General features: G+C 71.1%; 88 protein-coding genes and 1 pseudogene. 41 read left to right on the top strand and 48 right to left on the bottom strand.

Annotated elements, in window-relative coordinates; genetic code table 11:
* The 4 genes and pseudogenes from ACFWJ8_RS12860 to ACFWJ8_RS12845 all read right to left on the bottom strand — a co-directional run.
* Positions 1–334, bottom strand: a pseudogene (locus ACFWJ8_RS12860) (ABC transporter permease); the annotation flags it as partial.
* 41 nt (positions 335–375) lie between these two features.
* Positions 376–2184 (bottom strand): peptide ABC transporter substrate-binding protein, encoded by a 1809-nt coding sequence (locus tag ACFWJ8_RS12855; protein ID WP_378811892.1) that lies wholly within the window; start codon positions 2182–2184, stop codon positions 376–378.
* Positions 2185–2340: 156 nt separating this feature from the next.
* Entirely contained in the window at positions 2341–3822 is a 1482-nt protein-coding gene (locus ACFWJ8_RS12850; RefSeq protein ID WP_378811890.1) for a M81 family metallopeptidase, read from the bottom strand.
* A 61-nt stretch (positions 3823–3883) separates the two neighbouring features.
* Positions 3884–5062, bottom strand: a complete 1179-nt coding sequence (locus tag ACFWJ8_RS12845; protein ID WP_378811888.1) for an ROK family protein — start codon at positions 5060–5062, stop codon at positions 3884–3886.
* A gap of 322 nt (positions 5063–5384) precedes the next feature.
* Here ACFWJ8_RS12845 and ACFWJ8_RS12840 point away from each other — a divergent pair, with 322 nt between their 5' ends.
* On the top strand, positions 5385–6248 hold the full coding sequence (locus tag ACFWJ8_RS12840; RefSeq protein ID WP_378811885.1) for an SAM-dependent methyltransferase: 864 nt from the start codon (positions 5385–5387) through the stop codon (positions 6246–6248).
* A 53-nt stretch (positions 6249–6301) separates the two neighbouring features.
* Here the strand turns inward: ACFWJ8_RS12840 and ACFWJ8_RS12835 are convergent, their stop codons facing one another.
* The 3 genes from ACFWJ8_RS12835 to ACFWJ8_RS12825 all read right to left on the bottom strand — a co-directional run bounded on the left by ACFWJ8_RS12835 (position 6302) and on the right by ACFWJ8_RS12825 (position 12719).
* A complete protein-coding gene (locus tag ACFWJ8_RS12835) occupies positions 6302–8917 on the bottom strand; it encodes a discoidin domain-containing protein (RefSeq protein WP_378811882.1) in 2616 nt (871 codons plus the stop codon).
* A 135-nt stretch (positions 8918–9052) separates the two neighbouring features.
* Positions 9053–10444 carry a DUF1996 domain-containing protein gene (locus tag ACFWJ8_RS12830; RefSeq protein WP_378811879.1) on the bottom strand — a complete coding sequence of 464 codons (1392 nt, stop codon included), beginning with the start codon at positions 10442–10444 and terminating at the stop codon, positions 9053–9055.
* Positions 10445–10487: 43 nt separating this feature from the next.
* The gene (locus ACFWJ8_RS12825) at positions 10488–12719 is read right to left on the bottom strand and encodes a discoidin domain-containing protein (protein ID WP_378811877.1); all 2232 of its coding nucleotides are present in this window, start codon (positions 12717–12719) and stop codon (positions 10488–10490) included.
* Positions 12720–13026: 307 nt separating this feature from the next.
* On the opposite strand from ACFWJ8_RS12825, the gene ACFWJ8_RS12820 reads away from it, so the two are divergent.
* Entirely contained in the window at positions 13027–14061 is a 1035-nt protein-coding gene (locus ACFWJ8_RS12820; protein ID WP_378811875.1) for a LacI family DNA-binding transcriptional regulator, read from the top strand.
* Positions 14062–14068: 7 nt separating this feature from the next.
* On the opposite strand, the gene ACFWJ8_RS12815 is transcribed toward ACFWJ8_RS12820, so the two are convergent.
* Together ACFWJ8_RS12815 and ACFWJ8_RS12810 are read right to left on the bottom strand one after the other, a co-directional pair.
* Positions 14069–14809, bottom strand: coding sequence for a hypothetical protein (locus tag ACFWJ8_RS12815; protein WP_378811872.1), 741 nt, complete (start codon positions 14807–14809; stop codon positions 14069–14071).
* Positions 14806–16110 carry a nitrous oxide reductase family maturation protein NosD gene (locus ACFWJ8_RS12810; RefSeq protein ID WP_378811869.1) on the bottom strand — a complete coding sequence of 435 codons (1305 nt, stop codon included), beginning with the start codon at positions 16108–16110 and terminating at the stop codon, positions 14806–14808. The genes ACFWJ8_RS12815 and ACFWJ8_RS12810 overlap by 4 nt, the downstream gene beginning before the upstream one ends.
* A gap of 38 nt (positions 16111–16148) precedes the next feature.
* Between ACFWJ8_RS12810 and ACFWJ8_RS12805 the strand changes: the two genes are divergently transcribed.
* The 3 genes from ACFWJ8_RS12805 to ACFWJ8_RS12795 all read left to right on the top strand — a co-directional run bounded on the left by ACFWJ8_RS12805 (position 16149) and on the right by ACFWJ8_RS12795 (position 21543).
* Positions 16149–17348 carry a Dyp-type peroxidase gene (locus ACFWJ8_RS12805; RefSeq protein ID WP_378811867.1) on the top strand — a complete coding sequence of 400 codons (1200 nt, stop codon included), beginning with the start codon at positions 16149–16151 and terminating at the stop codon, positions 17346–17348.
* 95 nt (positions 17349–17443) lie between these two features.
* Positions 17444–20710 carry an SdrD B-like domain-containing protein gene (locus tag ACFWJ8_RS12800; RefSeq protein WP_378811864.1) on the top strand — a complete coding sequence of 1089 codons (3267 nt, stop codon included), beginning with the start codon at positions 17444–17446 and terminating at the stop codon, positions 20708–20710.
* A 56-nt stretch (positions 20711–20766) separates the two neighbouring features.
* The gene (locus ACFWJ8_RS12795; RefSeq protein ID WP_378811862.1) at positions 20767–21543 is read left to right on the top strand and encodes an alpha/beta fold hydrolase; all 777 of its coding nucleotides are present in this window, start codon (positions 20767–20769) and stop codon (positions 21541–21543) included.
* A 126-nt stretch (positions 21544–21669) separates the two neighbouring features.
* On the opposite strand, the gene ACFWJ8_RS12790 is transcribed toward ACFWJ8_RS12795, so the two are convergent.
* Together ACFWJ8_RS12790 and ACFWJ8_RS12785 are read right to left on the bottom strand one after the other, a co-directional pair.
* Positions 21670–23295, bottom strand: a complete 1626-nt coding sequence (locus tag ACFWJ8_RS12790; RefSeq protein ID WP_378811859.1) for a cation acetate symporter — start codon at positions 23293–23295, stop codon at positions 21670–21672.
* Positions 23292–23660, bottom strand: a complete 369-nt coding sequence (locus tag ACFWJ8_RS12785) for a DUF485 domain-containing protein (protein WP_378811857.1) — start codon at positions 23658–23660, stop codon at positions 23292–23294. Before ACFWJ8_RS12785 ends, ACFWJ8_RS12790 begins: the two co-directional genes overlap by 4 nt.
* 169 nt (positions 23661–23829) lie before the next feature.
* Here ACFWJ8_RS12785 and ACFWJ8_RS12780 point away from each other — a divergent pair, with 169 nt between their 5' ends.
* Genes ACFWJ8_RS12780 through ACFWJ8_RS12765 form a run of 4 tightly spaced genes read left to right on the top strand, consistent with a single transcriptional unit; the run spans position 23830 to position 27681 of the window.
* On the top strand, positions 23830–25080 hold the full coding sequence (locus ACFWJ8_RS12780; RefSeq protein ID WP_378811854.1) for a sensor histidine kinase: 1251 nt from the start codon (positions 23830–23832) through the stop codon (positions 25078–25080).
* Positions 25077–25811 carry a LytR/AlgR family response regulator transcription factor gene (locus ACFWJ8_RS12775; protein ID WP_378811852.1) on the top strand — a complete coding sequence of 245 codons (735 nt, stop codon included), beginning with the start codon at positions 25077–25079 and terminating at the stop codon, positions 25809–25811. The genes ACFWJ8_RS12780 and ACFWJ8_RS12775 overlap by 4 nt, the downstream gene beginning before the upstream one ends.
* Positions 25808–26215, top strand: a complete 408-nt coding sequence (locus ACFWJ8_RS12770) for a DUF485 domain-containing protein (RefSeq protein WP_378811849.1) — start codon at positions 25808–25810, stop codon at positions 26213–26215. The genes ACFWJ8_RS12775 and ACFWJ8_RS12770 overlap by 4 nt, the downstream gene beginning before the upstream one ends.
* Positions 26212–27681, top strand: a complete 1470-nt coding sequence (locus ACFWJ8_RS12765; RefSeq protein ID WP_378811847.1) for a cation acetate symporter — start codon at positions 26212–26214, stop codon at positions 27679–27681. Before ACFWJ8_RS12770 ends, ACFWJ8_RS12765 begins: the two co-directional genes overlap by 4 nt.
* 12 nt (positions 27682–27693) lie before the next feature.
* Here the strand turns inward: ACFWJ8_RS12765 and ACFWJ8_RS12760 are convergent, their stop codons facing one another.
* The 3 genes from ACFWJ8_RS12760 to ACFWJ8_RS12750 form a co-directional block, all read right to left on the bottom strand.
* Entirely contained in the window at positions 27694–28791 is a 1098-nt protein-coding gene (locus tag ACFWJ8_RS12760; protein ID WP_378811845.1) for an ABC transporter permease, read from the bottom strand.
* Positions 28788–29828 carry an ABC transporter ATP-binding protein gene (locus ACFWJ8_RS12755; protein WP_378811842.1) on the bottom strand — a complete coding sequence of 347 codons (1041 nt, stop codon included), beginning with the start codon at positions 29826–29828 and terminating at the stop codon, positions 28788–28790. Before ACFWJ8_RS12755 ends, ACFWJ8_RS12760 begins: the two co-directional genes overlap by 4 nt.
* An 80-nt stretch (positions 29829–29908) precedes the next feature.
* Complete coding sequence (locus tag ACFWJ8_RS12750; RefSeq protein WP_378811839.1) at positions 29909–30430, bottom strand: SRPBCC family protein; 522 nt, start codon at positions 30428–30430, stop codon at positions 29909–29911.
* 195 nt (positions 30431–30625) lie between these two features.
* Between ACFWJ8_RS12750 and ACFWJ8_RS12745 the strand changes: the two genes are divergently transcribed.
* Positions 30626–31360, top strand: a complete 735-nt coding sequence (locus tag ACFWJ8_RS12745) for a hemerythrin domain-containing protein (RefSeq protein ID WP_378811837.1) — start codon at positions 30626–30628, stop codon at positions 31358–31360.
* A gap of 46 nt (positions 31361–31406) precedes the next feature.
* On the opposite strand, the gene ACFWJ8_RS12740 is transcribed toward ACFWJ8_RS12745, so the two are convergent.
* Positions 31407–32417 carry a glycerophosphodiester phosphodiesterase family protein gene (locus tag ACFWJ8_RS12740; RefSeq protein WP_378811835.1) on the bottom strand — a complete coding sequence of 337 codons (1011 nt, stop codon included), beginning with the start codon at positions 32415–32417 and terminating at the stop codon, positions 31407–31409.
* 154 nt (positions 32418–32571) lie between these two features.
* On the opposite strand from ACFWJ8_RS12740, the gene ACFWJ8_RS12735 reads away from it, so the two are divergent.
* The 8 genes from ACFWJ8_RS12735 (at position 32572) to ligD (ending at position 42927) form a co-directional block, all read left to right on the top strand.
* Positions 32572–33489: a Bax inhibitor-1/YccA family protein gene (locus ACFWJ8_RS12735; RefSeq protein WP_378811834.1), complete on the top strand. Its 918-nt coding sequence runs from the start codon at positions 32572–32574 to the stop codon at positions 33487–33489.
* Positions 33490–33589: 100 nt separating this feature from the next.
* Positions 33590–34807 (top strand): ROK family protein, encoded by a 1218-nt coding sequence (locus ACFWJ8_RS12730; protein WP_378811832.1) that lies wholly within the window; start codon positions 33590–33592, stop codon positions 34805–34807.
* A 108-nt stretch (positions 34808–34915) separates the two neighbouring features.
* On the top strand, positions 34916–36268 hold the full coding sequence (locus ACFWJ8_RS12725) for an extracellular solute-binding protein (RefSeq protein WP_378811829.1): 1353 nt from the start codon (positions 34916–34918) through the stop codon (positions 36266–36268).
* A 7-nt stretch (positions 36269–36275) separates the two neighbouring features.
* Positions 36276–37211: a carbohydrate ABC transporter permease gene (locus tag ACFWJ8_RS12720; RefSeq protein ID WP_378811827.1), complete on the top strand. Its 936-nt coding sequence runs from the start codon at positions 36276–36278 to the stop codon at positions 37209–37211.
* Between the two features lies 1 nt (position 37212).
* The gene (locus ACFWJ8_RS12715) at positions 37213–38103 is read left to right on the top strand and encodes a carbohydrate ABC transporter permease (RefSeq protein ID WP_378811825.1); all 891 of its coding nucleotides are present in this window, start codon (positions 37213–37215) and stop codon (positions 38101–38103) included.
* 25 nt (positions 38104–38128) lie between these two features.
* A complete protein-coding gene (locus tag ACFWJ8_RS12710; protein WP_378811823.1) occupies positions 38129–41158 on the top strand; it encodes an alpha-mannosidase in 3030 nt (1009 codons plus the stop codon).
* Positions 41159–41277: 119 nt separating this feature from the next.
* Positions 41278–41616 (top strand): helix-turn-helix domain-containing protein, encoded by a 339-nt coding sequence (locus tag ACFWJ8_RS12705; RefSeq protein WP_378811821.1) that lies wholly within the window; start codon positions 41278–41280, stop codon positions 41614–41616.
* Between the two features lie 57 nt (positions 41617–41673).
* Positions 41674–42927 carry a non-homologous end-joining DNA ligase gene (gene ligD / locus ACFWJ8_RS12700; RefSeq protein ID WP_378811820.1) on the top strand — a complete coding sequence of 418 codons (1254 nt, stop codon included), beginning with the start codon at positions 41674–41676 and terminating at the stop codon, positions 42925–42927.
* 797 nt (positions 42928–43724) lie between these two features.
* Here the strand turns inward: ligD and ACFWJ8_RS12695 are convergent.
* The 11 genes from ACFWJ8_RS12695 to ACFWJ8_RS12645 form a co-directional block, all read right to left on the bottom strand.
* Complete coding sequence (locus tag ACFWJ8_RS12695; RefSeq protein ID WP_378811819.1) at positions 43725–44327, bottom strand: ClpP family protease; 603 nt, start codon at positions 44325–44327, stop codon at positions 43725–43727.
* Positions 44324–44950: a ClpP family protease gene (locus tag ACFWJ8_RS12690; RefSeq protein WP_378811817.1), complete on the bottom strand. Its 627-nt coding sequence runs from the start codon at positions 44948–44950 to the stop codon at positions 44324–44326. Before ACFWJ8_RS12690 ends, ACFWJ8_RS12695 begins: the two co-directional genes overlap by 4 nt.
* An 82-nt stretch (positions 44951–45032) precedes the next feature.
* Positions 45033–46034 (bottom strand): hypothetical protein, encoded by a 1002-nt coding sequence (locus ACFWJ8_RS12685; protein WP_378811815.1) that lies wholly within the window; start codon positions 46032–46034, stop codon positions 45033–45035.
* Positions 46035–46140: 106 nt separating this feature from the next.
* Positions 46141–47526 (bottom strand): glycosyltransferase, encoded by a 1386-nt coding sequence (locus ACFWJ8_RS12680; RefSeq protein ID WP_378811814.1) that lies wholly within the window; start codon positions 47524–47526, stop codon positions 46141–46143.
* Between the two features lie 73 nt (positions 47527–47599).
* Positions 47600–49183 carry a glutamine-hydrolyzing GMP synthase gene (gene guaA / locus ACFWJ8_RS12675; RefSeq protein ID WP_378811813.1) on the bottom strand — a complete coding sequence of 528 codons (1584 nt, stop codon included), beginning with the start codon at positions 49181–49183 and terminating at the stop codon, positions 47600–47602.
* On the bottom strand, positions 49180–49680 hold the full coding sequence (locus ACFWJ8_RS12670) for a DUF3817 domain-containing protein (protein WP_378811811.1): 501 nt from the start codon (positions 49678–49680) through the stop codon (positions 49180–49182). Before ACFWJ8_RS12670 ends, guaA begins: the two co-directional genes overlap by 4 nt.
* Positions 49681–49690: 10 nt before the next feature.
* On the bottom strand, positions 49691–50515 hold the full coding sequence (locus ACFWJ8_RS12665) for an SURF1 family protein (protein WP_378812038.1): 825 nt from the start codon (positions 50513–50515) through the stop codon (positions 49691–49693).
* Positions 50516–50694: 179 nt separating this feature from the next.
* Entirely contained in the window at positions 50695–51813 is a 1119-nt protein-coding gene (locus ACFWJ8_RS12660; protein WP_378812036.1) for a GuaB3 family IMP dehydrogenase-related protein, read from the bottom strand.
* Positions 51814–51910: 97 nt separating this feature from the next.
* Positions 51911–53599, bottom strand: a complete 1689-nt coding sequence (locus ACFWJ8_RS12655; protein ID WP_378811810.1) for an ABC-F family ATP-binding cassette domain-containing protein — start codon at positions 53597–53599, stop codon at positions 51911–51913.
* A gap of 90 nt (positions 53600–53689) precedes the next feature.
* Entirely contained in the window at positions 53690–53974 is a 285-nt protein-coding gene (locus ACFWJ8_RS12650; RefSeq protein WP_378811808.1) for a DUF2277 domain-containing protein, read from the bottom strand.
* A 44-nt stretch (positions 53975–54018) separates the two neighbouring features.
* Positions 54019–54693 (bottom strand): TetR/AcrR family transcriptional regulator, encoded by a 675-nt coding sequence (locus ACFWJ8_RS12645; protein WP_378811806.1) that lies wholly within the window; start codon positions 54691–54693, stop codon positions 54019–54021.
* Positions 54694–54789: 96 nt separating this feature from the next.
* Here ACFWJ8_RS12645 and ACFWJ8_RS12640 point away from each other — a divergent pair, with 96 nt between their 5' ends.
* The gene (locus ACFWJ8_RS12640; protein WP_378811804.1) at positions 54790–56256 is read left to right on the top strand and encodes an MFS transporter; all 1467 of its coding nucleotides are present in this window, start codon (positions 54790–54792) and stop codon (positions 56254–56256) included.
* Between the two features lie 65 nt (positions 56257–56321).
* On the opposite strand, the gene ACFWJ8_RS12635 is transcribed toward ACFWJ8_RS12640, so the two are convergent.
* Entirely contained in the window at positions 56322–56957 is a 636-nt protein-coding gene (locus tag ACFWJ8_RS12635) for a TMEM175 family protein (protein WP_378811803.1), read from the bottom strand.
* Between the two features lie 151 nt (positions 56958–57108).
* Between ACFWJ8_RS12635 and ACFWJ8_RS12630 the strand changes: the two genes are divergently transcribed.
* On the top strand, positions 57109–58218 hold the full coding sequence (locus tag ACFWJ8_RS12630) for an FAD-dependent oxidoreductase (protein ID WP_378811801.1): 1110 nt from the start codon (positions 57109–57111) through the stop codon (positions 58216–58218).
* Positions 58219–58293: 75 nt separating this feature from the next.
* Here ACFWJ8_RS12630 and guaB read toward each other — a convergent pair whose 3' ends face one another.
* Positions 58294–59796 carry an IMP dehydrogenase gene (gene guaB / locus ACFWJ8_RS12625; RefSeq protein WP_378811799.1) on the bottom strand — a complete coding sequence of 501 codons (1503 nt, stop codon included), beginning with the start codon at positions 59794–59796 and terminating at the stop codon, positions 58294–58296.
* Between the two features lie 336 nt (positions 59797–60132).
* Between guaB and ACFWJ8_RS12620 the strand changes: the two genes are divergently transcribed.
* From ACFWJ8_RS12620 to ACFWJ8_RS12605, 4 genes are all read left to right on the top strand, one after another.
* The gene (locus ACFWJ8_RS12620; RefSeq protein WP_378811797.1) at positions 60133–61449 is read left to right on the top strand and encodes a branched-chain amino acid ABC transporter permease; all 1317 of its coding nucleotides are present in this window, start codon (positions 60133–60135) and stop codon (positions 61447–61449) included.
* A gap of 2 nt (positions 61450–61451) precedes the next feature.
* Positions 61452–62450: a branched-chain amino acid ABC transporter permease gene (locus tag ACFWJ8_RS12615; RefSeq protein WP_378811795.1), complete on the top strand. Its 999-nt coding sequence runs from the start codon at positions 61452–61454 to the stop codon at positions 62448–62450.
* 91 nt (positions 62451–62541) lie between these two features.
* Entirely contained in the window at positions 62542–63489 is a 948-nt protein-coding gene (locus ACFWJ8_RS12610) for an ABC transporter ATP-binding protein (protein WP_378812033.1), read from the top strand.
* A 71-nt stretch (positions 63490–63560) separates the two neighbouring features.
* The gene (locus ACFWJ8_RS12605) at positions 63561–64298 is read left to right on the top strand and encodes an ABC transporter ATP-binding protein (RefSeq protein WP_018171565.1); all 738 of its coding nucleotides are present in this window, start codon (positions 63561–63563) and stop codon (positions 64296–64298) included.
* Between the two features lie 129 nt (positions 64299–64427).
* Here the strand turns inward: ACFWJ8_RS12605 and ACFWJ8_RS12600 are convergent, their stop codons facing one another.
* Entirely contained in the window at positions 64428–65714 is a 1287-nt protein-coding gene (locus ACFWJ8_RS12600) for an ABC transporter substrate-binding protein (protein WP_378811793.1), read from the bottom strand.
* Between the two features lie 234 nt (positions 65715–65948).
* Here ACFWJ8_RS12600 and ACFWJ8_RS12595 point away from each other — a divergent pair, with 234 nt between their 5' ends.
* The 3 genes from ACFWJ8_RS12595 to ACFWJ8_RS12585 are packed head-to-tail and all read left to right on the top strand — an operon-like array spanning position 65949 to position 68802.
* Positions 65949–66173 (top strand): heavy-metal-associated domain-containing protein, encoded by a 225-nt coding sequence (locus ACFWJ8_RS12595; RefSeq protein ID WP_378811791.1) that lies wholly within the window; start codon positions 65949–65951, stop codon positions 66171–66173.
* Positions 66173–68464: a heavy metal translocating P-type ATPase gene (locus ACFWJ8_RS12590; RefSeq protein ID WP_378811790.1), complete on the top strand. Its 2292-nt coding sequence runs from the start codon at positions 66173–66175 to the stop codon at positions 68462–68464. The genes ACFWJ8_RS12595 and ACFWJ8_RS12590 overlap by 1 nt, the downstream gene beginning before the upstream one ends.
* Before the next feature lie 11 nt (positions 68465–68475).
* Complete coding sequence (locus ACFWJ8_RS12585; RefSeq protein ID WP_378811788.1) at positions 68476–68802, top strand: metal-sensitive transcriptional regulator; 327 nt, start codon at positions 68476–68478, stop codon at positions 68800–68802.
* A 21-nt stretch (positions 68803–68823) separates the two neighbouring features.
* On the opposite strand, the gene rarD is transcribed toward ACFWJ8_RS12585, so the two are convergent.
* Complete coding sequence (rarD, locus tag ACFWJ8_RS12580) at positions 68824–69747, bottom strand: EamA family transporter RarD (RefSeq protein ID WP_378812030.1); 924 nt, start codon at positions 69745–69747, stop codon at positions 68824–68826.
* 241 nt (positions 69748–69988) lie between these two features.
* Complete coding sequence (groES, locus tag ACFWJ8_RS12575) at positions 69989–70285, bottom strand: co-chaperone GroES (protein ID WP_045275440.1); 297 nt, start codon at positions 70283–70285, stop codon at positions 69989–69991.
* Positions 70286–70573: 288 nt separating this feature from the next.
* On the opposite strand from groES, the gene ACFWJ8_RS12570 reads away from it, so the two are divergent.
* The 3 genes from ACFWJ8_RS12570 (at position 70574) to ACFWJ8_RS12560 (ending at position 76224) form a co-directional block, all read left to right on the top strand.
* Positions 70574–72577 (top strand): Hsp70 family protein, encoded by a 2004-nt coding sequence (locus ACFWJ8_RS12570; RefSeq protein ID WP_378811787.1) that lies wholly within the window; start codon positions 70574–70576, stop codon positions 72575–72577.
* Positions 72578–72618: 41 nt separating this feature from the next.
* Positions 72619–75219 (top strand): LuxR C-terminal-related transcriptional regulator, encoded by a 2601-nt coding sequence (locus ACFWJ8_RS12565; protein ID WP_378811785.1) that lies wholly within the window; start codon positions 72619–72621, stop codon positions 75217–75219.
* Between the two features lie 114 nt (positions 75220–75333).
* Complete coding sequence (locus ACFWJ8_RS12560; RefSeq protein WP_378811784.1) at positions 75334–76224, top strand: IniB N-terminal domain-containing protein; 891 nt, start codon at positions 75334–75336, stop codon at positions 76222–76224.
* Positions 76225–76679: 455 nt separating this feature from the next.
* Here ACFWJ8_RS12560 and ACFWJ8_RS12555 read toward each other — a convergent pair whose 3' ends face one another.
* The 4 genes from ACFWJ8_RS12555 to ACFWJ8_RS12540 all read right to left on the bottom strand — a co-directional run bounded on the left by ACFWJ8_RS12555 (position 76680) and on the right by ACFWJ8_RS12540 (position 81801).
* On the bottom strand, positions 76680–78308 hold the full coding sequence (locus tag ACFWJ8_RS12555; protein ID WP_378811783.1) for a dynamin family protein: 1629 nt from the start codon (positions 78306–78308) through the stop codon (positions 76680–76682).
* A complete protein-coding gene (locus ACFWJ8_RS12550; RefSeq protein WP_378811782.1) occupies positions 78305–80218 on the bottom strand; it encodes a dynamin family protein in 1914 nt (637 codons plus the stop codon). The genes ACFWJ8_RS12555 and ACFWJ8_RS12550 overlap by 4 nt, the downstream gene beginning before the upstream one ends.
* A gap of 9 nt (positions 80219–80227) precedes the next feature.
* The gene (locus ACFWJ8_RS12545) at positions 80228–80476 is read right to left on the bottom strand and encodes a hypothetical protein (protein ID WP_378811781.1); all 249 of its coding nucleotides are present in this window, start codon (positions 80474–80476) and stop codon (positions 80228–80230) included.
* Positions 80477–80592: 116 nt separating this feature from the next.
* Positions 80593–81801: a hypothetical protein gene (locus ACFWJ8_RS12540; protein WP_378811780.1), complete on the bottom strand. Its 1209-nt coding sequence runs from the start codon at positions 81799–81801 to the stop codon at positions 80593–80595.
* 182 nt (positions 81802–81983) lie between these two features.
* Here ACFWJ8_RS12540 and ACFWJ8_RS12535 point away from each other — a divergent pair, with 182 nt between their 5' ends.
* Complete coding sequence (locus tag ACFWJ8_RS12535; RefSeq protein WP_378811779.1) at positions 81984–83171, top strand: SAM-dependent methyltransferase; 1188 nt, start codon at positions 81984–81986, stop codon at positions 83169–83171.
* A gap of 8 nt (positions 83172–83179) precedes the next feature.
* On the opposite strand, the gene ACFWJ8_RS12530 is transcribed toward ACFWJ8_RS12535, so the two are convergent.
* The 12 genes from ACFWJ8_RS12530 to ACFWJ8_RS12475 all read right to left on the bottom strand — a co-directional run bounded on the left by ACFWJ8_RS12530 (position 83180) and on the right by ACFWJ8_RS12475 (position 94326).
* Complete coding sequence (locus ACFWJ8_RS12530; RefSeq protein WP_378811778.1) at positions 83180–83749, bottom strand: hypothetical protein; 570 nt, start codon at positions 83747–83749, stop codon at positions 83180–83182.
* On the bottom strand, positions 83746–84843 hold the full coding sequence (gene tsaD, locus ACFWJ8_RS12525) for a tRNA (adenosine(37)-N6)-threonylcarbamoyltransferase complex transferase subunit TsaD (protein WP_378811777.1): 1098 nt from the start codon (positions 84841–84843) through the stop codon (positions 83746–83748). Before tsaD ends, ACFWJ8_RS12530 begins: the two co-directional genes overlap by 4 nt.
* Positions 84840–85325: a ribosomal protein S18-alanine N-acetyltransferase gene (rimI, locus tag ACFWJ8_RS12520; RefSeq protein ID WP_378811775.1), complete on the bottom strand. Its 486-nt coding sequence runs from the start codon at positions 85323–85325 to the stop codon at positions 84840–84842. Before rimI ends, tsaD begins: the two co-directional genes overlap by 4 nt.
* Positions 85322–85981: a tRNA (adenosine(37)-N6)-threonylcarbamoyltransferase complex dimerization subunit type 1 TsaB gene (gene tsaB, locus ACFWJ8_RS12515; protein ID WP_378811774.1), complete on the bottom strand. Its 660-nt coding sequence runs from the start codon at positions 85979–85981 to the stop codon at positions 85322–85324. Before tsaB ends, rimI begins: the two co-directional genes overlap by 4 nt.
* Complete coding sequence (gene tsaE, locus ACFWJ8_RS12510) at positions 85978–86445, bottom strand: tRNA (adenosine(37)-N6)-threonylcarbamoyltransferase complex ATPase subunit type 1 TsaE (RefSeq protein ID WP_378812028.1); 468 nt, start codon at positions 86443–86445, stop codon at positions 85978–85980. Before tsaE ends, tsaB begins: the two co-directional genes overlap by 4 nt.
* Positions 86446–86495: 50 nt before the next feature.
* A complete protein-coding gene (gene alr / locus ACFWJ8_RS12505) occupies positions 86496–87620 on the bottom strand; it encodes an alanine racemase (protein WP_378811772.1) in 1125 nt (374 codons plus the stop codon).
* Positions 87617–87997, bottom strand: a complete 381-nt coding sequence (locus tag ACFWJ8_RS12500; protein ID WP_378811771.1) for a holo-ACP synthase — start codon at positions 87995–87997, stop codon at positions 87617–87619. The genes alr and ACFWJ8_RS12500 overlap by 4 nt, the downstream gene beginning before the upstream one ends.
* 95 nt (positions 87998–88092) lie before the next feature.
* Positions 88093–89943 (bottom strand): glutamine--fructose-6-phosphate transaminase (isomerizing), encoded by a 1851-nt coding sequence (glmS, locus tag ACFWJ8_RS12495; protein WP_378811770.1) that lies wholly within the window; start codon positions 89941–89943, stop codon positions 88093–88095.
* Between the two features lie 84 nt (positions 89944–90027).
* On the bottom strand, positions 90028–90996 hold the full coding sequence (gene coaA, locus ACFWJ8_RS12490; protein ID WP_378811768.1) for a type I pantothenate kinase: 969 nt from the start codon (positions 90994–90996) through the stop codon (positions 90028–90030).
* A 111-nt stretch (positions 90997–91107) separates the two neighbouring features.
* The gene (locus tag ACFWJ8_RS12485) at positions 91108–92718 is read right to left on the bottom strand and encodes a tripartite tricarboxylate transporter permease (protein ID WP_378811766.1); all 1611 of its coding nucleotides are present in this window, start codon (positions 92716–92718) and stop codon (positions 91108–91110) included.
* A 10-nt stretch (positions 92719–92728) separates the two neighbouring features.
* Positions 92729–93313, bottom strand: coding sequence for a tripartite tricarboxylate transporter TctB family protein (locus ACFWJ8_RS12480; protein WP_378811765.1), 585 nt, complete (start codon positions 93311–93313; stop codon positions 92729–92731).
* Entirely contained in the window at positions 93310–94326 is a 1017-nt protein-coding gene (locus tag ACFWJ8_RS12475; protein WP_378811764.1) for a Bug family tripartite tricarboxylate transporter substrate binding protein, read from the bottom strand. The genes ACFWJ8_RS12480 and ACFWJ8_RS12475 overlap by 4 nt, the downstream gene beginning before the upstream one ends.
* 192 nt (positions 94327–94518) lie before the next feature.
* Between ACFWJ8_RS12475 and ACFWJ8_RS12470 the strand changes: the two genes are divergently transcribed.
* The 6 genes from ACFWJ8_RS12470 (at position 94519) to ACFWJ8_RS12445 (ending at position 101860) form a co-directional block, all read left to right on the top strand.
* Positions 94519–96153: an ATP-binding protein gene (locus ACFWJ8_RS12470; protein ID WP_378812026.1), complete on the top strand. Its 1635-nt coding sequence runs from the start codon at positions 94519–94521 to the stop codon at positions 96151–96153.
* Entirely contained in the window at positions 96150–96824 is a 675-nt protein-coding gene (locus tag ACFWJ8_RS12465; RefSeq protein WP_378811763.1) for a response regulator, read from the top strand. Before ACFWJ8_RS12470 ends, ACFWJ8_RS12465 begins: the two co-directional genes overlap by 4 nt.
* 185 nt (positions 96825–97009) lie before the next feature.
* The gene (locus tag ACFWJ8_RS12460; protein WP_378811761.1) at positions 97010–98278 is read left to right on the top strand and encodes an ABC transporter substrate-binding protein; all 1269 of its coding nucleotides are present in this window, start codon (positions 97010–97012) and stop codon (positions 98276–98278) included.
* 2 nt (positions 98279–98280) lie between these two features.
* Positions 98281–99246 (top strand): carbohydrate ABC transporter permease, encoded by a 966-nt coding sequence (locus ACFWJ8_RS12455; protein ID WP_378811760.1) that lies wholly within the window; start codon positions 98281–98283, stop codon positions 99244–99246.
* Positions 99247–99251: 5 nt separating this feature from the next.
* A complete protein-coding gene (locus ACFWJ8_RS12450) occupies positions 99252–100184 on the top strand; it encodes a carbohydrate ABC transporter permease (RefSeq protein ID WP_378812023.1) in 933 nt (310 codons plus the stop codon).
* Complete coding sequence (locus tag ACFWJ8_RS12445) at positions 100184–101860, top strand: amylo-alpha-1,6-glucosidase (protein WP_378811758.1); 1677 nt, start codon at positions 100184–100186, stop codon at positions 101858–101860. The genes ACFWJ8_RS12450 and ACFWJ8_RS12445 overlap by 1 nt, the downstream gene beginning before the upstream one ends.
* A 71-nt stretch (positions 101861–101931) precedes the next feature.
* Here the strand turns inward: ACFWJ8_RS12445 and ACFWJ8_RS12440 are convergent, their stop codons facing one another.
* On the bottom strand, positions 101932–102588 hold the full coding sequence (locus ACFWJ8_RS12440) for a GntR family transcriptional regulator (RefSeq protein ID WP_378811756.1): 657 nt from the start codon (positions 102586–102588) through the stop codon (positions 101932–101934).
* A 122-nt stretch (positions 102589–102710) separates the two neighbouring features.
* Between ACFWJ8_RS12440 and ACFWJ8_RS12435 the strand changes: the two genes are divergently transcribed.
* The 4 genes from ACFWJ8_RS12435 to ACFWJ8_RS12420 all read left to right on the top strand — a co-directional run.
* Positions 102711–104777 carry a beta-galactosidase gene (locus tag ACFWJ8_RS12435; protein WP_378811754.1) on the top strand — a complete coding sequence of 689 codons (2067 nt, stop codon included), beginning with the start codon at positions 102711–102713 and terminating at the stop codon, positions 104775–104777.
* Between the two features lie 34 nt (positions 104778–104811).
* Positions 104812–106230, top strand: coding sequence for an aminomethyl-transferring glycine dehydrogenase subunit GcvPA (gene gcvPA, locus ACFWJ8_RS12430; protein ID WP_378811752.1), 1419 nt, complete (start codon positions 104812–104814; stop codon positions 106228–106230).
* A complete protein-coding gene (gene gcvPB / locus ACFWJ8_RS12425; RefSeq protein ID WP_378811751.1) occupies positions 106227–107843 on the top strand; it encodes an aminomethyl-transferring glycine dehydrogenase subunit GcvPB in 1617 nt (538 codons plus the stop codon). The genes gcvPA and gcvPB overlap by 4 nt, the downstream gene beginning before the upstream one ends.
* A 4-nt stretch (positions 107844–107847) precedes the next feature.
* On the top strand, positions 107848–108045 hold a 198-nt coding region (locus ACFWJ8_RS12420; protein ID WP_378811749.1), incomplete at its 3' end, for a hypothetical protein.

Here is a 108045-nt window from a genome sequence, read left to right as displayed (position 1 = left end):
GGGCGCGCCCGGGGCTTGTCTGTGTGAACGAATCGCCCAGGTCGCCGACGGCGAGGTGCGACAGGAAGGTGAGGTACTGCTGCCACAGCGGCTGGTCGTAGCCGTTCGCCGCGTTGAACGCGTCGATCTGCTCCTGCGTCGCCTGCATGCCCAGGATGCCGAGGGCCGGGCCCTCGGGCATCGCCAGGTTGAGCAGCGCGAACACGATGAGCGTCACGATCAGGATGACGATGAGCCCTTGGACGACACGTCGCCCCAGGAACATCCAGATGCCGAACCGGTTGCCCCCGGCCTTGGCCGTGGTGCGCGCGGTCTGCGCCGTCGCCGTGGTCATGCTTCCTCTACTTCTGCTTCTTGTCGCCGGTGACTGTCAGATCAGTCGGTCCACGACCACCGCTGCGGGTAGAACGACGCACCCGGGTCCTGGTGTGCGACGTCGAGACCCTTCTTGATGACCGAGACCTGGTACACCGGGTTCGGCATCCACATCACGGGAAGGTCCTCGGCCAGCAGCGCCGAGTACTCCTGCGCGATCTGCGGGTCGGTCGAGGCCGTCATCTGGTTGATGAGCGTCTCGGCCTCGGGGTTGTCGTACTGGCCGGCGTTCCACTTGGTGTCCTTCGCGAAGACGCGCTCACCCGTCGGGTAGGCCGGGAAGTACCACGAGCCCGCGGTGCCGAAGAAGACCAGCTCCCAGCTGCAGGTGGTCGAGCCCTCGACCTTGCAGGACTGCGCCTCGGTGAGCACCGAGTCCAGCGGCTTGGCGTCGATCGTCATCTTCACGCCGACCTTGGCCAGCGACGACTGGATCTCGGCCATCATGTTGTCGGTCTCCTGCGAGCCGTTCTGCGTGGTCACGACGATCTCGGCCTTCGTGCCGGCGGCGATGCCCTCACCGCACTGGTCGTCGCCCGCACCGGGCGTGGTGCACTCGAAGACGTCGTCCGAGTTCTTCGTCCAGCCGTGGCTGGTGAACAGCTCGGCCGACTTGTCGAGGTCGAACGGGTACGGGTTGTCCTTCTGGACGTCCGAGAGGTACGCCGAGTCCTGCGTCTGCGGCACCGGGCCGTAGTCCGGGGTGGCCGCGCCGTGCCAGATGACGTCGGAGATCGTCTCCTGGTCGACCGCGTACTGCAGCGCCTGGCGCACGTAGAGCTGGTCGTAGAACGCGCCCTTCTCCGGGTTGGCGAAGTTGTACGGCATGTACGTGATCGACCAGCCCGCCCACGGCTCGACCGAGTAGCCGAGGTCGGTGAACTGCTTCTCGTTGGTCAGCTGGGCGCTGGTCACGTAGCCGTAGTCGACGTCGCCCGAACGAACCGCGTTCATCTCGGCGTCGGCCGACGTGAACGGAACGAAGGTGACCTCCTTGATGGCGGGCTTGTCGTCACCGGTGTACTTGTCGTTCGCGGTGAGGACGACCTGGCCCGAGTCGGACCAGCTCTTGACCGTGTACGGCCCCGAGACGGTCTTCCACAGCTCGTTGGTCGCGTACGTCTTCATGTCCTCGGCCTGAGAGAACAGGAAGTCGAACACCTGGACGGCCGTGTCGGCGTCCTGGTCGAAGTCGCCGATCTCGCCGTCCGCGCTCGTCTTGTCCCACGCGTGCTGGGGCATCGGGTAGACGAGGCTCAGCTGGTTGGCGAGCAGGAACTCCTCGTTGTAGACGGCGTCGAACGTCAGCGTGAAGTTCTTGTCGTCGATGATCTCGAAGTTCGTGATGTTGTCCGGGATGCGGCCGGCCGAGTAGCCGCCCGTCTTCTCGGCGTTGTACCGCACGAGGTTGTACCAGAACTCGACGTCACGCGACGTGACGGGCTCGCCGTCCGACCAGTCCAGGTCGTTCAGCGTGATGGTGACGGAGAGGTGGTCGTCGCTGAACTCGTACGACTTCGCGGCCGAGCCCTTCTGGTCCCACTCCATCTTTCCGCTGGTGCCGTTGTACTCGAACAGGCGCGGCCACATGGTGGCCTTGATCGCGCTGTTGTGCGTGGCCATCGTGTCCGGGCTCGAGATGGGCAGGATCCAGTTCGGGCCGGTTCCTGCCGGAAGCGCGTAGCTGACCGAGTCCTTCGTGTCGCCGGCCGACTCCGTCGCGGACGACGCGCATCCGGACATGACGAGGGCCCCGGCCGCCACGACGCTCAGGGTAGCGAAGAGACGTCGCATCACTGGCTTACGCATCAAACCTCCTTGTTCACACGGTCGAGACGGGTCATGTTCGTTGGTTTCTCGACGCACTTTTCATCATTCACGCAGAAAGTACCCGCGCAATGCCATCCTTATTACGTTCTCGTAACTTACTTACTCCATATTCGGAGCAAGCAAGCTTCGAGCAACTCAGCCGAAGAGGCGCGGCGTCAGGTCCGGAGCCGTCTCGAAGCGATCGAACGGGAACATCGGACGCTGGATGCGGTGATGCCCGAGACGCTGCAGGTCCTGGTCGACGCCGCCCGGCGTCAGGGCCAGCGTCCAGCCGCGCTGGATCGCGTACAGCGTGGGCTCGAGGTAGCCGATCTTCGTGACGACGATCTGCGCCGCGAGCGGGTCGAGCCCGATCGCGGTGAAGTCCTCGACGGCGTGGTACGCCTTGCGGAACTCGGTGACGATGACCCGCAGGCCTCCGACGCGGATGACGGCGATGCCGCCGGCATCCGGATCCCCCTCGTACAGCCCCTCCAGGACGCCGGTGATCGTGACCGGGCCGTGCGGACCGTGGTCGATGCGGGCTCCCGCGGTCACCGTGACGGTGTCCCCCACACCCTGCAGGCGCAGCTGGGCGAGGGCTTCGGCATCGAAGATCGAGCCGACGAGGACGGTGGGCGCGTCGGCGGCGGTCAGCCGTTCGTCGGCGAGCAGCTGCGCCAGCGTCCACGTGACGTCGCCGGTGCCGCCGGCGCCGGGATTGTCGCCCGAGTCGCTGATGAAGTACGGCGTCTCCGTCGCGGCGAGACCGGCGGTGACGCCCTCGGCGAGGGTTCCGGGAGGGCCGACGAACTCGAACTCGTCGCGCGCGTCCCAGAATGCCTGCCCGAGCTCCTCGGCGGCGGCCGAGATCGCCGCGTCGTCCGTGCCGGTCACGACCACGACGCCGTGGCAGCGCGGTTCGTCCGCCCACGCGTAGCCGATCCACACCGCGGCGTCGATGACACCGGGGCGCTGCTCGATCTCGTCGATGCGGGCGTACAGGCTCTTGGCCGGCTCCACGCGCGTGGAGGTCTTCTCGCCGGGGAGCAGGATCGGCACCGTCACGTGCGCGCGGCGCGGAGCGATCCCGGACTGCAGGGTCTCGACGAGGTTCTTGATGGCGCGGTCGCGGGTCTCCCACGTGTCTTCGTGGGGCGCGAGCCGGTAGCACGTGATGATGTCGACCTGCGAGACGAGCGGGTCCGACACGTTGCCGTGGAGGTCCATCGAGGCCGACACCACGACATCGGTGCCGATCACCTCGCGGATGGCGGTGATGAGGTCACCCTCGGCGTCGTCGAGACCGTCGACGCTCATCGCGCCGTGGATGTCGAAGAAGAGCCCGTCGAGCGGAGCCTCGGCGACCAGGGTCCGGAGGCCGTCGAGGATGCGCCCCTTGATCTCGTCGTACACCTCGCGCAGCACGGCGCCGCCGGGGATCGACCGCGCGTAGTACACCGGCAGCCACTGCGCCGCACCGAGGTACGTGCCGTCGCGCAGCGACGGGTAGCGCTGGATCAGATCGTCGCCTTCGACGCGCTGGAAGTCGCGCGCCCCGGCGCGGTGAGGGGAGAACGTGCTCGACTCGATCGCCATGCCGGCGATCGCGATACGCGGGAGAGGATGCTGGGTCACCACGCCAGTTTAGGCAGGGTACGGAGAATCCATTCGCCCCTCAGGACTAACTAGCCGATCTTCATTCGATCTTGGACGAAGTTGCCTTCAGGTCACGGTCGATACGCTCCGGTTCGAGCAGCGCCGCCAGCAGGGCGTCGCCGACGCCGCGGGCACCGCCGAGTGGACCGGCCGCCGAGACGCTGATCTCGAGCAGGTCGGTCGACATCGGCAGGCACAGCGTGTAGATCGCCTGGCGCACGCCGGCGATGAAGGCGTCCGCCGTCGCCAGCTGCCCACCGATCGCGAGCACTCTCGGATTGAAGAAGTTGATGATGGTCGCGAGCACCTCGCCCGTGCGCTGGCCCGCCTCGCGCAGAAGTCCGGTCGCCCGCGGATGCGCATCGGCGGCGAGCGCGAGCACGTCTTCGAGGTGGTCCACGGCGATGCCCGACTCCCGCAGCGCGTCGACGATCGCCGCCCCGCTCGCCACGACGTCGAGGCACCCGACGCGCCCGCACGAGCAGATCACCGGCGGCGCACCGGCGAGCGCGACATGGCTGATGTCGCCGGCCACACCGCGGTAGCCGCGGTACAGCTCGCCGCCCACGATGACGCCGCAGCCGATGCCGGAGCCGGCCTTCACGAAGACGAGCTCGTTGACGCTCTGCCCGCGCTCGACGAACTCCCCCATCGCCATGGCATTGGCGTCGTTGTCGACATGGGCGGGCAGCCCGGTGATGTCGCGGAGCAGGTCGGCGACGACGATGCCGTTCCACCCGGGCATCCGCATGGGCGCGAGCAGCCGGCCGTCGCGCGAGTCGACCGGGCCGGGCAGGCTCATCGCGATGCCCTCGATGCGGGTGCCCGGCAGCTCGCGGGCGAGCTCCTGCACCTTGTCCCACACGTCGACGAGGACGCGCTGCGGACCGTCGAGCAGCGAGAGCGGCTGATTCGAGTCGGCGAGCACCTCGCCGCGGCGGTTCATGAGCACGATCGTCATGTGACGCTCGCCCAGGTCGACGGCGGCGACGATCGTCTCGCCGGCGCTGACCGCCAGCATCCGCGGCCGTCTGCCGCCCTTCGAGACGCCCCGGCCGGTCTCTTCGAGATAGCCGTGCGCGATCAGCTCCTCCACACGCAGGGCAACCGTCGAGGCGCTCAGTCCCGTGAGGCGACTGAGGTCGGCGCGCGACTCGGCGCGCCCGCTCTGCACCAGGCGGAACAGCTCCCCTGCGCTCGGCGTGCTGGTGGCGGTCATCGTAGGCCTCCCTCTCGGAGACCCACCATACGGGCAGAGCGAGCAACTTGCGTCGAATTCGGACGAACTCTTTCAACCCTCGTAGGAACAGTCCCCTGACTCGACGGACGCGCGGGGGGACCGGCATCCGCTCTGCGCCGTCCGAGCCCGCCGAGAATTCAGGAACGACGGGGCGTCGGTACGGCGGCTGCCGCGTGTTTCCGCGGTTGGTGCGGCGCGGACCGCCGGAGTCTCCTGAATTCTCGGCCGGGCCTGCCGGCGGCCCGTTGCGCCATCAGCGAATCGGGCTCGGCGCCGGGGGTGCGACGACGATCATGGACCAATGCCCGTGAATGGTGTCGGAGTGACCGCGGTGGCCGTGGCGGCGGCGCGCGCGCTCGAATCGGACCGCCCCGACCCCCTCGTCGTCGACCCCTGGGCGGCCGCGCTCGTGCGGGCGTCGGAGGTCGCCGTGCCCTTCCCCGAGCGCTGGCCCGAGGACATCGACGAGGTGCCTGCGGTCGAGCAGTCGATGCTGCTCGGCGCCACGTACATCGGCCTGCGCACACGGTTCATCGACGACGAGCTGCGCGCGGGCGGCCTGCGTCAGGTCGCGATCCTCGGCAGCGGCCTCGACACGCGCTCCTGGCGGCTCGACTGGCCCGACGGCACGTGCGTGTACGAGCTCGACTCCCCCGACGTCGTCGACTTCCTCACGGGCACGATGGATGCCGTCGGCGCGGCGCCGACCGTCGACCGTCGCCCCGTGGCGGCCGATGTGACGGCACCCTGGGCCTCCGCGATCGTGCGCAGCGGCTTCCGTCCGGCCGAGCCCACGCACTGGGTGCTCGAAGGGCTGCTCCCCTACCTCGCCGCGCACGATCAGGCCGCGCTGCTCGACGACATCGTCGACCTGTCGGGGCCGGGATCGCGCGCCGTCATCGAGCGCGCGCCGGCGCTCACCGACACCCCCGAGACGCGCGAGCGACTGCAGACGTTCGCCGCGGCCACCGGCATCCCGTTCGATGAGCTGCTCGCCCGCATCGACCCACCGGATCCGGCCGCCGTGCTCGCGGCCGCGGGCTGGAGCGTCGCCGCGATCTCGGTCGCCGACCTCGAGCAGCGCTACGACCGGCCGCTCCTGGCGGACCGCTCCGTGACGGCCGCCGCTGATCGCGGCGGCTTCGTCGTCGCGATCAAGGGGTGACGCGAAAGCGGGGATGACGGACGCCGTGTCCGCCATCCCCGCCGCGCCCCACGTCAGTGGAACGACTGCAGGTAGCTCGGGATCGTGTCGGTCCCGCTCGCCATGCCTCCGATCCCGTTGACGACGTGGTTGATGATGCCGTTGCCGCCGAGCGAGACGGTCAGCAGGTTGCGCAGGCGGATGCCGGGACGCTCGGGCACCTGGAAGCCGCTCTCGGTGACGATCGACGGATCGACGTTGTTGTACGAGTACACGCCCATCGCCCACGCGTCGTGCTGCTGCACGTCGTCGCCGACCCGGTAGCCGGCCCAGCCGAGGCGGTCGCCGTTCTTCCACGCCGCCTGGTTCGGCGCGTCGTAGGCGAGTTCGCTCTGGTAGAAGAACGTGCGGCCGCGCTCGCCGTTCCACAGCGTGTTCTCCTGCTGGAAGTGCTCGACGAACAGGCCGTAGGCCGTGACGTCGTCGCCGTTCACGACCAGGCCGTGCCGGGACGTGTTGAGGTCCCAGCCGATGCCCTCGCCGTGGTCGCCGCGCCACGCCCAGATGTGGTCGATGAGCACGTCGTCGGAATTGACGACGAGCGCGTCCTGCACCTTGCCGGCGACGGCGCCACCGACCCGCAGGAACACGTCGTGCAGCCGGATCGGGTCGTCGGCGTGGTCGGCGGACGCCCCGGCGGCGCCCACCTCGAGCAGCACGGGCGCCGCATCGGTGCCGGCGTCGAACAGCACTCCCGACACCGAGACGCCGTCGACATCGGCGACGCGCATCGCCGCGACTCCGCCCTCGTTGACGATCGTCGCGAAGCCCAGGCCGAGCACGACGGTGTCGGCTCGATCGACCCGGATCGTGTCGTCGAGGTGGTACACGCCCGGGGTCAGCACCAGGTGCAGCCCCTGTGCGAGCGCACGGTTGATGGTCGCGGCATCCGTCCCCGGCTGGGCGACGTAGAAGTCGTCGAGCGGGATCGACCGGCCCTGTGTCGGACCGTTCGCCCACGACGTGCCGCGCGCGTCGGTGCGCGTGCCGGGCACGAACACGGCGTAGTCGCCGGCGGACGAGTCCCAGTACAGGTACGGCTTCTCGGCCACCACCGGTGTCGTGTCGACGACCGTGTGCGACGGGTTCGGGAAGTGCGGTGCCGGCGCGCCCTGCACGCCCGTGAACGCCATGTTCCACACCGAGCCCTCCCAGGCGCCGAACGACGAGTCGCGCGACAGCCACTGCTGCTGCGAGTACGACCGCACCGTCCCGGTGACCTTCGAGTCGGCGATGTAGCCCCCGCTCGACCAGCCGTAGCTGCTCGGTGCGAGGTTGAGGTCGCCGTTCACCTGCACGCGGCGCATCGGCGCCGCCTGCGACACCGCCCAGCGCGCCTCGCCGGTGTGCGGGTTGATGGTCAGGTTCTCGACCGAGCGCCAGAAGTTCTGCGTCGCGTTGCCGCCGAACCACTGCGCGTCGGCCCACACCCCGCCGTTGATCGCCACATCCGTCGGGTTCACGCCGAGTCCGCTCACCGAGGTGTAGAAGCCGACGTTCGCGTGGACGTCGTACGAGCCCGGCTTGAACAGGAACTGGAAGCGCCCGTCGCCGAACTGGTCGCTCTCCTGCTGCGCGAACGCGGCATCGAGGTCGGCCTGGATCTGCGCGTCGGAGGTCGTGTCCTCGTACACGTGGACGTTCGGGCCGAGGTCTCCGCCGCCCGTCAGCGGCGGGTTCCCCGGCGAGCCGGCCCCGTCACCGGCCCGCACCTGGACCTCCCACAGCGAGTAGCCGTACCCGGTGCCGCGGGTCACGCCCGCGAGGCGGACGTAGCGGGCGTCGGCGCTCACCGCGACCGAATCGGCCCCGCCGTCGCCGTCCGCGACGGTCGCGGCGGTCGACCACGATGTGCCGTCGGCCGACACGTCGACGCGGTACGCCTTGCCGAACGCGGCCTCCCACGACAGGTCCACGCGGCACACCTGCTGCACGCTGCCGAGGTCGAGCGTGAGCGACTCGCCGTCGGCCTGAGCGCTGGCCCACCGGGTCGTGGCATCGCCGTCGATCGCCTTGGCCGCGGTGAACGGGCCCTCTTCGGACGTGGCGGATGCCGCCACCGCAGGCACCGCGGCGCACTCGGTGCCGCCACCCGGGCCGCCGGGATCGGTCGGCTCGCCGGATCCTGCGGGCGTGCCGTAGACCCGCGCCTCCCACAGCGAGTAGCCCCATGGGCCACCGCGCTTGCTGAAGTCGAGCCGCACGTAGCGGCCGGTGCCGTCGAGCGACACGCTCTGGGCTCCGCCGGCGCCGTCGGCGACGGTCGCCCCACGCGTCCAGGTCACGCCGTCGGTCGACACCGAGACGGTGAAGGCCTTGGCGTACGCGGCTTCCCAGTCGAGCTCGAGCCGTTCGAGGTCGACCACGGCGCCGAGGTCGATGCGCAGCCACTGCACATCCGAGAACTCGCTGCTCCAGCGGGTCGTGCGATCGCCGTCGACGGCGTTGCCGGCGGCGTACGCGCCTTCGGTGGAGGATGCCTGAGCCGACGCGCCGGCGCTGACGAGCCCGGGCGCGGCGGCCGCTGCGGGCAGCACCGCGGACGCGGACAGCGCCCCGGTGAGGCTGAGCGCTCCGGCGAAGACGGCTGCGGTGAGCGTCGTCGCGACAGCGCGAGAGGTGGATCTCATGACGGAATGTTCCTGTCTGGTGGGGAGAAGTCGAGAAGGGGCGATCGCGGAGGCGCCGACACCGGAGGAGGGGGCGCTGACGGGTTTTCCGGGGGCGAAGTGCCAGTGCAGGCGACGACGCCTCCGCGATCGGTTTCAGTCGACGAGCACGTAGTTCTCGTCGAGGACGGTGCCGCGATGCGGCTTGTACTGGTCGTACCCGCGCGGGTTGCACTGCAGCCCGCCGTTGATGCAGTGCTCGACGAGCGCCGTGAGGACCTCCTGGTCCCACGCGTTGACGAAGTCGTAGTGCCACGACTGGTCAGAGCCGCTCGCGAGATGCACATCCGACAGGTCGCCGCTCACGGGCCACGCGATCTTGAACTCGATCATCGGCACCGCGACGGGGTGCGTCTCGGGGCACTGCCCGTCGACGGGGTACGCCATGTGACTGCCGCCGCCGTGGTGCGACGCCTCCTGCGGGGTCAGGTGCTTGCCGTCCCAGCACGAGGGCGACTGGTACCGGATGTTCAGCTCGGTGCCCGGCGCACAGTAGTCCGGAATGGACCAGTTCTTCGTGCTGTCACCGCACTCCCATCCCTCGACCGCGCCGGGCGCGCTCTGGAACGAGGCGACGGTCGCCATCATGTCGCCCGCGACGAACCGCAGTCCGGCCGGGAACGGCACGACGTTCTCGTAGTCCTCGATGCCGGACTTGTAGTAGATCGTCATGGGGATGTCGGGCTCGATCGGCTGGTCACCCCGATACAGCGCGGGGAACCAGTAGCTCGAGTGATCCTGCGGCACCGTGCACGTCGAGGCCGTGTTCGCGAGGAGCGACTCGGGCGTCGTGAACGCGTTCGTCGACCGGTTGCCGACGAACGTGTGCAGGTGCGACGCGCCCGGCTGCCCCGGGAAGACGATGGGGTCGTCCTTCAGGAAGTGCGAGAACGTGCAGTTCGCCTGGAACTCGTGGTGCGTCACCTCGTCGTCCCATCCCGGCGTCCCGGTGTCGACGGGGTCGCCGTCGCCGAACACCTCGAACTCGTGGAACGAGTAGCCGTAGCCCGTCGCCCGCTCCGTCCCCGTCCACTTGACGTACCGGCCTGCGGTGTCGACGTCGAACGACTGCACTCCGCCGTTCCCGTCCGCGACATCGGCCACGACGGTCCAGTTCGTGCCGTCGTCCGAGACCGCGACCGTGTAGTCGCGGGCGTACGCGGCCTCCCAGTCGATCCGGATCCGCTCGATCGGGTGCGACTCGCCGAGGTCCACGCGGAACCACTGGTCGTCGCTCCACCCGCTTGACCAGCGGGTTCCGCGGTCGTTGTCCACGGCGTACCGGGGCCCCGTGCCTGCGCCCTCCGACGACGAGGCCGACGTCACCGCGTTCAGCGACAGGAGCGTGTCGGGCGCCGCCTGGGCGCTCGGCGCGATGGCGACGAACGCCGCCGCGGCGAGCGCGATCGTGCCGAGTCCTGCGACGGCGGATGCCGCCAGCCGAGGCCTGCGGGGGCGCCATCGCCGCCCGCGTGAGATGTGATCCATCGAGGTTGTTCCTTTCCTTGCCTGTCTCCCCCGAGGGATGGCCTCAGCCGCTGTAGACGCCGACCTCGTAGAGCGAGAAGCCCCAGTCGGTGCCGCGCTCGGTGAGGTCGAACTTCACGTAGCGGGCCTGACCCGAGATGCCGACCTGATCGATGCCGCCGTCACCGCCGGTGACCGTCGCCGCCGTGCGCCACGTGACGCCGTCGTCCGACAGCTGGACGGTGTAGGACTTCGCGAAGGCGGCCTCCCACACCAGCTGCACGCTGCTGAGGGGGTAGCTCTGCCCGAGGTCGACCTGGATCCAGCCGGTCGGCGCCCACTCGCTCGACCAGCGCGTGGCGAAGTCGCCGTCGAAAGCCTGGCCGGGCGAGTAGTTGTCGCCCCATACCTGGAAGCTCGACGCCGTCGCGGTCTTGCCCGCGGCGACGTTGGTGCCCGAGACGGCGGGCGGCACGACGCGGAACGACCGCGTCTCGACGCCGACGTTGCCGTGGCCGTCCTCGACGTAGATGACCGACTTCCAGACGCCCACGCGCGCGGGGGCCGTGAAGGTGATGCGCGAGCCCTGCTGCTCGTGCGCGACCCAGGTGACTCCGCCGTTCCCGTCGATGTACTTCGAGTTGACGAACGTCACGATGTCGAGCGCGTCGCCGTCGGGGTCGGTGACCGGGAGGTCGACCGTCACCGTGCTGCCGGCTTCGACGGAGGTGGCGTGCGCGATCGTCATGTCGGCGATGCGCGGCGGACGGTTGCCCTGCACGGCCGAGCCGTTCCAGACTTCGGCGATGCTGTAGTACGCGAGGCGCCGGTTGCCGCCCGGGTAGATGTTGAACCACGTGGCGCCCAGGTCTCCCTCGAGGCCGAAGTGGAACAGCGTGCCGCCGAGCGCGACGCCGGCGTGGGCGCGGATGCAGCGCCACGCGTCGACGTAGCCCTGGGCGTTCTCGAGGTCGGTCGGCTGGTCGGGCACGCCGTTGGCGTCGTCGGGGACCTCCCACTCGCCGGCGGGTCCGCCCTCGGTGATGATGTACGGCTTGCCGTAGTGGCCTGCCTCCCACGCACCCTTGACGCCGCAGATGTCGCCGTACGAGTTGACCGACAGCAGGTCCAGCGCCGGGGCGTGGTCGCGGTAGTACGGCCAGGCGCCGGTCCAGGCGTCCGTCGACGTCACCGGGTGGGTGGGGTCGGCGGCGTGGATCGCGACGGCGACCTCGTTCACGTACTGCGCGTAGGCCACGCGCTGGGCCTCGAGCTGGGCGCCCGAGTAGCAGTTCTGCAGGCCGAGCAGCGACTCGTTGCCGACGTTCCACATCAGCGTCGCGGGGTGGGTCTTGTACACGCCGACCCACTTGAGGATGTCGGCCTTGGTGGTCGACTTGTAGTTCGCGTCGGTCGTGTAGTCGATGCAGCCGCCCGAGCCGGGGCCGCCGCCGGGCACGAGCCAGAACCCGTTGATGACACGCACGCCCTTGGCCGCCGCCGCGTCGAGCAGCGTCACCGTGCCGGCGTCGGTGCCCCACGTGCGCGTGGTGTTCGCGCCGGTCGCCGTGAACGCGTCCATGTACTGTGCCGCATCGCCCATCGGCGGGCCCCAGGTGAATCCGCGCACCGTGTAGGGCTGCCCGTCGACGCGCAGCTTCCAGTCGCCCTCGGTGCCGGTCACCGCGACGGTGCTCGCCGCCGTGAGCGGGCCGGCGCTGCTCGGATAGCCGGGGTCGGGCGTCCCGGGGTCGACCGGGTCGACGGGATCGACCGGACCCGCGCCGTGGGTGCCGTAGACGCCGAACTCCCACAGCGAGTACCCGTAGCCGTTGGCCCGGTCGGTGCCGGTGAGCCGGACGAAGCGCCCGTCGGCGTCGACGTCGAGCTTCTCGATGCCGCCCGGGGCGTCGGTCGTGGAGTACACGGTCTTCCAGCCGCCCGTGCCGGTGTCCGACACTTCGATGCGGTACGACGTCGCCCGCGCGACCTCCCACTGCAGCTGGAGCTGCGAGATGTGCGAGACCTCGCCGAGGTCGACCTGGATCCACTGCGGATCCGCCCATTGACTGGCCCACCGCGTGCTGGTGTCGCCGTCGAAGGCGGCGGACGCCGGCAGGTAGGTCGGGTTCTCGGACGACGACGCGGTCGCGGTGCCGCCCAGCGCCAGATTGTCGAGGGATGCCGCAGCCGCCGGTTGCGCGGCGGCAAGACCCGCGCCCAGCAGGGCAGCCAGGGTCAGCCACGTCAGCGCACGACGACGCGTCCGTGACGGGGAGGGGGAGGTGAGGGACACGAGCGTGACTCCTTCGTCAGTCGGAACCGCTCGACTGGGGACCCGAGCGGGATAGCGCTCTCAAGCGCGTGGCCCATTCTGGCGAGGCAAATTACTTACTGTCAAGACTGTAAGTAAACTCGATGCGTCTGCCCGGTTCCGCGCGCCGATGCCACATATCTGCTGATCCGCGGGCATTTTCAGAGGCGTGGAGCGCCGTGTTCAAGGCGCCACGGCTCACCGGCATCCATGAACCGTTCTCACGTTCTTCCCGACCCGACGGCATGCTGGGCTGAAAGCGCTCTCATCTGGCGAGTAGGATCGCGGCATGACGACGCCGGGCCCGCGACTGCCGACGCTCGATGACGTCGCACTCGCCGCAGGCGTCTCGCGAGCGACCGCCTCGCGCGCGATCCGCGACGCCCGGCGAGTGACGCCGGAGCTGCGCGAAGCGGTGGAGCGCGCGATCGAGCAGACCGGCTATGTGCCGAACCGCGCGGCGCGTTCGCTGGCTTCGGGCGGATCCAGCTCGCTGGCCATCGCGCTCGCCGGAATCGATCCGTCAGACGACGCGTCGTCCGACCCGTACGCCGACCCGTTCTTCGGCCGCGTCGTGAGCGGGCTCGCGCGCGCTGTGCGCGCCCACGACCGCGATCCGGTACTGCTGCTCGCCGAGGGCGAGGCCGAGCGACGCAACGTGCTGCGCAGCTTCCGCACCGGGCAGACCGCCGGCGTCCTGCTGGTGACCACCCACCCCCGCGATCCCCTGCTCGCCGAGGCGATCGAGGCCGGCGTACCCGCCGTCATGTTCGGGACTCCCCCGGACGATGTGCCGATCAGCTTCGTCGACGTGGTCAACCACGAGGGAGGGCGCCTCGCCGCCGATCACCTGACCGCACGCGGCGCGCGCGTCGTCGCGGCCATCGCCGGCCCCGCCGACGTCCCCAGCGCGGCGGCGAGGCTGCGGGGCTTCCGCGATGGCGTCGCCCGAGCCGGCCAGGCCTTCGCGCCGGTCGTCGAGGGAGGCTTCTCGGTCGAGAGCGGACGCCGCGCGATGGCGGCGCTGCTCGACGCTCATCCCGGCATCGACGGCGTCTTCGCGGCGAACGACCTGATGGCGCTCGGGGCGATCCAGGAGCTCCGCGCCCGCGGCATCGACGTGCCCGGCGACGTCGCGGTCGTCGGCTTCGACGACTCGTTCATGGCCGCGATCTCGCAGCCGGCGCTGACGACGGTGCGCCAGCCCATCCAAGAGATGGCTGACGCCATGGTGCGGCTGCTGCTCGACCGCCTCGCCGATCCCGCCGCACGCCCCGCCTCGGCCCTGTTCGACCCGCGGCTCGTGGTGCGCGAGAGCGGCTGAGCGCGGCTCAGCCCGCGAGCGCCTGGAGTTCCGGGATCACCGGGACGGCGGCATCCGTGACCGGCGTGAGCGTGATCACGAGCGGATCGTCGTACCCGGTGTCGGCGTCCACGCGCCGCAGCAGCCCCTCAGCGTCGACCCAGTAGCGGATGCGCGGGTCGGTGCGCTCGTCCGCACCGGGGGCGAGGAAGACGTCGACGTCCACACCGTCGACCGTGTCGGCCCGGACGAACTGCGCGCCGTTCTGGCGCAGCAGCAGCGGATTCTCGGCCCGATCGGACGCCAGGCTCAGCACGACCGTGAGCGCGCCGTCGAGCGGCTCGTCGGGCACCAGACCGGTCACCTGCCAGCCGTCGGCCGGCGGGTCGGGCAGACCGTCGGGCTCGCCGGCGAGAGGCACGAGCGCCTTGCCGTGCTGCGTCCACTGCAGCAGCGCCCACCGCCCGTCACCGGTCTCGACGACCGCCGTCGCGTCGTGCGCGCGCAGGTCGACGCGCCCGGTCAGCTGCAGCGTGTCGTCCGCGACCGGCACGCGGGCCTCCAGCGCCATGACGCGCGCCTCGTAGGCGCGCAGCCGCGCGACCGCGAGCCGCTCGGCCTCGTCCCCGCTGACGGGGCGCGGCGATGCGGTTGCCGACGCCGACGCCGACGCCGACGCCGACGGAGCGGAGCCGTCTGCTGTGCAGGCCGTCGCACCCGCGACCACTGCGACGAGCACCGCGACGACCGCCAGCGCCCGGCCGATCATCCGCGCGCCCGGTCCGCGAACAGCTCGGGCGAGGGCACAGCCACACCGTCGAGGTCCACCTCCGGCGCCTCCGCATCGCCTGTCGCGTCGTCGGGCATCGACGGCTGGCGCGGAGGCGCGGCTACCTCCCGATACGGGATGCCGGGCGGCGTGGTCGGACGCGGGATGCCCACGCCCACGGCACGAGTGCTGCCGCCGGTCGCGCAGTCCCACGACGACAGCAGGTCCACAGGCGCCGTCGTCTGCAGCGTGTTGCCGGTCGCGCACAGTCCCGCCCCGGGTGCGCGCTCCGATGCCGTGTAGGCGAGGTCGAGGGCGTTGCCGCGCAGCTCGTTCTCTTCGACGCGCGTGCCGTCGGGAGGGATGTCCTCGCTCGATCCGATCTGGACCCCGGCGGCGGGATGCCCCGTCACGAGGTTGCGCCGGATGAGGTCCTCCTGGCCTCCTGTGACGGCGATGCCGATGCCGAAGGCCCCGTATGCCACCTCCGGCGTGCTCGCCTGCTGGTTGTCGGCGACGAGGTTGCCGGCGAAGGTGGTGCCGCGCTGCGGCACGAAGGCCTCCTGATAGTCCGAGAGCAGCGAGGCGCCGACCCGGTTGTCGGTGAAGCGGTTGCCGACGACCGTCACGGGTGCGCTCGCGTTCGTCTGCTCGTAGCCGATCGCGTTGTACTCGGCGACGTTGTCGCGCACGACGATGTCGCAGTCCTGGCACTGGCCGACGTAGAACCCGGAGTCCGCATGGCCCGACGCGTACGACTGCTCGATCACGCCATGCTGGGTGTCGAAGGCGTAGACGCCGTAGAGCCCGTTGTTCGAGGCCGTCACGTAGCGCACGGCGAACCCCTGCAGCGGCGGGTAGTCCTCGGGGTCGAGCCGGGTGTAGCCGTCGCTCCCCCGCGCGAGTCCGCCTTCTTCCGTGAGCCCGGTCACGAGCACGCCGTTGAGAGTGTGGTCCCGCACCGTCAGGTTCTCGACGGTGACCCCGGACGCCGTGACGACGACGCCGTTCGCCCGCAGCCCGCCGCCGTCGATGACGACGTCGTTGCGGTCGGTGCCGCGCAGGGTGAGGCCCTCGGTCGTGATCGACACCGACTCCTCGTACACCCCCGGCCCCACCTCGACGATGTCGCCCGGGACCGCGGCATCCACCGCCTCCTGGATCGTCGCGGCATCCTCGGGAACCCGCACGACACCGGCCTGCGCCGGGGACGACGGGCCACCGCCGTCGGGGGCTCCAGAACACCCCGATAGCGCGATCAGCGCGACCGCGACGACGGCGGCAAGACGTCGGGCGGGCATGTTTGGCATGCTACTCGGCGCTTACATAGGGTGAACGCATGTCTGCCGAGGCGCCCGACCCGACTCGCCCGAGCAGGCGCCGGTTCCTCGCGACCGGCGCCGTCGGGGTCGCCGGTGCGGTGGCCGGACTCGCCGGCGGCTACGCGCTCGGCACCGCAGCGGGTGCAGGCGGCGAGGCCGCCGAGAGGGATGCCGCCACCCCTGCCGCCACGGCATCCGGGGCCGCCGCAGAGCTCGTCGACCCCCACGGCGCGCACCAGGCCGGCATCGCACGGCCGCAGCTGCTGCAGCGTCAGCTGCAGCTCGCGGTGCTCGACCTCGACGACGTGCCGATCGCCGAGCTCGCTGCCCGGCTGGACGCGTGCGGGAAGACCATCGCAGACCTCTGCGCGGGCGAGCACCCCGGGCTCGGCGGCCTCGCGCCGGCACGACTGACGGTGACGATCGGGGTGGGCGGACGCATCGTGTCCACGGCGTTCGGCGGGGCGCTCGGATGGACGGATCTGCCGGCCTTCTCGCGCGATGACATCCCGGACGACCGCCGCGACGGCGATGTGCTCGTGCTGTGCCGGTCGGACGACGGCGCCGTCGCCGCGCTGGCGCGGGACGCGGTGATCGCCGGCCTCGGCGGCCGCGCGCGCTGGACCGCCTCCGGCTTCACCTCCGCAGCCGACGGGCCGGCGACGCGGAACCTCGTCGGATTCCATGACGGCATCAGCCTCCCGCAGGCCGCCGCCGAGCTCGACGAGTCCGTGTGGCTGGCCGACGGTGCCGCGAGCGGGGGCTCGATCGCCGTCGTGCGGGTCATGCCCATCGACACGGCGGCGTTCACCGCCCTCGACCTGCACGCACAGGAGGCGGCGGTGGGACGGACGCGCAGCACGGGTGCCCCGCTGTCGGGCGGAGCGGCATCCGACGATCCGGATCTGAACGCCAAGAGCGCGGCCGGCGTGTTCGACATCCCGGTCGACGCGCATGTGCGTCGCGCGCATCCGCTGCCGACGGGCCTGGACGGCCTGATGATGCGGCGCAGCTACGCGTACAGCAACGGACCCGACGATCAGGGCGCCATCTTCGTGTCGTTCCAGCGCAGCGCCGGCTACTTCATCCGGACACAGCAGCGACTGGACGAGTCCGACGCGCTCCTGGCCCACACCCGCACCACGGCCTCCGGCGCCTTCCTGATCCTTCCCGGATTCACCGCGGAACACGGCCTGGGCCGGGCGCTCCTTCCATGACGCGCCCCGCGCGGGACCTGGGCGGACGATGCGGGCATCGATAGGCTGAGGGCTCGAACGCTGTCGTGAGGCGACACGCCGGGAGGGGCGAGCGAATGGCGATGAGGGTCGATCGCAGACGTGATCGCGGGCTGACGCGACGGATCGCCGTGCCGGCGGCTGCGGGGGTCGCAGCACTCCTCGCGCTCACGCCTGCCGTCGACGCCGCCGTCGCGGCGGGACCGGTGTCGGGCACCGTCTCGGGCACGGTCTTCCACGACTTCGACTCCGACGGCGTGCGCAACACGGTCGAGAGTCCCGGCATCCCTGTCGACGTCGGCATCGCCGGAATCACCGTCACGGCCGTCGACGCCGACGAAGACGTCGTCGGCACCGCCGTCTCGGGAGCGGACGGCTCGTATTCGATCGCCGTCACCGGTGCGCGCACCGAGCAGCTGCGACTGACGTTCTCCGGCCTTCCCGACGGCTACCACCCGTCGTACTCCGTGCTGCCGTCGGTGGGGACGGGCTCGTTCTCGGCGAGCGATGTCCAGCTCGTCACCGTCGGCGCGACCACCGCGGACTTCGGCGTGAACGCGCCCGGAGACTACTCGAAGGCCGGCACCGACACGCCCGTCGTCACGGCCATCCATCAGGCCGGCACCCGCGACAACGGCTACGCCAGCGACCAGCCGTCGCTGGCCGCGTTCCCGTGGCAGGACGAGTTCACCGACGAGAGCGCGAAGTACTCCTTCAACATGGAGGAGGACCCGAACGCACCCCGTGAAGGGGGCTACGCCGTCAACCGGACGACCCTCGCGGTCAGCAACCAGACCGGCACCCTGTGGGGCATCGCCACGCAGCGCAGCACCGGCGATGTGTTCGCCTCAGCCCTGCTCAAGCGGCACACCGACCTCGGCCCCCTCGGCATCGGGGGCATCTACCGCGTGCCGACCGTCATGGATCCGCAGACGGGCCTGCTCGGCACCCCCGGGGCGGTCGAGCAATGGCTCGACCTCAGTGCGTTCGTCGCCCCTCCCGGCCTCGACCTGAGCGCGGCGGCCCGGGGGCTCCTCCCCGATCCCAACAACCCCGGCAACGACCCGCTGGCATTCGAATGGGCGGGCAAGGTGGGCCTCGGCGCCATGGCGGTGAGCGAGGACCAGTCCACGCTCTACGCCGTCAACCTGTACACGAAGGCCCTCGAGGTCATCGACATCGCGACGGCGACACGGGGCACCCCCATCCCGCTCGGGCTCGGTGACGGCGACCGCCCGTGGTCCGTCGCCGTGCACCACGGCCGCATCCTGGTCGGCTACGTCCAGGATGCGACGGACGCGTCCGCGATGGTCGGCATCGTGAAGGAGGCGGATGCCGCCGACCCGACGGCACTGGCCGGCGCCGCACCCGCGCTCACGATCCCGCTCGACTACGAGAAGGGCACGCCGTGGCGCCTCGGGCAGACGTGTGACGAGAACCCCGGCAGCTGCCACTGGCACGCATGGGTGGACGTCTTCGACGACCACGCGTCGTGGGGCCTCGCGGGCACCGGCGGCGGCATCGTCGCCCACCCGCAGCCGACGCTCAGCGACCTGGACTTCACTCCGCAGGGCGACCTCGTGATCGGGATGCAGGACCGCTTCTCGCTCCAGATGGGCCGCGAGACCGTGGGCCCGAACGGCGAGACCAACGCCGACGGCGGCGCCTTCGAGGCGATCAGCGCCGGCGACACCCTCGTGGCCTCGCCGGCGAGCAGCGCCGGCGGCCCGTACACGCTCGAGAGCGACGGGATCGTGGGCGGTCGCGAGACGGCGTCGACGCTCACCCGGCAGGGCCCGGGCGGGCGCGAGTTCCTCGTCGACGAGAACGTCTACTCCGCCGAGAACTACGACGCCGCGACAGGCACGCTGCTGCCCACACCGCCCGAGCACGACGAGACCACCACGGGCGGACTGGCGACGATCCCCGGTGTGCCCGAGCTGCTGTCCACCGCCTTCGACCCGGGTGGCTACTACCAGACGAACGGGTTCAGCTGGTTCCGCACGTCGGACGGTTCGCGCACGGACGCCCGCGTCGTCTCGGGCGAAGGTCTCGGCTCGTCCCTGCGCAAGTCGGGCGGCCTCGCCGACGTCGCCGCGCTGCTGCCGCTCGCCCCGCTGCAGATCGGCAACGTGGTGTGGTTCGACGCGGACCGCGACGGCGTTCAGGATGCCGACGAGCCGGTGCTCCCGGGTGTCACGGTCACGCTGACCGGTCCGGGCGGCGCCCAGCTCGCCTCGACGACGACCGACGCGTACGGGCAGTACTACTTCGACACCGACACCGTGGAAGGCTTCGAGCCGGGCGGCGGCGACTACGTCGTCACCTTCATCCCGCCGACGGCGGGCGACATGTTCGACGGCGACCCGCGGTTCGGCACGATCGCGTGGTCCTCGGCCGGGTTCACGGTGCAGGATGCCGGCTCCGACGATCAGGTCGACTCCGACGCCGACCCGGCGACGGGCGAGGTCGGCTACACGGCGGGCACGCCCGGGCAGAACGACCCCACGATCGACGCGGGACTCATCGCGACGGTGTCGACGCAGATCCAGAAGATCGTCGACCCCGAGGGCGAGCCCGTCGAGCCCGGCACGACCTTCACACTCAACGTCGAGGCGCGCGACTTCCGCGGAGACCCGATCCCGCTGCCGGCCGAGGACGCCACGCTGACCCTCACGGACGGCGAGGTCGCGACCATCCCGTCGCAGCCGGATCCCGATCTGCTGCCCGCCGGCACGCAGCTGCGCATCACAGAGCCCGAGGATCCGAACTACACGGTGACGGTCACGCCGTCCGACGAGTGGGTCCTCGTGAGCGACGGCACGCCGGAGGCCGGCATCATCACGGTCACCAACACACGCCTGCTGTCGACCGGCTTCCAGATCCAGAAGCAGGTCGTCGATCCGGGCGGACTGGCGGGCGACGCCACGTTCACGGGCGGATGGCAGTGCACCTACCCCGACCCCGAGACGGTCGTCGGCGAAGGCACGTGGGAGCTCCAGGCGGGCGAGACCGAGACGATCGCCGGCGAGGGACTTCCCGTCGGATCCACGTGCACCGTGACCGAGGACGACCCCGCCCCCGCCGACGGCGGGACGTGGGCTGCGCCGGTCGTCGGCGACCCGGTCGTGCTGGGCGTGGACGGCACCGACGTCGTCCCGCTCGTGACGGTGACGAACGAGTTCACCCCGACGCCCACGCCGACGCCGACCCCGACGCCGCCGGGTCCGCTGCCGCCGACCGGGGCTTCGATCCCCTGGCTCGCTGCCGGCTCCGGCATCGCGCTCGCGCTGGTCGGCGTCGCGCTCCTGCTGATCCGCCGGCGCACCGCGGAGCGCCGGTGACGCCCGCGGCGGTCTAGCGGGTGTCGCATGTCGGCGGCCCGTGATTGGCTGACGACATGGACACCACGACCTCTGCGGACGGCACCACCATCGCCTACGAGAGCTACGGTGACGGCCCGGCCGTCGTCGTCGTGAACGGGGCCCTGTCGACGGCCGCCGACGCCGCGGGCCTCGCTCAGGCGCTGGTGGATGCCGGCTTCCGCGGCATCGCCTACGACCGGCGTGCGCGCGGTGCGAGCGGCGACGCCCGCGGCTCCACGCCCGAGCGCGAAGCCGAGGACCTCGCGGCCGTCATCCACGCGGTCGGCGGCGCGACCGCCGTCCTGGGCCACTCGTCGGGCGCGGTGCTGGCGCTGTACGCGGCGTCGCGCGGCGTCGCGACCGGGGCCCTGTTCCTGTCGGAGCCGCCGCTGCGGTTCGGCATCGACGAGCCGGCCGATGACCTCGCCGAGCGCCTGCAGCGCTGCGTCGACGAGGGCCGGCCCGACGACGCGATCGTCACGTTCCAGCTCGAGGGCGTCGGGCTTCCGGAGCAGATGGTCGAGGCCTTCCGCGCGAGCGACCAGTTCGCGTCGGTCGTGCCGCTCGCCCAGTCGACCGTCTACGACACGAACCTCGTGCAGGTCTCGTCGGTGCCGAGCCCCGAGATGCTGTCGGTGCACGGTCCTGTCACGATCCTCCGCGGCGAGCAGACCTTCCCGATCCTCCTCACGGCCGCCGACCGCCTGGCGGAGGAGCTGGCGGGCGCAGAGCTCGTCATCGTTCCCGAGTCGGTGATGCACCGGCCGGATCCGGCGGCGACGGTGCGCGTCGTGGCCGAGCGCCTCGCGTAGACGATCGGTCACTCCGCGGCGGCGGCTGCCGTCTGACCTCGCACGCGCAGGAGGACCGCCCGGCACGCCGGACGGTCCTCCACGTGTGAGCCGCCACGCTCCCCCCGGGGCGCCACGGCATAGCCGCTAGTGCTGCGACGCTCCTTCGGCGCCGATGCCGGTGAGCGCGCGCACCTCCATCTCGGCCTCCTTCGCCGGGTCCTCGGTGCCCTTGTCGAGGATCGTCCCGAGCCAGCCGAGGAAGAACGCCAGCGGGATCGACACGATGCCCGGGTTCGACAGCGGGAACCAGGCGAAGTCGATCGCGTCCGTCTTCAGCATCGACGTCTCGGACCCCGACACGACCGGCGAGAAGGCGATGAGGATGATGGCCGACGAGAGACCGCCGTACATGCTCCACAGGGCGCCCTTCGTCGTGAAGCGCTTCCAGTACAGCGAGTACACGATGGTCGGCAGGTTGGCCGAGGCCGCCACCGCGAACGCGAGCGCGACGAGGAACGCGACGTTCTGCCCGTTGGCGCCGATGCCGCCGATGATCGCGATCACGCCGATCACGACGACGGTGCGCCGGGCGACCTTGACCTCTGCACCCGCAGCAGGCTTGCCCTTCTTGACCACCGACGCGTAGATGTCGTGCGCGAAGGACGCCGCGGCGGTGATGGTGAGACCGGCGACCACCGCGAGGATCGTCGCGAACGCGATCGCCGAGATGAGGCCGAGCAGCAGCGGTCCGCCGAGCGCGTTCGCGAGCAGCGGGGCGGCCGAGTTCGCGCCGCCGGGCGCCGCGGCGATGACGGCGGGCCCGACGAGGGCGGCAGCGCCGTAGCCGAGGACCAGCGTGAACACGTAGAAGATGCCGATGAGCCAGATCGCCCACACGACCGACTTGCGGGCCTCCTTGGCCGTGGGCACGGTGTAGAAGCGCATGAGCACGTGCGGCAGGGCCGCGGTGCCGAGCACGAGCGCGAGGCCCAGCGAGATGAAGTCGACCTTGCTGATGTCGCTGACGCCGTACTTCAGGCCCGGGTCGAGGATCGCCGGGTTCTCCGCGACGACGGTCGCCTTCTCCAGCAGCGCCGAGAAGTCGAAGCCGTGCATCGCCAGCACCCAGACGGTCATCACCGCGGCGCCCGCGATGAGCAGCACGGCCTTGATGATCTGCACCCACGTGGTGCCTTTCATGCCGCCGATGAGCACGTAGAGGATCATGAGGGCGCCGACCACGGTGATCACCAGCGACTGGCCGAGGGTGTCTCCGATGCCCAGCAGCAGCGACACGAGCCCGCCGGCACCCGCCATCTGCGCGAGCAGGTAGAAGAAGCACACCACGAGCGTCGTGATGGCCGCGGCGACGCGCACGGGCGTCTGCTTCAGGCGGAACGACAGCACGTCGGCCATCGTGAACCTGCCGGTGTTGCGCAGCAGCTCGGCCACGAGCAGCAGGGCGACCAGCCACGCGACGAGGAAGCCGATCGAGTACATGAAGCCGTCGTACCCGGTGATGGCGATCGCACCGACGATGCCGAGGAACGACGCCGCCGAGAGGTAGTCGCCCGCGATCGCGGCGCCGTTCTGGCCGCCGGTGAACGAGCGCCCCGCGGCGTAGTAGTCGGACGCGGTCTTGTTGTTGCGGCTGGCGCGGAACACGATCACCATCGTGATCGCGACGAACAGCGCGAAGATGCCGATGTTGAGCCAGGGGTTGCCGGGGGCCGAGGCAGGCGCGGCGTCCGCCGCGAAGACGATGCTCATCGGGTGACCTCCTCAGGGGTCGAAGCGGCGTCGGCGGCGACCGACTCGCGGATCTCTCCCGCGATCGGGTCGAGGCGACGGTTGGCGAAGCCCACGTACCAGGTCGTGACCGCGAACGTGGTGACGATCTGCGCGATGCCGAGCAGCATCGCGACGTTGACGTGGCCGAACACGGGGGTCGACATGAAGTCGTGGGCGAACATGGCCAGCAGCACGTAGGCGAAGTACCACGCCAGGCAGGCCACCAGCACGGGGAAGACGAACCCGCGATGGCGCTTCTTCAACTGCTGGAACCGATCGGATTGCTGTACCGCGCGGTAGTCGACGTCAGGTGTCGTCGCCGCGCCCGGGGCGTCGTTGCCCATGGCTTCTCCTTCGAAGGGGGGTGGATCGCGCAGCGCGTGCTGCGCGTGACGATGTTGCCGCGCCCGGCACCGCGCAGACGGGCGACGCCGCTCGTCGTCGACGAGCGGCGTCGACGGTGCGACGAACGGGGCCCGGTCGCGCCGGGCGACGGATTACGCTGGCCTGAGAATGCCCGACTCGCTGCTGCTGTTCGCGGGCGCCGGCGCTGTTGCCGGGGCCGCCGCGGTGGGTCTCGTCGTCCTTCTGCGGCGCGTGCTGGTGTCGTCGCGCGAGCTCGGCACCGACGCCGAGCAGGCGACGTACCAGACGCTGCACCTCGCCGCCCGCGCGGCCAAGCACCTACGCGGCGGCGTCAGCCAGCAGGACGCGGTGAAGGCCGGCCGCCATCTGAAGGCGCTGCTCGGCTGCGACACGTTCGCGATCGTCGATCCGCACGGCGTCGTCGCGCTCGACGGCGACGAACGGCTGCGCGAGGTCGCCGCCGAACTCGCCGCGACGGTGCACGCCGCCGGCAAGGCGCAGGTGCGCCGCGGCGTCGGCGCCGGCGCCGACGTGGATGCCGTGGCCGCCCCGATCCTCATCGGCAGGCGTCCGGCCGGCGCGATCGTCGCGTTCGCGAGGCCGGTGCGTGCGGGACTCGTGCGCGCCACGGCGGAGGTCGCGGACTGGACGGCCGCGCAGATCGAACTCGGCGAACTGGATGCCTCGCGCACAGCACTCGCCGAGGCAGAGGTTCGGGCCCTGCGCGCTCAGATCAGCCCGCATTTCATCTACAACGCGCTGAACGCCATCGCGTCGTTCATCCTCACCGATCCGCAGCGCGCCCGGGAGCTCGTCCTCGAGTTCGCCGACTTCACGCGCTACTCGTTCCGCCGCCACGGGGAGTTCACGACGATCGCCGAGGAGCTGCACTCGATCGACAGCTACCTGCGCCTGGAGCGCGCCCGGTTCGGCGACCGTCTGCAGGTGACCCTGCAGATCGCCCCGGAGGTGCTCGGCACCGTCATCCCGTTCCTGTCGATCCAGCCGCTCGTCGAGAACGCGGTGCGGCACGGCCTCGAGGCGAAGGAGGGCGGCGGGCGCATCACGATCGAGGCGTCGGACTCGGGCGCGTTCGCCGAGATCACGGTCGAGGACGACGGCGTGGGGTTCGACCCGGAGCAGATCCGCGAGGTGCTCTCCCCCACGCCGGGTCCCTTCGGCGCGGGTGTGCCGGGCGGCGCGGGCACCGCCCGGGCACGCGACAACGTCGGCCTGCGCAACGTCGACGCCCGCCTGCGTCAGGTGTACGGCGAGGAGAACGGCCTCGTCGTCGAGACGCAGATCGGCGCCGGCACGCTCGTGCGCATGCGCATCCCGAAGACCCTGCCGAAGGCCGCGTCGGCCACCGGCCCGATCCCTGCGAGCGCCGACTCATGATCGACGTCCTGATCGCCGACGACGAAGAGCCGGCTCTCGCCGCGCTCGCGTATCTCCTGGAGCAGGACTCGCGGATCGGACGCGTGCACCAGGTGTCGACAGGCGCCGACGCGATCCGCCTGCTCACCCGCGAGCGCGTCGACGCGGTGTTCCTCGACATCCACATGCCGGGCCTGTCGGGGTTCGACCTCGCCCGCGCGCTGCAGCGGTTCGAGCACCGGCCCGCGCTCGTGTTCGTCACCGCCGACGAGGAGGGCGCCCTCGAGGCGTTCGACCTCGAGGCGGTCGACTACCTGCTGAAGCCCGTCCGCGCCGTGCGGCTGGAGAGATCCATCTCGCGCGTCATCGACGCGCTGCGGCAGACGCCCGAAGCGTCCGCTCCCCCGGCGGCCGAGCTCATCGCGGTGACCCTCGGCGGCACGACGCGCATGATCCGCAGGGACGACGTGCGGTACGTGCAGGCTCAGGGTGACTACACCCGCTTGTGCACCGCCGAGGGCGGGTTCCTGGTGCGCGTGCCGATCTCGGATCTGGAGCGCCAGTGGGCGGACGCCGGCTTCGTGCGCGTGCACCGCTCGTACCTCGTCGCGCTGGCGCATGTCGCGCAGATCCGGCTCGGCTCCGATCACCCGACCGTCATCGTGGGCGATGCGGCCCTGCCGGTGAGTCGACGGATGCTGCCCGGACTGCGCGACCGGCTCGCGCAGTCGACCGTGCGGGCGGATTCGTGACCGACGAGCCCGCCGAGCCCGGCCGGACGCCCCCGCGACCGGAGCGCGTGCGCGTGACCGCGGCCGGACTCGGCGTCCCCGCACGCCCTGCGTTCGACCTGCGCTCGCCCGCGACCGGCGGGCGGGCGACGGAGCCGGCCGCCGTCTACGTCCGGTCGCTGATCCGCTCGCAGCTGCGCCTCGGGATCGTCGCAGCCGTCGGGTTCATCGTCGCCACCGTCGCGTTCGTGCTCGTGCTCGCCCTCGTGCCGGACCTCAGCGCGGCGGTCGTCTGGGGTGTGCCGGCATCCTGGCTCCTCCTCGGGTTCGGGCTGTACCCGCTCGCCCTCACCGTCGCCGTGCTCTACGTGCGCGCGGCGGCCCGCAACGAGGCGCGCTACCGTGCGCTGACGGTGGACGAATGAACCCCTGGGTGGGCTACCTGAGCATCGCGGCGGTCGCGGCGGCGTCGACCCTCATCGGGTTCTACGGCCTGCGGATCTCGCGCACGACGAGCGACTTCTACGTCGCGAGCCGCACCGTGCGGCCGTGGTGGAACGCCTCCGCGATCGGCGGCGAGTACCTCTCGGCCGCCTCGTTCCTCGGGGTCGCCGGGCTGGTGCTGCTGACCGGCTCGCAGGGCATGTGGTTCCCGATCGGCTACACCGCGGGGTACCTCATGCTGCTGCTGTTCGTGGCCGCGCCGCTGCGCCGCTCCGGCGCGTACACGATCCCCGACTTCACGCAGGCGCGCCTGGAATCCACCGGCGTGCGCCGCGTGACGAGCACCCTCGTGATCGTCATCGGCTGGTTCTACATCGTGCCGCAGCTGCAGGGGGCCGCGCTCACGGTGCGGATCACGACGGGGATGCCGGCCTGGGTGGGATCCGTCGCCGTCGCCGTCATCGTCGCCGCGGTGGTGATGGCCGGCGGGATGCGCTCGATCACGTTCGTGCAGGCGTTCCAGTTCTGGCTGAAGCTCACGGCGCTCGCGGTGCCTGCCGTCGTCATCCTCATCGTCGTCGCGGGCGGCGTGGCGGGGCTCGTCGCGCAGGCGGCATCCATCGATCCGTTCCCGCCCACCGCAGGCCCGTCGGGGCTCGACGCCTACCGCACCGTGTCGCTGATGGTCGCCCTGCTGCTCGGCACCCTCGGCCTGCCGCACGTGCTGGTGCGCTTCTACACGAGCCCCGACGGCGTCGCCGCCCGCCGGACGACCGTCATCGTGCTCGCGCTGCTGTCGGCGTTCTACTGCTTCCCGACCGTGTTCGGACTGCTCGGCCGCGTCTTCGCACCGGATCTCGCCGAGGGCGGTCAGGCCGATGCGCTCGTGCTCATGCTCCCGGGACGGCTCATCCCGGGACCCGCGGGCGTGCTGCTGACAGCCCTCGTCATCGCCGGTGCGTTCGCGGCGTTCCTGTCGACCACATCGGGACTGGTCGTGTCGCTCGCGGGCGTCATCAGCCAGGACCTGCTCGGCGGCAGCGTCCGGGGCTTCCGGATCGCCGCCGTGCTCGCCACGGTCGTGCCGTTGCTCGTCGCCCTCGCGACCGAGTCGTCGGGACTGGCCGGAAGCGTGGGCCTCGTCTTCGCGTTCACCGCGTCGACGCTGTGCCCGGTGCTCCTGCTCGGCATCTGGTGGCGGGGTCTCACGGCGCGCGGTGCGGTGGCCGGCATGCTCGCCGGGGGCATCCTGTCGGCCGTCGCCATCTTCGGCGGCGGGATGCTGGCGGCCTGGGCCCCCGGCATCCGCCCGTTCCTCGAGCAGCCCGCAGCCTGGACCGTTCCCGTCGCCGTCGCCGTGATCATCGTCGTGTCGAGGACCGATCGCCGCGGCGCCCCGCGCGGCGTGGACGCGTTCCTCGCCCGGTTGCACACGCCTGAGGCGTGACGGCGGCCGGAGCTACGCGATGCGCGTGCCGGACGGCAGCCGGCCTGCCGGTGTGCGCGTGCGCGCCCACGCCCACCACAGCAGGCCGGCGGCCAGCAGCAGCTGCAGCGTCATGCCGACGAACCAGCTCGGCGTCGACTGGTCGACGACCTCCCGCGGGGACGGCTGGTCGCCCTGCTGGTACGGCGCGCAGTCGTCGTACCGGGTCTCGAGCTCGGGGGCCTGCTGGGCCGCCCGCACGCCGTACTTGATCTGGCCGAACAGGTCGCGCGGGTACCCTTCCGGCCCGAACTCGGTGGGTGTCGCATCCGCCAGGATCACGAACGGGTTCGCCGCCAGCAGCCACCACACGTGGTCGAACCGCGGCACCTCGTACGTCGAGGTCGTCCACTCGCCGCACGACAGCTCGACGTCGTCGTCGCACGGGTTCATGTCGCTGGGCGTCTCGCCGGGCGCGCACGGGTAGCTGTCGCCCGTGTAGTCGCCGTAGTCGAGCGAGCGGTAGTGCGTCGTCACCTCGGAGCGGACCGTGAACCCGACGAGCGCGAAGGCGATGACCGTGCCCACGACGAGCGCCATCACGACGAGATACGTCGTGGCGACCGAGAACAGCGGGCGCGACAGGATGCCCGACAGTGCGACCCCGATCGCCGCGATGATCCCCACCTCGAACACGAGCACCAGCAGCGACACCGTGATCGTCGACGGGCTGCCGCCGCCGGCGAGCGTCGCCACCACGAGGAACGGCAGCGCGACCGCGACGAACGCGAGGCCCGTGATCCAGGCCGCGAGCACCTTGCCGAGGAGGATCTCGGCGGTCGTCGCGAGCGTGACCTGCACCGGCGCGAGGGTCGCGGCATCCCGATCCCCGTTGATCGCGTTGCCGCTGAGCGTCGGCGACACCAGCACGATCAGCAGCAGCGTGATGTAGACGATGGTCGACGAGATCGCGCCGCCGGGCTCCGGGACCGACCCCCACGCGAGGAACGACAGCCCGGTCACGATCATGAGCAGCAGGGCGAACACCCCGAGGAGCACGTACCAGGCGACGCTGCGGGTGCGCTGCGTCAGCTCGAGCCCGATGATGGTGCCCAATCGCTGCCCGCTCATGATGTCGCCCCGCTCTCGTCGGCGACGGCCGGAGGTGGGGATGCCGGCGGCGGAGGCGGCACCTGCGGCGGGCGCCCGTCGCCCAGGTCGAGGAACGTGCGCTCGAGCGACCCCTGCGCCGCGGCGAACTCGACCACGTCCAGCCCCTTCGCGACGAGGTCGCGCAGCGCCGCGGCCGCGTCCTCGTCCGTCTCGAACGACACCACGACATCGCGCCGGTCGACGCCGACGGCCTCGACCGGCATCCCGAGCGCCGCGGCGACGCGCTCGACGGCGGCCGCACCCTCGACGGTCGCGAGACGCACGCGCCACGGCCGGGCGCGGCGCGCGGCCGCCTCGACGCGGGCGGGATCGACGGTGGCGCCGGCCAGCAGGAACACGGCGTCGTCGACGACCTCCTCGAGCTCGGAGAGGATATGGCTCGACACGAGCACCGTGCGGCCCTCGGCGGCGAAGCGCCGCAGCAGCCCGCGCAGCTCGATGCGCGCCTGCGGGTCGAGGCCCGACGCGGGTTCGTCCAGCAGCAGCACGCGGGGGTCGTGCACCAGCGCGCGGGCGAGGCCGAGCCGCTGCTTCTGCCCGCGCGACAGCACCCGCGCGGGTGCGTCCGCGAGTTCGACCAGCCCCACGTCGGCCAGCAGCGCATCGGCGCGCGCGGATGCCTCGGCCTTCGGCATCCCGTACAGCCGGGCGGTCACCGCGAGCGTCTCGCGTGAGCTGAGCGCGTTCCACGCGCCGAGGGCGTCGGGCATCCAGCCGAGCCGGGCGCGAGCGGCCTGCGGGTCCGCGACCGGGTCGATGCCGTCGATGCGGATGACACCGGCGTCGGGCGCGAGCAGCGACGCGAGCATCAGCAGCAGCGTCGTCTTGCCGGAGCCGTTGGGGCCGACGAGGCCGGTGACCCGGCCTGCGCGGGCGTGGAGCGACACGCTGCGCACCGCCTGCACCGGGCCGAACGCGCGTCGGACGCCCTCCACCACGATGCCGGGCTCGCCGGCGGGCTCGGGCGGTGCGGCAGCGGTGCCAGGCGTGGTCATGGGGTCACCCTAGCGGGGCGCGCCGACGCGACCGTGGACCGTCGCCCGAGGCGTGCCGGCGGGCCGGATCCTCCGCGCGCTCACCCCACCGGGAGCGCACCTTCGGACGGCGCGTGATTCCGCCGCCATCGCAGGGCGCCCTGCGCTTGCCGGGTCAGCACGCGATCCAGTCGGCGGAAGTCCTGGGCGAGGATCCAGTGCGTCGCCCACCCGGGCAGCCATCCGGCCTGCCAGCGCAGCGCGCCGCTCAAGTCGCCGACGTATTCGGCGCGGATGTGCGTCACCGTGCCGGCGGGTCGGCACGCATATTCGACACGCGAGTTCCAGGGTGCAGACGAGATCCACACCACGCGCCGGTTCTCGTCGAGCAGCGCCAGCCGATCGATGAAGTGGGCGCGGAAGGGTCCGATGCGGTCGGTGGCACGCCACCGCGTGCCGACGCAGGGGGGACCGTCGTCGATCTGCTCGCGGAAGACGACCGCCGGCGCGAAGGCGTGCCATCTCGTCGGGTCGGCGAGGTATGGGAACACCGCCTCCACCGGATGGGTGATCGTCGCCTCCACGACGACGCGACGCTCCCAGCTGCCTTGCGATGCGCCCATGCGCCTCACCCCCGGACCAGCACCCCCGCCGCTCCCCAGCGCCATCCCCTCGTCGCGAGCGTACGACTCGGCTCCGGTGGCGCGCAACGCAGCGCCGTGCAGGCCCGGACGCCGCGCGGCCCCCGGGTGTACCATACGGCTGTTCGCCGCGGCGCGCGTCGTCTCACGAGGAGCCGCGGCGGGAGCGAGGTCGAGATGGCTGAGAAGCTGCCGTCATCGGGGGCGCTGCCCGAGGGCCGGGCCCCGGGGTGCGATACGTCCGGACTGATTCTCGTGCATCGCATCTTCCGCTGGCTGTACCGTGAGCTGCCGCAGCTCATCCGCGAAGTCGAGCCGGGCGACTCCACCCGCGCCGCACTGGTCGGAGACTACGCGAAGCTCGACTTCTTCGCGCTCCACCTGCATCACGAGACCGAGGACACGATCCTCTTCGACCGGCTCGCCGCGCGCGACCCGGGATGCGTCGCGCATGTGGATCGGCTTCGCGCGCAGCACAAGGACGTCGCCGCCCGCCTGGAGCACATCGAACCGCAGCTGGCGCCCTGGGTCTCCACCGCCGATCCTGCCCTGCGCGACGCGTTCGCGGGCGACATCGAGGCTCTGCGCGACACCCTGTTCGCGCATCTCGGCCAGGAGGAGGACGACATCCTTCCTGTGGCCGGAGCGGTGCTGACCCAGAAGGAGTGGGACGAGCTCGAGACGCACACGAGGGCGGTGCTCATGGCCCACCGCAAGGAGCTGCCGGGCGACGTGATGTCTCTGCAGCTCGGCCTTCTCCTGGCCAGCGTCCCGGAGGCGGAGCGCGACGAGTGGTATCGCGCCAACGTCCCGGCGCCGATCCGGCTGATCTACCTGCTGCTGATGAAGCGACGGTACGACCGGGCGATGCACGAGCTGTATCCCGACCGCCCGGTTCCTGCGATGTCCTGACGCCTGGCCGTGCGCTCCGTGCCGCGGCGTGAGCCGCCCCGCGCGATCAGGACCGGAAGAACGCGACCCCGAGATCGGGGTGGTCGACGAAGACGCCGTCGACGCCGGCATCCCGGATCACCGACCACTCCCCCTCCCAGTCGCCGAACTCGGACGGACCGCCGCGCGTGCGGAACTGCCCGATCAGGAAGCGGTTCTCGGGGCGGCAGGTCCACGTGAAGACCCGCAGCCCCCGTGCGTGCGCGTCGGCGACGACCGGCGACGGCCCGCTGGTGCGGCCGAGGCGATCGGGGGCGAGGATCATGCGCTTGTCGACGCTGATGCCGTCCACCCGCCCGACCAGCGCGTCGAGCCCCGCCGGCGACGCGGTGTGCGCATAGGTCGGCGCCGCCTTGCCCTGCGCGGCGGCGAGGTCGAACGGACGGCCCGCGGCCTCGAGCAGATAGACGTAGGACGCCGGGATGCCGCGTTCCTTGAGCGCCAGGAGCACCGTCGACTCGAACGACTCGACGATCAGCGGCCATTGGCCCGCACCCCACCCGGCCTCGCGGAGCTCCGCCTCGACGAGGGCGGCGACGTCCCAGCCGAGCGAGGCGAAATACGTCGCATGCTTGATCTCCAGCACGACGCCGATCTCGCGGCCCTGCTCCAGCGACGCCTCACGTGCCGCGTCGAGGACGTCCCGCAGCCGCAGCACGGTCTGCTCGCCGTCGAAGGTCGCGCTCGAGGGCCGCACATCGGCGATGCGCTCACGACAGTGCAGCCTCGAGAGCTCCTCCCACGTGAAGTCCTCGGTGAACCACCCGGTGAGCGCGTTGCCGTCCACCGTCTTGGTCGTGCGGCGGTCGGCGAACTCGGGGCGCTCGGCGACGTCGGTGGTTCCCGAGATCTCGTTCTCGTGCCGCACCACCAGCACCCCGTCGCGCGAGACCACGACATCGGGTTCGACCGCATCCACCCCCAGCTCGAACGCGAGGGCGTAGGACGAACGGGAATGCTCGGGTCGATACCCGGGCGCCCCACGATGACCGATGACGAGCGGAGTCCGGCGCGGCATCGCACCAGGCTAGCCCGGGCTCGCGAACGACCGGCGCGGGCGGCATCCCTTCATGGACCACTCACAGCAGGCTCCTGACCTCCGGGGCCCCCGTTCGGTTAGTGTTGATCAACAGCACCGTGCTGGGAATCCTTGACATTGGAGTGTGAGAGCAGTGGCCCTCAACAACCCCGCGTTCAACAACCCGGCCTTCCAGGACCCGAAGGCCGTTCAGACCTACCCCGGGGGTGCGCAGGCAGGCAACCTGGGTGCGCAGACCCAGTACGCCACCGCGCAGCACACGACCACGGACGCCGCCGCGCAGGCACAGCTCGAGGGCATGTACGCGGCTCCCGCCGCCGGCGCCGTCGAGACGGGCCGCATGTCGTACGAGGACACCATCTGGAAGACGGTCGGCCTCTTCGCCGTCCTCCTCGTGTTCGCCGCGGTCGGCTGGGTCTGGACGATGGCCGGCGTCACCGCCCTGAACCCGCAGCCGTCGGTCCTCCCGTGGATCCTCGGCGCGCTCGGCGGCTTCGTCCTGTCGATGGTCGTCATCTTCACGTCGCGCAAGAAGATCCGCCCCGCGCTGATCTTCGGCTATGCGGCGTTCGAGGGCCTCTTCGTCGGCGCGATCTCGGCGTTCTTCGAGTACATCTACCACGGCATCGTCCTGCAGGCCACGCTCGCGACCCTCGCGGTGGTCGGCGTGACCCTGGCGCTGTTCGCCAGCGGCAAGATCCGCGCCTCGAAGCGTGCCACCAAGGTCTTCCTCATCGCGATGGTGGGCTACCTGGTGTTCTCGCTCGTGAACATCATGCTGATGCTCTTCAACGTCCCGATCGCCGGTGGCGCGTTCGGCATGCTGAGCGCCAAGGGCCCGTTCGGCATCCCGTGGGGCATCCTCATCGGCATCTTCGTCGTCATCATGGCGGCGTACTCGCTGGTGCTCGACTTCGACAACATCCAGCAGGGCGTGCGCAACGGCGCCCCGCGCCAGTACGGCTGGCTCGGCGGCTTCGGCATCATGGTCACGGTCGTCTGGCTGTACATCGAGATCCTGCGCATCCTCGCGATCGCGCGGAACAACTAGCGACGCATTCCCGAAGAGGCCGCCCGGACACCCGGGCGGCCTCTTCGCGTTCCCGGGCACTCTGCGGGTAACCTGCGCTGAGACGGGCGGGAGGGGCACGATGAAGCGCGGTTCGAACATGCCGGCGGTCGGCACGTACAACCAGACCCTCGTGCTCGACCTGATCCGGCGGTCGCCGTCCGGCCTCAGCCGCATCGAGCTCGCCGCCCGCACCGGGCTGTCGGCGCAGACCCTGGGCAACGTCGCCCGCCGGCTCGCCGCGGAAGGATTCGTGGTCGAGGGCGACCGGGTCGTGGCGGGCCCCGGGAAGCCTCGCACGCCGCTGCAGCTCAACCGCACCGCGCGGTATGCCGTCGGCATCCACCTCGATCCGTCGGTCGACACGTTCGTCGTCGTCGACCTCTCGGGCGGCATCGTCGCGCACATGGAGCGGCCGCCGGCCGACGACGCTGACGCCGCCGAGCTGATTGCGGCGCTCGCCCGTGACGCGAACGCGCTGCTGCGGTCCGCGGATGTGCCGCTGGACCGGGTGCTCGGCATCGGCGTCGCCGCGCCCGGCCCCATCGACCACGACGCCGGCACCGTGCTGACGCCCCCGCTGCTGCCGACCTGGCACCACACGCGCCTGCGCGACCTGCTCGCCGAGGCCACCGCCCACCCGGTCGTCGTCGAGAAGGACGTCGTCGCCGCCATGGTGGGCGAGCTGTGGGCCGAGGCCGATCACACCCTCGACGACGCCGCGCTGGTGTACTACGGCGCGGGCGTCGGTCTCGGCATGGCCGTCGACGGCGAGGCCGTGCGGGGCCGGACCGGCAACGCCGGCGACATCGGCCATCTGCTCGTCGAGCCGGGCGGGCCCGAGTGCCTGTGCGGGCAGCGCGGGTGCCTGGGTGTCTCGGTGGCGCCCGAGCGGCTGCTCTTCGACGCGGGCGTCACCCCGTCGCCCGTCATCGCGCCCACGGCGGTATGGGGCGCGATCGACGAGCTGCGGGCGCGCATCGCGGACGGCGACCGCCGAGCCCTCGAGGTGCGCGATCGGGCCGCGGAGACCTTCGCCCGCGCGATCGTGCTGCTGAACAACCTCCTCGATGCGGGGACGTTCGTGATCGGCGGCCCGGTGTGGAGCCGGCTCGGCCACGCGCTGCGGCCCGGGATCGATCTCGCCCTCCCCGCCGTTGCGCAGATCACCACGACGCGGCCGCTCATGCTGCGTGAGGCGAGACTCGGCACCGACCTTGCCGCCGCGGGTGCGGCATCGCTGGTCCTCGACGGCGCGTTCACCGCACGCGCCTCGGACCTCATGATCGGTCTCTCCTGACGCGGACCGCCACCGTGCGAAATCGACCCTTGACACATTTATTAAACATGTTTGAATAACACCTGGCGCGAGGTTGCGCACACCCCCAGAGTGAGCAAAGGAGCTTTCATGAAGAGATCGGTCATCGGGCTCGGCGTCCTTGCGATCGGCGGCCTGACCATCGGGCTGACCGGCTGCGCGGGCGGCGATTCAGGCGCAGACGGCGACACCCTGCGCATCGCGTACCAGAAGACCGCGTCGTTCACGGCGATGGACGAGCTGATGAAGACGGTCAAGGGCGAGTACGAGAAGGAGTACCCCGACCGCAAGGTGGAGCTCGTCCCCATCGAGGCCGAGCAGGACCAGTACTTCACCAAGCTGGCGCTGATGAACGGCTCGGCCGACACGGCGCCCGACGTCATCTACGAAGACACGTTCCAGATCCGCTCCGACGCCGCCGCCGGGTACCTGCAGCCCATCGACGACTACCTCGCGGACTGGGACGACTGGAGCCTCTACGACGACGGCGCCAAGCAGGCCGGCCTCGGCGACGACGGCAAGACCTACGGCGTCTCGCTCGGCACCGACACGCGCGGCATCTACTTCAACAAGGAGCTGATCCAGGCCGCCGGGCTCCCCGCCGACTGGCAGCCCGAGTCGTGGGACGACATCCTCGACGCGGCGCGTGCCGTGAAGGAGTCCAGCCCCGACGTCACGCCGCTGAACATCTACGCCGGCAAGGCGCAGGGCGAGGCGACGTCGATGCAGGGCTTCGAGATGCTGCTGTACGGCACCGACGACCAGCTGATGGACACGTCGTCGAACAAGTGGGTCACCGGATCCGCCGGCTTCCTCGACGCGCTGACGTTCTACCAGACCGCTTTCGAGGAGGGCCTCGCGCCCGACCCGGCCGACGCGCTGGACGCAGCGTGGGGCTCGAAGGTGCAGAACGAGCTGCTCCCGCAGGGCAAGCTGGCCATCGCGATCGACGGCTCGTGGCTGCCGAGCGGATGGATCGCGGGCGACAACGAATGGCCCGAGTGGAACGACACGCTCGGCCTCGCCGCCATGCCGACCCAGGACGGCGGCGGCGACGGGTTCGTCTCGATGTCGGGCGGCTGGACCCTCGCGGTCGGCGCCCACGCGTCCGACCCGCAGGCCGCGTTCGACTTCATCGCCCAGGCGTTGACGCCCGAGAACGCGCTCACGTACCACGAGGAGGCCGGGCAGATCGCGGTGCGGTCGGATGTGGCATCCAGCCAGGAGTACCTCGACTACAACGCGTCGTTCGAGTTCTTCTCGTCGCTCGTGGCCTACACGCACTTCCGGCCGGCCACGCCCGACTACTCGCAGATCTCGTCGAACATCCCCGTCGCGACCGAGTCGGTGATCACCGGTCAGGCGTCGCCGGAGGACGCACAGAAGACGTACGACGACGCGCTCATCGGCATCGTCGGCGAGAAGAACACGCAGGCCGGCTGATCCGCACATGACAGCCGTCATCGCCGACGGCCTGGCGGGCCGCGACCGGGGAACCCCTTCCCGGTCGCGGCGCCGCCCCGGCCGCTCGCTCTCACGACTCCTGCCGCTGGTCCCGGCCGTGCTCATGCTGGCCGCGTTCATGCTCGGACCGATCGTCTACTCGCTGTACGGATCGCTCACCGATCGCGCCCTGACCGGCCCGCGCGCGGCGAACCCCCAGTTCATCGGACTCGAGAACTACGTCGAGCTGTTCGGCTCGGCCGAGTTCTGGAACTCGTTCGTGCTCACGGTCGTCTTCGTGCTCGCGTCCGCCGTCATCGGCCAGAACGTGCTCGGGATGCTGCTGGCCGTGCTCGTGCGCAGCTCGGTCAAGCCCCTGAAGTCGCTCGTCAGCGGCGTCGTCGTGCTCGCCTGGGTGCTGCCCGAGATCGTGGCCGCGTTCGCGATGTACGCCTTCTTCGCCAAGGACGGCACGCTCAACGCCGTCCTCGGCTGGTTCGGCCTCGAGCACACCGCGTGGCTCTTTTACTTCCCCATGCTGTCGGTGATCCTCGCGAACATCTGGCGCGGCACCGCGTTCTCGATGATGGTCTACAACGCCGCGCTCTCGGAGGTGCCGCCCGACCTCATGGAGGCGGCGACCATCGACGGAGCCACGGCCTGGCAGCGCTTCACGCGTGTCACCCTGCCGGTGATCCGCCGGTCGATCTCGACCAACCTGCTGCTCACCACGCTGCAGACGCTCGGCGTGTTCACCCTCATCTGGGTCATGACCGGCGGCGGCCCGGGCTCGTCGTCGGCGACGCTGCCCGTGCTCGCCTACCAGGAGGCGTTCAAGTTCGCGCAGGTCGGCTACGGCACCGCGATCGCCACCGTGACCCTCCTCATCGGCGCGGTGTTCTCGATCGTCTACATCCGCGCCCTCAAGCCGGAGGTCGACTGACATGGCCACCCAGACCGCGACCGAGACCCGCACCATCGTCACCGAGCGCCGCTCCCTGAGCGTGTCGGCACCGCGCAAGCGGACGCACACGGCGACGGCATCCATCCTCCTCGCCCTGATCGGGCTGCTGTTCCTCGTCCCGCTGCTGTGGGTCGTGTTCGCGTCGTTCGACGGCGACGCCACGGTGTCGATGCGGCTTCCCGAGACGTGGACGCTCGCCAACTACACCGACGTCATGACGTGGGAGCTCGCGTGGCAGCCGCTGCTGAACTCCATCGTGATCTCGCTCGGCACGGCGCTCATCACCGTCGTGGTGGCGCTGCTGGCCGCGTACCCGCTGTCGCGCTACAACGCGCGGTACCAGAAGCCGTTCATGTACGCGATCCTGTTCGGCACCGGTCTGCCGCTGACGGCCATGATGGTGCCCGTCTACGCGCTGTTCGTGTCGTTCGGACTGCTCGACTCGACGTGGGGCGTGATCCTCTTCATGGCGGCGACGTCGCTGCCGATGGCCATCTGGATGCTCAAGAACTTCATGGACTCGGTGCCCATCTCGCTCGAAGAGGCGGCGTGGGTCGACGGTGCGGGATCCATGCAGGCGCTCGCGCGCATCGTCGTGCCGCTCATGCGGCCGGGCATCGGCGTGGTGTTCATCTTCGTGTTCACGGGCGCGTGGGGGAACTTCTTCGTCCCGTTCGTGCTGCTGTTCACGTCGAGCAAGTTCCCCGCTGCCGTCTCGATCTTCAACTTCTTCGGACAGTACGGCACCATCGCCTACGGCCAGCTCGCCGCCTACTCGGTGCTGTACGCGGCGCCGATGGTGGTGCTGTACGTCATCGTCCAGAAGCTCTCCGGCGCGTCGTTCGCACTCGCCGGCTCCGTCAAGGGCTGACGCCCGCTCATCTGAAAGCACAGGCATGCACGACCGTTCCTCCCTCGCCCGTCTTCGCGTCGACCGCTTCGTCGCCGAGCGGCTCCGACCGCACGTGTACCGCGCGTCGGCTCCCCTGCAGGCGACCCGATGGGATGCCGCCGACGAGCCCGTCCCGTTCGACACCGCCGCGGCGGGCTCGTACACCCCCATCGCGACCGGCGACCTGTGGGGCCGCCCGTGGGGCACCACGTGGTTCCGCGTCCAGGGCGCCGTGCCCGCGGAATGGCGCGACGCGGGCGGCGCGCTGCCGCCGCGCACGCGCCCCGAGATCGTCGTCGATCTCGGGTTCACGCAGGGGCAGCCCGGCTTCCAGTGCGAGGCCATGGTGTGGAGCACCGAGGGCAACCCGGTGCGCGGCATCGAGCCGCTCAACAACGCCGTGGCCGAGGCCGTCGATGCGGCGGGCGTCATCGACGTGTACATCGAGGCGGCCTCGAACCCCGACGTGGGGAGCCTCTTCACCTTCGCTCCGACGCCGGTCGGCGACCGCGCGACCGCGGGCACCGACCCGATCTACACACTGCGGCACCTGGACGTGCGGCTGCGCGACCTCGAGGTCGCCGACCTGCTCGCCGACACGCTCGCACTGCGGGGCCTCGCCGGCGAGCTCGACGAGGGGTCACCGCGACGGGCCGACATCCTTCTCGCGCTCGAGCGCATGATCGACACCGTCGACCCCGACGACGTCGCCGGGACCGCGGCCGCCGGCCGTGCCGTGCTCGCGCCGGTGCTCGCGAGTCCCGCGGCGGCGTCCGCCCACACGCTGCACGCCGTGGGCCACGCGCACATCGACTCGGCGTGGCTGTGGCCGGTGCGCGAGACCGTCCGCAAGGTGTCGCGGACATTCTCCAACGTGCTGTCGCTCATGGACGAGGACCCCGACTTCGTGTTCGTCGCCTCCAGCGCGCAGCAGTACGCGTGGATCAAAGAGGTGTACCCCGACCTGTTCGAGCGCATCCGGGCGCGGGTCAAGGAGGGCCGGTTCATCCCCGTCGGCAGCATGTGGGTCGAGTCCGACACGAACATGCCCGGCTCCGAGGCGATGGCGCGCCAGTTCGTCGCGGGCAAGTCGTTCTTCCTGCGCGAGTTCGACCTCGACACCCCCGAGGTGTGGCTGCCCGACTCGTTCGGCTACTCGGGCGCGCTGCCGCAGATCGCGAAGGCCGCGGGGGCGCGCTGGTTCCTGACGCAGAAGATCTCGTGGAACGAGACGAACCGGATGCCGCACCACACGTTCCTGTGGGAGGGCATCGACGGCACGCGCCTGTTCACGCACTTCCCGCCCGTCGACACGTACAACTCGCGCGTCACGGCCGACGAACTCGCCCACGCGGAGCGCAACTTCGCCGACAAGGGCCGCGGCACGGTGTCGCTCCTCCCCTACGGCTACGGCGACGGCGGCGGCGGACCCACCCGCGAGATGACGGCCGCCGTCGCGCGCACCGGATCGCTGGAGGGATCGCCGCGCGTCGAGCACAGCACGCCGCGTCGGTTCTTCGAGACGGCGGAGGCCGAGTACCCGCACCCCGAGGTGTGGTCGGGAGAGCTCTACCTCGAGTTCCACCGCGGCACGTACACCAGCCAGCTCAACACGAAGCAGGGCAACCGGCGCAGCGAGCACCTGCTGCGAGAGGCGGAGCTGTGGGCGGCGACGGCGAGTGTGCGGTGCGGCATCCCGTATCCGGCCGAGCGGATCCAGCGCGCCTGGGAGACGGTGCTGCTGCAGCAGTTCCACGACATCCTGCCCGGCTCGTCGATCGCGTGGGTGTACCAGGACGCCGAGCGCAACTACGCGTGGGTGGCGCAGGAGCTCGAAGAGATCATCGGCGACAGCCTTCGAGCGCTCGCGGGGTCCGGCGACCGCACGCTGGTCGCCAACGCCGCGCCGCACGACCGCGGCGGTGTGATCGCACTGGGCGCAGGGCCGGACGCCGGATCCGCCGACGTCGCCCCTGTCGCCGCGGGCACCGGGTGGGTGCTCGACAACGGCATCGTGCGCGCGACGATCGACGAGCGTGGGCTCGTGGTATCGGCCGTCGACGTCGCGTCGGGACGCGAGGTCGTGCCGCCCGGCCGTGCCGCGGGCCTGCTGCAGCTGCACCGCGACACCCCCACGCAGTGGGACGCGTGGGACGTCGACGTGCACTACCGCAACACCGTGCGCGATCTCACCGAGACCGCCTCGATCGGGGTCGAGGGGTCGGCGGTCGTCGTCGAGCGGCGGTTCGGCGGATCCACCGTGGTCGAGCGCATCAGCCTCGCCGAGGGCTCGCGCGTGGTGTCGTTCGCGTTCGAGCTGGACTGGCACGAGAAGCAGAAGCTGCTGAAGCTCGCGTTCCCGCTCGACCTGCACACGGACCGCGCCGCGTCGGAGATCCAGTTCGGCCACATCGAGCGTCCGACTCACACGAACACGTCGTGGGATGCCGCCCGCTTCGAGACCGTCGCGCACCGGTGGATCCGCGTCGCCGAGCCGGACTTCGGCGTCGCGGTGGTGAACGACTCGACGTACGGGCACGACATCACGCGGGAACAGCGCGACGAGCGCGGCGGCACCATCACGATCGCACGCCTGTCGCTCATCCGCGCGGCGCTGTTCCCCGACCCGACCCAGGACCAGGGCGCCCACGCGCTCCGGGTCGGGCTCGTCGTCGGCGCCGACGTGGCGCAGGCGGTGACCGAGGGCTACCGCATCAACCTGCCCGACCGGCGCGTCGCCGACGCCGCGGCCGAGGCCATCGAGCCGCTCGTCGCGGTCGACCGGCCGGGTGTGGTCGTCGAGGCCGTGAAGCTCGCCGAGGACGGCAGCGGCGATGTCGTCGTGCGCCTGTACGAGGCGCTGGGCGTGCGTGCCCACGCCACGCTCACCCCGGGCTTCGCTGTCGTCGCAGCGCGGCAGGTCGACCTGCTGGAGCGGGAGGTGCCTGCCGACGGGGTGGTCGTCGAGGGCGGCGCCGTGCGCCTCGACCTGCGCCCGTTCCAGATCGTGACGCTGCGGTTCACCCGCGCGTGAGGGGGATCGCGGACTGATCCCGCAGCGTCGCACAGAACGGCCGCCCGGTGTCCGGGCGGCCGTTCTGCTGTGGGCGGAACGGGTCGCCGGGCGGCGGCATCCCGTTCTATCGTGACGCCATGGCCGAGATCATCACGCTGCCGACGAAGCCCGCGCGGCCCCGCCGCGACCCCGAGCCGCTGTGGCGCGACGCCCTCGGCGACCGGCTGCGACGCCTGCGGCACGAGCGCGGCGAGCGGCTGGCCGACACGGCCGACCGCGCCGGGGTGTCTCCGCAGTACCTCTCCGAGATCGAGCGGGGGCTCAAGGAGCCGTCGAGCGAGATGATCGCCGCCGTGGCCGGCGCCCTCGACGTGACGCTCATCGAGCTGACGACCGGCGTCGTCGACGACCTGCGCTCCCGTGCCGCGGAGCGCAGCGCCGTCGGCTGCCGCACCATGTTCGCCCTCGCCGCCTGACCGCGTCGGGCGCGTGCCCCCTGGTCGATGTCGCGAGGCGTCGCTAGCGTGGGCCGGGTGACCCCCGCAAAGGCAGAGGCCGAGATCCTCGACATCGGCGGGCACGAGGTGCGCATCTCGAGCCCGACGAAGATCGTGTTCCCCGAACCCGGTGTCACCAAGCTCGACATCGTGCGCTACTACCTGTCGGTCGCCGACGGCGCCCTGCGCGGTGCCGGCGGCAGGCCCATGGTCCTCAAGCGCTTCCCGAAGGGCATCGACGCCGAGCCGTTCTTCCAGAAGCGCGTCCCCGAGAACCACCCCGGGTTCATCGATACGGCGACCCTGCACTACGCCCGCGGCACGTCGGCCGAAGAGGCCGTGATCCGGGATGCCGCCGGCCTCGCGTGGATCGTCAACCTCGGCTGCCTCGACCTGAACCCCCACCCGGTGCGCGCGGAGGACCTCGACCATCCCGACGAGCTGCGGATCGACCTCGACCCGATGCCCGGCGTCGACTGGTCGCAGATCGTCGACGTCGCCTTCGTCGCGCGCGAGGTGCTCGACGACGTGGGACTCGTCGGCTGGCCGAAGACCAGCGGGTCTCGCGGCATCCACATCCTCGTCCGGATCGCACCCCGGTGGGACTTCCGCCAGGTGCGCCTGGCCGCCGAGACGCTCGCCCGCGAGGTCGCGAACCGGGCCCCCGGCCTGGCGACAGCGCAGTGGTGGAAGGAGGAGCGCGGCGAGAGCGTGTTCGTCGACTTCAACCAGAACGCGAAGGACCGGACCGTGGCATCCGCCTACTCGATCCGGCCGCTGCCCGACGCGCGCGTGTCGACGCCGCTCGGCTGGGACGAGGTGCGCTCGCGCCGGCCCGAGGAGTTCACGGTGCTGACGGTCCCCGCGCGGTACGCCGAGGTCGGCGACCCGCACACCGGTATCGACGAGACCGTCGGCACGCTCGACGGGCTGCTGCGCCTGGCAGACGAGCTCGGCCCCGCCGAGAAGCCGCCGCGCGCCGGCGGCGCCGACGGCCGCCGGCAATCCACCATGCCCCTCATCGAGATCGCCCGCACCAAGACGAAGTCCGAGTCGATCGCGGCGCTGGAGCAGTGGATGCGCCGGTACCCCGCGGCGAACGCGCAGCTGCACCCCGCCGACGTGCTGATCGACGGGATGCGCGGCTCGAGCTCGCTGTGGTACCGGGTGCGCGTCAACCTGCAGCACGTGGCCGAGGACGAACGCCCGCCGCAGGAGGAGCTGATCGCCGACTACGACCCCTGGGAGGGCAAGGTCTGGCCGGGCGCCCCAGGCTCCGGCGGCGGTTGAGGGAGCTGCGGCGCGACCCCGGACGCTGAGCGAGCGAGGAACGAGCGCGACGATGGAGCGCAACCCGGGCCATCCCGGCGACCCCGGCTCCTGCACCACGCTTCGTCTCGCTGGCGCTCGCTCAGCGACCGGGGGCACTGCCTGATCCCGGACGGCCGCGTCCGCGCCATCACCCCGATCCCGCACGCTGAGCAGCGACGAACGAGCGAGACGAAGCGCAACCCGGGCCATCCCGGCTCCTGCACCACGCTTCGTCTCGCTGGCGTCACCCCGATCCCGCCCGCTGAGCGAGCGACGAAGGAGCGAGACGAAGCGCAACCCGGGCCATCCCGGCGCCCCCAGCTCCTGCACCACGCTTCGTCTCGCTGGCGCTCGCTCAGCGACCGGGGGCACTGCCTGATCCCGGACGGCCGGCGACCCACCACCCCGATCCCGCACGCTGAGCAAGCGAGGAACGAGCGCGACGAAGCGCGACCCGGGCCATCCCGGCTCCTGCACCACGCTTCGTCTCGCTGGCGCTCGCTCAGCGACCGGGGGCACTGCCTGATCCCGGACGCCCGGCGACCCACCACCCCGACCCCGCACGCTGAGCAAGCGACGAACGAGCGAGACGAAGCGCAACCCCGGCGACCCCGGCTCCTGCACCACGCTTCGTCTCGCTAGCGCTCGCTCAGCGACCGGGGGCACTGCCTGATCCCGGACGGCCGGCGACCCACCACCCCGATCCCGGACGCTGAGCGAGCGAGGAACGAGCGAGACGAAGCGCAACCCGGGCCATCCCGGCGACCCCGGCTGCATCAGGCGGCGAACGAGGGCGCCCGCTCCAGCACGTGGTCGGCAAGGCCGTAGGCGACGGCGTCGGAGGCGGTGAAGACGCGGTCACGGTCGGTGTCGGCGCGCAGCTGCGCGGCCTCCTTGCCGGTGTGGCGCGCGAGGATCTCCTCGACCTCGCCACGCACGCGCACCAGCTCGTCGGCCTGCAGGATGAGGTCGGGGATCGCGCCCCTGCCCTGCCCTGCAGGCTGGTGCAGCACGACGCGCGCGTGCGGAAGCACCGAGCGCTTCCCGGCGGCGCCGGCGGCGAGCATGATCGCCCCGACGCCGATCGCCTGGCCGACGACGGTGGTGGCGACGTCTGGCCGCACGTGCTGCATCGTGTCGTACACGGCGAGCATCGCCGACGGGTCGCCGCCCTCGCAGTTGATGTAGAGCTGGATGTCGCGTTCGGGGCTGTCGGCGTCGAGGTGCAGCAGCTGCGCGATCAGCGCGTTCGCGACGCCCGCGTCGATGCCCGTGCCGAGGTACACGACCCGCTCGGCGAGCAGGTGCGAGTAGACGTCCATGATGCGGTCGCCCCTGGGATGCTGTGCGACGACGTTGGGGATCGTGTACCCGCTCATGCCGCGACCTCCGCCCCGACTCCGAGTCCCGCCGGTCGTCGGCGTCGCGGCACGACCTGGGCGAAGTCGTCGACGATGGCGTCGATGAACCCGTAGTCGCGCGCCTGCTCGGCGGTGTACCAGCGGTCGTGGAGCGAGTCCTCGAAGATGCGGTCGATCGGCTGCCCGGTGTCGTGCGACACGATGCCGAGCACGGTGTCACGCGTGAAGCGGAGGTCGTCGGCCTGCACCTCGACGTCGACGGCGGAGCCGCCGATGCCCGCCGAACCCTGGTGCATGAGGATGCGCGCGTGCGGCAGCGCGCGCCGTTTGCCCGGAGTTCCCGCCGACAGCAGGAACTGGCCCGCGCTGCACGCGAGGCCGAGCGCGAGCGTCGAGACGTCGTTGGGGATGAGGCGCATCACGTCGCGGATCGCGAGCATCGACGGCACGGAGCCGCCGGGCGAATGGATCCACAGCGCGATGTCCGCCGTCTCGTCCTGGGCCGCCAGGGCGAGCAGCTGCGTCGCGAGCAGCGTGCCGTTGTCGTCGTCGAGCGGGCCGTCGAGCACGAGCACGCGCTGCTGGAACAGCTCGCGCCGCGCCTCGGCCCCGAACTGGGGGATCTTGCCTTCGTCTGCCATGACCCCAGCCTGCGCGCGGCGCCGGGTTGCGGCATCCCTTTCCGCTCCCGGCGGCTCTGCCCACGGCGGATCGGCGGCGACCCTAGCTCGACACCTCCTGAAGGCGGACGCCCAGCTGCCCGTACCAGTCGCGGACCGCCTGCTGCTGCGCGGCGTCGCAGCTGCGGCCGTAGCCGACGCTGACGTCCCAGTACTCGTACGAGCTGACCCAGACGCGGTGGTCGAGCTTCCATCCGTCGAGGAACGTCAGCGCGAAGCAGTCGGCCATGAACTCGTCGTCGCCGCCGAAGGCCGGCAGTGCGGCCGCCGTGGCCTCGGGGTTCGTGAACTGCAGCACGTGCGCGAACTCGTGGTACGCCACCCCGATGCGCAGCTCGTCCGTCATGAAGGGCTCGCCGTTGCCGACGGCGTCGAAGTGCACGAGGTACGGGTCGTCCTCGGCGACGCATCCCAGGATGCCGTCGTCACCGGTGCCGCAGAACTGCTCGTCGACGATCGACCGGACGAACCCGCGGCCGAGCCGGTCGATGACGGACTCGTAGGCGGTGCCGGTGGCGTTCGACGCCGCCTCGGCGTCGGCAGCGCTCAGCGCCGCTTCGAGGTCCGCACGCGCAGCGTCGACCTGCTCGATGTCGCGGTTCATCGCGGTCGCGTCCCACCGATGCGTCCAGCCACGATGGGCGAAGGACTCGTAGGCGTCCCACGGAACGACCGACGCCATGAGCACGCCGTCGAAGCGGGCCGCGGTGTCCATCAGCCCCGACATCGCGGCGCCGAAGGTCTCCTTCTTCTCGATCAGCTCCTTCTGCTGCTCGATCTCGTCCTGCTGCTCGCGGATCCGGTCCTGCTGTTCGGAGATGCGGTCCTGTGCGAGGACGAACTGCACCGCACCCCACGCGCACGCCGCGACGGCGAGTGCGAGCGCCACCCCGAGGATCCAGATCGCGACGGTCGCACCCCGGGAGCGCCGCCGAGGGCCCTCGGGCAGCGCCGTCGCCACGGCCGTCGGATCGGGACTCCTGGGCGGGTCCGCGGGAACCGCGTCGTCCGCATCGTCGACGGGGACGGGTGGGTCAGGTTCCATCCGGTGATCGGCCTTTCTGGTCGGTCGCGGGTGCCGTCGGCGGGCTCGACGTCATCGTCGACGCGTCGAGGCGGTGGCGTCATCCTAACCGCCCGTCGGGGTCGGATCAGCGCGCGCGGCGCGAGGGCCGCTCGGTCGCGGCGCGCAGCGCGGCGACCAACGCCGGCTGCACCGCCTCGGGTGTGAAGGCCGCCGCGACCGCGCGAGCGTGCGCCGAGAGCTCGGCGCGCCGCGCGTCGTCCCGCAGCAGGTCGATCAGCGCTCCGGCGAGCGCGTCGACGTCGCCCGGCGGGACCAGCACACCGGCATCGCCGACCGCCTCCCGCGGCCCATAGCGCACATCGGTGGACACCACCGGCAGCCCGCGGGCGAGCGCCTCGGCGATCGACAGACCCTGCCCCTCGAACGCGGTCGACGTGAGGAAGACGGACGACTGGTCGAAGGCGGCATCCCGCTCGGACGTCGCACCGTGGAGGGTGACGGATGCCGTCACGCCGAGCTCGTCGACGAGCGCTTGCAGCTCGTCGCGCAGCGGGCCGTCGCCGTACACGTCGAGGTGGGCGTCGGGCACGGCGGCGACGACGGCGGGCCACGCCCGCACGGCGAGGTCTACGCGCTTCTGCGGCGCGAGCCGGTTGAGCATGACGACGCGATGCGGGTCACGCGGTGCCGCCACCGCCGGTTCCTCGGCCGGCTCGATCGTGTTCGGCACGACGTGGAACGTGCCCGGGTCGCCGAAGCGCTCCGCGATCTCGTCGCGCTGCGCGGCCGTGGGCCACACCACGGCGTCGTAGGTGTCGAGGGTGCGCAGCCAGCGCTCCCACAGTCCGGTCACGGGCGCCGACGGGTCGTCGTGCGGCGCCGGCAGGTGCGAGTTGTGGATCGTGTGCACGAGCCGCACGCGCGGGTCGTCCCACCCGACGAGCGCCTCGCCGATCTGCCGCGACTCGCACACGACGACGAAGAGGCGCTCCGGGTCGCCGGCGACCGCACGGCGCTCGTCGGCGATCGCCTCCAGCCACGCGATGTAGAGTCCGCGGAACCCGCGCAGCACGCGGTCCCCGTCCGCCGCGTGCACGACGACGTTCGCGTCGCGCAGGTGCCACTGCGGGTCGTCTTCGAACACCGGGAGCTCCGCGATCGCCCGGCCGGCGGCATCCCGCACCGTCCGGTAGGCGACTCCCGGTGTCGGCTCGCCCGGCCGGCCCGCCCGCGCGAGCCGGTCGCCACCCGTCAGCAGTTCGTCGAACAGGTTGCGCACGCGCGACGCGTCGGGCACGTGCCCGCCGTCGACGAAGGCCTGCCGCTGCGCCGCATGAGCCTCGGGCGCCTGGCCGTCGACGCTCAGCATGAGCGGCTCGCGCGCTCCCGCGGCCTCCAGCAGGCGCAGCCTCGCCGGCACCGCGACGGCGAACCCGCCGTCGAGCCCGAGGGCGATCCGGCTGCCGAGCAGCACGTAGTCGGCGTCGGGCAGCTGCGCGTCAGAGCTCACCCGTCCATCCTCCCCTGCGACGCGTGCCGGAACGAATGGATGCCGCAAGCCAGGCTTGCGGCATCCATTCAGATCACTCCCACTCGATGGTCCCCGGGGGCTTCGACGTGACATCGAGGACGACGCGGTTGATCTCGCGCACCTCGTTGGTGATGCGGTTCGAGATCTTCGACAGCACGTCGTAGGGCAGGCGCGTCCAGTCGGCGGTCATGGCGTCCTCGGACGAGACGGGGCGCAGCACGATCGGGTGGCCGTAGGTGCGGCCGTCGCCCTGCACGCCCACCGAGCGCACGTCGGCCAGCAGCACGACCGGGCACTGCCAGATCTCGCCGTCCAGTCCCGCCTTGGTCAGCTCCTCGCGGGCGATGGCGTCGGCATCGCGCAGAATCTCGAGACGGTCAGCGGTGACCTCACCCACGATCCGGATGCCGAGGCCGGGGCCCGGAAACGGCTGACGGGCCACGATGACCTCGGGAAGCCCCAGCTCGCGGCCGATCGCGCGCACCTCGTCCTTGAACAGGGTGCGCAGCGGCTCAACGAGCTCGAACTGCAGGTCCTCCGGCAGGCCGCCGACGTTGTGGTGCGACTTGATGTTCGCGGTGCCGGTGCCGCCGCCGGACTCGACGACGTCGGGGTACAGCGTGCCCTGCACGAGGAAGCTGATCGGCTCACCCTCGGCGGCCGCCTCGGCCACGAGGTCGGCCTGCACCTTCTCGAACGCGCGGATGAACTCGCGGCCGATGATCTTGCGCTTCTGCTCGGGGTCGCTCACACCGGCCAGGGCGTTGAGGAACGTCTCGCGGGCGTCGACCGTGACCAGGCGCACACCCGTCGAGGCGACGTAATCCTGCTCGACCTGCTCGCGCTCACCCTTGCGGAGGAGCCCGTGGTCCACGAACACCGCGACGAGCTGGTCGCCGACGGCCTTGTGCACGAGCGCAGTCGAGACGGCCGAGTCGACGCCGCCCGACAGCGCCGACAGCACACGGCCGGTGCCCACCTGGGCGCGGATCTTCTCGACCTGCTCGGCGATGACGTTGCCGCTGTTCCAGTCGGCGGGCAGCCCGGCCGCCTTGTGCAGGAAGTTCTCGATGACGTTCTGGCCGTAGTCCGAGTGCTTGACCTCGGGATGCCACTGCACGCCGTACAGCCGGCGCTCGTCGCTCCCGAACGCGGCCACCGGCGTCGCACCGGTCGAGGCGAGCACCTCGAAGCCCGCGGGAGCCTTCGCGACCTGGTCGCCGTGGCTCATCCACACGTTCTGCTCGACCGGCTGGCCGCCCAGCAGCACGCCGCCGTCACCCGTGACCGCGGCATCCGTCGCGCCGTACTCGCGCAGCCCGGTGTTCGCCACCTCGCCGCCGAGCGCCTGCGCCATGACCTGGAAGCCGTAGCAGATGCCGAGCGTCGGCACGCCGAGGTCGAACACGCCGGAGTCGAGCGCGGGCGCTCCCTCTTCGTACACAGACGACGGACCGCCCGAGAGGATGATGCCGACGGGGTTCTTCGCCGCGATGTCTGCGGCCGTCGCGGTGTGCGGCACGATCTCGCTGTACACGCCGGCCTCGCGGACGCGGCGGGCGATCAGCTGGGCGTACTGCGCGCCGAAGTCGACGACGAGTACCGGACGCTGGTCGGTCTCAGATTGTTCGGTCAACGCTTGTTCTCCGTAGGGATGGCGTGAGTGAGGGACGAGTGCTCGGCGCGCGAGTGCAGTTCATCTGCCTCGCGCTGAGCGAGGTAGGACTTCACGTCGCGGGCGACGCGGGCCTCCATGAAGAACGACAGCAGCGGCACGATGCCGCCCGCGGCGAGCATCGCGAGGCGCCCGAGGTTCCAGCGCATGAGGCTCCACACGCGGAAGCACGAGATGAGGTAGACGACGTAGAACCAGCCGTGCGCGACCAGGATACCGAGCGACAGGTTGAACCCGTCGCCGGTGGACTCCAGGCCGGAGGCGGTCTCGACGACGGGCGCGAACCACAGGAAGCCGCCTGATCCGCCGAGGAACAGCTCGTAGCCGACGACGTACTTGACGATCATCTCGGCGACCAGCAGCAACAGCATGGTGCCCGTGATGATCGAGCAGATCTGGTAAAACTTCAGGGCTCCGCGGATCGCCGGAAAGGAAGCGAGCTTCGGGGCGCGGGGCATGACCCCCAGTCTACCCGCGCGCCGCCGCGCCCCCGCCGGGCGGTCCGCCGCCGGGCTCGGGGTCGGTGTCGTCGTCGGCGAGGTCCTCGATCTCCTTCTCCCAGGCGTCCTTCGCGAGGCGATACCAGAGGTAGAACGCGAAGCCCGCGAAGACCGCCCACTCGACCGCGTAGAAGATGTTCAGCCAGTTGACGGTCGAGCCCTCTTCGGGCGCCGGCGACGAGATGGCGTCCAGACCGCCGAGCGCATCGGTCGACGCGATGTACGGACGGTAGACGCTGAGCTCTTCGACGTCGTGCCAGCGTCCGAGCAGCGCGGCCGGCGACATGCGCGTCATCGTCTGCGGGTCGGCGCCGTGCGGTGGCAGCACCGGGCCTTCGTCGGCGATCAGGCGGCCGGTCACGTCGATCGGCTCGGCATCGGATGCCTCGGCCTCGAGTCTCTCGACGGCCGCGTGGGCGGCATCCTCGGTCTCCGCCCAGCCCAGCGCGACAGCCACCGACACCGGCCCCGCGACATCGGTCTCACCGTCGTCGAGGCGCAGCTGACCGGTCACCCAGTAGCCCTCGACGCCGTCGTTGTAGCGCGACTCCACGACGAGGAAGTCGCCGGCGACCCACGTGCCGGTCGCCTCGACGCGCTGACCGACCAGTGGGTCGTTGAGGTACTCGCCCGGCTGCGCCACGTCGCCGATCGGGCGCACCTCTTCGGTGGCCCCCGGAGGGTTGGGGTTCACCTGGACGGCGCGGGCGAGCTGCCACTGCCCGAGCCACGCGAACACCCCCGCGACCAGGAGGCACAGCAGCAGCATGCCGATCCAGCGCGGCCGCACCATGACCTCGCGCAGGGTCGGCGGAAACACCTCCGTCTTGCCTTCTTCCGGTCGTTGAGCGGAGGGCGCTCCGGCGCCCGCAGGCGAAACGCTTCGGCCGTCGGCGTCGCCCGACCGATCGGGGCGTTTCGTCTCGCTCGTTCCTCGCTCGCTCAACGAGCGGGGGTCGTCGTCCGGGTCGCTCATCCCGCGGCGTACGGGGCGACGACGACCTCGACGCGCTGGAACTCCTTGAGGTCGGAGTACCCGGTCGTCGCCATCGACTTGCGCAGCGCCCCGATGATGTTCGCGGTGCCGTCGGCGACGGGCGCGGGGCCGTAGAGGATCTCTTCGAGCGACGCGACCTGGTCGACCTTGACGCGCTTGCCGCGGGGCAGCTTGGCGTGGTGCGCCTCGGGGCCCCAGTGGTAGCCGTGGCCCGGGGCGTCCGTCGCGCGCGCGAGCGCGACGCCCAGCATGACGGCGTCGGCGCCCATCGCGATCGCCTTGACGATGTCTCCCGACGTGCCCACGCCGCCGTCGGCGATGACGTGCACGTAGCGTCCGCCCGACTCGTCGAGGTAGTCGCGGCGCGCTCCGGCGACGTCAGCGACGGCCGTGGCCATCGGGGCGTGCAGGCCCAGCGTGGCGCGGGTCGTCGACGCCGCTCCCCCGCCGAACCCGACGAGCACGCCGGCAGCCCCCGTGCGCATCAGGTGCAGCGCGGCGGTGTAGGTCGACGCACCGCCGACGATCACGGGGACGTCGAGGTCGTAGATGAACTTCTTGAGGTTGAGGGGCTGGTCGACGCTCGACACGTGCTCGGCCGAAACCGTGGTGCCGCGGATCACGAACAGGTCGACGCCGGCGGCGACGACGGTCTCGTAGAGCTCCTGCGTGCGCTGCGGGGTGAGCGAGCCGGCGACGGTCACACCGGCCGCGCGGATCTCGGCGAGGCGGTCACGCACCAGCTCGGGCTTGATCGGCTCGGAGTACAGCTCCTGCATACGGCGGGTCGCGGCGGCCTTCTCGAGACCGGCGATCTCGGCGAGCAGCGGCTCCGGGTCGTCGTAGCGCGTCCACAGCCCCTCGAGGTCGAGGACGCCCAGTCCGCCGAGCTGCCCCAGCATGATCGCCGTGCGCGGGCTCACCACCGAGTCCATCGGGGCGCCCAGCACCGGGATGTCGAAGCTGAACGCGTCGATCGTCCACGTCGTCGAGACGTCCTCAGGGTTGCGCGTGCGCCTCGACGGCACCACCGCGATGTCGTCGAACGTGTAGGCGCGACGCGCGCGCTTGGCCCGGCCGAGTTCGATGTCCATGCTCACAGGTCCAGCCTACCCGTCGCCCTCGGGGCCACCCGATCCCGCGGAGCGAGGGGATGCCGCCGAGCGCGGCCGGCGGCATCCCCTCGTCTTCTCAGCGGGCGCGGACGACGCGCGTCTCGTCCCACACCGGGGCGTCGGACTCGACGACGCGGCCGTCGGAGCCGAACACGAGGAACCGGTCGAACGACTTCGCGAGCCACCGGTCGTGCGTGACGGCCAGCACCGTGCCCTCGAACCGGGCGAGCGCGTCCTGCAGCGCCTCGGCCGAGACGAGGTCGAGGTTGTCGGTCGGCTCGTCGAGGAGCAGGAGCGTCGCGCCCGAGAGCTCCAGCAGCAGGATCTGGAACCGCGCCTGCTGGCCGCCCGACAGGGTGTCGAACCGCTGCTCGGCCTGCGCGACGAGTCCGTAGCGGTCGAGCGCGCTCGACGCGGCGTCGCGCGGGAGCCCGGTCCGGGCGTCCTCGCCGCGATGCAGGATGTCCAGCAGCGTGCGGCCGTCGAACTCGGGGTGCCGGTGGGTCTGCGCGAACCAGCCCGGCACCACGCGGGCGCCGAGGATCGCACGCCCCTCGTGACCGACCGGCTCGAGTGCCGCACCGGTGGTGGTGAGGTGCCCCAGCCGTCCGTCGGGATCGGTGCCACCACGGGCGAGCAGCCGCAGGAAGTGCGACTTGCCCGACCCGTTCGAGCCCAGCACCGCGACGCGGTCGCCGAACCACACCTCGACGTCGAACGGTTTCATGAGACCGGTGAGCTCGAGCTGCTCGGCGACCACGGCGCGACGGCCGGTGCGCGCCCCGCGCAGCCGCACGTCCAGGTCCTGCTCCTTCGGGCGCTCCAGCGGGGGCCCCGCGTCCTCGAACATCCGCAGCCGCGTCTGGGCGGCCCGGTAGCGGGACGCGAAGCCGTCGTTGGCGGCGGCCTTCACCTTGAGGGCGGCGACGAGCTCCTTGAGCTTCGCGTGCTGCTCGTCCCAGCGCCGGCGCAGCTCGTCGAGCCTCGCCATGCGATCGTCACGCGCCTGGTGGTACGTGCCGAAGCCGCCGCCGTGCACCCACGCCGTACTGCCCGCGCCACCCGCCTCCAGCGTCACGATGCGGTCGGCCGCGCGTGCCAGCAGCTCGCGGTCGTGCGAGACCAGCAGCACCGTCTTCGGTGTCTCACGCAGCCGCTCCTCGAGCCACCGCTTGCCCGGCACGTCGAGGTAGTTGTCGGGCTCGTCCAGCAGCAGCACCTGGTCGGGGCCGCGCAGCAGCGCCTCCAGCGCGAGCCGCTTCTGCTCGCCGCCCGACAGCGTCGTCAGCTCGCGATAGCGAGCGCGCGCGAACGGGATGCCGAGCGCCGCGATCGTACAGGTGTCCCACACGGTCTCGTACTCGTAGCCGCCGGCCTCGGCGTAGTCGGACAGCGCTCCGGCGTAGCGCATCTGCGTGTCGAGGTCGTCGCGCTCGATGATCGCCGCCTCGGCGTCCTCCAGTTCGCGCGCCGTTCGACGGACACGGTCGGGCGCGACCGAGATGAGCAGGTCGTGCACCGTCTGGCCCGGCGCGCCGTGGCCGACGAACTGGTCCATGACGCCCAGGCCGCCGTCGATCGAGACCGCGCCCGACAATGCGGGGGTCTCGTCACGGATGATCCGCAGCAGCGTCGTCTTGCCCGCGCCGTTCTGTCCGATGAGCGCCGTCGTCGACCCCTCGCCCACCCGGAACGAGACCTCGTCGAGGAGCGGCCTGCCGTCCGGCAGAGCGTACGAGACGGCGGCGATGTCGATGTAACCCACGGGGTTCCCCTCTGCTCCGATGCGGCATCCATCGCCGGAAGGGGAGCCGACCAGACTATCCGAGTCGGACGGGATCGTGGGGCGCGCGTCTCAGGCGGCGGGCGCTGCGTACCGGCCCGACCGGATCGCGCGCTCGCGCGCCTTCGCCGCCTCGGCCTCGCGGTTCTTCGGCGGCGTCACCGCGACGAGGTCGTCGAGCAGGTGCTGCGTCAGATGGGCGATCTCGTGGACGGCGTGGTCGAACGCCTCCTGATTCGCCTTCGAGGGCTTCGTGGTGCCCGCGATCTTGCGCACGTACTGGAGCGCGGCGGCGTGGACCTCGTCCGACGTCGCGGCGGGCTCGAAGTTGTGGAGCGTGTGGATGTTCCGGCACATGCCCCCGACGATACGCCGGGCCCCGGACGCGGACCAGGGCGCGGTTAGAAGCGGTCGACGCCGCGCGGGAGCACCTCGAGCACGTGCGGCAGCTCGGTGGGGAAGCATGAGCGGAACAGCTCGGTGATCTGCGGATCTGAGCCGTAGTCGTCGACGATCCGCAGGCCGATCATGGTGCTGATGAGCATGCCCTCGGCCATGAACGCGCGCGCCTCGTCGGCCTCGAGCCCCATCTCGTCGCGGAAGAACCGCCAGACGGTCGCGAAGCCCTTGCGCGCGGCCGCGCCGATCGCGGGATGGCTGCCGAGCAGGTAGGCGTGCGCGAGCGTCTGGTGCAGGCCGCGGACCTCGATGAGGTCGACATAGGCCTGCCCGATGCGCTTGGCCGCCGCCTTCTCGGGTGTGATGTCGGGATCGTGCAGAGTCTCGTCGGCCAGCGCCGCCCGGAACCCGGAGAGCATGCGGGCCAGGGCATCCTCGATCGCGGCGAGGAACAGGTTCTCCTTCGACCCGAACAGCCGGACGACGTACGGCTGACTCACGCCGGCGGCGCGCGCGACCTCGTCGGTCGTCGCACCCTCGTATCCTCGGGCGCCGAACACGGCGAGCGCCGCCACGAGGATCTGCCGACGCCGCTCCCCCGACGACAGCCGTTTGCCCGATTCGATCGCGTCGTCGAGCGCGACGACGCCGCTGTCGCCCATAGCCGCAGAAGTCATACCCGAAGGTTATCAGCGAATGACTTGACTTTGTAATCAGTCGATTACTACATTGCTCTCTAGCAGGTAATCATCCAATTACAACCGGAGCCCTCCATGTCCGCTGCATCACCCGCCGCCGTCGCCCGACGGACGCGTCCCTTCGCCCTCGTCGTGGCCGCGGCATCCCTCCCGATGTTCATGGCCACGCTCGACAACCTCGTCATGACCAATGCGCTCCCCGTCCTCCACAGCGAGATGGGCGCGAGCGTCGAAGAGCTCCAGTGGTTCGTCAACGCCTACACGCTCGCCTTCGCGGGCTCGATCCTCATCGCCTCGGCGCTCGGCGACCGGTTCGGCCGGCGCACCGTGTTCGCGATCGGCATCGCCGTGTTCGGCGCAGGCTCGATCCTCGCCGCGCTGAGCACCGACCCGGGGCAGCTCATCGCCGCCCGGGCCGTGCAGGGAGTCGGCGGCGCCGGCGTCATGCCGCTGTCGCTGGCGCTGCTCAGCGGCGCGGTCCCGAAGGAGAGGCGCCCGCTCGCCATCGGCATCTGGGGCGGAGTGTCGGGGCTCGGCGTCGCCGTCGGGCCGCTGGTGGGCGGAGCGATCATGGAGGGCTGGAACTGGCAGGCCATCTTCTGGATCAACGTGCCCGTCGCGCTGATCGCGATCCCGCTCGCCCTCATCGTGCTGAACAACGACTTCGGGGCCCGCTCGCGCATCGACGTCCCCGGCGCCGTGCTGGCGGCCGCCGGTGTGCTGGCCCTGGTGCACGCGATCGTACGTGGCAACGACGACGGCTGGGACTCGGTCGGCGTGATCGCCGAGATCGCGCTCGGCGCCGTGCTCGTGGCCGCGTTCCTGCTCTGGCAGCTGCGCGCGAAGGCGCCGCTGGTGCCGCTGCGCCTGTTCCGCGACCGGTCGTTCTCGATCACCAACATCGTCGGCTTCGCGTTCAGCTTCGGCACGTTCGGCGCCGTGTTCATCCTCATCCAGTACCTGCAGGTGGTGCAGGGTTCCACACCGCTCGAGGCCGCCGTGCAGACCACCCCGTGGACGCTCGCCCCCATGTTCATCGCCCCGATCGCCGGCATCCTGGCACCCCGCGTGGGCACCCGCATCCTGCTCGTGCTGGGGCTCGCTCTCCAGGGGGCGGCGCTCACGTGGATCGCCGCGGTCATGTCGACCGACCTCGACTACCCGACGCTCATCGCACCGTTCGTGATGGCCGGTGTCGGCATGGCGCTCGTGTTCGCGCCGTCCGCGACCGCGCTGCTGGCGACGCTCGGCCTCATCGACCACGCGAAGGCTTCGGGAGTCAACTCGACCGTCCGCGAGCTCGGCGTCGCCCTCGGCACGGCCGTCATGACCGCGATCTTCGTCGGTGCCGGCGGAGAGCTGCTCCCCGACATGTACGTCGACGCCGCCCGCCCTGCCGTGTTCACCGGCGCCGCGGTGCTGTTCGCCGCGACGGTCGTGGCGCTCTGGCTGCCCTCGGGCAAGGCGAACGACGTCACCCCGACGACCGGTTCCGAAGCCTCCGAGCCCACCCTCGTGGAGGCGGTGCCGGCGGAGGTCTGACACCGCCGGGGGTCACCGCCCCCTCTCCGCCGACCTGACGCCGGGACCGCAGCCGCGGCCCGGCGTCAGGCGCTCCCACCGCTCGGCACGCCGCGCAGCCACCGCGTCAGCACACCGTCGAAGAAGAAGAGCAGGAATGCCGGCGACCCGATCCACGGCGCGAGCACGACCACGGCGGCCGAGATGAGCAGCGCGCTCAGCGAGCTGCGCCCGAAGGCGACGGCATCCTCCTGTGTCATGTCGGGAGCGAGCAGATCGCGGTGCCGGACGGCCCATCCCCATTGCAGCCAGCTGCACAGGATCGCCAGGAAGAAGGTCACCGGCATCGCCAGTCGTCCGGCGAGCCAGTCGGAGTACTCCGTGGTGAGGTTCGTCGCGAACGGCACGAGCACGATGAACAGCAGACGTGCGTTGTTGAGCCAGACGGTCGTCGCATCCACCCGGGCGACGTGCTCGAACTGCTGCACATGCACCATCCACATGAGGCACAGCAGGCCGAAGCTCAGCGCGAAGTTGAGGAACAGCTCCCACATGCCGCCCAGGGCGGCCCACATCTGCGCTTCCGACTTCACCGCGCCGAGCGAATGCTGCGTGAGGTCGAGGACGAGGAGCGTCGCCGCGATCGCGAAGACGCCATCGGTGAAGGCCTCGAGGCGCGTGGTGCGCTGCGTCGCCCGAGGATGCCGCCGCTGCCTGATCATGGCGCCAGGGTAGCGACCCCGCGTCACACTCCGTCACCACGCGGCTCGCACAATGCGCCCGCGCCAGAATGGGACACAGGCCGGATGCCGCCGTCGCACGCCCGGACGCAGACCGTCGCGCCGCTGCCGGCGCCGAATCCGGGAGAGACCCATGACCGAGCACGTTCCCGTCGTCGTCGTCGGCGCCGGCGCGATGGGGCTGGCCACCACATGGCAGCTCGCGCGCCGCGGCCATCACGTGGTCGCCCTGGAGCGCTTCGCACGCGGCCACACCCGCGGCGCGTCGCACGGCGCGACCCGCAACTTCAACAACGCGTACGGCGACGCCCACTACCTCGACCTGCTGGGACTCGCCCGGCGGGAGTGGGACGAACTGTCGCGCACCACAGGCGAGTCCCTGCTGCGGCTGCACGGCCTCGTGTCGCACGGAGATCCGCGCCGCATCGACGGCGTGCACGGCGCCCTGACGGCCCGCGGCGAGCGCGTGGAGATGCTCACCGCGGGCGAGGCCACGCGGCGCTGGAGCGGCATGCGGTTCGACGGCGATGTGCTGTTCGCCCGCGACGCCGGGGTCGTGCGCGCCGCCGCAGCGCTGCAGGCTCTCGAGCAGGGCGCACAGTCGCACGGCGCCGACATCCGGTTCGAGCACACGGTCACCGCGATCGACGAGGCACCCGACGGCGTGAGGATCACGGTCGAGGCCGGCGGCGAGCACCACGACCTCGTCGCCGACACGGTCGTGGTGACGGCCGGGGCATGGACCGCCGGCATCCTTCCGGGCTCCTTCCCGCTCCCCCGCCTCACCGTCACCGAGGAGAGCCCGGCCCACTTCATCCCGCGCTCACCCGAGTCCGCATGGCCCTCGTTCAACCACTTCGCCGACCCGCGCAGCGGCCCGATCGGCAACGTCTACGGCATGCCGACCCCTGGCGAGGGCGTCAAGGTGGGGTTCCACATGGTCGGCCCCGTCGTGGATCCCGACGCCCGCACCTTCCGCCCCGTGCCCGAGCAGGCCGCGCGACTGCGCGGCTACGTCGCCGAGTGGTTCCCGGGGCTCGACCCCGACAGCGCCGTGCCCGTCAGCTGCACCTACACCTCGACCGACACCGAGGACTTCGTGCTCGATCGCCGCGGCCGGATCGTGGTCGGCGCCGGGTTCTCGGGCCACGGCTTCAAGTTCACGCCCGCGGTGGGTTCGGTGCTGGCCGATCTCGCCACGGACGACTCCGCGCGCGCGGCCGCCCCGTTCCACCTTGCCTGATCGCCGCGGGTCCGATGACGAAGAGCGGATGCCGTCACGCCCGGTGGGCGTGACGGCATCCGCTCCGGTGCTGGACTACTTCTTGTAGTTGGGGGCCTCGACGACGATCTGCACGTCGTGGGGGTGCGACTCCTTGAGGCCGGCGGCCGTGATGCGCACGAACTTGCCCTTGGCCTTGAGTTCTTCGACGGTCCGGGCGCCGACGTAGAACATCGACTGACGCAGGCCGCCGACGAGCTGGTAGGCGACCGCGGACACGGGGCCGCGGTACGCGACCTGGCCCTCGATGCCCTCGGGGATCAGCTTGTCGTCCGAGGGGACGTCGGCCTGGAAGTAGCGGTCCTTGGAGTACGACGTCTTCTTGCCGCGCGTCTGCAGAGCGCCCAGCGAACCCATGCCGCGGTACTGCTTGAACTGCTTGCCGCCCTGGAAGACGATCTCGCCCGGCGACTCGTCGGTGCCGGCGAGGAGCGAGCCGAGCATGACCGTGTCGGCACCGGCGACGAGCGCCTTGGCGATGTCGCCCGAGTACTGCAGGCCGCCGTCGGCGATGACGGGCACGCCCGCCTCGCGGGCCGCGAGCGACGCCTCGTAGATCGCGGTGACCTGGGGCACGCCGACGCCCGCGACGACGCGGGTCGTGCAGATCGAGCCCGGGCCGACACCGACCTTGACGGCGTCCACACCGGCGTCGATGAGTGCCTGGGCGCCCTCGCGGGTCGCGACATTGCCGCCGATGATGTCGATGTGGGCGAACGACTCGTCGCCCTTGAGGCGGCGGACCATGTCGATGACGCCGGCCGACTGGCCGTTCGCGGTGTCGACGACGATGACGTCCACGCCCGCGTCGCGGAGCGCCTCGGCACGCTGCCACGCGTCGCCGAAGAAGCCGATGGCGGCGCCGACGCGCAGGCGGCCCTGCTCGTCCTTGGTGGCGAGCGGGTACTTCTCGCTCTTGTCGAAGTCCTTGATGGTGATGAGACCGGCGAGCGTGCCGTCCTGGTCGATGAGCGGCAGCTTCTCGACGCGGTGCTGCGCGAACAGCGCGATCACCTCGCCGGCGCTGATGCCGACGCGGCCCGTCACGAGGTTCTCCGTCGTCATGACGTCGCGGACCTTCGTGGTCTGGCGCTCGAAGCCCGACACGAACCGCATGTCGCGGTTGGTCACGATGCCCACGAGGTGGTTGTCGGCGTCCACGACCGGCAGACCCGAGATGCGGTACTGCGCGCACAGCGAGTCGACCTCTTCGATCGTCGCGTCGGGCGTCGTGGTGATCGGGTCGGTGATCATGCCCGACTCGCTGCGCTTGACGCGGTCGACCATCGAGGCCTGGTCCTCGATGGAGAGGTTTCGGTGGATGATGCCGATGCCGCCCTCGCGAGCGATCGCGATCGCGAGCCGGGCCTCGGTGACCGTGTCCATGGCGGCCGACAGCAGCGGCGTGGCGACCGTGATGCGCCGGCTGAGTCGCGACGACGTGTCTGCCTCGCTCGGGATCACGTCGGTGTGACCGGGCAGCAGCAGCACATCGTCGTAGGTCAGTCCGACGAAGCCGAAGGGGTCGTTGTGCTCCATGGGGTCTCCTCGCGCGCGGCGCGTTCAGTTGAGGGTTGGACGGCGACGGCCGGCGCGCTTGTGACGCTCCGTACTCGATTCTAAGCGCGCGAGAGGGCCGTTTTGTTCCCACAGAAACGGCACGCGCGGGGCGCGCGCGAGGCCGTTGTCCGGTCCGATTTCGATCGGATCACGTATCCACATGTGACCGTAGGCGAAACAGCGGCGACACATTACAGTCGTAGCGTCGCCATCACGGCCGATGCGACCCGAGCTTCGGTGTCCGCGTGGTGGCGAACTGGAGGTTCTGTGGGTCCCACGAATGCGTCCGCGACCAGAAGTCGCCATTGGATCGTCGTGCTCTTCGGACTGCTGCTGGCTGCAGGCATGGTGTTCCTGTCCTCTCCGGGTGGCGCATTCGCCGCCGAAGCACCCGACACCCCGGGTGGCGACCAGGAGAAGACCGACTTCTACTTCGGCGGCATCATCACCTATGACGACGAGCCTGTCGCCGGCGTCACCATGACCATCGAGGGCGGCGGCTTCAAGGCCGAGACCGTGACCGACGCCGAGGGCAAGTGGCGTCTGTACGTGCCCGAGAAGGACGACTACGTCCTGACGGTCGACGAGGACACGCTGCCCGACGGGGTCATCGTCGACCCCACGCAGCTGCCCGAGGGCATCCAGCCGAAGCAGGGGACGACGGCGTCCTTCGACGTGACGTTCGGCCTCACCGGGTCGAAGATCGTCAACCTGTTCCTCGGCGAAGGCGAACGCGTCACCACGTCCTTCATCGACCAGCTCATCGAGCGCCTGATGAACGGCCTCAACTTCGGCCTCCTGCTCGCGCTGGCCTCCGTCGGCGTCTCGCTGATCTACGGCACCACCGGCCTCAGCAACTTCGCGCACGGCGAGATGCTGACGTTCGGCGCCGTGATCGCGCTCGTCTTCGGCGTGTGGCTGCAGATCCCGATGTGGCTCACGATCCCGATCGTCATCGTCTTCGGCGCGGCACTGGGCTGGTCGCTCGACGCCGGCTTGTGGAGACCCCTGCGCCGAAAAGGCCTGGGCCTCGTGCAGCTCATGATCGTGAGCATCGGCCTGTCGCTGGCCGGGCGCTACGTGTTCCAGTACTTCATCGGCGGCGGCACCTACCAGCTGCCCGGCGCCGGCGCACCGCGCGACATCACGTTCGGACCGATCGCGCTCTCGTGGATCGACATCGTGTCGATGGGCACCAGCATCGTCCTCCTCGTCGCCGTCGCGTTCTGGCTGCTGCGGACCCGCGTCGGCAAGGCCACGCGCGCCATCAGCGACAACCCCGGCCTCGCCGCGGCTTCCGGCATCAACGTCGACAGGGTGATCCGCATCGTCTGGATCCTCGCCGCGACCCTCGCCGCGGTCGCCGGCGTGCTGTGGGCGTACTTCCGCCCGGGCGTGAAGTGGGACATGGGTGTGCAGGTGCTGCTGCTCATCTTCGCCGCGGTCACCCTCGGCGGCCTCGGAACCGCGTTCGGCGCACTGATCGGCTCGCTGATCGTCGGCATCCTGGTCGAGATCTCGACCCTCTGGATCCCGCCGGACATGAAGTACGTCGGCGCCCTCGCCGCACTGATCGTGATCCTGCTCGTGAGACCCCAGGGCATCTTGGGCCGGAAAGAGAGGCTCGGCTAGCCATGGACTGGGGACAGATCTTCAACAACACCGCCTACTGGGTCTTCAGCCCGGAGACCATCGCCTACGCGCTCGCCGCGACCGGCCTCGCCGTGCAGTTCGGCTTCGGCGGCCTGCTCAACTTCGGCATGGCGGGCTTCATGGCCCTCGGCGCGTACGGCTACGCCATCTCGATCCTGAGCTTCGGCTGGCCCTGGTGGGTCGGCATCCTCGTCGGCTGCGCCGCCGCCGTCGTGTTCGCGCTGATCCTGGGCATACCGACCCTGCGACTGCGCGCGGACTATCTCGCCATCGTGACGATCGCGGCGGCCGAGATCGTGCGACTGCTGCTGACGACGCAGCTGTTCGACGCGTTCACCAACTCCGCGGACGGGCTCGGTGGGTACCATGCCGGCTTCCGCGCGGCGAACCCCTTCCCCAAGACGGGGGCGGACGGCGAGCAGATCGTCTACGGCTTCGGGCCATGGCAGTGGACCTCCGACCAGCTGTGGGTGCGCGTGTTCGGCATCATCCTCCTGGGCATCGCCGTCTACCTCGTGTGGGCGATCATGCGCAGCCCGTGGGGTCGCGTGCTCAAGGGCATCCGCGAAGACGAGGACGCCGTGCGCTCGCTCGGCAAGAACGTGTTCTCGTACAAGATGCAGGCGCTCATGATCGGTGGCGTGTTCGGCGCCCTCGGCGGCGTCGTGTTCGCGCTCCCGTCGGCGGTGGTCCCGGCCACCTATACGACGAGCCTCACGTTCTTCATCTGGACGATCCTGCTGCTCGGCGGCGCCGCGACCGTGTTCGGCCCCGTCGTGGGCTCGGTGATCTTCTGGGTCATCATGGGCTTCCTCGACAACGTGCTGCCGGTGCTCGCCCAGGCCGACATCCTGCCGATGACGGCGCAGCAGGCCGCGACGCTGCGGTTCATCCTCGTCGGCGTCGCGCTCATGCTGATCGTCATCTTCCGCCCGCAGGGCATCTTCGGAAACAAGAGGGAGCTGACCTTTGTCAAGTAACCCGCCCAGCACCCCGCCCGCCGACCAGCCCGACGTCCCGGAGGAGCCGGCCGCGCCGGCCACGGGCTCCGTCACCACGCCGACCGGCAGCATCCGCCGTCCGAAGACCGCGGGACTCGCGAAAGGGGATGCCGTCCCCGGCGTCCCCAAGAACGACCCGGTGCTCGTCATCGACAACGTCACGCGGCACTTCGGCGGTCTGACGGCCGTCGACGTCGAGCACCTGGAGATCCCGCGGCACGCCATCACCGCCCTCATCGGGCCCAACGGCGCCGGCAAGACGACGCTGTTCAACCTGCTGTGCGGGTTCGACAAGCCCAACTCGGGCAGCTGGAGCTTCGACGGCACGTCGCTGTCGGGCATCCCGTCGTTCAAGGTCGCCCGCATGGGCCAGGTGCGTACGTTCCAGCTGACGAAGGCGCTGTCGCTGCTCACCGTGCTCGAGAACATGAAGCTCGGCGCGACGGGCCAGAAGGGCGAGAGCCTCTGGGCCAGCGTCATCCCGGCGATCTGGCGCAAGCAGGACGACGCGATCGAAGACAAGGCCATGGAGCTCCTCGCGCGCTTCAAGCTCGACGCGAAGGCCGACGACTACGCCGCCTCACTGTCGGGCGGCCAGCGAAAGCTGCTCGAGATGGCTCGGGCGCTCATGAGCGACCCGACCCTCGTGATGCTCGACGAGCCGATGGCCGGCGTGAACCCGGCGCTCACCGAGTCGCTGCTCGACCACATCCTCGACCTCAAGGACCTCGGCATGACCGTGCTCTTCGTCGAGCACGACATGCACATGGTGCGGCACATCGCCGACTGGGTCGTCGTGATGGCCGAGGGCAAGGTCGTCGCCGAGGGCCCGCCCGAGACGGTCATGCAGGACAAGGCGGTCATCGACGCGTATCTCGGCAGCCACCAGGACGTCGACCTCGGCGTCGTGACCGGGCGCATCGCCGGCGAGCTCGGCGAGTCCGGCGAGGAGCTGCTCGAAGAGATCAAGGAGGCCGAGGAGGCCTCGATCGCCGAAGCCGAGGAGGAGAGCAAGTGAGCGACGCGTCGCCGGACCCCCGGACACCCGGATCGGCTGTCCCCGATCCCGGAGCCGCCCGTGTGGAGGGCATGAAGACCGAGACGGTCATCGTCGAGGTCAAGGACCTCACGGCGGGCTATCTGCCCGGCATCAACATCATCAACGGCGCCAACCTGATCGCCCGCAAGGGCGAGCTGATCGGCATCATCGGCCCGAACGGCGCCGGCAAGTCGACGCTGCTGAAGGCGATCTTCGGCATGGTCAAGGTGCGCGGCGGCGACATCACGGTCGACGGCGAGAGCGTCGTCGGGCTGAAGTCCGACAGGCTCGTGCAGCGCGGGGTCGGCTTCGTGCCGCAGACGAACAACGTCTTCCCGTCGCTCACGATCGCCGAGAACCTGCAGATGGGGTTGTACCAGCGCCCGAAGGTGTACGCGGAACGCCTCGAGTTCGTGACGGGCATCTTCGCCGAGCTCGGCAAGCGGCTCGGCCAGCGCGCGGGGTCACTCTCGGGTGGTGAGCGCCAGATGGTGGCGATGTCGCGCGCGCTCATGATGGACCCATCGGTGCTGCTGCTCGACGAGCCGTCCGCGGGCCTGTCCCCTGTCCGTCAGGACGACGCGTTCATCCGCGTCTCCGACATCAACAAGGCCGGTGTCACGACGATCATGGTCGAGCAGAACGCCCGCCGCTGCCTGCAGATCTGCGACCGCGGCTACGTGCTCGACCAGGGCCGTGACGCCTACGAGGGCACGGGGCGCCAGCTGCTCAACGACCCCAAGGTCATCGGCCTGTACCTGGGAAGCCTCGGCTCCGAGGCGGCCTGACGCCGCGACAGCGAACGACGAGGGGCTGGATGCCGCGGCATCCAGCCCCTCGTCGTTCTCGGTGCCGCGCACGCGCGCACACACGAAGGGCCCCGGATCGCTCCAGGGCCCTCGCTGCTGCGTCCTGGATTACAGGTCGATGCGCGTGTAGTTGTTGTCGGCGCCGTACTGGAAGATGCCGATGGTGGCGTCCGTCGGGTCACCGTGCTCGTCGAACGTGATCGGGCCCGAGTAGCCGTCGTAGTCGGCCTTCTTGCCGTCGAGGATGAGGTCGGCGCAGTCGGCGTACGACGTGCACTTCTCACCCGGGTCGTCGCCGCCGCCGGAGACCTCCTGCAGCTTGCCGGCGATGTCGGCGGGGTCGGACGAGTTCGCAGCCAGCGCGGCGAGCGAGATGAGCACGATCGCGTCGTACGCCTCGTTCGCGTAGGTGTAGTCGGCGATCTCAGGACGGCCGTCGGCGACCGCCCAGTCGTTCAGCCGCTTCTGGAAGTCCGTGTCCGGCGCGGGGCCGGCGGGCGTGGTGCCCTTGGCGCCCTCCATGCTCACTCCGGCGGGCCACTTGTCGTCCTTGCCGAAGTTCTTCAGGTTGCCGTCGACGAGGTACAGGTCCTCGGCCGGGTAGCCCGCAGCGAGCAGCGCCGGACCGATCGTGTAGATCTCGTCGAACGTGATCAGGGCGATCGCGTCGGGGTTCGACGCGAGGACAGCCGAGATCTGGGCGTCGAAGTTGGTGTCGCCGGTGTTGTACGACTGCTCGGCGACGATCTCGCCACCGGTGCTCTTGAACGTGTCCTGGAAGGTCTTGTTGAGGCCGGTTCCGTAGGAGTCGTTCTGGTAGATGACGGCGACGTTCTTGTGTCCGTCCTCGCCCACCAGGTTGCCGAGCACCTCGCCCTGGAGCGTGTCGGCCGGGGCCGTGCGCCAGTAGAGGTTGTTATCGTCCCAGTTGGTGAAGTCCAGCGAGGTGTTCGCGGGCGAGAACGTGAGGATGCCGGCCGCGACTGCGTCGTCGAGGAACAGCTTCGTCACACCCGACGACGCGGCGCCGATGGCGGCCGTCACCTTCTCGGAGATCAGCTTCTGGATCGTGGTCGCGTAGGCCTTGTTGTCGGTGTCGCCGGAGTCGCCCCAGACGATCGGACCGATCTCCAGACCCTTGGCGGCCTCGTTGACGTCGTCGACAGCCAGACCGACACCCGCCTCCTCGGGCGGGCCGAGGTACGCGAGGCTGCCCGTCTGAGGCAGGATCGTGCCGATCTTGAGGGTGAGGTCGCGGGCCTCCTGCGACGACCCGTCGCCGTCTCCCTCGTTGCCGCTGCCAGAGGCGCAGCCGGCGAGGACGAGGGCGCTGGCGCCGACGAGCGCGATGCCGCCGAGGAGGGCAGATCCGCGCGAGCGGGTGAAGACGCTCATGTTGCTCCTTGCTATGGGTGATCGGGGGAACGACTCGGGCGCCGCCCCAATGCGACAAACCTAATCGCGGGAAGCGTTCGCGAATGTTGCCGTTCGTTAACGATGTGTAACGGGCACGACCGGGGGATTTCGATCCGATATCGACGATTCCGCTCCACATACCCCCCATGGGTATAGACTCGGGATCCGGTACCCCTCAGGGGTATCCTGGAACTCCACGAGAAAGGCGGCGACATGGCCGGGTCTGAGAAGAGCACCGTCGAATACAACGTGACGGGGATGAGCTGCGGGCACTGCGAGGCGTCCGTGCGCGGCGAGGTGTCGAAGCTCGCGGGCGTCGAGGACGTGCAGGTGAGCGCCGCCGCCGGCACGCTGCGCATCGTCTCTGCGGCGGAGCTCGCGGACGACGCCGTCATCGCGGCCGTCGACGAGGCCGGCTACACCGCGGTCCGCGCCTGATGTCCTCCTCGGCCCCGACCGCCCGGATCGAGCTCGAGATCGGCGGCATGACGTGCGCCTCGTGCGCCGCGCGGATCGAGAAGCGCCTGAACCGGATGGACGGGGTCGAGGCGTCCGTCAACTACGCCACCGAGAAGGCGGTCGTGAGCGCACCCCCGGGGATCGACCCGCAGGCGCTCATCGACGAGGTCGTCAAGACCGGCTACACCGCGGTGCTGCCCGCTCCCCCGGCTGCCGCCGCGGACGACGCGCCGGTCGGCGAGCCGGCAGACCCCGAGCTCACGAGCCTGCGCCAGCGGCTGATCGGCTCGATCGTGCTCTCGACGCCCGTGATCCTGCTCGCGATGATCCCGGCGCTCCAATTCACCTACTGGCAGTGGGCATCGCTCGCCCTCGCCGCCCCGGTCGTGGTGTGGGGCGCCTGGCCGTTCCACCGAGCCGCCTGGATCAATCTGCGCCACGGCGCCGCGACGATGGACACGCTCATCTCGCTCGGCGTCTCGGCGGCGTTCCTGTGGTCGCTGTACGCGCTGTTCCTCGGCCACGCCGGAATGCCCGGCATGACCCACTCCTTCGAATGGTCGGCGAGCCCGAGCGACGGCGCCGGCGACATCTACCTCGAGGTCGCCGCCGGCGTAACGACCTTCGTGCTCGCCGGACGGTACTTCGAGCAGCGCTCCAAGCGGCGTGCCGGAGCCGCCCTGCGCGCGCTGCTCGAGATCGGCGCGAAGGACGTCGCGGTGCTGCGCCCCGCCGCCGACGGCTCGGTCGCCGAGGTCCGCGTGCCGATCGCCGACCTGCGGGTCGGCGAGGAGTTCGTCGTGCGTCCCGGCGAGAAGATCGCGACCGACGGCATCGTCGCCTCGGGCACGTCGGCCGTCGACGCCTCGATGGTCACCGGCGAGTCCGTGCCCGTCGAGGTGGCCCCCGGCGACCCCGTCGTCGGCGCCACGGTGAACGCGGGCGGCCGGCTGGTCGTGCGCGCCACCCGCGTCGGCGACGACACCCAGCTCGCCCAGATGGCGCGGCTCGTCGAGGACGCCCAGTCCGGCAAGGCGAAGGTGCAGCGCCTCGCCGACCGCATCTCGGGCGTCTTCGTCCCGATCGTGCTGCTCATCGCGCTCGGCACCCTCGCCGGCTGGCTGCTGACCGGCGCCTCGGCCTCCATGGCCTTCACCGCGGCCGTCGCGGTCCTCATCATCGCGTGCCCGTGCGCGCTCGGGCTCGCCACGCCCACCGCCCTGCTCGTCGGGACGGGCCGCGGAGCACAGCTCGGCATCCTCATCAAGGGTCCCGAAGTGCTGGAGTCCACCCGCACCGTCGACACGGTCGTCCTCGACAAGACCGGAACCGTCACGACCGGCCGCATGTCGCTCGTCGACGTGGTGGTCGCAGGGGAAGTGGTTGCCGCCACCCTCGGCCGCGCGGAGCTGCTGCGCCTCGCCGGCGCCCTGGAGCACGCGTCCGAGCATCCCATCGCTCAGGCGATCGCCCGCGCCGCAGCAGAAGAGACGGGCACGCTGCCCGTCGTGGAAGCGTTCCAGAACGTGCCCGGCAAGGGCGTGTCGGGCGTCGTCGACGGGCACGCCGTGCTCGTCGGACGCGAGGCGCTGCTCGCCGACTGGGCATTGGCGGCGCCCGCCGCGATCGCGGAGGCGAAGGCCGCTGCCGAGTCGCTCGGCCGCACGGCCGTGCTCGTGGCGTGGGACGGCGAGGTCCGCGGGCTGCTCGTCGTGGCCGACCAGGTCAAGCCGACGAGCGCCGAGGCGGTCGCCCAGCTGCGGTCGCTCGGGCTCACTCCCGTGCTGCTCACCGGCGACAACGCCGCGGCCGCCCGCGCGATCGCCGACGAGGTCGGCATCGAGCGGGTCATCGCCGAGGTGCTTCCGCACGACAAGGTCGCGGTGGTCAAGGATCTGCAGGCCGAAGGCCGCGTCGTCGCCATGGTGGGCGACGGCGTGAACGACGCCGCCGCGCTCGCGCAGGCCGACCTCGGCCTCGCGATGGGGACCGGGACGGATGCCGCCATCGAGGCCTCCGACATCACGCTCGTGCGCGGCGACCTGCGCAGCGCCGCCGACGCCATCCGGCTGTCGCGTGCGACGCTCGGCACGATCCGTGTGAACCTGTTCTGGGCGTTCGCGTACAACGTGGCCGCCCTGCCGCTGGCCGCGCTGGGCCTGCTGAACCCTATGATCGCGGGAGCGGCCATGGCGTTCTCCAGCGTCTTCGTGGTCAGCAACAGCCTTCGCCTGCGGCGGTTCCGCAGCCTCTCGAACTCACGTCGTTGAAGGAGTCAGACATGACCGACACCGCACTGGAGCAGACGCCCCTCGACCACGCGCACGGCCACCACGGGTACATCACCGACAAGGACAAGTACCTCAACCGCCTCAAGCGCATCGAGGGTCAGGCGCGCGGCATCCACAAGATGGTCGAGGACGAGAAGTACTGCATCGACATCCTCACCCAGATCAGCGCCTTGACCTCGGCCCTCGAGGCCGTCGCCGTGGGCCTGCTCGACGACCACCTGCGCCACTGCGTGGTGGATGCCGCCCGTCTGGGCGGCGAAGAGGCCGACGCCAAGATCACCGAGGCCACGCAGGCCATCGCCCGCCTCGTGCGCTGACGCGCGCCGAAGGGCGGCTCGTCAGCGGGCCGCCCGCACGCGGCGGCGGGCGTGGAGGATCGAGTCCACCGTCAGCACGATCAGCGCGATCCACACCAGCGCGAACCCGATCCAGCGCTCCAGCGGCATGGGCTCCTCCAGCACGAGCCACCCGATGAGGAACTGCAGGATCGGCGCCGCGAACTGCAGCAGACCGATCGTGGTGAGCGACACCCGCCGTGCTCCCGCGGCGAACAGCAGGAGCGGCACCGCCGTGATGACGCCGGTGAGGCTCAGCAGCACCGTGTGCTCCCAGCCGTTCGCCCCCATCGTGAGGCCCTGCGTCGAGGCCACCACGACCAGCACGATCGCGGCGATCGGCGTCAGCCACAGGGTCTCGAGCGTGAGGCCGCTCACGGCATCGACCGACGGCCCGACCTGCTTCTTCACGAGCCCGTAGACCCCGAAGGACGCCGCGAGCGTGAGGGCGATCCACGGGAAGGCGCCGTAGCCCACGATGATGACGACCACCGCGGCCACGGCGATGCCGATCGCGACCCATTGCGTGGTCCGCAGCCGCTCGTGGAGCACGAGCACGCCCAGCATGACGGTCACGATCGGGTTGATGAAGTAGCCCAGGCTCGTCTCGATCACGTGGCCGCTGAGGGCTCCGAGGATGAAGACCTGCCAGTTGATGTAGATGAGCACGCCGGCGAGCGCGGTGAGCCACAGCAGTCGCCGCTGGCGCATGATCGCGGCGAGCCGTCCCCACGTCCGCGTGACCGTGAGCAGCAGCGCGCAGAACACGAGCGACAGCACGATGCGCCAGGCCACGAGCTCGAACGGCCCGGTCGGCTTCAGCAGCAGGAAGTACAGCGGGAGGAAGCCCCACAGCAGATAGGCGATGAGCCCGTAGGCCGTGCCGAGCGTGCGTTCGCGGCCCGGCTCGTCGGACGACGGGGGCAGCGCGATCCCGGCTGTGGAAGCGGCCGCCTCTGCCAGGTCACCGACGCCGGCCTCGGTGTGGCGGGACGTCGGTTCGGAGCTCACCGTCCCAGCCTAGGACCGCTCGCGCCGACGGGGACGCCGGGGCGGGGGTCGCGGCATCCCCTCGCCTGCCGTTCGTCGTGCGATCCCTGCCGTCGGGAACGACGAGAGGGCCGGATGCCGAAGCATCCGACCCTCTCGGTACGCGTGTGCGCTGAACTCAGCGGACGACGACCGCGAGCACGTCGCGAGCCGACAGGACGAGGAACTCGTCGCCGCCGAACTTGACCTCGGTGCCGCCGTACTTGCTGTAGATCACGCGGTCGCCGACGGCGACGTCGAGCGGGATGCGGTTGCCGTTGTCGTCGATGCGGCCCGGACCCACCGCCACGACCTCGCCCTCCTGGGGCTTCTCCTTGGCGGTGTCGGGGATGACCAGACCGCTGGACGTGGTCTGCTCGGCCTCGACCTGCTTGATGACGATGCGGTCCTCGAGCGGCTTGATGGAAACCGACACGGTCTACCTCTTCTTTCTTGAGACTGAAGACTCGTTAGCACTCTGACGTTGAGAGTGCTGACGTCAAGTCTAGGCAACGGATTGGCACTCCCGCAACGTGAGTGCCAATGCGCGTCACACTCGTCCCGAAGCCGGCGATCCGGTCGAGAATCCGATGTATCAAGGCGGGCTCAGGATGCTCTGAGGAGATATCCCTGTTGCGCGGCCCCACTCGCGCTGAGACACCGACGGTGGTAGACCAGTGCGCGGGGGGAGTCGCGTCCTGAACTCACTGGGAGAGTTTCAGAGATGACTTCGCATGAGTACGTGCTGGCGATCGACGTCGGCACGAGCAGGACCGCAGCGGCAACGGCGCGCACAGGTCCGAACGGCGAACTCGCGGTCGCCCCTGTCCCGCTGGGGCGCCGAGGCGACAACGTCGCGACGGCGGTCTTCGTCACGGACGACGGCGATCTGCTTCTCGCGGATGCCGCCGAGAGGCGCGGACTCGCCCAGCCCGAGCATCTCGTCCGCGAGTTCAAGCGCCGCATCGGCGACGACATCCCCGTCATGGTCGGCGGGCTCGCGCTGCGGGCCGAGGACCTGTTCGCACGATGCATCGCCGGCGTGGTCGACGAGGTCTCTCAGCGCGAAGGGGAGCCGCCGGCGAAGATCGTGCTCACGCACCCGAGCGAATGGGGGCCGCACCGCCTCGGGCTCGTCGGAGCGGCGCTGGCCTCGCGCGGGCTCACGGAGTGGGATCTCATCCCCGAGCCGGAGGCCGCGGCGCGCCACTACGCCGCGGAGTATCCGCTCGCCGAAGGCGCGGCGATCGCGGTGTACGACCTCGGCGGAGGGACCTTCGACGCCGTCGTCCTGCAACGATCCGGGACCACGTCGTTCGAGGTGCGCGGCGACGCTGCCGGCATCGAGGATCTGGGCGGGGCGGACTTCGACGACGAAGTGCTGCGCCACACGATCGCATCCGCCGGCATCGACACCGCCTCGGCACTGAGCGGCGGGGCCGACGCACGCCGTGCGATGCAGCAGCTGCGGCGCGACTGCATCGAGGCGAAAGAGGCGCTCTCGTTCGACTCGGATGCCGTCATCCCCGTGTTCGTCGGGTCGACGCCCTCGACCGTGCGGATCACCCGCGCGGAGTTCGAGGAGATGATCGGGCCCGCGCTCGAGCGGACCCTCGACGCGACCGAGCGGACGATCGAGTCCGCCGGCATGACCCCCGAGCAGCTGGCCGCCGTCGTGCTGATCGGCGGCTCGTCGCGCATCCCGATGGTCGCCCAGCTGCTGTCGGAGCGATTCGATCGCCCGATCGCGATCGACACCGACCCGAAGGCGTCGATCTCGCTGGGCGCTGCGCGTGCCGGCATGGGCCGGCTGGAGGAGGGTCGCGCACGACAGGTCGCCGTGCCTCCTGAGACCTTCGACGAACTCGTCCAGGGTGCGCGACGAGATGCAGAGCTGCTTCCACCGCGCGGACGCGGGGCTCGGACCCCGCGTCCCGAGCACGCCGCGAGGCGGCGCTTCCCGATCCTGATCGCCGCTGCCGCGATCACGGTGACCGGCGGGATCGCCTTTGCCGGAACCATGGCCGCCGGTTCGCTCGCCGACGCCGAGGATCGGTCCTTCCTGAGCGACCCCGCCGCCCGTGCCGACGCCGACCTTCCCCGGCTCGCTCCGCAGCCGGTGACCGCCGCGGCCGACGCGGCGATCGCTCCGGCGGAGGCGCCGATGGCGGCACCACCCGACGCCGAGGATTCACGTCGGCCCACGACGCGGAAGACGCCCGACCCGGACGGCCGCCCGACACCGTCGCCCTTCGCTGCGCCGCCTGGTGACACGAGCGCCCACTCCTCCGGAAAGGCACCGTCCAAGACGCTGCCCAAGCCGTCCGCCGCACAGGACAAGACGCCGACCCCGCCACCCGCCCGCAGCGACGACCCCGCCCCGAGCGCTCCGGCACCCGTCGAGCCCGCTCCCGACCCGGCGCCCTCCACTCCGCCGGTCGCCGACCCATCGCCCGATCCGACGGACCCGCCCGCCGACCCGACACCGGCAGAGCCGACCCCGACCGATCCACCGGCCGACCCGACGCCGACCGACCCGCCCGCAGACCCGACCCCGACCGATCCACCCGCCGAACCGACGCCCACCGATCCACCCGCCGACCCGACGCCCACGGACCCGGCGCCCACCGATCCACCCGCCGACCCGGCACCCGAACCCACGCCGACCGACGCGACCGCCGAGCCGGCACCGGATCCCGGCCCCACCGAGCCGCCGACGGCCGAGTGACACGGCCCGTCCACCCGATCCCGACTCGCAAGCCCGATGCCATGCTCCTCCTTCCTTCACCACCGGTGACGGCCGCACCGGCTCTCGCCAGCGGGTGGATGCGCCGCCACCACGCGGCGATCGAGGCCGCCTCCCGCGATGCCGCCGCACCGCGTGTGGTCGTCGTCGGACCGGCCGGCTCCGGCAAGTCGACTCTCCTCCGCGTCCTCCACGAGGCGCTCCTCGACGAGGGCCGTGAGGCGGTGCTCGTGACGCCCGGCACACCGACCGCGCCGCTGCCGACCGCCGACGTGCTGATCGTCGACGACCTGCACCTGCTCGGACCCGATCTGATCGCGGCGATCGCGTCGCGTGCCGAGGACCCGGATGCCGGACTCGTCGTCGCGCACCGCCCCTGGTCACCGAGCGAGGCCGCGACGGCGATTCAGCGGCAGCTCGCCCGGTCGCAGCCGGCGATCGTCCTCGGCCATGTCGTGCGATCCGACGTCCTCGACGAGCTGAGCGCGCGCGGGCGCACGATGCCGGCGGCCTGTGTGGAGCGCATCCTGCACCTCACCGCAGGCGTGTCATGGCTGATCGCCGCGGCGCTCGCGGCGCACGACGAGCGCGACTGCATCGACGATCCGGAGCATCGCGCACTCGTACGGCTCCTCGATGCCGAGATCGGACACCGCCTCGACGCGGCCGACGACGACATCCGGCGGCTGGTGGAGCGGCGGTGTCTTCTCTCACCCGCCGCGGATCCGAGCCCGCCGGAGGAGTCCGATGCGGTGGCGCTGGAGGCCTACGCCGAGGGCCTCCTGCTGCGCAACGGGACCCCCGTGCCCGCCGTCCGCTCGGCCGTGTGCGGCATCGCGACGGCGCACACGATCGCGCGTCTCGCCGGCGAAGCAGCCGACGGGACGGCATTCGCTCTCGACAGCGACGTCGACGATGCGGGACTGTCCGGGCGGTTGCGCGGGCCCGGCGTCGCCGCGGCGCTCGTCGCGCACGGCGACCGTCTGCTCGACACCCAGCCCGATCGTGCGCGAGAGCTCTACGAAGCGGCATGGGAGTCCGGCCACGAGAGCCTCCACATCCTCGTGCGCCGGGCGACTGCCGCCTGGGCCGCAGGCGACCTCGACACAGCGGCCGTCCTCGCCGAGGCCGCATCGGCGCGCGCCGACGACACCGCGGAGGACACGGCACCGATCTCGCGCCCTGACCGTGAGAGACTCGCCGACCTGACCGCAGCGATCTGGGCGGCACGGGGCATGTTCGCGCAGAGCCTCGCGGCGTATCGCGCGATTCCCCCTCGCTCCCCCGATTCGCTCACCCGCGCGCTGGTCGCGGCGATCGGCACCGGAACACGCGAACCAACCACCGACGGCGCCCCGGCGACCGAGGCGCCCTCGACGCTGAGCACCGCGATGATGCTCCTGAACCGCGGGATCCGGGGCACGTTCGCCCCCGGCTCGTCCGACGCCGTGCTCGTCGACCTCGTCCGCTCCTCCGAGATGTACACCGCGGCGCGCACGTCGGCGCCGATCGCGGAACTCCCGGCGGTGATCACCGCGGTCGTCGCGCTCACGCTCGGCGACGCCGCGACCGCGCAATCCGTCATCGACGACGCGCTGACCGGCGGCCACGGCGGCCGGTGGGCCCGCCCGCGACTGCTCCTGTGGCGTGCCTGGATCGCGGTGCAGCGGGTGCGACCGCACGAAGCCCGGTCGGCGCTCAGACAGGCCGAGTCGGAGCCCGGGCCGCGGTCGCCCCGGGACCGTCTGCTCGCACACGCCGTCGACGTCGCCTTGGCCCGCAGGTACGGCGACGCCGTCGAACTGGGCGACGCCTGGCATCGCGCGCGGGCCGCTCTCCTGCGCATCGACATCGATGCGTTCCTGTTCCTGCCGCTCACCGAGCTCGTGAGCGCGGCCGCCAAGTCCGGCGACGCCGAACGGGCGACGCAGCTGCTCGCCCGGGCCCTCGAGATCACCGAGGGTCTGGGCAGCGCCCCGCTGTGGAGCGCGGCGGTACGGTGGGCCGGGGTGCAGCGCAGCATCCTGCTCGGGCACCCCGACGAGCTGATTCCGCACGCCCACGCGCTGGTCGAAGCGGGCCGCCGCGACGCCGTGTCGCACGCGATGGCGAAGGCCGGCCGGGTCTGGACCTCGGTGCTCGCCGGGACGGTCGATCCCGACGCCGTGGAGGAGGCCGCGCTGCAGCTGGCGTCGTTCGGAATGGCGTGGGACGCGGCCCGGCTCGCCGGCCACGGCGCAGCCCGCGCGACGGACCGCCGCATCAGCGCCCGGCTCCTCGCCCGCGCCCGAGAACTGCACCCCATCGAGAACGATCAGAAGGCTCCGCCCGCGTCGCGCGCCGATGCCGCAGGCGGGTCCGGCCCTTCGAGTACCCCGCCTGCGGCAGACGTGCTGAGCGAACGCGAACGCGAGGTCGCCCGGCTCGTGCTGCAGGGCAAGACGTACGCCGAGATCGGCGAGGCCATCTTCATCTCCCCGCGCACCGCGGAGCATCACATCGCGCACATCCGCCGCCGGCTGGGCGCGAACTCCCGATCCGAAGTGATCACGATGCTGCGCCTGCTCATGGCCGAACCCGCACCGGACGACGAGCCGGGCGCCGACCCCCATCCGGCCGCGTGAGGGTATCGGAGTTTGCCCCGATGCCCGATCCGAGACAGGTGAATACCGTGAATCGCATGCTCAGTATTGCGGTGGCCTGTGCCCCCGCTGCTCATCGTTGAGGGGACGAGGACAATGATCACACCGATCGAGACGGTGGCCGACGCGCTCATCGCATTCATCCTCAGCCTGCTGCATGATCCCTCCGCCGCGGACGATTTCGCCGCCGACCCGGCCACCGCGATGGCGACACGCGGTGTCCAGGGCGCGTGCGGGGCCGACGTGAGAAGCGTCGCCCCGATCATCGTGGATCACCCGTCGGTCATGCCCCGCCCCGCGGCAGCCAAGCCCGCGACGACACCCGACCCCGCGTCCGGCACTCCCGACCCGCGCTCGACGACGACCGCCGACCCGGAGGCGGTGCGCGAGATCTCGCGGATCATCAACCAGTTCACGACCATCGATGCCCGTTCGACGATCGTCGACCAGTCCACGAACCAGAACATCTGGACCCAGGGCGGCGATCTCACGCAGATCTTCGATCAGGATGCCGTCATCGCCTCGGGCGACCACTCCATCGCCGCCGGCGACGACGTCACGATCGACGAGTCCGACACCGCCATCGGGGTGGGCGACGTCGCGATCGGCAACACCTCGGGCAGTCACAACACGACGACGACGGGCGGAACGGACGACGCCGACGCGATGCCGACGGAAGCCGTCCCGGATCCGGTCGTGACCACTCCCGATCCGGCCACCGTCGACGACGCCGTCGCAGTGGCGACCGGCGCCGCGGGCACCGCGGCCGCGGCTGCCGTGGACGCGGTGGACTCCACCGACGGCGCAACCGCCCCGTCTCCGGAGCCGGAGCCGGAGCCCGAGCCGGAACCCGACCCCGCCCCCGAGCCACCCGCCGAGCCCGCGCCGCTGCTGACCGACCTGACCGATGACGGCCCGTACGACTCCGCGCCGCTCACCGCTGCGGAGCCCGAGTCCTACCCTGACGAACCTCTCGAGGACCAATGAACCCGCCCACGACAGACCCGCAGCTCCCACCCGCGGCGACGGCGCCGTCCAGTCCCGCCTCCCCCGCGAGGCCGGCACCGGAGAGGCCCCCCGTCGTGCGCCCGAGCACAGCACCCGTCATCGTGAAGCTCACCCCGCCGTTCTCGGTGCGGCTGTGCCAGTTCTTCTGGATCATCAGCTTCGCCGTCGGCGCCTTCGCGATCGTCTACCTCTTCGTGATCCGTCAGACGCAGCTGCCCCTGATCTCGGACGTCGTCCGCTCGGTGGCCGACGGGCGCAGCGACGAGACCTACCGAACGGCTGCCGACATCGTGTTCTGGGTCGTGTTCGGCATCCTCGTCGCGACGCTGCTGACCCAGATCACGCTGCTGGTGTCGTTCATGAGCAGGCGTCCGCGGGTCAGATGGTGGCAGCTGGGGACCTTCATCCTGCAGACCGTCGTGGTGCTGCTGGCGTCAGAGGTCGTCACCGTCGGCGAGCGCGGTGAGCCGCTGCTGCTCGTCCTGTTCGCGCAGTGCGGGCTGGTCCTGCTGGCCCTGCTGGCCGGCATCCTTCCCCCCGCGATCCGCTGGTCCGCGCGCCGGCATGACATCCGCCATGGGCCCGAGAGCCCTGCCGGCGGGGATTTCTGACACGATCTGCTCCAGGCTCCGGATCACCACCCGGCATGCCGCCATGCCGGCGCGCTCCGTCAGCGGCGAGTCGCTGACGGAGCGCCATCGGTCCAGCAGCCTGAGCGCCTCCTCGCGCACGGTGCCGGGTTCGGAGTCTTCGGGAAGCCCCACCCGAGCGGCGGCCTCCACCCCCTCGCCGCCGACGATCCGGACGGCTTCGGCCGCATCGGACGGCGCGAGAGCGAGGCCTTCGGCACGGGCCGAGGCGAGCAGCGACAACTCCCGAAGGGCGTGGGCGCCCGCTGAGAGCCGTTCGATGCCGGCCCGCAGCTCGCCGACGCCGTCGGCCGGACGCTCCTTCACGAGCTTCTCCAGTGCCAGCAGCACGGCACGCACCTTCAGCGCGGTCTGACGGGTGCGGAACTGATCGCGGATGAAGCGCTGCAGCGGAATCAGCCCGCTCTGCTCGACCAGGCGGCTCGACAGCTCGGACGACGAACTCGCACCGCCGCGGACGAGTGCAGCCGCCAGCCGCACCCCGTACAAGCCGAATCGGGCCAGCAGCTCGGCACGCGCCTCGCGCGTGAGGGATGTCAGCGCGTCCGTCCGGACGAACCGGTCCGCCGACAGGAGGAGCTGTTCGCGATCGTCGCGCCCGAGGGCAGCGAGTTCGCGGAACGCGGCGAATTCCGACTCGCGCAGCGTACGGGCGCTCTCGGCGAGCAGCCCCGCGACAGGGATCACCCCGAGGACCAGCGACGAGAGGTCGCCGGCGCGCTCGTAGCGACGGGCCACCTTGCCCGCCGAGACGAGCGAGTCGATGCGCCCCGCGCCGATCTCGTCCGATCGCGAGAGGACCCCCACCGCACAGACGGACTGGGCGGCCCCGGCCGCCGTGTCGCGGAACGCCTCGAGGAATCGCACGTCGGAGGGATGCAGGTGCCTCATCAGGTAAACCACGGCATCGACGCCGGAAGCCGCCTCATCCGGCGCGAGGAAGGTGACCGTGCGCGCTGACGCGTCCGCCGACAGAGAGGCGATGCCTGGCGTGTCGATCAGGATCACGCTCTTCAGGGCGTCGAGCGGCCAGCCCACGTCGATCCATGCGACGTCATCGGCAGATGCCTCGCCGATGTCGAGGACGAGCCGGCCGTCCTCGCGATGCACCGGCATCCGCCGGGGCGCGCCGCGCTTCGGGTGCAGGGTGATCGTCGGCGTCAGCGAGTACCGGTACCACGTGACGACTCGTGTGCACTCCCCTGCGTCGGTCGGCGCGATCCGATCGCCCAGCATCGCATTCAGGAGTGTGGACTTGCCCGCCTTCACCATGCCCGCCAGCGCGAGCCGCAACGGCTCCGCCAGCCGGCGGTCGAGTTCGTCGAGCGTCCTCAGCGCGACCGGGTCGTGGGCGTAGACGGCGCGGGCACGATGCAGCAGAGCGCGTGCATCCTCATCGACCGTGACGCTCACTGCTGCGCCTGCTGCGCGTGTCGGGACTCCGGCTCGTGGGGCGCCGGCGCGGCCCCGACCGGCGGCAGCGGGGGGATCGCCCTGCTGAAGTCCTCGAGCCGGCCGAGTTCGGAGCGCAGCTGGGTCACGCGGGCATCGCGCTGCGCCGTGTAGTTCACCGCGGACTCCTTGGCGACTCCGAGCGCATCGGAGAGCGAACGATGCAGCTCATCGGCGATCGCGCCGAAGTGGTCGCGCCCCGCCCGCTGCACGAACCGGAGCCGATCCTTGAGCTGCTTGCCGACCTGGAAGCTGACGTCGTCGATGTACCGCCTCACCAGGGTCTTCGCTTCGTGCTGACGCCTCGACAGGCGCGCCGACATGTCTTCGCGATACGCGCGACGTCCCACGAGGACCCCGGCGAGCAGCGAGAAGGGATTCACGAGCGACAGCCCCACCAGGCCGGTCGCCAGGCCCACCATGAGCACGCCGCCGTAGGATCCGCGAACGCCGATGTAGATGCGCTCGGCTGCGTTCAGGCGCCCCGGGTCGAGGCCCGCGAGCTCTTCCACCGGGTCGAGGACGCCGTCGGTGTCGCCCACGGCGATCCGCGGCAGCGCGATCTCGCCGTCGGCGAAGAGCTGCGCGACCTCCTCCGACAGCCATTGCGCCCGCTCATCCGTCCACACGAAGGTCTCGGACACCGCGGCGACGACCCTCGTGCTCAGCCATTCCGAGAACTGGTCCCAGATGGGCCCGGGATCTCCGTCGTCGATGGCGTTCTCAGCCTCGCGCTGCACCTTGCGCAGCCGATCGCGCAGGTCGTGCTCCATATCCGCGATGAGGTCGGCGATGCCGTCGGTGAGCGTCACCTGCCAGCGCGCGGACCTGCTGCGGAATTCGTCGGCGCGGCTCTTGGCCGCTTCGAGCTGCGCGATCATGCGGGGTGTGCCCGCGGGATTCAGCAGGCTGCTCAGCTCGGTGCGCAGGGACATCGCCAGCTGCTCGACCACCGAGGTGAGATCGTGGACCGCGCTGCGTTCATGGACGAGTTCGGCATGCGCCAGCACATCGCGACGGAGGTGGGCGACCAGCGCGGGGAATCCGGACTCCTCATTGAGCGATCCGTCCTGCCGCTCGGCGGCGAGCAATCGCAGATCGCTGGAGACGGAGTACAGCGGAACGTCCCCGATCCCGTCGAGGTGTCCGCGATCGATCTCGAGGATCTCGCGCCAGGCCGGGTACAGGTCTGTCTTCGCGAGGACGGCGGCGACGTTCGGGGAGATGCGCATCGCGTGCTTGAGGAGCTGCATCTCGGGTTCGGTGTACTCCTGCGACGCGTCGGACACGAGCAGCACCGCGTGTGCGGTCGAAAGGGCGGAGAGGGTGGACAGCGCGTTGAACGACTCGAGTCCCCCCACCCCCGGGGAGTCCACCAGTTTCAGGCCTCCCCTGAGCAGTTCACGCGGCAGCAGCACCTCCGCGGACACGATCCGGCGTTCATTGCCAGGGTTCCCGCGTTCCGACACGTACTCGGCGACCGACCCGAGGGGGATCGACTGACGGACGAGGGCGGCCGAGGCATCCGATTCCCGCACCAGCACCGAAGCCGACGGCTCGGGCGCGTACCCGACGGAGGTGGCCACACTGGTGGCGATGTCGTCATCGACCGGGCATGCCGGTGCGTTCACGAGCGCGTTGATGAGCTTGCTCTTGCCCTGTTTGAACTCGCCCACGATGACCACGCGCACGTCGGGGTCGAGCAGACGGGACCGCGTCTGCTCGAGGCGCCGTGCAAGGTCCGCCCTGCCCGTCGTCGAGGCGACCTGCTCGACGCCGGCGGCGACGTCGATGAGCGCCGAGGTCCGGTTCTCGTCCGCACGCGCTGCGGGGTCGCGGCCACGATCGAGGTGCGCGGTCGTGTCGGCCATCGGGGCTCCTCAGAAGGGAAGGTCGAAGTCCGTCGGGCCGTCGGCGAGGGGGCCCCACAGCGTGTCGGTGTCGATGTCCCAGTCCGAGGCGTCCAGGCCGGCGATCTCGGCGGAGAAGGGGTCGTCGAGCCCCGGGTCGGACATGAAGGGGTCCGTCGTCGGCGATCCCTCCACGAGAGCATCGGCGGCATCCCCGCCGGAGGGACCGGCCGGCGCGAGTGGGCGAGCTGGGTCGTCCGGGAACGACTCCTCAGCCATCGCATCTCCCTCCGCCGGCCGGTCCGACTCTAGTCCGCGGTGTCGCCGCCCGACATCCCCTCACGTGCGACGTGCCCGGTCGCGTCGGAACGCGACCGGGCAGTCGGATGCGTGCGTCAGAAGTCGAGGTCGAGGTCGTTCGCGTCAGCGCCGGGGCTGAGCACGTTGACGTCCTCCACGTCGACATCGACGGAGTGGTCGTCCTCCATCGACTGGTCGTTGAACGCGTCGCTGATGTCCACCGTCCAGTTGTCGGAGTAGTCGTAGTCGTCGTTGTACGAGTCGGTCGTGTTGCCGATGTTCACGTCGCCGACGTTGACCTCGAACGAGGACTGGTCGATGTTGACGTCGCCGCCGGCAGCCGCCGCCCCGTCCCCCGAGGCGATCACGTTGTCGTTGTCGAACGTCTGGACGACGTTGCCGCCGGTGGCCCAGCCGCCCGCGGCGCCCGTGTCGCCGGCCGCGCCTCCGGTCCCGGCACCACCCGTGCCCGCACCGCCGGCAGCGCCGGTCCCGGCACCGCCCGCCGCACCCGTGCCGTCGCCGGCCGCACCGTTGGCGTTCGCCGTGGCATCGCCCGAGAGACCCGCCACCGTCGACGTCGCAGTTCCGCCGTCACCCGAGCCACCCGTGCCCGCGCCGCCCGAGGACCCGCTGCCCGCGCCGCCGGCACCGCCGGTGCCTGCCGCGCCCGAGCCTGATCCGCCGTCGGCGCCGATCGCCCATGCGGCACCGCCCGAACCGGACGACGTCGTGATGTTCTGGTTCACGGACTGGTCGACGACGGTCGACCGGTTGTCGATGTTGAGCTCGAGGCCGCCGCCGAAGCCGTCGTCGAAGGCGGCGAGGGCCGGGCTGCTGGCCGCACCGTCGCCGGTCGAGCCGATGATGTTGAGGTCCTGGAACCCGACGTTGTACTGGCGGACCCCGGCGTTGACGGAGAAGTCGTTGGCGGAGTCGTGCACGGACTTGTCGTTGAACGCGTCCTCCAGGTCGACGTCCACGTCGACATGCGTCGAGTTGTCCGAGTTGTCCGAGTTGTCGGAGTTGTCCGAGTTGTCGGAGTTGTCCGAATTGTCGGAGTTGTCCGAATTGTCGGAGTTGTCCGAGTTGTCGGAGTTGTCCGAATTGTCGGAGTTGTCCGAATTGTCGGAGTTGTCCGAGTTGTCGGAGTTGTCGTTGCCGGAGTCGCTGACGTCGACGTCCACGTCCGTCGAGTTGTCGTTGTTCGAAAGCCAGTCGTTGTTCGAGAGCAGATCGTTGTTCGACAGGATGTCGTCGGTGACGGTCTGCACCCCCAGCAGATTGTTGTTGTCGTCGGCCATGATCTTCCTTCTCTCAGAGTGCCGAGAATCGCTTCAGATCGAGTCTCCGCATCGGGCTGCTACCGCGCATCGGGGCACTCCCCTGTGCCTGCCCCCCAGGGGGTGGGGGTTTTCGTCCCGGGCGATCGGGGTGGCGGCGGCTCGACGACGTCGGCCGCGCAGCGGAGTCATAGGCTTGCCCGGTGGAGAAAGCCGAGCTCACCGCCCTCCTGACGCCCGAGGGGCTGCGGCTGCTCGACACCCTGCCGCGCGTGGAGTCGTCGGACGACGTCGCCCGCACGGTCACGCGGCTGCGGCGCGACGGACACTCTCCCGACCTCGTGTCGGCCGTCGTCGGTCAGGCCCGGCTGCGCACCCGCGCCCGGGTCAAGTTCGGCGACCTGGCCGAGCGCATGCTCTTCACGCGCGCCGGCCTGGAGCAGGCGACGCGGCTGCCGATCGCGGCCCGTCACGCGTCGCGGTTCCGCGACGCCGGGCTCACGAACGTCGCCGACCTGGGTTGCGGCATCGGCGGCGACGCCCTCGGTCTCGCGGCTCTCGGCATGCGGGTGCTGGCCGTCGACGCCGACGAGGTGACCGCCGGCATCGCGGCCTACAACCTGGCCCCGTTCGGCGACGACGTCGAGGTCCGCCACGGCACGGCGGAGTCGACCGGCCTCGACGGCATCGACGCGGTGTGGCTCGATCCGGCGCGACGCACCGCCGGGCACAGCGAGACGACCCGCACCCGCCCCGGGGACTGGTCGCCGTCGCTGGACTGGGTCTTCGACCTCGCGCGGCGGACGCCGGCGGGCATCAAGCTGGGTCCGGGCCTCGACCGCGACCTCATCCCCGACGATGTCGAGGCGCAGTGGGTGAGCGCGGACGGCTCGACCGTGGAACTCGTGCTCTGGTCGGGCGCGCTCGCGCGCGAAGGCGTGCGACGGGCCGCGCTCGTCATCCGGGGCGATGCGGCGCACGAGCTGACGGCAGAGGCGGATGCCGCCGACGAGCCCGCCCGTGAGCTCGGGGAGTATCTCCACGAGCCGGACGGCGCCGTCATCCGCGCACGCCTGATCGGAGACGTCGCCCGGTCGCTGGAGGCCGGCATGCTCGACGAGCGCATCGCGTACCTCACCTCGGATGCTGCCCTCACGTCGCCGTTCGTGTCGACGTTCCGCGTGCGCGAGGTGCTGCCGGCCGACCCGAAGGCGCTGTCGAAGGCGCTGCGGGAGCGCGAGATCGGCCGCCTCGAGATCAAGAAGCGCGGCGTCGACATCGACCCGGCGACGTTCCGCACCATGCTCAAGCTGCGCGGCCCCGGTTCGGCGACGCTGTTCGTCACCCGCATCGGCACCCGGCGCACGGCGATCCTCGCCGACCGCGTCTGACGCGGCGGTCAGCCGAACAGGTTGGCGCGCAGCGCCGCGTACAGCAGCCACCCGGCGCTGTAGAGGATCGACATCGCACCGATCACGATGGCCCATACCGCGACCGCACGGCTCTCCAGCGGTCGGCGCAGCGCGAACAGCGCCGACACCACGGCCACCAGGCCGATCGGGAAGCCCCACCCGACGAACAGCGACACCACCAGCCCGATGATCGCGAACGCGAGCGCCCAGCCCGCGAGTCCCTTGTGGATCTGGGGCTCGTCGGCCGCGAGCCACTGCGCTGACGCCGGCGTGAGATCGCCGGCAGGCTCGGTCGGAGCCGACTGGACCGTCACCGCGACCGGCGCGGTGGGCAGGCGGAAGAACCCGCCGCGATGCGATCCCGGCAGCATCGACGATGCCGGCACGATGTCGATGTCGGGCGAGGCCGGCTCGACCTGCGGCGCGGCCGGCGTCGGACCGAAGGACGCTGCCGGCGGCATCCCGTCGTCCTCCGGAGCCTCGGCGGACGCGGCCTCAGACGCCGCCGGCTCGGGGAGACCGGCGTCGTCGGGGGGCGGCATCCGCTGGTCGGTCATGACGATTCCGCGACCTGGATCTCGGTGACGGGCAGCGTCGAGTCGGCACCGAAGGCGAGGGTCGACGGCTCGCGTCCTGACATGATCAGCTCGGAGGCCAGCGCCGCGATCATCGCGCCGTTGTCGGTGCACAGCGACAGCGGCGGGATGCGGACGGTGACGCCCTCAGCAGCACCTCTTTCGAGCGCCGTGTCGCGCAACCGGCGGTTGGCGATCACACCGCCGCCGAGCAGCAGTCGGGGCACCCCGTGGTCGCGGCAGGCGGCGAGCGCCTTCGTGACGAGGACGTCGACGACCGCCTCGCGGAAACTCGCGGCCACGTCGGCCACCGGAACCGGCTCCCCCGCCCGTTCGCGCTGCTCGACCCAGCGGGCGACCGCGGTCTTGAGCCCCGAGAACGAGAAGTCGTAGCGGTGCTTGGCCATGTCGCTCGCCCGTGAGAGTCCGCGCGGGAAGGCGATCGCCTTCGGATCGCCCGGTGCGCCGGTCGAGCCGTCCGCAGCCCTGTCGATCTCCGGTCCGCCCGGGTACGGGAGCCCGAGCAGGCGGGCCACCTTGTCGAAGGCCTCGCCGGCGGCGTCGTCCATCGTCTCGCCGAGCAGCTCGACATCCGTGGTCAGGTCGCGCACGAGGAGGAGCGACGTGTGCCCGCCGCTCACGAGGAGCGCCACCGTCGGGTACTCCAGGGGCTCCGCGTCGTCGTCGAGGATGTCGGCGGCGATGTGGCCCACGAGGTGGTTGACGGCGTAGAGCGGCTTGCCCAGCGACACCGCGAGCGCCTTGGCCGCGCCGACACCGACCATGAGCGCCCCGGCGAGGCCGGGACCCGAGGTCACCGCGACGGCGTCCAGGTCGGTCAGCGCGACGCCCGACTCGGCGAGCGCGGCCTCGATCGAGGGCTGCAGCGCCTCCAGGTGCGCCCGCGCGGCCACCTCGGGCACGACACCGCCGTAGCGGGCGTGCTCGTCCATCGAGCTCGCGATCGTGTTGGACAGCAGCGTGCGGCCGCGCACGATCCCGATGCCGGTCTCGTCGCAGCTCGTCTCGATGCCCAGCACGAGCGGTTCGGCCGCTGAGCCCGTCGAAGCGTTCACGAACACACCCCTCCGTCGGCGTCCTGCCGGCTCCAGGCGCGCAGGTCGAGCTTCATCACCACGGCGTCCACGTCGTCGGGCTGGTAGTACCGCGGCTTGCGGCCGATCTCGAGGAAGCCCTCCGACACGTACAGCGCCTGCGCCACCGGGTTGTCGGCGCGCACCTCGAGGAATACGTCGGCCACACCGCGGCGCACCGCCTCGTCGAGCAGCGCGCGCAGCATGGCGCGCCCCCGCCCGCGGCCCCGCGAGGCCTCGGCGATCGTGATGGTCTGGACGTCGGCATCCTTCGCGCTCTGCACGGCCCGCAGTCCGGCGTAGCCGACGAGCCGGCCCGCCTCGTCGTCGACGACGTACCAGCCGTGCGGCGAGGCCAGCTCCTCGCGCATCATCGCCTCGGACCATGCGTCGGTCGGGAACGACGCGCGCTCGAGCGTCATGATCGCGGCGAGGTCGTCGCCGGTCGCGGGGCGCAGCGTCATGGCCCCACCCGCTTGGGCGCGTGCGGCAGCGTCACGTCGGGCGAGCGCAGGTAGAGCGCGTCGTCCGGCCCGATCGTGCGGCCGGCGGCGAGGGCGCGGGATGCCGCCAGCGAGAGCATCGCGGCGGGGATGCGGTCGGCGTCCCGGCGGACGGCGCCGGCATCCGCGAGCACGCGGTCGAGGTCGTCGCGAGGCGTGAGCGCGGGTCCGTCGAGCCGGACCGGCAGACCGTCGGCATCGAGTCCGCGGTACAGCGTGTAGGCGAACTCGCGGCGGCGGGCGTCGGTGACCACGGCGAAGGTCTCGTCGGCGGCATCCTCGAATCCGCCCGTCAGGGCGTCGTGGATGAGCAGCTCCAGCGCGACGGCGTCGTGGCTCACGATCGGCACCACCGGCACGCCGCGGCCGAGCGCGAACGTGCGGGCGGCGGCGATGCCGACCCGCAGTCCGGTGAAGGGGCCCGGACCCATCCCGGCGGCGACGTGCGTCACGTCGGCGGGAGTGATGGATGCCTCCGCCAGCGCCCGTTCGATCAGTGTGCCGATCACCTCGGCGTGGCCGCGGGGGTCGGCGCTGACGGTCTGCGAACGGATGACGCCGTCGTGCTCGACGACCGCCACCGCGGAGCCGAGCGACGTGTCGATGCCGAGGATCACCCTTCCAGGGTAGTCGGCGCTCCGTGCCGGGTGACGTTCACCCGTCGCGGGGCGTCGGCGTCGAGTGCGGCCTCGTGGGCGACGGTCCCGCACGCGTCGTCGACGCCGTGGCCGTGCCACTCGCGCTCGATCTCCAGCTCCCACCACTCGTCGCGGAGGCCCTCGACCATGCCGCGACCCCATTCGACCACCACGACCGAGCCGTCGTAGTCGATGTCGAGGTCGTCGAGCTCGGCCGCCGATCCCAGACGATACGCGTCGACGTGCACCAGCGGCGCGCCGCCGTCCAGCGACGGATGCGTGCGCGCCAGCACGAACGTCGGGCTCTGGATCGGCCCCCGCACGTTCAGGCCTTCACCGATGCCGCGCGTGAGCGTCGTCTTGCCCGCGCCGAGCGGACCCGTGAGCACGACGAGATCGCCCGGTCGCAGCATCCCCCCGATCCGGCGGCCGAGGTCTTCCATGTCGTCAGGAGTCCTGATCTCGTGAGCCCCGAGGATCGGGTCGAGGCCGCTCACTCCGCCACCTGCCGGCGGGGAACGCGCGGACCGATGCGCGTCACGATCTCGTAGTTGATCGTGCCGGCGGCATCCGCCCACTCCGTGGCCGAGGGCACCCCGAGGGTCGGGTCGCCGAACAGCACCGCCTCGTCGCCGACCGCGACGGGCGCATCGCCGACGTCGACGACGAACTGGTCCATCGCGATGCGGCCGGCGACCGTGAAGCGCCGTCCGCCGATGACGACCGGACCGGCACCGGAGGCCTGCCGCGGCACGCCGTCGGCGTAGCCGACGGGCACGAGCGCGAGCGTCGTGTCACGGTCGGTGCGGTAGTCGTAGCCGTAGGAGACGCCCTTGCCCGCCGGCACGCGGCGCACCGCGGCGACGGAGCCGTGCAGCGTCATCGCCGGGCGCAAGCCCAGATCGGCCGACGTACGGTCGGCGAACGGCGACAGCCCGTACAGGCCGATGCCGATGCGCACGCAGCCCAGCCGCGCCTCGGGCAGGCCGATCGCGGCGTGCGTGGCCGCGATGTGGCGCAGCGGCGGGGCGAGCCCCAGCGACGCGGCGACGGCGACGCCCTCTTCGAACGCACGCAGCGCCGCGCGGTCGTCGTCGTCCGATGCGTTGGAGAGGTGGCTGAACAGCGCGACGACGCGCACACGTCCGATGCGCTCCAGCCGCGCCGCCTCGGCGAACACGAGGCGATAGTCGTCGGGCGCGATGCCGTTGCGCGACAGGCCGGTCTCCAGCTTCAGGTGCAGCGCCACGGGGCGGTCCGAGGATGCCGCCGCCGCGGCCTTCTGCAGCTGGTCGAGGTTCGAGATGCCGAGCTCGATGCCGTGTGCGGCCGCCTCCGAGAAGTCCGCCCCCGGTGCGTGCAGCCATGCCACGATCGGCGCGTCGATGCCGGCGCGCCGAAGCGCCAGCGCCTCGGTGATGTCGCTCACCCCCAGGCGGCTCGCGCCGCCCGCGAGGGCCGCGAGCGCCGAGCGCACGGCGCCGTGGCCGTACCCGTCGGCCTTGACCACGGCGATGATCTCGGAGCCGGTCAGCCGGCGCAGGTGCCGCACGTTGTCTGCGATCGCGCCGACGTCGACGGTCGCCTCGCGCAGCGCTCCGTGGGGCAGGCGGCTCATACGGACTCCTCGGTGGGGTGCGGGGCGACGGATTCGGCGACGACGTACGCGGTCGCGAGGCCCGCGTCGTGCGACATCGACAGGTGCAGGACGGTGATGCCGCGTGCGGCGACCACGGCGGCGGTCGAGCCGGTGAGCGAGAACAGCGGGCGGCCCGAGGGCTCCGACGCGACCTCGATCTCGGTCCAGTGGACGCCGTCAGAGCCGCCGAGCGCCTTGATCAGCGCCTCCTTGGCCGCGTACCGCGCCGCCAGCGAGTGGGGCTTGAGCAGCCGCTCACGCTCCGAGAACAGCCGTTCGAGCAGCCGCGGCGTGCGCGTGATGGTGCGCTCGAACCGCGGGATGTCGACGAGGTCGACGCCGATTCCGACGATCACGTGCACCTCCTGTCGCGCCGGTGCGCGGCATCCGCCACCCTATCGCGGGCGGGAGTGCGCCCCGGTCTGCCGGGGGCCGTGGCCGCCGGCATCCCTCACTCGACGGTGACGGACTTCGCGAGGTTGCGCGGCTGGTCGACGTCGAGGCCCTTCGCGGTGGCCAGGCCCATCGCGAAGATGTGCAGCGGCACGACGGCGAGGAGCGGCTCGAAGAACGTGCCCGCGGGCGGGATGCGCAGCACCTCGTCGGCCTTGGGCAGCACGGCCGCGTCACCCTCTTCGGCGATCGCGATGACGCGGGCGCCGCGCGCACGGATCTCTTCGATGCTCGAGATGACCTTCTTGTGCATCTCGGACGACTTGCGCGGCGACGGGACGACCACGAACACCGGCTGCCCGGGCTCGATGAGCGCGATCGGACCGTGCTTGAGCTCTCCGGCGGCGAAGCCCTCGGCGTGGATGTAAGCGAGCTCCTTGAGCTTGAGGGCACCCTCGAGGGCGATCGGGTAGCCGACGTGGCGTCCGAGGAACAGCACCGACCGGGTGTCGGCCATCCAGCCCGCGAACTGCTCGATGCGCGGCTGCTCGTTGTCGAGGATGCGCTGGATCTTGGCGGGGACCGCCTCGAGCTCGCGCACGTGCGCGGCGGCGTCCGCGGCCGACACGACACCCCGCACGCGACCGATGTGCAGGCCCATCAGGTACAGCGCGGTGATCTGGGCGACGAACGCCTTGGTCGAGGCGACGGCGACCTCGGGGCCGGCGTGCGTGTAGACGATCGCGTCGGACTCGCGCGGGATGGTGGCGCCCTGCGTGTTGCAGACCGACAGCGTGCGCGCGCCGTGCTCGCGGGCGTACTTGACGGCCATGAGCGTGTCCATCGTCTCGCCGGACTGGCTGATCGAGACGACGAGGGTGTCGGGGCCGATCACGGGGTCGCGGTAGCGGAACTCGTGCGCGAGCTCGACGTCGACGGGGATGCGCGTCCACTGCTCGATCGCGTACTTGCCCACCTGGCCGGCGTAGGCGGCGGTGCCGCACGCGATGACGATGATGCGCGAGATGCCGGCGAACAGGTCGTCGAGGCCGTCGAGCTCGGGGATCACGACCTGACCGTCGTGGATGCGGCCGCGCAGCGTGTTCGCGACGGCCTCGGGCTCCTCCGAGACCTCCTTGGCCATGAACGACGACCACCCGCCCTTCTCGGCGGCGGCGGCGTCCCACGTCACCTCGAACGGCTCGACCTCCACGGGGCGGCCGGCGAAGTCGGTGACCTCGACGCCCTCGGGCGTGATCGCGACGATCTGGTCCTGGCCGATCGCCAGCGCGTGACGGGTGTGCTCGACGAAGGCCGCGACGTCCGACCCGAGGAAGTTCTCGCCCTCGCCGAGGCCGATCACGAGCGGCGAGTTGCGGCGGGCGCCGACGACGAGGCCGGGCTGCTCCTGGTGCAGCGCGAGCAGCGTGAAGGCGCCCTCCAGGCGCGGCGCGACGGCGCGGAACGCGGCGACCAGATCGCCCGTGCGACGGAACTCGCGGCCCAGCAGCACGGCCGCGGCCTCGGTGTCGGTCTCGCTGCGGAACGTGAAGCCCTCCGACAGCAGCTCCGCCTTGAGCTCGGAGAAGTTCTCGATGATGCCGTTGTGGATGACGGCCAGCTTGTCATCGTCCGCCAGGTGCGGGTGCGCGTTGCCGTCGGTCGGACCGCCGTGCGTCGCCCACCGCGTGTGGCCGATGCCCGTGGTGCCGTCCGACAGCGGCCGGGCCGCGAGGTCGTCGCGCAGCACCTGCAGCTTGCCGGCGCGCTTGCGCATCTCCAGAGTTCCGTCGTCATCGATGACGGCGATGCCCGCGGAGTCGTACCCGCGGTACTCGAGCCGCGAGAGCCCCGCGATCAGCACGTCCTGGCTCTGACGAGGGCCCACGTATCCGACGATTCCGCACATGCCGTCCATGGTAGGCGGGCGGTTTTGCGCGGTCCCCTTACGAATAAGGAGTGCCCGCGTCCGTGCCCGCGGGCTCGACGCGCGTCACAGCTTGCGGAGCAGGACCGTCTCGACCTTGTGGTCGATCGCCTTCTGCAGCACGAGGTTCGCGCGGTGGCGCGTCGGGAGCACGTTCTCCTCCAGGTTGGGGAGGTTGATGGTGTTCCAGAATCCGAGGGCGCGCTCCACGGCCTCCTCGTCCGACAGCTGCGCGAACACGTTGAAGAACGAGTTCGGGTTGCTGAACGCGGCGCGGCGCAGGGCGAGGAAGCGGTCGACGTACCACTCGGCGATGTGCGAGGCATCCGCGTCGACGTAGATCGAGAAGTCGAACAGGTCGCTCACCGCGACGTCGTTGGGCGACGGCGGCGGCTGCAGCACATTGAGCCCCTCGACGATGACGATGTCGGGGCGGCGCACGGTCACGACCGCGTCCGGCACGATGTCGTACCGCATGTGCGAGTAGAACGGCGCCCGCACCTCGGGCGCGCCGCTCTTGACCTCGGTGAGGAACGACACCAGGGCCCGCCGGTCGTACGACTCGGGGAAACCCTTGCGCTCCATCAGCCCGCGTCGCTCGAGCTCGGCGTTCGGGTACAGGAACCCGTCGGTCGTGATGAGCTCGACACGGGGCGTCCCGGGCCAGCGCGACGTCAGCTCACGCAGCAGGCGGGCGATCGTCGACTTGCCGACGGCCACCGAACCCGCGACCCCGACGATGAACGGCGTCGTCGAGTCGTTCTCGCCGAGGAAGGCCGACTCCTCCGCGCCGAGGCGCTTGGTCGACTCGGCATACAGCGACAGCAGGCGCGACAGCGGCACGTACACCTGAGCGACCTCGTCCATGTCGAGCCGATCGCCGAGACCACGGATCTGCACGATCTCTGTCTCTGTCAGCGGTTGCGCGATCCCCGAGGCCAGCCGCGCCCAATCGGCGCGATCGATCTCACGGTAGAGCGACAGCGCTGCGGCGAGCGCGCTGGGGTCTTGCACGGTGGCTTCGTCGGCGGACATCGCGCCCATCGTAGCCGCACACCTCGCCTGGGCCGATCCGGGGATCGGGTGGATGCCGCGACCCGCCCGCACGGGCAGGTCGCGGCATCCCCTCGTCAACGCCGGGGCGGGTCAGCGGCGGTCGCGCTGGTCGAGCTCGTGCTGGGCGTCGTGGCCCGGGACGAGGTCGGCGGTCTCGGCGGCGGCGACCACGGCGATCTCGGACGTGAGCGCCTGCTCGAGGGCGGCCTCGTAGCGGCTGCGGCGGCGCTTGAGCCACAGCCCGCCGACGATGAGCACCGCCAGCACGGCGTACGCGGTCGCCGCGAACGGGTGCAGGAACAGCGACGCGACATTGCCCTGGCTCTGCTGGAGGGCCTTGCGCAGGTACTCCTCGCCCATCGGGCCGAGGATCATGCCGACCACGAGCGGTGCGACCGGGTATCCGTAGCGCCGCATGAAGAAGCCGAGCACGCCGATCACGAGCAGGATGAACACGTCGACGGTCTGGAAGTTGACCGCGTACGCACCCAGCGCGGCGAACGTCATGATGCCGGCGTAGAGGTACGGGCGCGGGATGCGGAGCACCTTCGCCCACATGCCGACCAGCGGCAGGTTGAGCACGATGAGCATGACGTTGCCGATGTAGAGGCTCGCGATGAGCGCCCACACGAGCGCCGGCTGGCTCTCGAACAGGCGCGGGCCCGGCTGGATTCCGTACGACTGGAACGCCGTGAGGATGATCGCTGCCGTCGCCGTCGTCGGCAGGCCGAGGGTCAGCAGCGGCACGAGGACGCCCGCCGCGGCGGCGTTGTTCGCCGACTCGGGACCGGCGACGCCCTCGATAGCGCCGTGGCCGAACTCCTTCTTGTGCTTCGAGAGCTTCTTCTCGGCCGCGTACGAGAGGAACGTCGCGACGTCGGCGCCGCCGGCGGGGATCGTGCCGATCGGGAAGCCGATCACGGTGCCGCGCAGCCACGGCGCCCACGAGCGCTTCCAGTCCTCGCGCTTCATCGAGCGCCGCCACGAGCCGCCCACGGGCGTCACCGGGATCGAGCCGTGCCGCAGGCGCGCCGCGACGTACAGCGTCTCGCCGACGGCGAAGAGGCCGACCGCGACGAGCACGACGTCGATCCCGTCGGCCAGCGGCAGCAGGCCCATCGTGTAGCGCGCCTGGCCCGACAACAGGTCGGTGCCGATGAGACCGATGAACAGGCCGATGCCGAGCGACGACATGCCCCGCGACACCGACGAGCCCAGCAGCGCTCCGACCGTGATGAAGGCGACCACGATGAGCGCCACGTAGTCGGCGGGCCCGAGGCTGACCGCGAACGTCGCGAGCACGGGCGCCAGCAGCGTGAGGCCGATCGTGGCGATCGTGCCCGCGATGAACGACCCGATCGCGGCGGTCGCCAGCGCCGTGGCGGCACGGCCCATCCGCGCCATCTTGTTGCCCTCGATGGCGGTGATGATGGATGCCGACTCCCCTGGCGTGTTCAGCAGGATCGAGGTCGTCGAACCGCCGTACATGCCGCCGTAGTAGATGCCGGCGAACGTGATGAGTGCGGCCGTCGGGTCGAGCGTGTAGGTGAGCGGGAGCAGCAGCGCCACCGTCATGGCGGGGCCGATGCCCGGCAGCACGCCGACGGCGGTGCCGACGAGCACGCCGAGGAAGGCGAAGAGGAGGTACTGCGGCTGGAACGCCGTCGCGAACCCCTCGAGCAGGAGTGAGATGTTGTCCATGGGTGATCCGTCAGATGAGGGGTCCGAGCCAGCCGAGCACCGGTCCGAGGGGCAGCGAGAGGCCGAGCAGCTCGCCGAAGAGGATCTGCACCAGCACGCCGATCACGAGGCCGACGACGAAGCCGAGCCACCAGCGCCTGTTGCCCAGCGCCCAGGCGACGCCCCCGAACAGCAGCGCCGCGGCGAGCGCCCAGCCGATGTACTCGAGCAGCAGCAGGTGCGCCATGAGCAGCGCCAGGATGATGGCGATCGTGCGCCAGTCGGTGCGGGCGCCCGGGTCCGTGTCCTCGGACTCCTCGGGGGTGCCGAGGTGTCCGCGGAGGACGCCGACGAGCACCGCGATGCCGGCCGTCAGCAGGATCGCCGACACGAAGATCGGGAAGACGGTCGGCCCGACGCGGGCGCCCGCGGGCACCCGGATGAGGAACGCGCCGACGAGCGCGAAGACGCCGAGGCCGATGACCAGCAGCGCGAAGACGAGCTCGCCGGTGCGGCGGGCGGGCCGCGGCGGTGCGACCACGAGCGCGGGCTTGGTGATGGGGGGCGGGCCCCCTTCCGGTCCGGAAGGGAGCCCACCGGGGGTGGGGGTCGTCATTCCACGAGCCCGATGCTCTGCAGCGTGTCGCCGACCGAGGCGACGTTCTCGGCGAGGAACGCGTCGAAGCCGTCGCCGACGAGGAACGCGTCGGACCAGCCGTTGTCTTCGAGCGTCGTCTGCCACTGCCCGCTGTCGTGCATCTCGGTCACGAGATCGGCGAGCGCCTGGGCCTCGGCATCCGAGATCCCACCGGGGGCGAGCACGCCGCGCCAGTTCGTGAGCACGACGTCGTAGCCCTCGTCGACGAGGGTCGGGGCGTCGGGGAGCAGCGCCGCCGGCTCCTCCGAGCTGACGCCGAGGGCGCGCATGGAGCCGTCCTCGATGAACTCGGCGAACTCGCCCACGCCCGAGATGCCGGCGTTCGCGTTGCCGCCGAGCAGCATCGTGACCGCCTCGCCGCCGCCGGCGTTGGGCACGTAGTTGAGCTTCTCGATGATCTCGTCCGAGCCGAGGCCGGCCTCGGTGAGCAGCAGCCCCGCCAGGATGTGGTCGGCGCCACCCGCCGAGCCTCCGGTCACGACGACCGACTGCCCGTCCTCGGCGATCGCATCGACGAGGTCTTCGAGCGTCTTGTAGGGCGAGTCGGCGGGCACGACGACGACCAGCGGCTCCTCGGTGAGGCGCGCGATGGGCGTCGTGTCCTCGATGCGGGTGGCCGCGCCGTTGGTCTCGATCGCACCCACCATGACGAGTCCGGTCACGATCAGCGAGTACGGGTCCCGCTCGTTGGCGAACGACGCGAGGCCGACGGTGCCGCCCGCTCCGCCGACGTTCGTGACGGGCGCCGCCGACACGAGCTCCTCGCCGGTGAGCACGGCGCTCATGGCGCGTCCGGTCTGGTCCCAGCCGCCGCCGGGATCGGCCGGGACGAGGATCCCGACCTCGTCGACGGCGGCCGCCTTCTCGGCGTCGCCGCCGCTGTCCGCGGCGCCGCCGGTACCGGACGACGTGCAGCCGGCGAGCGCCAGGGCGCCCGCGGCGATGATCGCGGGGATCGCGAATCTGCGCATTCCACTCCTCCTCGAGTGCGTGCGGGGCGACGTCGCCCCGTGCTGTGTGCCTCCCGACGCTAGGGACCGGCCGGCGGCGGCCCCGGGTTGCGTAACTAATGCGCGACTTCCGTAACTATTGGTCGCGGGCGAGGGATGCCGCACCCGGTCTCCGCACCGGACAGCCGACTTACACTTGCTGGCGTGACGCCGATGTCGCTCAAGGTGCAACTCCTGCTGCTGCAGGCCGTGATCGTGTGCCTGGCGACCCTCATCACCGGCGTGATCGCGGCGACGCTGCAGGAGCGGGCGATCCGCGACGCGTATCAGGACCGCATGTACGCGGTGGCCCAGTCGGTGGCCCGACTTCCGGTGATCGTCGACGCCCTCGACGACGCCGACCCTGCGGCGTCCGTGCAGCCGGTGGCCGAGATCATCCGCGAAGCGTCGGATCTCACGTACGTCGTCGTGACGGATGCCGCCGGCATCCGTCTGTCGCACCCCCATCCCGACCGCATCGGCGAGAAGGTGTCGACCGATCCCTCCGCGCCGCTCGCGGGCGAGATCTACGAGGGCACGCAGCCGGGCACCCTAGGTGTCTCGTGGCGCGTCAAGGTGCCGATCTTCAGCGACGGCGGCTCGGTCGGCGACACCTCCGGAGCGGTCGTCGGGATGGTGTCGGTGGGCGTCCTCGAGTCCGAGCTCAGCGCCGACTTCCTGTCGCAGGTGCCATGGCTGCTCGTCGCGATGGGCGCATCCGCCGTCATCGGGGTGTTCGGCGCCGCGTGGGTCACGTCGGTCATCCGCAAGCGGATCTTCCGCCTGGAGCCCGGCGAGATCGCCTCGCTCGTCGAGCAGCGCGAGACCGTGCTGCACCGCATCGGCGAGGGCATCATCACGGTCGACGAGCGCGGCGTGATCACCGTGGCGAACGATGCCGCGACGCGCCTGCTGGGCGACGACGACCTGGTCGGACGTCCCGCGATCGAGGCGCTGGAGCCCGCGGTCGCCGACGTGCTGCGCCGCGGCGAGCCGGACGGCGCACTCGTGCTCGTCGGCGAGCGCGTCCTCATCGCGCGCAGCACGGGCACCGTCGTCGACGGCGAGGCGACCGCGGCGACGCTCCTCCTGCGCGACCACACCGAGCTGCACCAGGCGCTGCGTGAGATGGACGGGGCGCAGTCGCTCACCGACGGGCTGCGCGCGCAGGCCCACGAGTTCGCCAACACGATGCACGTGCTGTCGGGGCTGCTCGAACTCGGCCTCGTCGACGACGCGCGCGAGTTCATCGCCGGTTCGACGCCCGGCGGCGCGATGGGCGGCGGCGAGACGCGTCCCATCCTGGGGCAGTTCGAGCTCTCGGCGCTGCTCGCGGTGAAGACCGCGCAAGCGCGTGAGCTGGGCATCGCACTCGACGTGCGCCGTGACCGCAGCGACGCCGGCGCCGACGCACCACGGCTGACCGACGACCTCGGCCACGACCTCGTGACGATCGTGGGCAATCTCGTCGACAACGCCGTCGAGGCGTGCGGCCTGGGCGACCGCGTCGAGGTCTCGGCGCGGATCGACGGCGGCGCCGTCGTGGTGGCGGTCGACGACAGCGGTCCCGGCGTGCCCGAGACCGACCGGGCCGGCATCTTCATCGAGGGCGTGAGCTCGAAGGCCCCCGCCGGTGCGCGGGGCCCGCATCGCCGCGGCATCGGCCTCGCCCTCGTGCGCCGGATCGTGCGGCGCCGTCGCGGCGCGGTCGAGGTCGCCGACTCCCCGCTGGGCGGCGCGCGGTTCCTGGTACGGCTGCCCGTGGAGGCGGCGCCCGCCCCGACGGCACCCGAGGCGGTGCCGGCATGACCGCAGCGCTGCGGGTGGTCGTCGTCGACGACGAGCCCGCCGTCGCCCGCCTGCACACGAGGTTCGTCGCCGCCTACGAGGGGTGTGAGGTCGTCGCCGTCGCGGGCACCGGTCCCGAGGCGATCGCGACGGTGCAGGAGCTGGAGCCCGATCTCGTGCTGCTCGACCTGCACCTCCCCGGCTGCTCGGGGCTCGACGTGCTGCGTGCGGTGCGTGCAGGACGCGGCCGGCAGCCGGAGTTCATCGCGGTGACGGCGGCCCGCGACTTCGACAGCGTGCGTGCGGCGCGACTGGCGGGCGTGCGGCACTATCTCGTGAAGCCGTTCTCGGCGGGCGACCTGTACGCCCGCGTCGACGACGTCGTGCGCGAGGCAGCCGCGTCGCGGGCGGCCGGTTCCGCGCTCGACCAGGACGACATCGACTCGCTCATCGGCGGTGCGCCCGCCGGCTCCGCGCTTCCTAAGGGCCTCAGCGTCGAGACGCTCGACGCGGTCCGCCTCGCGTTGGCCGCAGGGCCGTGGTCGTCGGCATCCGATGTCGCGGCGGCCGTCGGCATCTCTCGCGTGACGAGCCGGCGCTACCTCGAGCACCTCGCTCACACGGGCGTCGCGGCGCGCCGTCTCGACTACGCCACCGCGGGGCGGCCGAGCACCCTGTACGCCGTCCGCTGAGGCCCGCGCGCGCAGCGCGGAGATGCGGGATGCCGGCGGCCCCGGCATCCCGTCGTCTCGTCACGGTATCGTCACGGGCGTTGACAGAATTGAGTTTTGTATACAGAATACTGAACGGACAAAGCCGTTCCCGCACCGAAAGAGGTAGCCCGATGTCGCGCCCGAAGTCAGTCACGAAGTTGGTCATGGTCACCGCAGGCGTCGCCGCGCTCTCACTGACCCTCGGCGCCTGCAGTGGAAGCAGCGCCGCGCACGATGAGAACACGGTCGTGTGGTCGACGTGGGGCACCGCCGACGAGCTCAAGCGCTACGACGAGTTCAACAAGGCGTTCATGGAGCGCCACCCCGACATCACCGTCAAGATGCAGCCCGTGGCCGGCTACGGCCAGTACCACCCGAAGCTGCTCGCGCAGCTCGCCAGCAACACCGCGCCCGACGTGTTCTACGTCGGCGACGACAAGATCGGCCAGTTCGTCGACTCCGGCCGCCTGATGCCGCTCAAGGACCTCATGGAGTCCGACGAGAGCCAGACCAAGCCCGACGACTTCTTCCCCGGCCTGTTCGGCGCGGCCGAGAAGGACGGCGAGTACTACGGCGCTCCGAACGACTCGAACCCCGACGTGCTCTGGTACGACAAGAAGACGCTCGCCGCCGCCGGCATCACGGAGGATCCCGCGACGCTCGCCGAGAGCGACCAGTGGACGACCGAGAAGTTCCTGGAGATGAACGACAAGCTCGCCGACGCCGGCATCGGCGGCACCATGTTCTGGAACTACTGGGCCACGCACTGGAGCTGGCTGTCGTCGCAGGGCGCTCCTGCGCCGTACGACGAGTCCGGCGCGTTCGTCGCCAACACGGACGACCAGTCGGTCGCCGACGTCGAGACCCTCGGCGAGTACTTCCATGACGGCAAGTTCATCGTCGCCGACACGCTGCCCGACGGCGCCGGCAGCGACAGCCTGTTCGTCACCGGCAAGGCCGGCTTCTACGTGCAGGGCCGTTACACGATCAGCACCGTCAAGGACGCCGGCACCGCTGACGACGTCGACATCGTGCGCTGGCCGACGCCCGACGGCAAGGCCGCGCCCACCGGTGTCGCGGTGTCGTACCTCGCGATCAACAAGGCGACGAAGTCGAAGGATGCCGCGTTCCTGTTCTGGACCGAGTTCCTCAGCGCCGAGGGCCAGATCGCACGCCTCGGGGGCGACGGCAACGCGGTGCCCTCGATCAAGGGCGCCGACGAGGTCGTGCTGAAGGACGGCTACCCCGCCCACGCGCAGACCATGCTCGACATGCGCGACATCGGGTTCGTGAACTACGCCGCCGAGTCCCGCGTCCCGGGTCTGCCGACCGACATCGCGGACCTGTTCCTGAAGCTCTACGAGGGCAAGGCGGACGCGCAGACCACGCTGGACGACGTCGCCGACCTGGTCGACGAGAAGTCGGCGAAGTGACCATGACGTACATCGAAGGGGCGGTCGGCGAAGCGGCCGCCCCTTCGGGGACGCTCCCCGAGCCTCCCCGGCGCACCGAGTCGGCCTGGCGCCGGCGCGACCGGCGCTGGGGGTATCTGTTCGTCGGCCCGCAGCTGATCGGCATGGCGGTCTTCGTCGTGCTGCCGTTCGCCGCGAGCCTCGTGCTCGCGTTCGCGAGGTGGGACGGCCTGTCCGACCTGGAATGGGTGGGATTCGAGAACTTCTCGTCCCAGTTCCAGGACGGTCTGCTGTGGCGCTCGATCATCAACACGCTGCTGATCGCGATCATCACGGTGCCGATCGGCCTGGGGCTCGCGGTGATCATCGCCGTCGCCCTGGAGAAGCTCAAGACGCGCACCCTCTACCTGGTGCTGTTCTTCGCGCCGGTGGTCACCTCGACGGTCGCGGTGGCGATGATCTGGCAGCAGATGTTCCGCGCCGACGGCGTCATGTCGGCGACGATCTCGAAGATCTTCGGCATCGCTCCCCCGGACTGGCTCGGCGACCCCCGCCTGGCGCTCATCGCGGTCTGCATCGTGACGATCTGGTCGTCGCTCGGGCTCAACGTCGTGATCTTCCTGGCGGGTCTGCAGAACATCTCCCCCGCCGTCATCGAGGCGGCGCGCATCGACGGCGCCGGCGCGTGGCGGATCTTCTGGAGCATCCGCCTGCCGCTGCTGTCGCCGATCGTGTTCTTCTCCAGCGTCGTGGCGTTCATCTCGTCGCTGCAGACGTTCGACACCGTCTACGTCCTGGTCGCCAACGGCGGCCCCGACAACGCCACCCGCACGATCGTCTACCACATCTACGATCTGGGCTTCGGGCGCTTCGAGTTCGGTCCGTCGAGCGCCGCCTCGATCATCCTGCTGATCCTGACGCTCATCATCACCGCGATCCAGTTCGGCGCTCAGAAGAAGTTCGTCCACTACGAGGAGGACGCGGCGTGAGCTCCATGACCCGTCTCAGCGACGGCACGCAGACCCCGGTCACCGACTCCACCGTCGCGATCGTCGCACCGGGCCGCCGCCAGCGCAGCGCCCCGGTCCGCGACCGCGCGAAGCGGCGCATCAATGCCACCCTGCTGCACGTGCTGCTGGTCATCGGCGGCATCGTGATGGTGTTCCCCTTCGTGTGGATGCTGCTGACGTCGTTCAAGACGCTGCCGCAGCTGCTGACCGACCCGCTGGCGTTCCTCCCCGACCCGTGGACGTTCGACAACTACACCGAGGCATGGAACGCGGTGCCGTTCGGCCAGGCGTACCTCAACAGCATCTACATCGCAGTGCTCGTCGTGATCGGCACGCTCATCACCGCGTCGATGGCCGGATACGCGTTCGCGCGCATCCCGTTCCGCGGCAGCAAGGTCATCTTCATCGTGTTCCTGGCGACGCAGATGATCCCCGCCCAGGTGACGCTCATCCCGTTCTACCTACTGATGTCGCAGCTCGGCTGGGTCGACTCCCACCTGTCGCTCATCGTGCCGGGCCTGCTCGCGAACCCGTTCGCCGTGTTCCTCATGCGCCAGTTCGTGCTGTCGCTGCCGAAGGAGCTCGAAGAAGCCGCGATCGTCGACGGCGCCGGCCGCTGGCGCATCTTCTGGAGCGTCATCCTGCCGAACCTGAAGCCGGGCCTCGCGGCGCTGAGCATCATCGTGTCGCTCGGCGTCTGGAACGCGTTCCTGTTCCCGCTCGTGCTGCTGAACACGCCGGACCTGTTCACGGTGCCGCTGCTGCTGACGTCGTTCCAGGGCCAGTTCGGCTCCGTGAACTACGGTCTGGTCATGGCGGCGTCCGCGATCTCGACGGTGCCGATGCTGATCGTGTTCGTCATCGGCCAGCGCCGCATCCTCAACAGCATGGCCGCATCCGGACTCGGAGGACGATGATGACCCTGACGACCGCCCCCGAGGCTCTCGCCGCGCTCGCCGGCCGGCACCTCGACCTCGTCCGGGCGCCGTTCACGCTGCCGTCCTCGCGCGTCATCGTGTTCCGCGAGGGCGACGGGGTGCGCGTGCACACGTCCGAGTACGAGAGATCGCTCGACCAGTGCCGCGTGCTCGACGCCTTGACGGTGAGGGATGCCGCCTCCCACGCGGTCCCGATCACGGCCGTTCTGCCCGACCGGGTCGTGTTCGGCGACGACGCGGCGACGCTCGTCTTCGCCGGCACCGAGGCCCTGTCGCTGGGGGCGGCGGCGCCCGGGCTGTCGGCCGAGTGGACGACGCCCGACGCGCAGACGCGCCTCACGCCGCTGGCCCCGGCCGTGCGCATCGACGTCGCACCGGACCGGAGCGTGAAGGTGACGGCATCCACTCGTCATGACGACGACGCGGACGCGAGCCGGACGCTGTGGCACGAGTGGTTCGCCCGCTGTCCCCTCGTGCGCGAAGACCTGCAGGAGATGACCGCGTTCTGCTGGTGGGTGCTCGGGGCGAACGTCGTGTCGCTGCCGCGCCTGCGTGAGCAGCTGGGCGAGGTGCACGCCGTCGTGCCGTCGAAGATCGGCTACGTCGGGCTGTGGCAGTGGGACGCCTACTTCATCGCCGCGGGGCTCCGCCACGGCGCTCCCGAGCTCGCGCGCGAGCAGCTGGATCTGGCGTTCGGATTCCCGTCGCCCGACGGACAGCTGCCCGACGTCGTGCACGAGGAGGGCGTGCTCGCGACGAGCGACGACCTGCCGCGGGCCGATCGCGACCGGCTGCGCCGGGCGGGGTCGCAGATCGCGGACCCCGGAGCGCCCGTGCCGCTGACCAAGCCGCCGCTGGCCGCGTGGGCGCTGCGCCGGGTGCTCGAGGCGCTCCCCCGCACGCCCGAGACGGAGACGTGGGCGCGGCGGCACCTCGAGACGATCCGGCGGTCGCAGGACTGGTGGTTCGCGGGGTCCGACCTCGACGGCGACGGCATGCCCGAGTACGGGCACCCGTACTCGTCCGGCCTCGACGACAGTCCCATCTTCGACGGCCCGCTGCCCACCACGGCGCCGGACCTCGGCGCCTACCTGGTGCGACAGGACCTGGAGCTCGCGCGGTTCGCCGAGGAGTTCGGCGACGCCGACCCGCAGCCCCACCGCGAACGGGCCGAGCGCACGCTCGCGAAGCTGCTGGATCTGTGGGACCCCGAGACCGGGGTGTTCACGGCGCGCGCCGCCGGCGAGCGGGTCGGCACGGACGCCATCGTCGGTCTCATGCCGCTGCTGACCGGACGGCTGCCCGACGACGTGCGCGACACGCTCGTCGCGGCGCTCGACGACCCCTCCCGCTACGGCACGCCCTGGGGGCTGCCGACCGTGGCGGCGGGCGATCCGGACTTCTCGCCCGAGCGGATGTGGCGCGGCCCGGTGTGGATCAACACCAACACGCTCGTGGCCGACGGGCTCACCGCGTCGGGGCTGCCCGGTCGCGCGCGCGAGCTGGCCGAGCGCACGCTCGCGCTGGTGATCCACGGCGGCGGTCCGCACGAGTACTTCCACCCCTACACGGGCGAGAAGGCCGGTACGGCGACGACGGCCTTCGGCTGGTCCGCCGCGCTGTTCGTCGACCTCGCGGTGCGGCTGTCGGCCTGAGGCCGGGCAGCAGAGAAGGGAGTGGATGCCTCGGGCCGAGGCATCCACTCCCTTCGTCGTCGTGCGCGGGGTCAGTCGGTGAAGTACGAGCTCGACGCGTTGTCGATGATGCGCTGCATGCCGTTGATCCAGTTGAGACGCAGCGCCGTGACGGCACCGGGCACGTCGCCGTCCACGAGGTGACGGGCGATCTCGGCGTGCTCGGCGGCGACGCGTTCGATCATGACGTCGCTGGGCACGAGCATCGACTCGTAGCGGTGGAAGGCACCGCGGACGCTCTCGATGAGGGCGAGCAGGCGCCGGTTGGTGCAGGCAGACAGCATGACGGCGTGCCACTCGTCGTCCTTCGAGATGACGAGGGCGTGCTCCACGACCTCCTGGTCGAACTCGGCGGCGAGCGCCGACAGCCGTGCGCCGAGGGCGGGGAGCGCATCGGGCGGTGTGAGTTCGAGGGCGAGCCCCTCCAGCGCCGCCATGATCGGCGCGAGCTCCTGGAACTCGCGCTTGCTGAGGGGCACGAACCGGAAGCCCTTGCCGTTCTCGCTCTCGATCTGGCCCTCGCTCTCGAGGGCGATGAGCGCCTCGCGCAGCGGGGTGCGACTGACGCCGAGCTCGGCGGCGAGCTGCACCTCGTTGATGCCTTCGCCGGGCTGCACGAGACCTGAGCGCATGCGAGCGAGCAGCTCGTCGCGCACCTGTGAGCGGAGATTCTTGCGCTCGATGGCCATTTCTTCCCTTCGCCGTGCGGTCAGCCTACGGCTTGACCCGATTCGGCATCCGCCATACGCTTGTGTATACAGAATACATTGAACAGTGTTCTTGTACAGCCCAGACTCGGAGAGGAGCCCTCGTGGCTGAGACCCCCGGCCCCGCCCGTCCCCGCCCGCTTCGGCTGGAGGCGCTCGCCTACGGCGGCGACTACAACCCCGACCAGTGGTCGGAGGAGGTGTGGGACGAAGACATCCGTCTCATGCTCGAGGCCGGCGTCAACCTCGTCAGCCTGCCGATCTTCAGCTGGCCGCAGCTGGAGCCCGCGCCCGGCGTGTACGAGTGGGGCTGGCTCGACCGCATCCTCGACAAGCTGTGGGCCGCGGGCATCGCGATCGACCTGGCCACCGCCACCGCGACGCCCCCGTCCTGGCTGCTGCGCGCGCACCCCGAGATGCACCCGATGGACGCCGAGGGCCACCGGCTCGAATTCGGCTCGCGGCAGATCTACTGCCCCAGCTCGCCGGTGTGGCACGACAACGTCGCACGCATGACGCGCGCCATGGCCGAGCGCTACGGCGCGCACCCCGGGGTCGTGCTGTGGCACATCTCGAACGAGTACGGCGACCACACCTCGCGCTGCTGGTGCCCCGAGTCGACCCGCCACTTCCGTCGCTGGCTGCAGGGCCGCTACGGCTCGCTCGACGGCCTCAACGACGCCTGGGGCGTCAACGTATGGGGCCAGCGCTACACGTCGTGGGACCACATCGAGGCGCCGCGCAAGGCGCCCGGACCCATCAACCCCACGCAGCTGCTCGACTTCGAGCGGTTCTCGTCGGACGCGATGCTCGAGCTCTTCCAGCTCGAGGTCGACGTGCTGCGCGAGGTCACGCCCGATCTGCCGGTCACGACGAACTTCATGAGCATGTTCCGCGACCTCGACTACTGGAAGTTCGCGGACGCCGAAGACATCGTCACCGACGACGCCTACCCCGAGCCCGCCGACCCGATCGCCCACGTCGGCGCCGCCCTCAATTACGGGCTGATGCGCTCGATGAAGGGCGGCCGGCCGTGGCTGCTGCTGGAGTCCTCGGCGAGCGCCACGAGCTGGCGCGACGTCAACGTGCCCAAGGCGCCGGGCAAGATGCGGGTCGACAGCCTGCAGGCCGTCGCGCACGGGTCGGACGCCGTCATGTTCTTCCAGTGGCGCCAGGCCAAGTACGGCCAGGAGAAGTTCCACTCGTCGATGCTGGGTCACCGGGGGGAGGCATCCCGCACCTATCGCGAGACCAAGGCGCTCGGCCACGAGCTCAAGCGGCTCGAGGCGGTGCGCGGCACGCGGGTGCGCGCCCGCGTCGCGCTCGTCGTCGACTGGGACTCGTGGTGGGGCTCCAGCGCGCTGGAGTCGCTCCCGTCGCAGCGTCTCAACTGGGCGCGGCAGGCTCGCGCGTGGCACCGCGCGATGCACCTGCTCGGCCAGCCGGTCGACGCCGTGCGGGCCGGCGGACCCTTCACCGGCTACGACGTCGTGCTCGTGCCGAACCTGTACATCGCCGACACCGAGCAGGCCGCGGCCCTGACGGCGTTCGCGCACGCCGGCGGTCACGTCGTCGTGGGCCCGTTCTCGGGCGTCGTGGACGCCACCGAGAAGGTGCACGACGGCGGCGCTCCCGGCCCCCTGCGCGGCCTCCTCGGACTGGAGGTCGACGAGCAGTGGCCGCACGCCGACGGCGTCGTCGAGCGGGTCGACATCGCGGGCGCCCCGCACGAGAACCCCGCGTGGGCCGAGTGGATCGAGGTGGATGCCGCCACCGCCGTGATCGGCAGCTACACGTCGGGCGAGCTCGACGGCCGGCCCGCCGTCACGCGACGTGACGCGGGTGCCGGGTCGGCCTGGTACGTGAGCGCCATGCTCGCCGACGCCGGTCTGGCCGCCGTCTTCGCCGAGGTGCTCGGCGGCGCGGGAATCGCCGCCCGCACCGAGGTGGACGTCGATTTCGAGGCGGTGACGCGCTCGTCGGACGACACCGACTACACGTTCGCGCTGAACCACGGCCGCACGCCGCTCACCGTCCGCGTGCCCGAGGGCGCCCTCGACCTCGTGACCGGTGAGCGCACCGGTGCCACCCTCACGCTGGACCGCTACGGCGTGGCGGTCCTCGCGACAGCGCGTGACGGCATCCCGCCGTTCCTGACGCTCGCACACTGACCGAACCGAACCGCAGACCAGAAAGCAGGATGACGTGACCGAGACGTTCGTGCATCCCTACATCCCCAACACCGCACCCGCCGTCAAGGCCGAGATGCTCGCCGCCGTCGGCGCCGCCTCGGTCGAGGACTTCTACGCCGACGTGCCGGCCGAGCTGCGGCTGCAGCGCGCGCTGGACGTACCTGCGCCGCTGCCCGCGGAGCAGGACCTGGCCCGCCACGTGCGCGGCATCCTGGCGCAGAACCGCACCACCGAGGAGCGCCTCAGCTTCCTCGGCGCCGGCACGTACAACCACTACGTGCCCGCGGTCGTCGACGAGGTGATCCGCCGCAGCGAGTTCCTCACCGCCTATGCCGGCGAGCCGTACGAGGACCACGGCCGCTTCCAGGCGCTCTTCGAGTACCAGTCGCTGATGGCCGAGCTGCTTGCGATGGACGTCGTGAACGTGCCGACCTACGACGGGTACCAGGCCGCGGCGACCGGCCTCGCGATGGCCGGACGCCTCACCGGCCGACGCCGGGTGCTCGCCGTCAGCGACGTGCTGCCCGAGAAGGCGTCGAAGGTGCGCGACTACACGCGCGCCGACCTCGACATCGAGCGCGTGGCGACGGTCGACGGCACCGCCGACCTGACCTCGCTCGCCGAGCGCCTCGGCGACGACGTGGCGGCCGTCTGGATCGAGACGCCGAGCTTCACGGGGGCCGTCGAGGCGCGGCTGCGCGAGATCGCGGACCTCGCGCACGACGCCGGTGCGATCGTCGTCGTGGGCACCGACCCCGTCGGGTACGGCGTACTCACGCCGCCCGCGCTGCACGGGGCCGACATCGTGACGGGCGACATCCAGTCGCTCGGCCTGCACCAGTGGTTCGGCGGCGCGCACGCCGGCTTCATCGCCGTGCACGACGACCCGCGCTTCGTGATGGAGCTGCCCTCGCGACTGTTCGGCCTGGAGTCCACCGACGTGCCCGGCGAATACGGCTTCGGCGACGTCGCGTACGACCGCACGTCGTTCGCGCACCGCGAGGACGGCAAGGAGTGGGTCGGAACGGCCGCCGCGCTGTGGGGCATCGCCGCGGGCGTGCACCTGTCGCTCATGGGACCGCAGGGCATGGCCGAGCTCGGCGAGCTGCTGCTCGCCCGCACCGCCTACGCGCAGCAGCGGCTCGCCGCGATCCCGGGCGTTGCGCTCGGCGACCGCGCGCTGCACCTGCGCGAGTTCACGGTGCGCTTCGACGCCGCCCGCGCAGCCGACGTCGTCACGTCCCTGCGCGCCGACGGCATCGAACCGGGCGTGGTCGTCGACGAGCGCACCCTCCTGGTGTGCGTGACGGATGCCACCTCCGCTGCCGACATCGACCGCCTCGCCGCCGCCGTCGCCGCGGCGCTCGACACCACGAAGGAGCAGGCCGCATGCGATGTGCTGAGCGACGACGGCAAGGAGGAGTCGAAGTGAGCCTCCCCGTCGCCCCCAAGACCAGCCCGCGCCGATTCCACCAGGCCAGCTGGGACGAGCCGATCGTCTTCGAGCTGTCCACGCCCGGCGAGCGCGGCATCGCCATCACGCCCGTCGAGCCGGTCGTGCGCGAGGCCGTCGGCGATGTGCTGGCGACCCTCCCCGAGGGAATGAGGCGCCCCGCGCCGCCCGCGCTCCCCGAGATCGCGCAGATGCGCGTGCTGAAGCACTACCTGCGGCTGTCGCAGGAGAACCTGGGCTCCGACCTCAACGTCGACATCGGCCAGGGCACGTGCACGATCAAGTACTCGCCCAAGATCAACGACCAGCTCATCGAGGTGCCGCAGCTGCGCGCGCTGCACCCCGCGCAGGACCCGGCCGACACGCAGGGCGCGCTCGAGCTGATCTGGCGGCTGGAGCGTCTCATGGCCGAGATCTCGGGGATGGATGCCGTCTCGCTGGCCTCCCCCGGCGGCTCGGCGGGCATCTGGACCAACATCGCGATGATCCGCGCGTACCACGCGTCGCGCGGCGAGGCGGAGCAGCGCGACGAGGTCATCACGACGATCTTCAGCCACCCGTCGAACGCGGCCGCCGCGAAGGTGGCGGGCTACAAGGTGGTCACGATCTATCCCGACGCCGACGGCTACCCCGACCTGGCGGCCCTCAAGGCCGCGCTCTCGGACCGTACCGCCGCGATCATGGTGACCAACCCGGAAGACACCGGCATCTACAACCCGGCCATCAAGGAATGGGTGGATGCCGCACACGAGGTCGGCGCGCTCGCGTCGTACGACCAGGCCAATGCCGCCGGCATCCTCGGCATCACGCGTGCGCGCGACGCGGGCTTCGACGTGTGCCAGTTCAACCTGCACAAGACGTTCTCGGCGCCGCACGGCTCCGGCGGCCCGGGGGCGGCGGCCAACGCGGTGAGCGCGGCGCTGGCGCCGTTCCTGCCCGGCCCGCGGGTCGAGCAGGTCGACGGGCGATTCGTCGTGCGCGAGCCGGGCGACCTGTCGATCGGGCACGTGGCTCCGGCGCACGGCGTCGTGCTGCACGTCGTGCGCGCCTACGCCTGGATCATGGCGCTCGGCGCGGAGGGCATGCTGGCGGCGTCGCAGATCGCCGTGCTCAACAACAACTACCTGCTGAGCAGGGTGCTCGAGATCCCCGGCGCCTCCGCGCCCTATGCGACGGGTCGCCGACGCATCGAGCAGGTGCGCTACTCGTGGCAGGAGCTGTTCGAGGAGACCGGCATCACGTCGGAGGAGATCGGCATCCGCATGGCCGACTACGGCTTCCACTACTGGACGAGCCACCACCCCTACGTCGTGCCGCAGCCGTTCACGCTGGAGCCGACCGAGTGCTACTCGAAGGCCGAGATCGACGAGTACGTCACCGCGCTGGCGCAGGTCGCGCGCGAGGCCCGCGAGACGCCCGACCTCGTCCGCACGGCACCGCACAACCAGACGGTGCACCACACGCACCACGACGACCTCGACGATCCGGGGCGCTGGGCGATCACGTGGCGCGCGTACCGCCGCAAGTACTTCGGCGAGACGCCGGCGGACTTCTCGGCGCCGGCCCTGGTCGCTGAGCCTGTCGAAGCGTAGGCGCATGATCGGTCTCGTGGTCAACCCCGTCGCCGGGGTCGGCGGGCCCGCAGGGCTCGCCGGCTCCGACGGCGCCGACGTGCAGTCGCTCGCGGCGGCACGCGGGTCGTCGGCGCGCGCCGGTGCGCGCGCCCCGGCGGGGCGGGGGGGGCTGCCCCCCCGCGCCCCGGTGCGGAACGCGGCCGGGTCGCTGGGGGGGGAT

The sequence above is a fragment of the Microbacterium sp. NPDC058389 genome, assembly GCF_042722305.1.
Lineage (GTDB): Bacteria > Actinomycetota > Actinomycetes > Actinomycetales > Microbacteriaceae > Microbacterium.
Note: the sequence above shows the minus strand (reverse complement) of the source record. Positions and strands in the feature narration are given on the sequence as shown.

What these genes read in the sequence shown, in the direction of transcription:
- ACFWJ8_RS12855 (WP_378811892.1), bottom strand. Translation starts at nt 2,184, where the DNA reads ATGCGTAAGCCAGTGATGCGACGTCTCTTCGCTACCCTGAGCGTCGTG.
- ACFWJ8_RS12845 (WP_378811888.1), bottom strand. Translation starts at nt 5,062, where the DNA reads ATGACCGCCACCAGCACGCCGAGCGCAGGGGAGCTGTTCCGCCTGGTG.
- ACFWJ8_RS12840 (WP_378811885.1), top strand. Translation starts at nt 5,385, where the DNA reads ATGCCCGTGAATGGTGTCGGAGTGACCGCGGTGGCCGTGGCGGCGGCG.
- ACFWJ8_RS12835 (WP_378811882.1), bottom strand. Translation starts at nt 8,917, where the DNA reads ATGAGATCCACCTCTCGCGCTGTCGCGACGACGCTCACCGCAGCCGTC.
- ACFWJ8_RS12830 (WP_378811879.1), bottom strand. Translation starts at nt 10,444, where the DNA reads ATGGATCACATCTCACGCGGGCGGCGATGGCGCCCCCGCAGGCCTCGG.
- ACFWJ8_RS12820 (WP_378811875.1), top strand. Translation starts at nt 13,027, where the DNA reads ATGACGACGCCGGGCCCGCGACTGCCGACGCTCGATGACGTCGCACTC.
- ACFWJ8_RS12815 (WP_378811872.1), bottom strand. Translation starts at nt 14,809, where the DNA reads ATGATCGGCCGGGCGCTGGCGGTCGTCGCGGTGCTCGTCGCAGTGGTC.
- ACFWJ8_RS12810 (WP_378811869.1), bottom strand. Translation starts at nt 16,110, where the DNA reads ATGCCCGCCCGACGTCTTGCCGCCGTCGTCGCGGTCGCGCTGATCGCG.
- ACFWJ8_RS12805 (WP_378811867.1), top strand. Translation starts at nt 16,149, where the DNA reads ATGTCTGCCGAGGCGCCCGACCCGACTCGCCCGAGCAGGCGCCGGTTC.
- ACFWJ8_RS12800 (WP_378811864.1), top strand. Translation starts at nt 17,444, where the DNA reads ATGGCGATGAGGGTCGATCGCAGACGTGATCGCGGGCTGACGCGACGG.
- ACFWJ8_RS12795 (WP_378811862.1), top strand. Translation starts at nt 20,767, where the DNA reads ATGGACACCACGACCTCTGCGGACGGCACCACCATCGCCTACGAGAGC.
- ACFWJ8_RS12790 (WP_378811859.1), bottom strand. Translation starts at nt 23,295, where the DNA reads ATGAGCATCGTCTTCGCGGCGGACGCCGCGCCTGCCTCGGCCCCCGGC.
- ACFWJ8_RS12785 (WP_378811857.1), bottom strand. Translation starts at nt 23,660, where the DNA reads ATGGGCAACGACGCCCCGGGCGCGGCGACGACACCTGACGTCGACTAC.
- ACFWJ8_RS12780 (WP_378811854.1), top strand. Translation starts at nt 23,830, where the DNA reads ATGCCCGACTCGCTGCTGCTGTTCGCGGGCGCCGGCGCTGTTGCCGGG.
- ACFWJ8_RS12775 (WP_378811852.1), top strand. Translation starts at nt 25,077, where the DNA reads ATGATCGACGTCCTGATCGCCGACGACGAAGAGCCGGCTCTCGCCGCG.
- ACFWJ8_RS12765 (WP_378811847.1), top strand. Translation starts at nt 26,212, where the DNA reads ATGAACCCCTGGGTGGGCTACCTGAGCATCGCGGCGGTCGCGGCGGCG.
- ACFWJ8_RS12760 (WP_378811845.1), bottom strand. Translation starts at nt 28,791, where the DNA reads ATGAGCGGGCAGCGATTGGGCACCATCATCGGGCTCGAGCTGACGCAG.
- ACFWJ8_RS12755 (WP_378811842.1), bottom strand. Translation starts at nt 29,828, where the DNA reads ATGACCACGCCTGGCACCGCTGCCGCACCGCCCGAGCCCGCCGGCGAG.
- ACFWJ8_RS12750 (WP_378811839.1), bottom strand. Translation starts at nt 30,430, where the DNA reads ATGGGCGCATCGCAAGGCAGCTGGGAGCGTCGCGTCGTCGTGGAGGCG.
- ACFWJ8_RS12745 (WP_378811837.1), top strand. Translation starts at nt 30,626, where the DNA reads ATGGCTGAGAAGCTGCCGTCATCGGGGGCGCTGCCCGAGGGCCGGGCC.
- ACFWJ8_RS12740 (WP_378811835.1), bottom strand. Translation starts at nt 32,417, where the DNA reads ATGCCGCGCCGGACTCCGCTCGTCATCGGTCATCGTGGGGCGCCCGGG.
- ACFWJ8_RS12730 (WP_378811832.1), top strand. Translation starts at nt 33,590, where the DNA reads ATGAAGCGCGGTTCGAACATGCCGGCGGTCGGCACGTACAACCAGACC.
- ACFWJ8_RS12725 (WP_378811829.1), top strand. Translation starts at nt 34,916, where the DNA reads ATGAAGAGATCGGTCATCGGGCTCGGCGTCCTTGCGATCGGCGGCCTG.
- ACFWJ8_RS12720 (WP_378811827.1), top strand. Translation starts at nt 36,276, where the DNA reads ATGACAGCCGTCATCGCCGACGGCCTGGCGGGCCGCGACCGGGGAACC.
- ACFWJ8_RS12715 (WP_378811825.1), top strand. Translation starts at nt 37,213, where the DNA reads ATGGCCACCCAGACCGCGACCGAGACCCGCACCATCGTCACCGAGCGC.
- ACFWJ8_RS12710 (WP_378811823.1), top strand. Translation starts at nt 38,129, where the DNA reads ATGCACGACCGTTCCTCCCTCGCCCGTCTTCGCGTCGACCGCTTCGTC.
- ACFWJ8_RS12705 (WP_378811821.1), top strand. Translation starts at nt 41,278, where the DNA reads ATGGCCGAGATCATCACGCTGCCGACGAAGCCCGCGCGGCCCCGCCGC.
- ACFWJ8_RS12695 (WP_378811819.1), bottom strand. Translation starts at nt 44,327, where the DNA reads ATGAGCGGGTACACGATCCCCAACGTCGTCGCACAGCATCCCAGGGGC.
- ACFWJ8_RS12690 (WP_378811817.1), bottom strand. Translation starts at nt 44,950, where the DNA reads ATGGCAGACGAAGGCAAGATCCCCCAGTTCGGGGCCGAGGCGCGGCGC.
- ACFWJ8_RS12685 (WP_378811815.1), bottom strand. Translation starts at nt 46,034, where the DNA reads ATGGAACCTGACCCACCCGTCCCCGTCGACGATGCGGACGACGCGGTT.
- ACFWJ8_RS12670 (WP_378811811.1), bottom strand. Translation starts at nt 49,680, where the DNA reads ATGCCCCGCGCCCCGAAGCTCGCTTCCTTTCCGGCGATCCGCGGAGCC.
- ACFWJ8_RS12665 (WP_378812038.1), bottom strand. Translation starts at nt 50,515, where the DNA reads ATGGTGCGGCCGCGCTGGATCGGCATGCTGCTGCTGTGCCTCCTGGTC.
- ACFWJ8_RS12660 (WP_378812036.1), bottom strand. Translation starts at nt 51,813, where the DNA reads ATGGACATCGAACTCGGCCGGGCCAAGCGCGCGCGTCGCGCCTACACG.
- ACFWJ8_RS12650 (WP_378811808.1), bottom strand. Translation starts at nt 53,974, where the DNA reads ATGTGCCGGAACATCCACACGCTCCACAACTTCGAGCCCGCCGCGACG.
- ACFWJ8_RS12645 (WP_378811806.1), bottom strand. Translation starts at nt 54,693, where the DNA reads ATGACTTCTGCGGCTATGGGCGACAGCGGCGTCGTCGCGCTCGACGAC.
- ACFWJ8_RS12640 (WP_378811804.1), top strand. Translation starts at nt 54,790, where the DNA reads ATGTCCGCTGCATCACCCGCCGCCGTCGCCCGACGGACGCGTCCCTTC.
- ACFWJ8_RS12635 (WP_378811803.1), bottom strand. Translation starts at nt 56,957, where the DNA reads ATGATCAGGCAGCGGCGGCATCCTCGGGCGACGCAGCGCACCACGCGC.
- ACFWJ8_RS12630 (WP_378811801.1), top strand. Translation starts at nt 57,109, where the DNA reads ATGACCGAGCACGTTCCCGTCGTCGTCGTCGGCGCCGGCGCGATGGGG.
- guaB (WP_378811799.1), bottom strand. Translation starts at nt 59,796, where the DNA reads ATGGAGCACAACGACCCCTTCGGCTTCGTCGGACTGACCTACGACGAT.
- ACFWJ8_RS12615 (WP_378811795.1), top strand. Translation starts at nt 61,452, where the DNA reads ATGGACTGGGGACAGATCTTCAACAACACCGCCTACTGGGTCTTCAGC.
- ACFWJ8_RS12605 (WP_018171565.1), top strand. Translation starts at nt 63,561, where the DNA reads ATGAAGACCGAGACGGTCATCGTCGAGGTCAAGGACCTCACGGCGGGC.
- ACFWJ8_RS12600 (WP_378811793.1), bottom strand. Translation starts at nt 65,714, where the DNA reads ATGAGCGTCTTCACCCGCTCGCGCGGATCTGCCCTCCTCGGCGGCATC.
- ACFWJ8_RS12595 (WP_378811791.1), top strand. Translation starts at nt 65,949, where the DNA reads ATGGCCGGGTCTGAGAAGAGCACCGTCGAATACAACGTGACGGGGATG.
- ACFWJ8_RS12590 (WP_378811790.1), top strand. Translation starts at nt 66,173, where the DNA reads ATGTCCTCCTCGGCCCCGACCGCCCGGATCGAGCTCGAGATCGGCGGC.
- ACFWJ8_RS12585 (WP_378811788.1), top strand. Translation starts at nt 68,476, where the DNA reads ATGACCGACACCGCACTGGAGCAGACGCCCCTCGACCACGCGCACGGC.
- ACFWJ8_RS12570 (WP_378811787.1), top strand. Translation starts at nt 70,574, where the DNA reads ATGACTTCGCATGAGTACGTGCTGGCGATCGACGTCGGCACGAGCAGG.
- ACFWJ8_RS12565 (WP_378811785.1), top strand. Translation starts at nt 72,619, where the DNA reads ATGCTCCTCCTTCCTTCACCACCGGTGACGGCCGCACCGGCTCTCGCC.
- ACFWJ8_RS12560 (WP_378811784.1), top strand. Translation starts at nt 75,334, where the DNA reads ATGATCACACCGATCGAGACGGTGGCCGACGCGCTCATCGCATTCATC.
- ACFWJ8_RS12550 (WP_378811782.1), bottom strand. Translation starts at nt 80,218, where the DNA reads ATGGCCGACACGACCGCGCACCTCGATCGTGGCCGCGACCCCGCAGCG.
- ACFWJ8_RS12545 (WP_378811781.1), bottom strand. Translation starts at nt 80,476, where the DNA reads ATGGCTGAGGAGTCGTTCCCGGACGACCCAGCTCGCCCACTCGCGCCG.
- ACFWJ8_RS12540 (WP_378811780.1), bottom strand. Translation starts at nt 81,801, where the DNA reads ATGGCCGACGACAACAACAATCTGCTGGGGGTGCAGACCGTCACCGAC.
- ACFWJ8_RS12530 (WP_378811778.1), bottom strand. Translation starts at nt 83,749, where the DNA reads ATGACCGACCAGCGGATGCCGCCCCCCGACGACGCCGGTCTCCCCGAG.
- rimI (WP_378811775.1), bottom strand. Translation starts at nt 85,325, where the DNA reads ATGACGCTGCGCCCCGCGACCGGCGACGACCTCGCCGCGATCATGACG.
- tsaE (WP_378812028.1), bottom strand. Translation starts at nt 86,445, where the DNA reads ATGGAAGACCTCGGCCGCCGGATCGGGGGGATGCTGCGACCGGGCGAT.
- alr (WP_378811772.1), bottom strand. Translation starts at nt 87,620, where the DNA reads ATGAGCCGCCTGCCCCACGGAGCGCTGCGCGAGGCGACCGTCGACGTC.
- glmS (WP_378811770.1), bottom strand. Translation starts at nt 89,943, where the DNA reads ATGTGCGGAATCGTCGGATACGTGGGCCCTCGTCAGAGCCAGGACGTG.
- coaA (WP_378811768.1), bottom strand. Translation starts at nt 90,996, where the DNA reads ATGTCCGCCGACGAAGCCACCGTGCAAGACCCCAGCGCGCTCGCCGCA.
- ACFWJ8_RS12485 (WP_378811766.1), bottom strand. Translation starts at nt 92,718, where the DNA reads ATGGACAACATCTCACTCCTGCTCGAGGGGTTCGCGACGGCGTTCCAG.
- ACFWJ8_RS12480 (WP_378811765.1), bottom strand. Translation starts at nt 93,313, where the DNA reads ATGACGACCCCCACCCCCGGTGGGCTCCCTTCCGGACCGGAAGGGGGC.
- ACFWJ8_RS12475 (WP_378811764.1), bottom strand. Translation starts at nt 94,326, where the DNA reads ATGCGCAGATTCGCGATCCCCGCGATCATCGCCGCGGGCGCCCTGGCG.
- ACFWJ8_RS12470 (WP_378812026.1), top strand. Translation starts at nt 94,519, where the DNA reads ATGTCGCTCAAGGTGCAACTCCTGCTGCTGCAGGCCGTGATCGTGTGC.
- ACFWJ8_RS12465 (WP_378811763.1), top strand. Translation starts at nt 96,150, where the DNA reads ATGACCGCAGCGCTGCGGGTGGTCGTCGTCGACGACGAGCCCGCCGTC.
- ACFWJ8_RS12460 (WP_378811761.1), top strand. Translation starts at nt 97,010, where the DNA reads ATGGTCACCGCAGGCGTCGCCGCGCTCTCACTGACCCTCGGCGCCTGC.
- ACFWJ8_RS12455 (WP_378811760.1), top strand. Translation starts at nt 98,281, where the DNA reads ATGACGTACATCGAAGGGGCGGTCGGCGAAGCGGCCGCCCCTTCGGGG.
- ACFWJ8_RS12450 (WP_378812023.1), top strand. Translation starts at nt 99,252, where the DNA reads ATGACCCGTCTCAGCGACGGCACGCAGACCCCGGTCACCGACTCCACC.
- ACFWJ8_RS12445 (WP_378811758.1), top strand. Translation starts at nt 100,184, where the DNA reads ATGACCCTGACGACCGCCCCCGAGGCTCTCGCCGCGCTCGCCGGCCGG.
- ACFWJ8_RS12440 (WP_378811756.1), bottom strand. Translation starts at nt 102,588, where the DNA reads ATGGCCATCGAGCGCAAGAATCTCCGCTCACAGGTGCGCGACGAGCTG.